General features: G+C 65.9%; 103 protein-coding genes, 1 tRNA gene and 1 pseudogene (1 of these 105 only partly in view). 53 read left to right on the top strand and 52 right to left on the bottom strand.

Annotation, left to right across the window (positions count from 1 at the left end; all coding sequences use genetic code 11):
* From BW991_RS05540 to BW991_RS05490, 11 genes are all read left to right on the top strand, one after another.
* Window positions 1-757 carry the 3' portion of a WD40/YVTN/BNR-like repeat-containing protein gene (locus BW991_RS05540; protein ID WP_076601111.1) on the top strand. It extends 215 nt beyond the left edge of the window, so only the last 757 of its 972 coding nucleotides appear in the window; its start codon lies beyond the left edge, outside the window; its stop codon occupies window positions 755-757.
* Window positions 758-778: 21 nt separating this feature from the next.
* A complete protein-coding gene (locus BW991_RS05535; RefSeq protein ID WP_076601110.1) occupies window positions 779-1,258 on the top strand; it encodes a tellurite resistance TerB family protein in 480 nt (159 codons plus the stop codon).
* Between the two features lie 78 nt (window positions 1,259-1,336).
* On the top strand, window positions 1,337-2,839 hold the full coding sequence (locus BW991_RS05530; RefSeq protein WP_076601109.1) for an aldehyde dehydrogenase family protein: 1,503 nt from the start codon (window positions 1,337-1,339) through the stop codon (window positions 2,837-2,839).
* A 67-nt stretch (window positions 2,840-2,906) separates the two neighbouring features.
* Window positions 2,907-4,514: a quinohemoprotein amine dehydrogenase subunit alpha gene (peaA, locus tag BW991_RS05525; RefSeq protein ID WP_076601108.1), complete on the top strand. Its 1,608-nt coding sequence runs from the start codon at window positions 2,907-2,909 to the stop codon at window positions 4,512-4,514.
* 19 nt (window positions 4,515-4,533) lie between these two features.
* Window positions 4,534-5,964: a quinohemoprotein amine dehydrogenase maturation protein gene (peaB, locus tag BW991_RS05520; protein ID WP_076601107.1), complete on the top strand. Its 1,431-nt coding sequence runs from the start codon at window positions 4,534-4,536 to the stop codon at window positions 5,962-5,964.
* Window positions 5,961-6,281 (top strand): quinohemoprotein amine dehydrogenase subunit gamma, encoded by a 321-nt coding sequence (gene qhpC / locus BW991_RS05515; RefSeq protein ID WP_076601106.1) that lies wholly within the window; start codon window positions 5,961-5,963, stop codon window positions 6,279-6,281. Before peaB ends, qhpC begins: the two co-directional genes overlap by 4 nt.
* A gap of 3 nt (window positions 6,282-6,284) precedes the next feature.
* A complete protein-coding gene (peaD, locus tag BW991_RS05510; RefSeq protein ID WP_076601105.1) occupies window positions 6,285-7,382 on the top strand; it encodes a quinohemoprotein amine dehydrogenase subunit beta in 1,098 nt (365 codons plus the stop codon).
* Window positions 7,383-7,660: 278 nt separating this feature from the next.
* The gene (locus tag BW991_RS05505; RefSeq protein WP_076601104.1) at window positions 7,661-9,379 is read left to right on the top strand and encodes an ABC transporter ATP-binding protein; all 1,719 of its coding nucleotides are present in this window, start codon (window positions 7,661-7,663) and stop codon (window positions 9,377-9,379) included.
* Window positions 9,376-10,071: a subtilisin-like serine protease QhpE gene (qhpE, locus tag BW991_RS05500; RefSeq protein WP_076601103.1), complete on the top strand. Its 696-nt coding sequence runs from the start codon at window positions 9,376-9,378 to the stop codon at window positions 10,069-10,071. Before BW991_RS05505 ends, qhpE begins: the two co-directional genes overlap by 4 nt.
* Window positions 10,068-10,970, top strand: coding sequence for a hypothetical protein (locus BW991_RS05495; RefSeq protein WP_076601102.1), 903 nt, complete (start codon window positions 10,068-10,070; stop codon window positions 10,968-10,970). The genes qhpE and BW991_RS05495 overlap by 4 nt, the downstream gene beginning before the upstream one ends.
* Window position 10,971: 1 nt before the next feature.
* The gene (locus BW991_RS05490; protein WP_076601101.1) at window positions 10,972-12,030 is read left to right on the top strand and encodes a U32 family peptidase; all 1,059 of its coding nucleotides are present in this window, start codon (window positions 10,972-10,974) and stop codon (window positions 12,028-12,030) included.
* A gap of 878 nt (window positions 12,031-12,908) precedes the next feature.
* Here the strand turns inward: BW991_RS05490 and aspA are convergent.
* Window positions 12,909-14,327 (bottom strand): aspartate ammonia-lyase, encoded by a 1,419-nt coding sequence (aspA, locus tag BW991_RS05485; RefSeq protein ID WP_076601100.1) that lies wholly within the window; start codon window positions 14,325-14,327, stop codon window positions 12,909-12,911.
* 161 nt (window positions 14,328-14,488) lie between these two features.
* Between aspA and BW991_RS05480 the strand changes: the two genes are divergently transcribed.
* Together BW991_RS05480 and BW991_RS23645 are read left to right on the top strand one after the other, a co-directional pair.
* Window positions 14,489-15,400 (top strand): LysR substrate-binding domain-containing protein, encoded by a 912-nt coding sequence (locus BW991_RS05480; RefSeq protein WP_076601099.1) that lies wholly within the window; start codon window positions 14,489-14,491, stop codon window positions 15,398-15,400.
* Between the two features lie 289 nt (window positions 15,401-15,689).
* Complete coding sequence (locus tag BW991_RS23645; RefSeq protein ID WP_139335902.1) at window positions 15,690-15,953, top strand: hypothetical protein; 264 nt, start codon at window positions 15,690-15,692, stop codon at window positions 15,951-15,953.
* A 68-nt stretch (window positions 15,954-16,021) separates the two neighbouring features.
* Here the strand turns inward: BW991_RS23645 and BW991_RS05475 are convergent, their stop codons facing one another.
* Window positions 16,022-16,846, bottom strand: coding sequence for a hypothetical protein (locus BW991_RS05475; protein ID WP_076601098.1), 825 nt, complete (start codon window positions 16,844-16,846; stop codon window positions 16,022-16,024).
* A 288-nt stretch (window positions 16,847-17,134) separates the two neighbouring features.
* Between BW991_RS05475 and BW991_RS05470 the strand changes: the two genes are divergently transcribed.
* From BW991_RS05470 to BW991_RS05460, 3 genes are all read left to right on the top strand, one after another.
* Window positions 17,135-18,103 (top strand): 2-hydroxyacid dehydrogenase, encoded by a 969-nt coding sequence (locus BW991_RS05470; RefSeq protein ID WP_076601356.1) that lies wholly within the window; start codon window positions 17,135-17,137, stop codon window positions 18,101-18,103.
* A gap of 9 nt (window positions 18,104-18,112) precedes the next feature.
* Complete coding sequence (locus tag BW991_RS05465) at window positions 18,113-18,352, top strand: hypothetical protein (protein WP_076601097.1); 240 nt, start codon at window positions 18,113-18,115, stop codon at window positions 18,350-18,352.
* Window positions 18,353-18,436: 84 nt separating this feature from the next.
* Window positions 18,437-19,888 carry an NYN domain-containing protein gene (locus tag BW991_RS05460; protein WP_076601096.1) on the top strand — a complete coding sequence of 484 codons (1,452 nt, stop codon included), beginning with the start codon at window positions 18,437-18,439 and terminating at the stop codon, window positions 19,886-19,888.
* Between the two features lie 65 nt (window positions 19,889-19,953).
* Here BW991_RS05460 and leuE read toward each other — a convergent pair whose 3' ends face one another.
* The 7 genes from leuE to BW991_RS05425 all read right to left on the bottom strand — a co-directional run bounded on the left by leuE (window position 19,954) and on the right by BW991_RS05425 (window position 23,870).
* Window positions 19,954-20,607, bottom strand: coding sequence for a leucine efflux protein LeuE (gene leuE / locus BW991_RS05455; RefSeq protein ID WP_076601095.1), 654 nt, complete (start codon window positions 20,605-20,607; stop codon window positions 19,954-19,956).
* A gap of 54 nt (window positions 20,608-20,661) precedes the next feature.
* On the bottom strand, window positions 20,662-20,976 hold the full coding sequence (locus BW991_RS05450) for an MliC family protein (protein WP_076601094.1): 315 nt from the start codon (window positions 20,974-20,976) through the stop codon (window positions 20,662-20,664).
* 85 nt (window positions 20,977-21,061) lie between these two features.
* On the bottom strand, window positions 21,062-21,511 hold the full coding sequence (gene dtd, locus BW991_RS05445) for a D-aminoacyl-tRNA deacylase (RefSeq protein ID WP_076601093.1): 450 nt from the start codon (window positions 21,509-21,511) through the stop codon (window positions 21,062-21,064).
* A gap of 64 nt (window positions 21,512-21,575) precedes the next feature.
* Window positions 21,576-22,016, bottom strand: a complete 441-nt coding sequence (gene trxC, locus BW991_RS05440) for a thioredoxin TrxC (protein ID WP_076601355.1) — start codon at window positions 22,014-22,016, stop codon at window positions 21,576-21,578.
* A 52-nt stretch (window positions 22,017-22,068) separates the two neighbouring features.
* Entirely contained in the window at window positions 22,069-22,644 is a 576-nt protein-coding gene (locus tag BW991_RS05435; protein WP_076601354.1) for a Tll0287-like domain-containing protein, read from the bottom strand.
* Window positions 22,645-22,749: 105 nt separating this feature from the next.
* On the bottom strand, window positions 22,750-22,950 hold the full coding sequence (locus BW991_RS05430) for a hypothetical protein (RefSeq protein WP_076601092.1): 201 nt from the start codon (window positions 22,948-22,950) through the stop codon (window positions 22,750-22,752).
* Between the two features lie 134 nt (window positions 22,951-23,084).
* Window positions 23,085-23,870: a DODA-type extradiol aromatic ring-opening family dioxygenase gene (locus BW991_RS05425; RefSeq protein ID WP_076601091.1), complete on the bottom strand. Its 786-nt coding sequence runs from the start codon at window positions 23,868-23,870 to the stop codon at window positions 23,085-23,087.
* 258 nt (window positions 23,871-24,128) lie between these two features.
* Here BW991_RS05425 and BW991_RS05420 point away from each other — a divergent pair, with 258 nt between their 5' ends.
* Both BW991_RS05420 and BW991_RS05415 read left to right on the top strand, forming a co-directional pair.
* Window positions 24,129-25,055: a CobD/CbiB family protein gene (locus BW991_RS05420; protein WP_076601090.1), complete on the top strand. Its 927-nt coding sequence runs from the start codon at window positions 24,129-24,131 to the stop codon at window positions 25,053-25,055.
* Between the two features lie 19 nt (window positions 25,056-25,074).
* Complete coding sequence (locus BW991_RS05415) at window positions 25,075-26,256, top strand: acetyl-CoA C-acyltransferase family protein (protein ID WP_076601089.1); 1,182 nt, start codon at window positions 25,075-25,077, stop codon at window positions 26,254-26,256.
* A gap of 72 nt (window positions 26,257-26,328) precedes the next feature.
* On the opposite strand, the gene rsgA is transcribed toward BW991_RS05415, so the two are convergent.
* Both rsgA and BW991_RS05405 read right to left on the bottom strand, forming a co-directional pair.
* On the bottom strand, window positions 26,329-27,261 hold the full coding sequence (rsgA, locus tag BW991_RS05410; protein ID WP_076601088.1) for a ribosome small subunit-dependent GTPase A: 933 nt from the start codon (window positions 27,259-27,261) through the stop codon (window positions 26,329-26,331).
* A 13-nt stretch (window positions 27,262-27,274) separates the two neighbouring features.
* Entirely contained in the window at window positions 27,275-28,531 is a 1,257-nt protein-coding gene (locus tag BW991_RS05405; protein WP_076601087.1) for a M48 family metallopeptidase, read from the bottom strand.
* A 74-nt stretch (window positions 28,532-28,605) separates the two neighbouring features.
* Here BW991_RS05405 and orn point away from each other — a divergent pair, with 74 nt between their 5' ends.
* On the top strand, window positions 28,606-29,157 hold the full coding sequence (orn, locus tag BW991_RS05400; protein ID WP_076601086.1) for an oligoribonuclease: 552 nt from the start codon (window positions 28,606-28,608) through the stop codon (window positions 29,155-29,157).
* Between the two features lie 61 nt (window positions 29,158-29,218).
* On the opposite strand, the gene BW991_RS05395 is transcribed toward orn, so the two are convergent.
* A complete protein-coding gene (locus BW991_RS05395) occupies window positions 29,219-30,856 on the bottom strand; it encodes an ArnT family glycosyltransferase (RefSeq protein WP_076601085.1) in 1,638 nt (545 codons plus the stop codon).
* A gap of 143 nt (window positions 30,857-30,999) precedes the next feature.
* Entirely contained in the window at window positions 31,000-31,218 is a 219-nt protein-coding gene (gene rpmE, locus BW991_RS05390) for a 50S ribosomal protein L31 (RefSeq protein ID WP_076601084.1), read from the bottom strand.
* A 236-nt stretch (window positions 31,219-31,454) separates the two neighbouring features.
* On the opposite strand from rpmE, the gene BW991_RS05385 reads away from it, so the two are divergent.
* From BW991_RS05385 to BW991_RS05365, 5 genes are all read left to right on the top strand, one after another.
* Complete coding sequence (locus BW991_RS05385) at window positions 31,455-32,441, top strand: tRNA dihydrouridine synthase (protein ID WP_076601083.1); 987 nt, start codon at window positions 31,455-31,457, stop codon at window positions 32,439-32,441.
* A gap of 14 nt (window positions 32,442-32,455) precedes the next feature.
* Window positions 32,456-33,160, top strand: coding sequence for a tRNA (guanine(46)-N(7))-methyltransferase TrmB (gene trmB, locus BW991_RS05380; protein ID WP_076601082.1), 705 nt, complete (start codon window positions 32,456-32,458; stop codon window positions 33,158-33,160).
* Window positions 33,161-33,181: 21 nt separating this feature from the next.
* Complete coding sequence (locus BW991_RS05375) at window positions 33,182-33,907, top strand: UPF0149 family protein (RefSeq protein ID WP_076601081.1); 726 nt, start codon at window positions 33,182-33,184, stop codon at window positions 33,905-33,907.
* A gap of 28 nt (window positions 33,908-33,935) precedes the next feature.
* Entirely contained in the window at window positions 33,936-34,265 is a 330-nt protein-coding gene (locus tag BW991_RS05370; protein ID WP_076601353.1) for a YkgJ family cysteine cluster protein, read from the top strand.
* Window positions 34,266-34,356: 91 nt separating this feature from the next.
* On the top strand, window positions 34,357-34,719 hold the full coding sequence (locus tag BW991_RS05365; protein WP_076601080.1) for a YkgJ family cysteine cluster protein: 363 nt from the start codon (window positions 34,357-34,359) through the stop codon (window positions 34,717-34,719).
* On the opposite strand, the gene BW991_RS05360 is transcribed toward BW991_RS05365, so the two are convergent.
* A complete protein-coding gene (locus BW991_RS05360) occupies window positions 34,720-35,583 on the bottom strand; it encodes an ATP adenylyltransferase family protein (protein WP_076601079.1) in 864 nt (287 codons plus the stop codon).
* Window positions 35,584-35,690: 107 nt separating this feature from the next.
* Between BW991_RS05360 and BW991_RS05355 the strand changes: the two genes are divergently transcribed.
* A complete protein-coding gene (locus BW991_RS05355; protein WP_050416550.1) occupies window positions 35,691-35,909 on the top strand; it encodes an RNA-binding S4 domain-containing protein in 219 nt (72 codons plus the stop codon).
* A 30-nt stretch (window positions 35,910-35,939) separates the two neighbouring features.
* On the opposite strand, the gene BW991_RS05350 is transcribed toward BW991_RS05355, so the two are convergent.
* The 4 genes from BW991_RS05350 to acnA form a co-directional block, all read right to left on the bottom strand.
* A complete protein-coding gene (locus tag BW991_RS05350; RefSeq protein WP_076601078.1) occupies window positions 35,940-37,673 on the bottom strand; it encodes an NAD-binding protein in 1,734 nt (577 codons plus the stop codon).
* Between the two features lie 14 nt (window positions 37,674-37,687).
* Window positions 37,688-38,071: a DUF6394 family protein gene (locus BW991_RS05345; protein WP_076601077.1), complete on the bottom strand. Its 384-nt coding sequence runs from the start codon at window positions 38,069-38,071 to the stop codon at window positions 37,688-37,690.
* 108 nt (window positions 38,072-38,179) lie between these two features.
* On the bottom strand, window positions 38,180-38,569 hold the full coding sequence (locus BW991_RS05340; RefSeq protein WP_076601076.1) for a YchJ family protein: 390 nt from the start codon (window positions 38,567-38,569) through the stop codon (window positions 38,180-38,182).
* Window positions 38,570-38,587: 18 nt separating this feature from the next.
* Window positions 38,588-41,305 carry an aconitate hydratase AcnA gene (gene acnA / locus BW991_RS05335; RefSeq protein ID WP_076601075.1) on the bottom strand — a complete coding sequence of 906 codons (2,718 nt, stop codon included), beginning with the start codon at window positions 41,303-41,305 and terminating at the stop codon, window positions 38,588-38,590.
* Between the two features lie 327 nt (window positions 41,306-41,632).
* On the opposite strand from acnA, the gene BW991_RS05330 reads away from it, so the two are divergent.
* Window positions 41,633-44,230 carry a bifunctional aconitate hydratase 2/2-methylisocitrate dehydratase gene (locus tag BW991_RS05330; RefSeq protein ID WP_076601074.1) on the top strand — a complete coding sequence of 866 codons (2,598 nt, stop codon included), beginning with the start codon at window positions 41,633-41,635 and terminating at the stop codon, window positions 44,228-44,230.
* Between the two features lie 60 nt (window positions 44,231-44,290).
* Here the strand turns inward: BW991_RS05330 and BW991_RS05325 are convergent, their stop codons facing one another.
* Window positions 44,291-45,004: a DUF72 domain-containing protein gene (locus BW991_RS05325; RefSeq protein WP_076601073.1), complete on the bottom strand. Its 714-nt coding sequence runs from the start codon at window positions 45,002-45,004 to the stop codon at window positions 44,291-44,293.
* Between the two features lie 25 nt (window positions 45,005-45,029).
* Between BW991_RS05325 and ligD the strand changes: the two genes are divergently transcribed.
* Genes ligD through BW991_RS05310 form a run of 3 tightly spaced genes read left to right on the top strand, consistent with a single transcriptional unit; the run spans window position 45,030 to window position 49,603 of the window.
* Window positions 45,030-47,861: a DNA ligase D gene (gene ligD, locus BW991_RS05320; protein WP_244551629.1), complete on the top strand. Its 2,832-nt coding sequence runs from the start codon at window positions 45,030-45,032 to the stop codon at window positions 47,859-47,861.
* Between the two features lie 25 nt (window positions 47,862-47,886).
* Window positions 47,887-48,756, top strand: coding sequence for a non-homologous end joining protein Ku (gene ku / locus BW991_RS05315; RefSeq protein ID WP_076601072.1), 870 nt, complete (start codon window positions 47,887-47,889; stop codon window positions 48,754-48,756).
* A 13-nt stretch (window positions 48,757-48,769) separates the two neighbouring features.
* Window positions 48,770-49,603: a tetratricopeptide repeat protein gene (locus BW991_RS05310; RefSeq protein ID WP_076601071.1), complete on the top strand. Its 834-nt coding sequence runs from the start codon at window positions 48,770-48,772 to the stop codon at window positions 49,601-49,603.
* A 74-nt stretch (window positions 49,604-49,677) separates the two neighbouring features.
* On the opposite strand, the gene BW991_RS05305 is transcribed toward BW991_RS05310, so the two are convergent.
* The 5 genes from BW991_RS05305 to BW991_RS05285 all read right to left on the bottom strand — a co-directional run bounded on the left by BW991_RS05305 (window position 49,678) and on the right by BW991_RS05285 (window position 55,799).
* Entirely contained in the window at window positions 49,678-50,931 is a 1,254-nt protein-coding gene (locus tag BW991_RS05305) for an MFS transporter (RefSeq protein WP_076601070.1), read from the bottom strand.
* A gap of 106 nt (window positions 50,932-51,037) precedes the next feature.
* The gene (locus tag BW991_RS05300) at window positions 51,038-52,261 is read right to left on the bottom strand and encodes a CaiB/BaiF CoA transferase family protein (protein WP_076601069.1); all 1,224 of its coding nucleotides are present in this window, start codon (window positions 52,259-52,261) and stop codon (window positions 51,038-51,040) included.
* A 14-nt stretch (window positions 52,262-52,275) separates the two neighbouring features.
* A complete protein-coding gene (locus BW991_RS05295; protein ID WP_076601068.1) occupies window positions 52,276-53,478 on the bottom strand; it encodes a 3-oxoadipyl-CoA thiolase in 1,203 nt (400 codons plus the stop codon).
* Between the two features lie 29 nt (window positions 53,479-53,507).
* Complete coding sequence (locus tag BW991_RS05290) at window positions 53,508-55,028, bottom strand: 3-hydroxyacyl-CoA dehydrogenase (RefSeq protein ID WP_076601067.1); 1,521 nt, start codon at window positions 55,026-55,028, stop codon at window positions 53,508-53,510.
* On the bottom strand, window positions 55,029-55,799 hold the full coding sequence (locus tag BW991_RS05285; RefSeq protein ID WP_076601066.1) for an enoyl-CoA hydratase: 771 nt from the start codon (window positions 55,797-55,799) through the stop codon (window positions 55,029-55,031).
* Between the two features lie 208 nt (window positions 55,800-56,007).
* On the opposite strand from BW991_RS05285, the gene BW991_RS05280 reads away from it, so the two are divergent.
* The 5 genes from BW991_RS05280 (at window position 56,008) to BW991_RS05260 (ending at window position 61,289) form a co-directional block, all read left to right on the top strand.
* On the top strand, window positions 56,008-56,886 hold the full coding sequence (locus BW991_RS05280; protein WP_084204973.1) for an IclR family transcriptional regulator: 879 nt from the start codon (window positions 56,008-56,010) through the stop codon (window positions 56,884-56,886).
* 16 nt (window positions 56,887-56,902) lie between these two features.
* Window positions 56,903-58,057, top strand: coding sequence for an acyl-CoA dehydrogenase family protein (locus BW991_RS05275; RefSeq protein ID WP_076601065.1), 1,155 nt, complete (start codon window positions 56,903-56,905; stop codon window positions 58,055-58,057).
* 73 nt (window positions 58,058-58,130) lie between these two features.
* Entirely contained in the window at window positions 58,131-59,399 is a 1,269-nt protein-coding gene (locus BW991_RS05270; protein WP_076601064.1) for an MFS transporter, read from the top strand.
* 71 nt (window positions 59,400-59,470) lie between these two features.
* Entirely contained in the window at window positions 59,471-60,232 is a 762-nt protein-coding gene (locus BW991_RS05265) for an electron transfer flavoprotein subunit beta/FixA family protein (protein ID WP_076601063.1), read from the top strand.
* Between the two features lie 91 nt (window positions 60,233-60,323).
* A complete protein-coding gene (locus BW991_RS05260; RefSeq protein WP_076601062.1) occupies window positions 60,324-61,289 on the top strand; it encodes an electron transfer flavoprotein subunit alpha/FixB family protein in 966 nt (321 codons plus the stop codon).
* 208 nt (window positions 61,290-61,497) lie between these two features.
* Here the strand turns inward: BW991_RS05260 and BW991_RS05255 are convergent, their stop codons facing one another.
* The 7 genes from BW991_RS05255 to BW991_RS05225 form a co-directional block, all read right to left on the bottom strand.
* Window positions 61,498-62,280, bottom strand: a complete 783-nt coding sequence (locus tag BW991_RS05255; RefSeq protein ID WP_076601061.1) for a phosphodiesterase — start codon at window positions 62,278-62,280, stop codon at window positions 61,498-61,500.
* An 85-nt stretch (window positions 62,281-62,365) separates the two neighbouring features.
* Window positions 62,366-62,941, bottom strand: coding sequence for a C40 family peptidase (locus tag BW991_RS05250; protein ID WP_076601060.1), 576 nt, complete (start codon window positions 62,939-62,941; stop codon window positions 62,366-62,368).
* Window positions 62,938-63,582, bottom strand: a complete 645-nt coding sequence (locus BW991_RS05245; RefSeq protein WP_076601059.1) for a 3'-5' exonuclease — start codon at window positions 63,580-63,582, stop codon at window positions 62,938-62,940. The genes BW991_RS05250 and BW991_RS05245 overlap by 4 nt, the downstream gene beginning before the upstream one ends.
* Window positions 63,579-65,477 carry a DUF294 nucleotidyltransferase-like domain-containing protein gene (locus BW991_RS05240; RefSeq protein WP_076601058.1) on the bottom strand — a complete coding sequence of 633 codons (1,899 nt, stop codon included), beginning with the start codon at window positions 65,475-65,477 and terminating at the stop codon, window positions 63,579-63,581. Before BW991_RS05240 ends, BW991_RS05245 begins: the two co-directional genes overlap by 4 nt.
* 132 nt (window positions 65,478-65,609) lie before the next feature.
* The gene (locus BW991_RS05235) at window positions 65,610-67,016 is read right to left on the bottom strand and encodes a PhoH family protein (RefSeq protein WP_076601057.1); all 1,407 of its coding nucleotides are present in this window, start codon (window positions 67,014-67,016) and stop codon (window positions 65,610-65,612) included.
* Between the two features lie 39 nt (window positions 67,017-67,055).
* Window positions 67,056-67,520, bottom strand: coding sequence for a peroxiredoxin (locus tag BW991_RS05230; RefSeq protein ID WP_076601056.1), 465 nt, complete (start codon window positions 67,518-67,520; stop codon window positions 67,056-67,058).
* A 113-nt stretch (window positions 67,521-67,633) separates the two neighbouring features.
* Window positions 67,634-68,011 carry an Mth938-like domain-containing protein gene (locus BW991_RS05225; RefSeq protein WP_076601055.1) on the bottom strand — a complete coding sequence of 126 codons (378 nt, stop codon included), beginning with the start codon at window positions 68,009-68,011 and terminating at the stop codon, window positions 67,634-67,636.
* 165 nt (window positions 68,012-68,176) lie between these two features.
* Between BW991_RS05225 and BW991_RS05220 the strand changes: the two genes are divergently transcribed.
* The 3 genes from BW991_RS05220 (at window position 68,177) to thrC (ending at window position 72,407) form a co-directional block, all read left to right on the top strand.
* Window positions 68,177-69,475, top strand: coding sequence for a pyridoxal phosphate-dependent aminotransferase (locus BW991_RS05220; RefSeq protein WP_076601054.1), 1,299 nt, complete (start codon window positions 68,177-68,179; stop codon window positions 69,473-69,475).
* A gap of 45 nt (window positions 69,476-69,520) precedes the next feature.
* Window positions 69,521-70,831, top strand: coding sequence for a homoserine dehydrogenase (locus tag BW991_RS05215; RefSeq protein WP_076601053.1), 1,311 nt, complete (start codon window positions 69,521-69,523; stop codon window positions 70,829-70,831).
* A 130-nt stretch (window positions 70,832-70,961) separates the two neighbouring features.
* The gene (thrC, locus tag BW991_RS05210; protein ID WP_076601052.1) at window positions 70,962-72,407 is read left to right on the top strand and encodes a threonine synthase; all 1,446 of its coding nucleotides are present in this window, start codon (window positions 70,962-70,964) and stop codon (window positions 72,405-72,407) included.
* Window positions 72,408-72,444: 37 nt separating this feature from the next.
* On the opposite strand, the gene nadC is transcribed toward thrC, so the two are convergent.
* The gene (gene nadC, locus BW991_RS05205) at window positions 72,445-73,293 is read right to left on the bottom strand and encodes a carboxylating nicotinate-nucleotide diphosphorylase (protein WP_076601051.1); all 849 of its coding nucleotides are present in this window, start codon (window positions 73,291-73,293) and stop codon (window positions 72,445-72,447) included.
* 101 nt (window positions 73,294-73,394) lie between these two features.
* On the opposite strand from nadC, the gene BW991_RS05200 reads away from it, so the two are divergent.
* Window positions 73,395-74,291: a DMT family transporter gene (locus BW991_RS05200; protein ID WP_076601050.1), complete on the top strand. Its 897-nt coding sequence runs from the start codon at window positions 73,395-73,397 to the stop codon at window positions 74,289-74,291.
* A gap of 36 nt (window positions 74,292-74,327) precedes the next feature.
* Here the strand turns inward: BW991_RS05200 and BW991_RS05195 are convergent, their stop codons facing one another.
* From BW991_RS05195 to BW991_RS05175, 5 genes are all read right to left on the bottom strand, one after another.
* Complete coding sequence (locus tag BW991_RS05195) at window positions 74,328-75,575, bottom strand: cyclic di-GMP phosphodiesterase (protein WP_076601049.1); 1,248 nt, start codon at window positions 75,573-75,575, stop codon at window positions 74,328-74,330.
* 109 nt (window positions 75,576-75,684) lie between these two features.
* Entirely contained in the window at window positions 75,685-77,190 is a 1,506-nt protein-coding gene (locus tag BW991_RS05190) for a bifunctional ADP-dependent NAD(P)H-hydrate dehydratase/NAD(P)H-hydrate epimerase (protein WP_076601048.1), read from the bottom strand.
* Window positions 77,191-77,404: 214 nt separating this feature from the next.
* The gene (locus tag BW991_RS05185; RefSeq protein ID WP_076601047.1) at window positions 77,405-78,943 is read right to left on the bottom strand and encodes a SpoVR family protein; all 1,539 of its coding nucleotides are present in this window, start codon (window positions 78,941-78,943) and stop codon (window positions 77,405-77,407) included.
* Entirely contained in the window at window positions 78,940-80,208 is a 1,269-nt protein-coding gene (locus BW991_RS05180) for a YeaH/YhbH family protein (RefSeq protein WP_076601046.1), read from the bottom strand. Before BW991_RS05180 ends, BW991_RS05185 begins: the two co-directional genes overlap by 4 nt.
* Before the next feature lie 60 nt (window positions 80,209-80,268).
* Window positions 80,269-82,191 (bottom strand): PrkA family serine protein kinase, encoded by a 1,923-nt coding sequence (locus tag BW991_RS05175; RefSeq protein WP_076601045.1) that lies wholly within the window; start codon window positions 82,189-82,191, stop codon window positions 80,269-80,271.
* Between the two features lie 271 nt (window positions 82,192-82,462).
* Between BW991_RS05175 and tig the strand changes: the two genes are divergently transcribed.
* The 6 genes from tig (at window position 82,463) to BW991_RS05145 (ending at window position 88,815) form a co-directional block, all read left to right on the top strand.
* Window positions 82,463-83,770 carry a trigger factor gene (gene tig, locus BW991_RS05170; protein WP_076601044.1) on the top strand — a complete coding sequence of 436 codons (1,308 nt, stop codon included), beginning with the start codon at window positions 82,463-82,465 and terminating at the stop codon, window positions 83,768-83,770.
* A gap of 19 nt (window positions 83,771-83,789) precedes the next feature.
* Window positions 83,790-84,428 (top strand): ATP-dependent Clp endopeptidase proteolytic subunit ClpP, encoded by a 639-nt coding sequence (gene clpP / locus BW991_RS05165; protein WP_076601043.1) that lies wholly within the window; start codon window positions 83,790-83,792, stop codon window positions 84,426-84,428.
* Between the two features lie 17 nt (window positions 84,429-84,445).
* A complete protein-coding gene (gene clpX, locus BW991_RS05160) occupies window positions 84,446-85,714 on the top strand; it encodes an ATP-dependent Clp protease ATP-binding subunit ClpX (RefSeq protein ID WP_076601042.1) in 1,269 nt (422 codons plus the stop codon).
* Between the two features lie 90 nt (window positions 85,715-85,804).
* Window positions 85,805-88,225 carry an endopeptidase La gene (gene lon / locus BW991_RS05155; RefSeq protein ID WP_076601041.1) on the top strand — a complete coding sequence of 807 codons (2,421 nt, stop codon included), beginning with the start codon at window positions 85,805-85,807 and terminating at the stop codon, window positions 88,223-88,225.
* A gap of 203 nt (window positions 88,226-88,428) precedes the next feature.
* Window positions 88,429-88,701 carry an HU family DNA-binding protein gene (locus BW991_RS05150; protein WP_076601040.1) on the top strand — a complete coding sequence of 91 codons (273 nt, stop codon included), beginning with the start codon at window positions 88,429-88,431 and terminating at the stop codon, window positions 88,699-88,701.
* A 38-nt stretch (window positions 88,702-88,739) separates the two neighbouring features.
* Window positions 88,740-88,815 (top strand) — tRNA-Val (locus BW991_RS05145).
* Window positions 88,816-88,969: 154 nt separating this feature from the next.
* Here the strand turns inward: BW991_RS05145 and alkB are convergent.
* Both alkB and BW991_RS23835 read right to left on the bottom strand, forming a co-directional pair.
* On the bottom strand, window positions 88,970-89,623 hold the full coding sequence (gene alkB / locus BW991_RS05140; protein WP_076601039.1) for a DNA oxidative demethylase AlkB: 654 nt from the start codon (window positions 89,621-89,623) through the stop codon (window positions 88,970-88,972).
* Window positions 89,624-89,704: 81 nt separating this feature from the next.
* Window positions 89,705-89,875 (bottom strand): hypothetical protein, encoded by a 171-nt coding sequence (locus tag BW991_RS23835; protein ID WP_170879052.1) that lies wholly within the window; start codon window positions 89,873-89,875, stop codon window positions 89,705-89,707.
* Between the two features lie 300 nt (window positions 89,876-90,175).
* Between BW991_RS23835 and def the strand changes: the two genes are divergently transcribed.
* On the top strand, window positions 90,176-90,715 hold the full coding sequence (gene def, locus BW991_RS05135; RefSeq protein ID WP_076601038.1) for a peptide deformylase: 540 nt from the start codon (window positions 90,176-90,178) through the stop codon (window positions 90,713-90,715).
* 25 nt (window positions 90,716-90,740) lie between these two features.
* Here def and BW991_RS05130 read toward each other — a convergent pair whose 3' ends face one another.
* From BW991_RS05130 to BW991_RS05115, 4 genes are all read right to left on the bottom strand, one after another.
* Window positions 90,741-91,139, bottom strand: a complete 399-nt coding sequence (locus BW991_RS05130) for a c-type cytochrome (protein ID WP_076601037.1) — start codon at window positions 91,137-91,139, stop codon at window positions 90,741-90,743.
* Window positions 91,136-91,726: a ferritin-like domain-containing protein gene (locus BW991_RS05125; RefSeq protein WP_076601036.1), complete on the bottom strand. Its 591-nt coding sequence runs from the start codon at window positions 91,724-91,726 to the stop codon at window positions 91,136-91,138. Before BW991_RS05125 ends, BW991_RS05130 begins: the two co-directional genes overlap by 4 nt.
* Window positions 91,727-91,737: 11 nt before the next feature.
* On the bottom strand, window positions 91,738-92,454 hold the full coding sequence (locus BW991_RS05120) for an RNA polymerase sigma factor (protein ID WP_076601035.1): 717 nt from the start codon (window positions 92,452-92,454) through the stop codon (window positions 91,738-91,740).
* A 114-nt stretch (window positions 92,455-92,568) separates the two neighbouring features.
* Window positions 92,569-93,177, bottom strand: a complete 609-nt coding sequence (locus BW991_RS05115) for a TetR/AcrR family transcriptional regulator (protein ID WP_076601034.1) — start codon at window positions 93,175-93,177, stop codon at window positions 92,569-92,571.
* Between the two features lie 162 nt (window positions 93,178-93,339).
* Between BW991_RS05115 and BW991_RS05110 the strand changes: the two genes are divergently transcribed.
* The 3 genes from BW991_RS05110 to adeC are packed head-to-tail and all read left to right on the top strand — an operon-like array spanning window position 93,340 to window position 99,124.
* On the top strand, window positions 93,340-94,551 hold the full coding sequence (locus BW991_RS05110) for an efflux RND transporter periplasmic adaptor subunit (RefSeq protein ID WP_076601033.1): 1,212 nt from the start codon (window positions 93,340-93,342) through the stop codon (window positions 94,549-94,551).
* Window positions 94,552-94,562: 11 nt separating this feature from the next.
* Window positions 94,563-97,730, top strand: a complete 3,168-nt coding sequence (locus BW991_RS05105; protein WP_076601032.1) for an efflux RND transporter permease subunit — start codon at window positions 94,563-94,565, stop codon at window positions 97,728-97,730.
* A complete protein-coding gene (gene adeC, locus BW991_RS05100) occupies window positions 97,730-99,124 on the top strand; it encodes an AdeC/AdeK/OprM family multidrug efflux complex outer membrane factor (protein ID WP_076601031.1) in 1,395 nt (464 codons plus the stop codon). The genes BW991_RS05105 and adeC overlap by 1 nt, the downstream gene beginning before the upstream one ends.
* Window positions 99,125-99,330: 206 nt before the next feature.
* On the opposite strand, the gene BW991_RS05095 is transcribed toward adeC, so the two are convergent.
* Window positions 99,331-101,655: an aldehyde ferredoxin oxidoreductase C-terminal domain-containing protein gene (locus BW991_RS05095; protein ID WP_076601030.1), complete on the bottom strand. Its 2,325-nt coding sequence runs from the start codon at window positions 101,653-101,655 to the stop codon at window positions 99,331-99,333.
* Window positions 101,656-102,050: 395 nt separating this feature from the next.
* On the opposite strand from BW991_RS05095, the gene BW991_RS05090 reads away from it, so the two are divergent.
* The 4 genes from BW991_RS05090 (at window position 102,051) to BW991_RS05075 (ending at window position 108,674) form a co-directional block, all read left to right on the top strand.
* The gene (locus BW991_RS05090) at window positions 102,051-103,541 is read left to right on the top strand and encodes an AMP-binding protein (protein WP_076601029.1); all 1,491 of its coding nucleotides are present in this window, start codon (window positions 102,051-102,053) and stop codon (window positions 103,539-103,541) included.
* A 111-nt stretch (window positions 103,542-103,652) separates the two neighbouring features.
* Complete coding sequence (locus BW991_RS05085) at window positions 103,653-105,044, top strand: MFS transporter (protein ID WP_076601028.1); 1,392 nt, start codon at window positions 103,653-103,655, stop codon at window positions 105,042-105,044.
* A gap of 112 nt (window positions 105,045-105,156) precedes the next feature.
* Complete coding sequence (locus BW991_RS05080; RefSeq protein ID WP_076601027.1) at window positions 105,157-107,310, top strand: PAS domain S-box protein; 2,154 nt, start codon at window positions 105,157-105,159, stop codon at window positions 107,308-107,310.
* Entirely contained in the window at window positions 107,307-108,674 is a 1,368-nt protein-coding gene (locus BW991_RS05075) for a sigma-54-dependent transcriptional regulator (RefSeq protein WP_076601026.1), read from the top strand. The genes BW991_RS05080 and BW991_RS05075 overlap by 4 nt, the downstream gene beginning before the upstream one ends.
* Window positions 108,675-108,690: 16 nt before the next feature.
* On the opposite strand, the gene BW991_RS05070 is transcribed toward BW991_RS05075, so the two are convergent.
* Window positions 108,691-109,119, bottom strand: a complete 429-nt coding sequence (locus BW991_RS05070) for a MarR family winged helix-turn-helix transcriptional regulator (protein ID WP_212566863.1) — start codon at window positions 109,117-109,119, stop codon at window positions 108,691-108,693.
* A gap of 120 nt (window positions 109,120-109,239) precedes the next feature.
* On the opposite strand from BW991_RS05070, the pseudogene vapC reads away from it, so the two are divergent.
* Window positions 109,240-109,560: pseudogene (vapC, locus tag BW991_RS05065) on the top strand (type II toxin-antitoxin system VapC family toxin); the annotation flags it as partial.
* A gap of 205 nt (window positions 109,561-109,765) precedes the next feature.
* Here vapC and BW991_RS05060 read toward each other — a convergent pair.
* From BW991_RS05060 to BW991_RS23995, 7 genes are all read right to left on the bottom strand, one after another.
* The gene (locus tag BW991_RS05060; protein WP_076601025.1) at window positions 109,766-110,032 is read right to left on the bottom strand and encodes a hypothetical protein; all 267 of its coding nucleotides are present in this window, start codon (window positions 110,030-110,032) and stop codon (window positions 109,766-109,768) included.
* Window positions 110,033-110,122: 90 nt separating this feature from the next.
* Window positions 110,123-110,527 (bottom strand): hypothetical protein, encoded by a 405-nt coding sequence (locus BW991_RS23640; RefSeq protein WP_139335901.1) that lies wholly within the window; start codon window positions 110,525-110,527, stop codon window positions 110,123-110,125.
* Between the two features lie 106 nt (window positions 110,528-110,633).
* Window positions 110,634-110,879, bottom strand: coding sequence for a hypothetical protein (locus BW991_RS05050; protein WP_076601023.1), 246 nt, complete (start codon window positions 110,877-110,879; stop codon window positions 110,634-110,636).
* Between the two features lie 72 nt (window positions 110,880-110,951).
* Complete coding sequence (locus tag BW991_RS23635) at window positions 110,952-111,620, bottom strand: hypothetical protein (RefSeq protein ID WP_139335900.1); 669 nt, start codon at window positions 111,618-111,620, stop codon at window positions 110,952-110,954.
* A gap of 205 nt (window positions 111,621-111,825) precedes the next feature.
* Window positions 111,826-112,059, bottom strand: a complete 234-nt coding sequence (locus tag BW991_RS05040) for a hypothetical protein (protein ID WP_139335899.1) — start codon at window positions 112,057-112,059, stop codon at window positions 111,826-111,828.
* Window positions 112,060-112,135: 76 nt separating this feature from the next.
* On the bottom strand, window positions 112,136-113,524 hold the full coding sequence (locus BW991_RS05035; protein ID WP_076601020.1) for a hypothetical protein: 1,389 nt from the start codon (window positions 113,522-113,524) through the stop codon (window positions 112,136-112,138).
* 127 nt (window positions 113,525-113,651) lie between these two features.
* On the bottom strand, window positions 113,652-113,970 hold a 319-nt coding region (locus BW991_RS23995), incomplete at its 5' end, for a hypothetical protein (protein ID WP_212566861.1).

Here is a 113,970-nt window from a genome sequence, read left to right as displayed (position 1 = left end):
CGAGGGCAAGACCTGGCAGCAGGCCGAGGTGCCGGTGAGTGCGCTGCTGACCGCGGTGCATTTCGTCGACGAGACGCGCGGCTGGGCAGTCGGGCACGGCGGCGTGATCCTCGCGACGACCGACGGCGGCGCGAACTGGCAGCTGCAGGCGACGCTCGACGACAAGCCGGTGCTGCTGTCGGTGCACTTCGCCGACGCGCAGCGCGGTTACGCGGTCGGGGCCTACGGCGCGGCTTTCCGGACGCTGGACGGGGGACACAACTGGGAGCACCTCGCGGTCGGCCGGGGGCACGACGGCGACCTGCACCTCAATCACATCTTCGGCACCCGTGAGGGGAAGCTCTTCATCGCCGCGGAAACCGGCGTCGCGTTCCGTTCGACCGATCGCGGTGCGACGTGGACGAAGCTTGCGACCGGCGTGTCGGGTTCGCTGTGGAGCGGGCTCGAGCGGGCGGACGGCGAGGTCGTGCTGCTGGGCATGAGCGGGCGTGTGATTGCGAGCCGGGACGGCGGCACCACCTGGCAGGTCCGTGAGACGGGGACCGAGCAATCGCTGACTTCGGGGATCGCGCTCGCGAACGGCGGGCTGATCGTCGTCGGTGCGGGCGGGGTCGTGCTGCGTGGCAGCGGGACGGCGCCCTTCCAGCTGGAGGTGCGTCCCGATCGCCAGAACCTCGCCGCCGTCGTCGCCGCACCGACGGGCACCGTCGTCGTTGCCGGCCAGCTCGGCGTCGAGCGCCTCGTATCCAACAAATAACAGGGACAGGGAGACCTGCGCATGCTCACCAAACTGATGGCGCTGCTTTCCGGGGAACTCCAGGCGGAAGGACTCGAAACGGGCCCCTTCGAGCGCCGGCATATCGCGGTTGCGGCGCTGCTGCTCGAAGCGATGTACATCGATCACCGCGCGAGCGAACGCGAGCAGGGGGCGATCAGGCGCCTGCTGTGCGAGCACTTCGCGCTGCCCGAGGAGGACGCCCGCAAGCTTGTCGAAGTGGCCGACGAGCGGTTTGCGGAGGTGCTGGATGACTGGGAGTTCGCCGAGGCCGTGCGGGCCGGCTTCAACGCCGCCGAACGGCGCGAGGTGCTGACGATGCTGTGGGAGGTCGCCTATGCAGACGGCGATCTCGAGCGGCTCGAGGAGCGGCTGGTGTCGCGGCTCGCCCAGCAGCTCGACATCGATCCGGAGGGCGCGGATGCGGCGCGGGCGACGGCCGTGGCGCGCGCCGGGCTGATCGACGGCGGGCCGGACGCCTGACCCGCACGCAGGGCGTCGGCTGATCCGCCCCGCAGATCAAATCAACAAACCAACCAATAAGACAGAGGAGACAGATACATGGAGCGTTACCACGGACAACTGCTGAGCGACGGCACACGGCGCTTTCTCGAGAATCCCCGGCGCATGCTGATCGGCGCCGAGTGGGTCGAGGCGGCGAGCGGCGAGACGCTGGCGGTGGTCGATCCGGCCAGCGGCGAGAAATTCGCCAGCGTGCCGGCGGGCGGGGCGGAAGACATCGACCGCGCGGTCGCCGCGGCACGGCGCGCGTTCGAATCGGGTGACTGGCCGAAGATGCGGCCGGTCGATCGCGAGCGCCTGCTGCTGAAGTTCGCCGATCTCGTGGAAGCGAATGCCCAGGAGCTTGCCGAGATCGAGTCGCTCGACAACGGCAAGCCGGTGACGATGGCGCGCCACGTCGACGTCGCGCTGGTGGTGGATTTCCTGCGCTACATGGCGGGTTGGGCGACCAAGATCGAAGGTTCGACGATGGACGTGTCGGTGCCCATCGTGCGCGACCGCGAGTTCTTCGGCTTCACGCGCCGCGAGCCGGTCGGCGTGGTCGGAGCGATCATCCCGTGGAACTTCCCGCTGCTGATGGCGGCGTGGAAGGTAGCGCCGGCACTCGCGACCGGCTGCACGATGGTGCTGAAGCCGGCCGAGGAGACGCCGCTCTCCGCGCTGCGCTTCGCGGAACTCGCGCTGGAGGCGGGCTACCCGGCCGGCGTGCTCAACGTCGTGACCGGCCTCGGCCACAAGGCGGGCGCGGCGCTCGCGTCGCACAAAGGCGTCGAGAAGGTCGCCTTCACCGGCTCGACCGAAATCGGCAAGCTCGTCGGCAAGGCCGCGCTCGACAACATGACGCGCGTGTCGCTGGAATTGGGCGGCAAGAGCCCGGTGATCGTGCTCGATGATGCGGACGTGAGCCAGGCCGCGGCGGGTGCCGCGCAGGCGATCTTCTTCAACCAAGGGCAGGTGTGCACGGCCGGTTCGCGCCTCTTCGTGCATAAGAGCCGCTTCGACGAGGTCGTCGAAGGCCTCTCGGGCATCGCCGCCGGCATGAAGCTCGGCGCCGGCATCGACCCGACCACACAGATCGGCCCGCTGGTGTCCGCGACGCAGCAGAAGCGCGTGCTCGGCTATATCGAGAGCGGCTTCGCCGAAGGTGCACGGGCAGCGACCGGCGGCGCGGCGGGCGAGGGCGCAGGCTACTTCGTGAAGCCGACGGTGCTGGTCGATACGACCGACGACATGAAGGTCGTACGCGAGGAGATCTTCGGGCCGGTGGTCGTGGCGATGCCGTACGACGATCTGGACGAAGTCGCGCGACGTGCGAACGACACGCCTTACGGGCTCGCGGCGAGCATCTGGTCGAACGACCTGTCGCGCGTGCATCGCCTGATCCCGAAGATCCAGGCCGGCACGGTGTGGGTGAACTGCCACAACATCCTCGACAACGCGATGCCCTTCGGCGGCTTAAAGCAGTCCGGCATCGGGCGCGAGATGGGGCGTGCGGTGCTCGACCTGTACACCGAATCCAAGTCCGTGATCATGGCGCTGTGAGTGCGGGGCGCCGCCTTGTCGCGATTGACGGGGCGGCGCATTTCCTCACCGGAGAGTGGAGACAGAAGTGAAGCCTGAGACCATAAAAAACACGCGCAGACATCTGCGCATCGCCGGCGCGGTGGCGCTGGCGCTGGGCATGGCGGGCACGACGCCCGCCGTCGCGGCGCAGGATCCCGGCCGCGAAGTGATCGACAAGAAGTGCGCGAGCTGTCACCTCGAGGACGGCAAGCTCACGCGCATCCCCGAGGTGCGCAAGACGCCCGAGGGCTGGGACATGACCGTCGTGCGCATGGGCATCTGGCACAAGGTCGAACTGACGGCCGACGAGCGCCGCGCGGTGGTCAAGTACCTCGCCGACCGGCAGGGGCTCGCGCCGTCCGAGGCCGCAGCGTTCCGCTTCCTGACCGAGCGGCGACCGAACATGCAGGATGCGCCGCCCGACGAGGAGATGGCGCAGATGTGCGGGCGCTGCCACAGCTACGGCCGCGTCGCGCTGCAGCGGCGCGACGAGGACGAATGGCGCAAGCTCATGCACACGCACCTTGGCCAGTTCCCCAGCGCGGAGTACTCGGCGCTGGGCCGCGACCGCAACTGGTGGGAGATCGCGCGCGACAAGATGCCCGGCCGGCTCGCGGAGATGTACCCGAAGAACACCGACGCGTGGCGCGACTGGAGCCGCGCGAAGCACCGGCCGGCCGCCGGGCGCTGGGTCGTCGCGGGCGAGCGGTCGGGCTGGGGTGCCTATACCGGCACGATGACCGTGACCGCAAAAGGCAAGGACCGCTACGAGGTCGGCTACGAGCTGCACTTCGGGCCGGGCAACACCGTGCGCGGCAAGGGTGAGTCGCTCGTCTACACCGGCTACGAATGGCGCGGCACGGCGCAGCTCGGCAACGAGCAGACGCAGTCGATCTTCGCGCTGAGCGAGGACGGCGCACGCATGAGCGGGCGCTGGTTCCTGCGTAAGGCCGACGAGATCGGGGCCACGTTCGAGGCGGTGCGCGCCGACAAGGCGGCGAAGAACGCGCTGGTGTCCGTGAGCCCGCAGATGCTGCGGGCGGGCGAGACGGCGACGGTGACGGTCGCGGGTGCCGGCCTCGATGCGAAGCTCGATCTCGGGTCGGGCGTCGAGGTGGTGGAATGGCTGGGCAAATCGGCCGAGCAGCTGAAAGTGCGCGTGAAGGTCGCAGCCGACGCGGCGCCCGGCGTGCGCAAGGTCGCGGTGGGTGGGCGCGAGTCGGACAAGAGCGTCGCCGTGTATCGCCGGATCGACTCGGTGCGCGTCGAACCGGCGTTCGGCATCGCCCGCGTCGGCGGCGGCACGAATCCGCCCGTGACCGCGCAGTTCGACGCCGTGGCCTTCCTCGATGGCGCGGACGGCAAGCCCGGCACCGACGATGACGTGCGCCTGGGCAGCGTGCCGGCGAAGTGGTCGACCGAGCCTTTCGATGAGCGCGCCAAGCACGACGAAGACCTCAAGTACGCCGGCCACATGGAGCCGCACGGGCAGTTCCTGCCATCCTTCGCCGGTCCGAACCCCGACCGCCGCGGCCTCAACAACGTCGGCAACCTGTCGGTCGTCGCGACCGTCGCGGACGGCGAGCGCTCGCTGAACGCAAAAGGCCAGCTCGTCGTCACCGTGCAGCGCTGGAACCCCACGCCGCTGCGCTGAGGGCAAAGGAGAAGAGACAATGACTACAACATTGCAGGTACAACCCCACAACTACCGCGCGATCCGCAAGGGCGACCGGCAGGTGCTGCTGCACGTGCCGACGACCTCGATCTTCGAGCTCGATCCGGCCGCGTCCGACCTGCTCGGGTTGTTCGAGTCGGCGCCAGCGGTCAGCGCGGACGACATCCAGGCGCGCTTCGACGGCCGCTACACGCCGGCCGAGCTGTGCGACAGCCTGAGCGACTTCATCGACCTGGGCATCGTCGCGCCGCAGCCCAAGCACTACGAGATCCCGGCGCGCGTCGTCGAGCGTTCGCCGCTCAAGACGCTGGTGCTGACGCTCACGACCGGCTGCAACCTCGGCTGCAGCTATTGCTACCGCGAGGACCTGACCTCGCCGAAAAACTCGGCGGTGATGGACTACCAGACCGGCACGCGCTCGATCGATCTGCTGATGGAGGAGGCGAGCGAGAACGAGCGCGTCGGCATCGTGTTCTTCGGCGGCGAACCGCTGACGCGCATCGCGGTCATCCGCGACCTCGTCGAGTATGCCGAGGAGAAGGCCGCAGCGGTCGGCAAGGAGGTCGAGTTCTCGCTGACGACCAACGCGACGCTGCTGACCGACGAGGTCATCGACTTCCTCGATACGCACCGCTTCGGCATCACCATCAGCATCGACGGCGACCAGGCGCAGCACGACCGCCATCGCCGCACCATCGCCGGCGGCGGCACCTACAAGACCGTCGCGATGCGCGTGAAGCGCCTGCTCGAACGCTACAAGTCCAAGCCGGTCGGTGCGCGCGTCACGCTGGCAAGCGGCAACCTCGACGTCGCCGGCATCTACAAGCACCTGCACGACGAACTCGGTTTCTTCGAGGTCGGCTTCGCGCCCGCGACGGCGGGGCCGGATTCCCCGGTGGGCCTGACCAGGGACGAGCTCGACACCGTCTTCGAAGCGTTCAAGGTGCTCGGCCGCGAGTACGTGTCCGAGGCCAAGCGCGGCAAGCGTCACGGCTTCGGCAACATGCAGCAGCTGATGACCGACCTGTGGATGGGCACGCGCAAGGTTCTGCCCTGCGGCGCCGGCGTCGGCCTGCTCGCGGTCGGCACCAGCGGCAAGATCTCGCTGTGCCACCGCTTCACCGGCTCGGAGCTGGAGACCTTCGGCGACGTCGAGAACGGCATCGCGCGCGACTCGCTGTCGCAGTTCATGACGCGCGCGCAGGCCCCGCACGGCGCCTGCCAGGTCTGTCCCGCGCGCAGCCTGTGCGCCGGCGGCTGCTACCACGAGTCCTATTCGCGCAGCGGCGACCCCTTCCTGCCGACTTTCGAATATTGCGACCAGATCCGCGAATGGACGGCCTTCGGTCTTGAAGCCTTCGGCGAGATCGCGCTCGCCAACCCGGCGTTTTTCAATGGCGCCGTCGAACAAAGGAGTGCCCTGCAATGAAAAGACTGCGAGCCCTGAACCACAAGGCCCATCTCCTCGAACAGGCCGCGACGGACGGCCACCGCGAGGAAGTGCAGCTGATGAGCAGCGTCGTCGGCTGCACGACGACCTTCGACCCGGGCTGGGAAGTGGATGCGTTTGGCGGCTTGGCCAGCCTGTGCCAGCCGATGGAGGCCGACCTCTATGGCTGCACCGACCCCTGCTGGTGGCCGGCGCAGCTCGCCGACAGCCTCAACACCGCGCGCGACTGGACCGACGGCAAGAACTCGGCGCTGCGCGACTGGCGCGAACTGCAGACGCTGTTCCCGGGAGACTGAGCGATGAGGATGCTGTCCATCAAGAAGGCGCCGATGGTAATCGTGGCCCTGTGCTGCGCCGCGGCGTCGCTGCCCGCGCTTGCGGCCGAATACCTGCTGACCGTCACGCGGCCCAACAACCTGCACATCGTCGACCCGGCCAAGCGCGCGATCGTGCGCACGATCAACCTGCCCGGCGACGGCATCCCCGGCGCGATCGCGGTCCCGAAGGACGGCAAGACCGCCTACGTGCTGACGAACCGCATGGAAAGCGTCGTCGGCGTCGACCTCGACAGCGGCAAGCCGGTGTTCCGCGCCGATTTCTCCACACCGCAGCGTCGCGTGAAGGGCTTCTTTGCGGTCGCGGTGAGCGAGGACGGCAAGGAACTCTACGTGCATCAGGCGCCGGTGCAACTGGGGCGCTCCGAGTACAAGGTCGAGGACACCTACATCGCGGTGTTCGACACCGCCGATGGCATGAGCGCCAAGCCGCGCCGTACCTTCCCCGCGCCGCGCCGCATCAGCCTGATGGCCGCGACCGGCAAGCCCGACCACCTCATCGCGCTCGGCTGGGACATGTACCTCTTCAACACGAAGACCGGCAAGCTCGAGCAGACCTTCCCGGTGCGCCACTGGAACCGCCCCGGCATCGGCGAGCCGGATGTGCTCGCGATGTGGGGCACCTTCGAGCAGGCGCGTGCGCTGTCGACGCCGTACTTCGTCGCGAAGACCGACGTCCCGCCGGATTCGCCGGAGGCCTTCAAGGCCGGCATCGCGGTGTTCGACCTCGACTCCGAGACGTTGAAGGTCAAGGAGTTCGAGAACGCGACGACTGCGATGTTTTCCTCGGTCGTGAGCCCGGTCGCCCGCAACGAGGCCTTCCTCGTGATGAACCAGCTCACCAAGGTCGATACCGACACCGGCAAGCTCCTGAAGCGCAAGGATCTGGATCAGACCTACTACGCGATCAACATCTCTGGCGACGGCAAGGAGATCTACGTCGGCGGCGCGCTCGACAAGATCGCGATCTACGACGCGGACAGCTTCGAGAAGAAGGGCGAGATCCAGATGCCGGGCGGGGCGGACCAGTCGATCGGCTGGATGCGGGTCGTGAAGCGCTGAGTGGTGATCGGGATGTCGATTCGCGCGATTCGTGGTTTGAAGCCGCCCCCGACGGGAGGCACTCCGCGCCTCGTTGGACGCGTGGCGGACGCCTCGGCACGAAGCGCCTCCCGTCGGGGGCTGCGCCGCGCGGGTCGGGCACGGTGTGCTGATCGCAACGGACGTAGGGCGGGAACAGCGAAGCGAATCCCGCCGTGCGGCGGTAGGGCGGTCACGCCGGTTTGGCTTGGGCATCGCGCGTTCGGATCGTCGGTCCTCCGGGCTCGGGGAATCGAACCATGATCCGTTTCGACGGAAACCGCCCGAGGCCCGCGCAGGCGCTATCGTGGGCGCTGCCCCTGGTCCGGGAACGCGCCGGATCGGTCGCCATCGTCGTCCTCCTGTCCTGCCTCGGCTCGGCGGCCGCACTGCTGCCGCCCTACCTCACGCAACGCCTCGTGGACGAGGGCATCGTCGGCGGCGAGGTCGAGCTCGTCCTGTGGCTGTGCGCGGCCTTCCTCGTCCTGATGGTCGGAGGCGTGCTCGTCGAGACGCTGTCGCGCCTCACCTATCTGAAACTCTCCGCGCACGTCCTCTTCGGACTGCGCGAGCAGGTCTGGCGTCACCTGCAGACGCTGGCGCCGACGTACTACGCCCGCACGCGTGGCGGGGAGATTCTTTCGCGGCTCGACGGCGATGTCGCCGAGGTGCAGCGCTTCGCGCTCGACGCGCCGATGGCGGTGCTCAACGGCGTGTTCTCGCTGATCGTCGCGCTGGTCCTGATGCTCTCCCTGAGCCCGATGCTCACCGCGCTCGTGTTCGCGCTCGTGCCCTTGCAGGTGGCGGCGCTGATCGTCTCGCGCCCGTGGCTCGAGAAGGGCTCGCAGGCGCTGCGCAAGGAAAGCGCCGCGATGTCGAGCTTCTTCGTCGAGTCGCTGCGCGCGATGAAGTTCATCCAGGCCTCGAACGCCGCGCGGCGACAGGAGGCGGGACTGCGTGCGCATCACGGCGACTACTTCGCCGCGTTGCGCCGCTCGCAGCTCGCCTCGCTCGGCGCCGGCGGCCTGCAGCGCGTCCTGTCGGGCCTCAACGTGCTGCTGGTGTTCGCGGTCGGCGGATCGCTGGCGGCAGGCGGAGAATTGTCCGTCGGCGTCGTCGTCGCCTTCATCGCCTACACGACCCGTGCCGCCGGTCCGCTCCAGACGCTGGCAGGCGTGTTCATGGGCTGGCAGCGCGCGAAGGTCAGCCTGCAGCGCATCCATGAGCTCGCCGCCGAGCGGCCGACCGTGGCTTCGCCGGCCCAGCCGATCCTGCTCGCGCAGCCGGTGCGGGGCGCGCTGCGGCTCGATGCCGTGTGCTTCGGCTATGCAGCCGAGGCCGTGCTCGCCGGCGCGACGCTCGACGTGCCGGCCGGCACCAAGCTCGCCCTCGTCGGTGCGTCCGGTGCCGGAAAATCGACGCTGATCGATCTGCTGCAACGCCACTACGACCCGCAGGCGGGGAGCCTGCTGCTCGACGGCGTGCGCCTTGACCTCCTCGACCTCGTCGAGCTGCGTCGCCAGGTCGTCGTCGTCGACCAGGAGCCGGTGTTGATGCCCGGGACGGTGCGCGACAACCTGCGCTTCGTCGCCCCCGACGCCGAGGAGTCTGCGCTGCTGCGTGCGCTGGACCTCGCCGGCCTCACGAAACTCGCCCACGCCGGCGGCCTCGACCGGCCGGTGGGCGCGATGGCGGCAGCCCTGTCGCGCGGCGAACGCCTGCGCCTCGCGCTCGCGCGCGCGATCCTGCAGGATCCGGCGGTGCTGATCCTCGACGAGACGACCTCCGGCCTGGACCTGCCGGTCGCGCAGGCGATCATGGGCGCGGTCGATCGCGTCTTCGGCGGCCGCACCCGCGTCGTCATCACGCATAACCTCGCGTCCGTCGGCGCGGTCGATCGCGTCGTCGAGCTGCGCGACGGCCGCCTCGTCGAGCCCGAGGCGGCCCGGCCCGCCGCACCGCTGTTGAGGGTCGTATGAGCGTGACGGTCGGCATCATCGACGGCGGCTTCACCGGCGTACCCCCGCACGCATTGCATCGGGCGGCGCACTTCATCCCCGCCGCCGACGGAAGCGTCGGTCGCGAGCCCGCCGGCGGTCGCCCGCTGCCGCACGGTGAAGCGGTGGCTGCGTTGGTGCTCGAGGCCGCACCGGCGGCCCGTCTCATCGACGCACGCATCGCGTCGCACCGGCATGCGCCGTCGCCGGCCATGGTCGCCGCGGCGATCGAATGGTGTGCGGACGAGGGCGCGCGCATCATCAACCTCAGCCTCGGCCTGCTCGAAGACCGCACGGTGCTGCGCCGGGCCTGCACTCGCGCGCTCGCGCAAGGCGTCGTGCTCGTTGCGGCGGCCCCCGCGCGCGGCACGCCGGTCTTCCCCGCGGCCTATCCCGGCGTGCTCGCCGTCAGCGGCGACGCGCGCTGCGCGCCCGGACAGTGGTCGCTGCTCGAGGGCGAGACGTCCGGCGCTGCGGACTGGGGCTGTTCCCCTGCCGGACCGGGAAAGACGGCCGGCGGCGCGAGCATGGCGACGGCGCGCTTCACCGGCATCCTCGCCCGTCATTTCCTGCAATACCCCGCCGCGGACCCGCAAGGGCTCGCGGCTCACCTCGCCGCCCGCGCCAGCTGGCAGGGGCGGGAACACAAGAGAATCGGGGAGATCGATTCATGACAAGCACACCGCGCACCCCCACCCCCGAAAGCGTGACCCGACCGATCGAACTGGGCTTCGCCCTCGTCGACGAACGCGAACTGGCCGCCTTCGCGCGTCACGACCGCCTCACGCGCGACGACTACCTCGACCAGCTCGGTGAAGCCCGCGACTGCGTCACGTTGCCCGAAGACGCCGAGCCCACGCACTTCTTCCTCGGCAGCGAGTTCTGCGAACACCTGCTGCCGAGCGTCGAATCGGTCGATCGCGCCGTCGTGCTGTGCGAGCGCTGGGGCCTCACCTTCGGCCTCGTCACGCCGATCGCCTGCGACGGCCTGTTCGACCCGCTGCGCGCCGCGCTCGCGCGCCTGCCGGCGGGCTCCGAAGTCACCATCAACGACTGGGGCGTCGCGCGCCTCGTGCAGCGCGAATTCCCGGCGCTGCGCCCGGTCGCCGGACGCCTCCTTGGCAAGATGCTGAAGGACCCGCGCCTGCCTTCGGCGACCTGGGCGCGCATGTATCCCAACGGCCTGCGCGCCGGCCCCTTCCGCGACATCCTCGACGGGCTGGGCATCGGCCGCCTGGAACTCGACTTCCCGCCCTTCGGCGCCGCCGACATGTACGCCGGCATCGACTTCCCCATCGGCGTGCGCGCGCCCTACGGCTACATCGCCAAGGGCCGCATCTGCAAGCTCGGCTCGCTGTCGCTCGACACGCCGGAGAAGTTCTCGCCCGGCCACCAGTGCCGCCGCGAATGCCTCGGCTTCAACGAAGTCGGCGCACGACCCGGCACTCACGAACTCCCCACCTCGCAGCGCGGCAACACCATGTACTACCGCCATGCGAAGGGCATGGCCACGGCGGTCGCCGAAGCTGTGAACAACGGCTGGGTAAGCCGCATCGTTCTCTCGGGAGCCTGACATGAAGATAACAGCCCCCATCAGCACCCCCGCCGAAGTCGAGCCGCTCGTCCGCGCCGGTGCCCGCGAACTCTACTGCGGCGTCGTGCCGCCCGACTGGATCCAGCGCTTCAACACCTCCGGCGTCAATCGCCGCGTGTTCGGCAACCTCAACGGCTACGCGGACCTCGAACGCGTCGTCGACAAGGCCACCGCGCTCGACGCCGAAGTCTTCCTCGTCCTCAACGCCCAGCAATACGGCGAACAGCATCTCGACGCCCTCACCGAGATCGGTGCGCGCTTCCGCAGCATCGGTGGCAAGGCCGCCATCGTCGCCGACATCTCGCTGATCGCCTCGCTCGCCGCGAACGTGCCGGACCTCGATATCCACGTCAGCTCCGTCGCCACCTGCCGCAACGTCGAATCCGCTCGCTTCTTCGCCGCGCTCGGCGCGAACCGCATCATCCTGCCGCGCGACGTCACGGTCGCCGAAATCGGCACGATCACGCAGGCGCTGCCCGAGCTCGACGTCGAAGCCTTCGTTCTCAACGACGGTTGCGTGTTCGAGGAAGGCACCTGTCACACCGTTCACCTGCCGATGAACAAGGGCGGCCCGATCTGCATCGACAACTATCAGTTCGAGTATCGGACAACTGAGCGGGCGACCGGCGGCGGCAAGCCGCAGGAGCGTGCGCTGCGCCGCCTGGAGCAGAACGACCTCGATTACAAGCGCTGGCTCTGGTACCGCTTCGGCAACGGCTTCTCGGTCGCATCGAACGGCTATCCGTGGGGCCCCTGCGGCCTCTGCGCGATGCCGGCGACGCATGCGGCGGGCGTGCATTCGGTGAAGATCGCCGGCCGCGAGGGCGCGAGCGAGCGCAAGATCAAGAGCGTCGAACTCGTCGCCCGCGTGCTGGAGCGGATCCAGGCGGGCGAGCCGGAACACCGGGTGCGCGAGTTCGCCGTCGGCCTGCGCGACGCACCGAGCCACTGCGCCAGCGGCTACATGTGCTACTACCCCGAGGTGAGGAGCCGGCAGACAACCGGCGATGCCGAAGGAAAGCTCCTGACGGCCGTCTGAACCGGCCGGTGCAAAAAAAAGCCCGAGCTCTGGAGAGGGCTCGGGCTGGAATCCACACCAAAGGAGGAGAGGGTGGAGGAGACAGTTGAAATACTAAACCAAATAGGTGCGTAGTTCAATAATAAGCCTGTGAGATGTTCTCATGCGGTTATTTACGGGACAAATGGCCGGCATCGCCTCGGTCGCGGGTGACGGCCCGCATTGCACAGTCCCGGCTATCGCGCCGACTCTTGGATGCCGGATTCGGCTGCCTGGCCGACCGCACGAACTGCGCACCCCTGCGCAAGTGACCGACCCCGCAAGTCGTTGATCAGCCCTGTCGGCGCCTATCGACCGGCGAAAAAGAAAAAAGCCCGGACCTTTGACGGTCCGGGCTAAATCCACACCAAAGGAGGAGGGTGGAGGAGACGGTTCAAATCTTAACGATCACGCTTGTGCGTTGCAATAAATTTGTACGACAAATTTTTTTATCACGCGATCAGGTGCCCGAATGCTCCATGGCGGCCGTCATGTTCCCGGCAGTCGGCGCAATGAATGCACGCGTATGCCGCCGAGTTCGGCGCGCGATGTTCCAGGGACGGGGGCGGTTGGCGATCGCGTTCCGGCACTGGTTGCCGAAAGTTCGTGCGCCGGAAAAGAAAAAGCCCGAGCTCGGTTGCGGGCTCGGGCTAAATCCACACCAAAGGAGGAGGGTGGAGGAGACGGTTCAAATACTAGCGAACCGGCTTGTGCGACGCAATAATAATGCGCTATAAATTTTTCTATTCGACGATCAGATCTTCATATGGCTGCACGGCGGCTGGGATTTCACATCGGGTCTTATACAAGACTTGTATTGTGCAGTGCGGTATCAATCGTCTTGCGGGAGCGCCGTCGGGTCAGGCCAGCCCGACCAGTGCGCGCGGTTGCGTGAGCACTTCGGGTTTCAGGATCTCGTCGAGCTGAGCCCGCGTGAGCAGTCCCTTGTCGAGCACCAGTTCATACACGCTGTGCCCGCCGGCCAGCGCTTCCTGCGCGATACCGGTCGCGTTGCCGTAGCCGATGTAGGGGTTCAGCGCGGTCACGAGGCCGATCGAGTTTTCCACGCTCCGGCGCAGGAACTCGCGATTCACGGTGATGCCCCTGACGCAGCGCTCGGCCAGCGTCAGGCAGCCCGCGCGCAGGTGGGTGACGCTCTTGAACAGGCTGTGGGCGATGATCGGTTCGAAGGCGTTCAGCTGCAGCTGGCCGGCTTCCGCGGCGAACGAGATCGTCATGTCGTTGCCGATCACCTCGTAGGCGATCTGGTTCACGACTTCCGGGATCACCGGATTCACCTTGCCCGGCATGATCGACGAGCCGGCCTGGCGTGCCGGCAGGTTGATCTCGCCGAAGCCCGCGCGCGGCCCCGAGGACAGCAGGCGCAGATCGTTGCACACCTTCGAGAGCTTGACCGCGACGCGCTTGAGCACGCCCGACAGCTGCACGAAGCTGCCGCAGTCCTGCGTCGCTTCGACCAGGTTCGGCGCCGTCAGCACCGGGATGCCGGTGATCTCCGCGAGGTGGTGGCGCACCAGCGCGGCGTAGTCGGGGTGTGCGTTGATGCCGGTGCCGATCGCGGTGGCGCCGAGGTTGATCTCGCAGATCAGCAGCACCGCCTCCTTCAGCCGCTCGATGTCCTCACCGAGCATCACGACGTAGGTCGAGAATTCCTGGCCGACCGTCATCGGCACCGCGTCCTGCAGCTGCGTGCGCCCCATCTTCAGCACGTCGGCAAACTCGACCGCCTTCTCGTGGAACGCGGCACGTAGCACTTCCATCGCCTCGATCAGGCTCAGGATGCCTTCGTATCCCGCCAGCTTCAGCGCCGTCGGATACACGTCGTTGGTGCTCTGGCTCATGTTCACATGCTCGTTCGGGTGCAGGCGGGCGTAGTCGCCCTTCGCGTGACCCAGCAGTTCCAGCGCACGGTTCGCGATCACCTCGTTCGCGTTCATGTTGGTCGAGGTCCCGGCGCCGCCCTGGATCACGTCCACGACGAAATGCTCGTGCAGTGCCCCGGCGCGGATTTCCTCGCAGGCGCGGACGATCGCGCCGGTGCGTTCGCCATCCAGCAGACCGAGTTCGCGGTTGGTCAGCGCCGCAGCCTGCTTGATCGCGGCGAGCGCGCGCACGAGGTCGGGATAGATCGAGATCGGCGTGCCGGTGATCGGGAAATTCTCGACCGCGCGCAGCGTGTGGACCCCGTAGTAGGAGTCGGCGGGCAGGGAGCGATCTCCCAGGAGATCGTGTTCGGTGCGTTCTGTTGTCTGCGACATGTTTCCTCCGGTGTGTGGTGCGACGCATGGATGCTACGGACGCACAAAGGATTGCGTGTCATGCCATGCAAAAAACGCATAACATCCCCAAGGAACCCGAATAGAGGGCGCGGCGACAACTCGCCGGAAGCCGCAGGACGGAAACCGCAGGAGCGCTCAACGTGCAGATAAAATGGATCGAGGACTTCCTGACGCTCACCGATGCGCGCGCGTTTTCGCGTGCTGCGGAGCGCCGCAACGTCTCCCAGCCCACCTTCAGCCGCCACATCCAGGCGCTGGAAGACTGGCTTGGCGTCGAACTGATCGACCGCCGCGCGCAGGGGGTGCATCTCACTGCCGCCGGGCGGATCTTCCGCGGTTTTGCCGCGGACATCCTGCGGCGCACCTACGACATGCGCACCGTGCTGCGCGGGCAGTCCCCCGGCAACGTCGACACCGTGCGCTTCTCGGTCGCGCACACCCTGTCGCTCACCTTCTTCCCGCGCTGGCTGGGGCAGCTGAAGGAAGCGCTGGGCAACGTCGTCGCGCGCGTCGGCGCGGTGAATGTGCCCGAGGGGGCGAGCGCGCTGATCGAGGGGGCCACCGATCTCCTCATCGCGTACCACCACCCGCAGCTGCCGATGCTGCTCGATCCGGTGCGCTTTCCCTACATCGCCCTCGCCACCGACCGCATGCTGCCCCTGTCGGCGCCGCGCGCAGACGGCCGGCCGCGCTACAAGCTGCCCGGGCGGGCCGAGGCGGCGGTGCCCTTCCTCGCCTATTCGTCAGGCACCTACCTCGGGCACGTGGTCGAGATGATCCTGCTCGGTGCGAACGAACGCTGCCATTTCGACCGTTCCTTCGACACCCACATGTCGGAGGCGCTGAAAGCGATGGTGCTCGAAGGGCACGGGCTCGGCTGGCTGCCGGAGAGCTGCGTCGGCCGCGAACTAGCCGAAGGACGCCTGGTGGAGGCCGGCCCCGAGCGGTGGACCTGCCCACTGGAGGTCCGCCTGCACCGCGCCGCCGACAACAGCAACCCGATGGTGGACAAGATCTGGGCCCTGCTGAACGCACCGCAGCGAGCGGCCTGAGGGACATTCTTGGACGCAGAAAAGAAAAAGCCCGAGCGGTTTAGGCTCGGGCTTAAATCCACACCAAAGGAGGAGGGTGGAGGAGACGGTTCAAAGCATACGGTACCGTATGTTGCGATGCAATAAGTTTGCCCTTTAAATGTTTTTATCGGGCGATCAGAATCACCTATGTGTCCGCAAGGCGACGCAGGCGACGCGTACGGGGCGAGCAATCGCCGAGGGACGCCGGAAAAGAAAAAAGCCCGAGCGCGGTTGCGGGCTCGGGCTAAATCCACACCAAAGGAGGAGGGTGGAGGAGACGGTTCAGACTTTATTGGAAGAGCTTGTGCAATGCAACATTGTTGACCCCAAAATATTTTTATATTTAGATTATTTGGCTAAATACATAAGAAAAATCAGCCAATTGAAAGCGCGTTTCAATGCGCTGGGCATGTTGCGCTGCCGTGTTGGTAACTCGAACATCGACCGCCGGATCGGGGTGTCAGCTGCCACGCGCGTTGCCGTGCCGTTCGCAGGCCGGCCCGGCAATAAAGGGATGCAATCCGGCCCCTAGATGACATCGAGGATTGCCGGCAAGCCGCGGAATTTCCCTGTGCGCCGGAAGTGAACGGGCATACGCGGTCAGCGCAGCAGTGACGACACGAGCGAGAATTCATTGAGCGCGGCCACGATGCGCGCCTGCGAATCCGCCCCGCCGTTGCCGAGCGAGGCGAGGGTGAGGAGATCGGTGAGGCCCTGCAGGCCGCTTTGCGAGGAATCGCTGTTGTCGTCGAACAGGCCGAGCGTCAATTGCAGGGACGAAAACTGGAGCTGCGCCGCGAGCAGCGAGGTCACGCTTTCGTTCGACGCGGTGAATTCCGTCGCCACTGTCGCGAATGCCTCGGCCGCGCGCGCAAGCAGGGAGAAGCTGCCTGCGGGGTCCGCCTCGAAGGCCGCGCGCAACGCCTCCATGTCGATGCTCAGGCTGCCGCCGCTGCCGGGAAGCAGCGCTGGCCGCAGTTCGATCCCGAGGTCCGACAACTGCGTGAGGGCCGAATCGCCGTTGTCGAAAGCCTCGTCGACGCGCGCCTGGAGGTCTGCGGACAAGCGCGCCGCGGGCGCGGAAGTCGGGACGGTGCCGAACAGGAAATTCTGTTCGCCGAGGCTGCCCTGCAGGTTGTTGAAGCTGTCGACGAAATACTGCGCCTCGGCGGCCAGACTGCCGAAGTCGGTGCCGAAATTCTGCCCGATACCGCTGTCCGACGATCCGGGGCGCAGCACCGAGAGGCGGTTCTCGAAGCTCGCGACAGCCGACAGGAGCTGACCGAAACTCGACAGGTCGACGATCGTCGAAGAGCCCGAGAACAGCGACAGACTGCCCGCCGTTGCGGCGAAATTCGTCGAAACGGGACGAAGGGCGCTTGTGCCGAAGAGGCCGAGCGCCGAGGTCAGGGGCAGAATGCTCACGTGGCGGACTCCCGCACTGCGGCGATCCGCAGTGGATCGCATCCGTTGGAGTGCGCGTGCAGGCCCAAGGTTTCCGGCGAGGGCCAGCCCGCACTGGCGGCGAAAGACCGTATCGTTGGGGTTGCGCCCGATCCCCTCGAGCGCGCCCTGCGGGTATCGTTCGGGGTGCGTCCGGGTGGGGTGAGCGCGCAGTGCCACCGCATCCGTCGCCGCAGACGATCCCGGATGCGGCCCGATGCGCCCGGAACCTGACCGAAACCACAGCCAAGAACGAGCAGGATGAACAACATGACCCGACCCCGACTCATCGTCACCCGCCGTTGGCCCGCCGAAGTCGAGCGCGCACTCACCGAGCGCTTCGACGTGCGCCTCAATTCCGACGATCACCCGTTCACGCGCGACGAGATGCGCACGGCGCTGGCTTCGTGCGACGCGCTGCTCGCCACCGTGTCCGACCGCATCGACGCCGACGTACTCGGCACGGCACCGACCGCCAGGCTGATTGCCAACTACGGCGTCGGCTACAGCCACATCGACATCGACGCCGCCAGGGCCCGCGGGATCGCGGTGACGAACACCCCCGACGTGCTCACCGACTGCACCGCCGACCTCGCGATCACGCTGATGCTGATGGTCGCCCGGCGTGCGGGCGAGGGCGAACGCGAGGTGCGCAGCGGCAACTGGACCGGCTGGCGCCCGACGCACATGATCGGCACCAAGGCGAGCGGCAAGACGCTCGGCCTCATCGGCATGGGCCGCATCGCCCGCGCGGTCGCGATGCGCGCGCAGCACGGCTTCGGTATGAAGATCGTGTTCTTCAACCGCAGCCGCGTGCCGGCCCAAACGCTTGCCGGGCTCGACGCGCGGCAGTGCGATTCGGTCGAGGAAGTCCTGGCCGAGGCGGATTTCGTCTCCCTGCACTGCCCGGGCGGTGCGGCGACGCGCCACCTGATCAACCGCGAACGCCTCGCGCTGATGGGCCCCGACGCCTTCCTGATCAACACCGCGCGCGGTGAAGTGGTCGATGAGGCTGCGCTGGTCGAGGCGCTGCGCAACGGCACGATCGCCGGCGCCGGGCTCGACGTGTTCGAAGCCGAGCCCAAGGTCAGTGAGGGCCTGCTCGCACTGGAAAACGTCGTCCTGTTGCCGCACCTCGGCAGCGCCACGCGCGAGACGCGTGTCGGCATGGGCATGCGCGTGCTCGAGAACGTCGACGCCTTCTTCGCTGGCCGCACGCCACCCGACCGCGTCGTCTGAGGGGCGGCCGTGAAGCTCTCCCGCCTGTTCCAGCCGCGCAATCCGGCGTTCTGGGTGATGATCGCGCTCAACGTTCTGTCGTCGGCGTTCGCGTGGATCCTGCGCACTCATCCGCTCAATCCCCTCGGCCTTGCCGTGGTCGCCGGCCTCGCCCTCGCGAACGCGATGCTCGGGATGTGGTTTGCATGGCGGCTGGTGCGCGAAGATGGCGACAACGACCGCAAGGGCGGCGCGGGCCGCGGCATGTGACGCGCATCGCCGCTGCAGGAATGGCTATCATGTGCGCCTTGGGCGGTCCCTGCGGCCGCGCCCGACACACCACCGGAGAACCTTATGGCTTCAGCCCATGACAACGTAAGCATGGCGGTGTTCTGCGATTTCGAAAACGTCGCGCTCGGAGTGCGCGACGCGAAATACGAAAAATTCGACATCAAGCCGGTGCTCGAACGCCTGCTGCTCAAGGGCAGCATCGTCGTCAAGAAGGCCTACTGCGACTGGGAGCGTTACAAGGGCTTCAAGGCCGTGATGCACGAGGCCAACTTCGAGCTGATCGAGATCCCGCACGTACGCCAGTCGGGCAAGAACTCCGCCGACATCCGCCTCGTCGTCGATGCGCTCGACTTGTGCTACACGAAATCGCACGTCGACACCTTCGTCATCATCAGCGGCGACTCCGACTTCTCCCCGCTGGTGTCCAAGCTGCGCGAGAACGCCAAGCAGGTCATCGGCGTCGGCGTGAAGCAATCGACTTCCGACCTGCTGATCGCCAACTGCGACGAATTCATCTTCTACGACGACCTCGTGCGCGAGAGCCAGCGCGCGGCCAAGCGCGAAACGCGCGAAGCCCAGCCCTCACCGAAGCGCTCGCCCGAAGAGGAAAAGCATCGCAAGGACGAAGTCGAGGCGCGCAAGCGCAAGGCCATCAATATCGCCGTCGAGACCTTCGACGCCCTGGTGGCCGAACGCGGCGACAGCGGCGTGCGCATCTGGGCATCGATGCTGAAGGAGGCCATCAAGCGCCGCAAGCCCGACTTCAACGAGTCGTACTACGGCTTCCGCGCCTTCGGCAACCTGCTCGAGGAAGCCCAGGCGCGCGGTCTGCTCGAGTTCGGCCGCGACGAGAAATCGGGCGCCTACGTCTATCGCGGCAACCGTGCGGCAGTGGCGGAAGCGGTCGCCGAGGCGTCTGCCGCCGTGGAGCAGGGTGCCGCGCTCGAGGTTGTGCCCGCGGCGGGCGAACTGGCGCATGCCGAAGCTGCGTCCGCGACGGCGGCGGAACGTCCGGCGGGCGAAGAGCCTTCGGGCAGGCACGAATCCCGCCGCAAGCGCGGCGGACGCAAGTCCGGCGCGAAGAAGGCGGAGGCCGGGGCGGAAGGCGGACGGGCGGAAATGCAGGCGGCTGCCGAAGCCGAACCAGAACGCCCGCTCCAGCCCGAGCCCGTTACGTCCGTGCCGGTGCAAGCCGAACAGCCGGTCCCGGCCACTGCGACGATCGCTTCCGAAGCGGAGCAGGCTGCCGCGGCGCAGGCAGAGCCTGCCAAGGCAGGGGCGCGCCGGTCGCGCCGCGGCAAGACCTCCGCCGCGAAGACCGAATCGGCGAAAACCGAGGCGGCAAACATGGAAGCCGCAGCCCCTGCTCCGGCAGCCCCGGTTCCCGAGGCCGCTCTCGCGCCCGAGCCCGTGACGGTCGCCGGTGCGGAGGAGGCAGCGGCCAAGCCCGCCGCCCGCAAGAGTGCACCGCGCGGCCGTCGCCCGCGCAAGACCGAAGCGCCGCAGAACGGTTGAACCAGGCAAGGCGGCCGGCCGCCACGACGGGCGGGCCGGCCCCTGGCGCTACATTGCGAGGGGAATCACCCCAGCGTCGCGTTCGCCAGTTTCGCGCCGAAGCCGATGAACAGCCCGCCGACCCCGCCGGTCGCCGCCGCGGACAAACGCCGGCGACGGCGGAACTGCGCCGCGAGGTGGGCGCCGCCGAAAATCAGCGCCGACAGGTAGATCGCACTGCACACCTGCACGATCGTGCCCAGGATCGAGAACGACAGCACGGGATAGGCATAGCCGGGATCGACGAACTGGATGAAGAAGGACACGAAGAACAGGATCGCCTTCGGGTTCATCAGGCTGATCACCAGCGCCGTGCGGAAGGGCCGCGTCGCATCGGCGGGTGCCGGCTCGGGCGCTGCCGTGCCCGCCGCCTTGTCGCGCCAGCCGGCGATCGCCGAGCGCAGCAGCGCGAGTCCCACCCATGCGAGATAGGCGGCCCCGGCGTACTTCAGCACCATGAACAAAGCGGGCGTCGTCTGCAGCAGCGACGCGATGCCCGTCGCGGAGAGAACCATCAGCACGGTGTCGCCGAGGAAGATGCCGCACGCGCCGCGATAGCCCGCCGCAACGCCCAGGCGGGAGGCGACCGACATCACGTACAGCGAGTTCGGTCCCGGCAGCAGCACGATGAAGATCGTGCCGAGAATGAAGGTCGTCAGGTCGGTTACGCCGTAAAACATGAGCCAGGTCTCCGCCGGTGAATCGTTAATCTTAACGCGTTCGCGCGGCGAGGTTCATTCGCGCGCGCGACAGTTTTCGTACATGCCGGCACCCTGCATATCGACGCGCGCCGTGTTGCCGTGGCGCCACAGCGTCAGCGCCCCGCATCCGTAGCGTTCGCCGCTGTCGTCGGTGGCCTCTTTCATCAATCCGAAGCGCATTCCGTCGATGTCGATCGCCGCGTCGCCCCACGGATGATAGATGACCGAAAAGCCCTTGCCCGCGTCGCAGGCATAGGCGACGGGGCGCGCTGCGGGCGGCGTCTGCGCGCAACCGGCGAGGAACGCGGCGATGAGGAGGGCGGGAAAGGCAAGCGTGCGGGCGGTCATGAGAACTTCCTGCGGGTATCACGCGAGGTGAGTGGTGAGCGAGGCCTGTGTCTCCCGGCGGTGCCGCCGGGCGTGGCAGAAACATTCATGTTGCCGGCGCGATGCGCATCGGGATGGTGACCGGACCGTCATTGACGAGATGCACCTGCATCTCCGCGGCGAATTCGCCAGTCCCGACCTGCTCGTGGGCTTTGCGCGCCTCGGCGACGAAATGATCGTACAGCGCGCGCCCTTCGTCCGGCGCCGCCGCATTCGTGAAGCTCGGCCGGTTTCCGCCCGTGGTGTCTGCAGCGAGGGTGAACTGGCTGACGATCAGCAGCCCGCCCTGCACGTCCTGCACCGAGCGGTTCATCTTGCCGGCCTCGTCGGAAAAGATCCGCAGCTTCAGGATCTTGCCCAGCAGCTTGTCCGCTTCCGCGCGACGATCACCGCGTTCCGCGCACACCAGCACCAGCAGGCCATGACCGACCGCGCCGGTAATCCTGCCGTCCACCTCCACGCGTGCTTCCGACACACGCTGCACCACTGCCAACATCAGCTTCGCCCCTTCACTTTCGGCGGGTCTCGGCGCCCGCCGCGCCCCGCCCTCACACGCGCGCTCAGAGTTCGTGGCTGCGCGCCCAGTGCGCGATCGCACCTGCATTCATGGCGCCCGACTGCCGTGCCACTTCCTGTCCGTTGCGGAACAGGATCATCGTCGGGATGCTGCGGATCCCGAAGCGTGCGGCGAGCTCCTGTTCTTCCTCGGTATTCACCTTGGCGAGGCGCATCTGCGGTTCGAGCATGCGTGTCGCCTCCTCGAAGGCCGGCGCCATCATGCGACAGGGGCCGCACCACGGCGCCCAGAAATCCACCAGCACGGGCAGATCGCTGCGTTCGACATGGAGCGCAAAATTCGTGGTGTTCAGTGTCAGCGGCTTGTGCGCGAACAGCGGTGCATGGCACTTGCCGCAGTTCGGCTCGTCGTTCATGCGCGCCGCCGGCACCCGGTTCAGCGCATCGCAATGCGGACAGGGCAGAGTCAGGGGATCGACCGACATCATCAACTCCATTGCCGGCGGGAGGGCCGCCCGCCGGTTTCATCTCGTGTGTTTACAGCGGTTTCGTTGCGACGATGGCCCCGCGGATCTGCCCTTCACTGTACCCCGTCGCACGATCCTGCGGGTAATGTTCGGCCAGGCGCGCCTTCACCGCAGCCGTGAGCTTGTCCTCGGGGCCGTGGCAGTTCAGGCACAGGGCTTGTGTCGGCAAAGCCTTGGCGTAGCGGAACGCGCGCGTGCCGTCGGCCTGTTCGACCATCTCGCCCTTCTCCAGTTTCGACGGGTTCTCGCCCGCCGCCGCGCGGCGATCGAACTCCGCCAGCGTCGCCCGTTCCCATGCGTCCGGCGTTGCGCGTTGAGGATTGCGCGCCTTCAGCGTCACGCGCTTCAACTGCCAGCCGGTGCTCGCCCCGATCTCCTTGGCCATCTTCGGCGCCATGTCGCGGCACACGGGAATCGCGCCCTCCGGGCCACCCTTGGCAATCTCTTCGTTGAGCGCCGTCACCAGCCGCGGCGGCAGGCTCGTCGCGGCAGCGCGTGCCTCGGTCATCAGGGCGAGTTCCTGTGCCAGGGCGGGCAGCGCCGCGCTCGCAATTGCGGCCACCAGGGCCAGACGTCCGATCGTCATCGCCATCCCCTCATTCATATAGAAGCAATATCTTATATTAACGCGGATGGGAATGATGGACTGGGTCTCGGTGCGGGCGGTGCCTCTCGCGGAGGAAGGGTGCGACTATCTGTTGCGCCCGGTCAGTACCCAGAGCAGCAGAAAGCACCCGACGACGAGTGCGCCAATCCCCGCCTGGAGCAGCGTGCCGACCTGGAGTCCCCCGATCCAGAACTTGCCCGACACCCTCGCGACGCCCGCGATCACGCACAGGGTGAGCCCACCAAGCCCGGAAAGCCTGCCGGCGAGCAACAGCAAACGATCCATGGCGACTCCCCCCGTCGTGTGCGCCATCGTGCCGGCAGCATGCCGTCGATGTCAGGCGATTAAACTCCCGGAACGCCGCTCAGGCAAGCATTGTCCGGCGTTCTTGCCGGTGGCATCGAACCGCCCGCTTTCCATCAGCTTGCGCCGAACACGTAGGCGTCCATCGCCAGTATGCCGTAGCGCACGTCGGCGGCAGCGAGGCGCCGTGCGTCGGCGCGCATTCCGGCGGCACCGTGAGCGAACATCAGCGGCATCAGGTGCTCGTCCGTCGGGTGGGCGCGCTCGGCGTGCGGCGCGCGCCGCCGGTAATCGAGCAGGGCGTCGACGTCGCCGGCGGCGAGCGTATCGGCGATCCATTGCGCGAAGGCTTCGACGTAAGGTGCCGTCCCGTCCGCGGCGCCCGTGAACTCGTACAGGTTGTGCGTGAGGCTGCCCGATCCGACGATCAGGACACCTTCGTCGCGCAGCGGCGAAAGCGCCCGGCCGAGGGCGTGGAACGCGCTCGCCGGGCGGCCCCCCGGCATCGAGATCTGCACAACCGGTACGGCGGCATCCGGATACATGTGCAGCAGGGGCACCCACGCGCCGTGATCCAGCCCGCGGTGCGGGTCCGGACGTGCATCCACGCCTGCGGCGGCGAGCAATCCGATCGCACGGGCGGCGAGCGCCGGATCGCCGGGCGCCGGGTAGCGCAAGTCGTACAGGGGCGCCGGGAAGCCGCCGAAATCATGGATCGTCTCCGGCCGGTCGCTCGCCGTCAGGGTCACGACCGGACTCATCCAGTGCGGCGAGGCGATAAGGATCGCGCGGGGCTGCGGTATCGCCTGCGCAAGGGCGGCAAGTTCGCGTCCGGCTTCTCCAGGCTCCAGTGCGAAGGTCGGTGCTCCGTGGGAAACGAAGAGGGTGGGCATCGTGCTCATGTGGACTCCAGTGCGTATCGGGAGCGGCCGTTCCAGCCCGATCCCTTTAGCTGCAGTCTATGGGGCTCCCGCGGGCCGATAAACCGGCAGCGGCGGCACGCACTGTTCAGAGATCGGCAACAATCGTGCGTCCGCTGTTGCCCTGGCGGCCGTTTGGGTTTCGCGGGCGCCTCTTCCGCATTGCACAATCGCGTCGTGCTTTTATGGTATCGTGGCCGGATATCACGGGCCCGGACCCTTTCTTCAATCGCAATACGAATGACGCTTCTTTCGCTGATTGTTGCGCTGCTGCTCGAGCAGGTACGACCGTTGCCGGTGCGGCAAATCGTTCTGGATCCGCTTCATCGCCTGTCGGGTGTCCTCGTCGAGCGCTTCAACGACGGCCAGGCCCGCAACGGCGTGGTTGCGTGGCTGCTCCTCGTCGTCACGTTGGTCGCGGGCGGCGCGCTCGCCTTCTTCCTGTTGTGGCTCGTCCATCCGCTGCTGGCGGTATTGTTCAACATCGCGGTGCTCTATCTGACGATGGGTTTCCGCCAGGAAAGCCACTTCTTCACGGACATCCATCTCGCCCTGCGCATGGGGGAACTCGATCGCGCACGTTCGCTGCTGGGCGAGTGGCGCGGCGGCCAGTACATCGGTGCGAGTTCCTGCGAGGTCGCGCGGCTGGCAATCGAGGAAGGGCTCGTCGCCGCCCACCGCAACGTGTTCGGCGTGATCTTCTGGTTCATCGTCCTGCCGGGACCGAGCGGCGCCCTGCTGTACCGTCTTGCGCGCTTCCTCGGCGAGGAGTGGGGCGAGCGCAACGATGCCGAGTTCGGCCAGTTCGGGCGCTTCGCACGCAAGGCGTTCGAATTGATCGACTGGCTGCCCGCGCGCCTGACCGCCGCATCGTTCTCGGTGGTGGGCGACTTCGAGGATGCCGTGTTCTGCTGGCGCACCCAGGCGATGCTCTGGGCCGACAGGGCGTCCGGTATACTGATTGCGGCAGGTGCGGGTGCGCTTGGTGTGCGCCTCGGCATGCCAGTCCATGAATCCGGCGAGATCGTCGAACGACCGGAAATGGGTGTCGGTGAAGAAGCCGATGCCGACTACATGCAGAGCACCGTGGGCCTGATCTGGCGCGCGCTGGTGCTTTGCTTGCTGATGCTGGCCCTGCTGGTGATTGCCGGCTGGGTTGGTGCCTAACATCCAGGAGGGAGCACAGATGGCGAATCGTGAAGTAGTGGTTTTGAGCGCAGTCCGTTCGGCCGTGGGCGGGTTTGGCGGCTCGCTGAAGGACATGGAGCCGGCCGAGCTGGGTGGTGTGGTCGTCAAGGAAGCGATCGCCCGCGCCGGCGTCGATCCGAAGCAGGTGACCTTCGCGACCGTCGGCAACTGCATCCCGACTGAATCGCGCTACGCCTATGTCGCGCGCGTCGCGACGATCCAGGGCGGTATGTCGATGGATTCGGTGGCCTTCGCCGTCAACCGCTTGTGCGGTTCGGCGCAGCAGGCCATCGTCAACTCCGCCCAGGCGATCATGCTCGGCGATGCCGACTTCGCGATCGGCGGCGGCGTCGAAGTGATGTCGCGCGGCGCCTACCTGCTGCCCGCACTGCGCAACGGCGCCCGCATGGGTGACGCGAAAGCCATCGACGCAATGGTCTCGGTGCTGACCGACCCGTTCGGCGTCGGCCACATGGGTATTACCGCCGAGAACCTGACCTCCAAGTGGAGCATCAGCCGCGAGGATCAGGACGCCTTCGCGCTCGAGTCGCAGAACCGTGCCGCAGCGGCAATCGCCGAAGGCCGTTTCAAGAGCCAGATCGTTCCGATCACGTTCGAAACCCGCAAGGGCCCGGTCGTGTTCGACACCGACGAGCATCCGCGCATGACCACCATGGAAGCGCTGGGCAAGATGAAGCCCGCCTTCAAGAAGGACGGTTCGGTTACTGCGGGCAACGCCTCCGGAATCAACGACGCGGCCGCCTTCCTGGTGCTGGCCGACGCTGCCAAGGCTGCCGCGGGCGGTCACAAGCCGATCGCGCGTCTCGTGTCCTACGCGATCGCCGGCGTGCCCAACGACGTTATGGGTGAAGGCCCGATCCCGGCCTCCAAGCTCGCGCTGCAGCGCGCCGGCCTGTCGCTGGACAAGATCGACGTGATCGAATCCAACGAAGCCTTTGCGGCGCAGTCGATCGCGGTGAACAAGGGGCTCGAGCTCGACCCGAAGAAGACCAATCCGAACGGCGGCGCGATCGCGCTGGGTCACCCGGTCGGCGCGACCGGCGGCGTCATCATCACCAAGCTGCTGCACGAGCTGATCCGTACCAATGGTCGCTACGGCATGGCGACGATGTGCATCGGCGGCGGTCAGGGCATCACGACGATCTGGGAACGTATCTGACGTTCTGCTGATCAGGCCAGAAAAGACCCGCTTCGGCGGGTTTTTTCGTTCTGGGCGGTGGTTTCGGAGCGCTTACCAGCCTTGCGATTGACGCTTGGCGTCCTTGATCTCGTTGCGAATCATCCGGTAATGCTCGAAGCGGCGCATGTCGATTGCGCCCGCTTCGATGGCAGCGCGCAGGGCGCAGCCAGGTTCGGATTCGTGCTGACAGTCGCGGAAGCGGCACTTGCCGAGGTGGCTCTGGAACTCGATGAAGCTTGCGGCGAGGTCGTCGGGTGTGAGGTGGGCGAGGCCGAAGGCCTGCAGTCCGGGGCTGTCGATCAGCCAGCCGCCGTCGAGCGGGTACAGGCGGGCGAAGGTGGTCGTGTGCTTGCCGCTGTTGAGCGCTTCGGAGATCTCGCGCGTCGCCGCGCGGGCTTCCGGGATCAGGGAGTTGGTGAGTGTCGACTTCCCCATGCCCGACTGGCCGACGAAGATGCTGCGCTGGCCGGCGAGATGCGGCCGCAGGTCGTCGGTGCCGGCGCGTGCGCTCAGTTCGACGACCTCGTAGCCGAGCTTTGCGAAGGGGGCGAGCATGCGGCGGGCGGCGGGCAGGGATTCGGCGAGGTCGGCCTTGTTGAGGACGATCAGGGTCCGGAGGTGCTGGCTTTCGGCCGCCGCGATGCAGCGCGAGATCAGCAGGTCCGAGAATCCGGGCTCCGTTGCCGTCACTACGACGACCTGGCTGAGATTCGCGGCGATGAGTTTTTCGCGGAAGGCGTCGGAGCGCCACAGCAGGTTCCGGCGCGGCTTGAGCTCGGTGATGACGCCCTGGTCGCTGCCGGTCGCTTCGATCTCGACTTCGTCGCCGCACGCGAAGGTGCTTTTCTTGCCGCGCGGGTAGCACTTCAGCCGGATCTCTTCCTGTCCGGCCAGTCCCGCGACGACGACCTCGTATTGGCGGCCGAAGGCGGCGACGATCACGCCTTCGAGTGTCGTGCTGCGGTTCTGTCGGGGTTTGTTCACGAAATGCCGGGTCTCAACTGGAGGAGCGCAGGCGCGCGACACGCAGCGCGGCCGGCGGGTGGGAGTCGAAGAAGCTCGAGTACAGCGGATCGGGCGTGAGCGTCGCGGCGTTGTCGCGGTAGAGCTTCACCAGTGCCTGCGCAAGGTCGGATGCGCGCGTCTGTTGTGCGGCATATGCGTCGGCCTCGAATTCATGCACCCGCGACCAGAAGCTCATCAGCGGGGCGGCCGGGAAGGTGAAGGAGGGCAGGGCCAGCGCGAACAGGGCGAGCGCGACGGCGGTGCCGGCCGAGGCGGGGGCGACGCCCAGCCCGGCGAAGAACCAAGTCTGTCCCATCAGCCAGCCGAGCAGCCACAGCAGGCCGAGGCTCGCTGCCGCGATGACTGCGAGGCGTTTCCAGATGTGGCGGTGGCGGAAATGCCCGAGTTCGTGCGCCAGCACGGCCTCGACTTCCTCGGGCCGCAGCTTGTCCAGCAGGGTATCGAAGAAGACGATGCGCTTGGCCGCGCCGAAGCCGGTGAAGTAGGCATTGCCATGCGCCGAGCGGCGCGAGCCGTCCATCACGAAGAGTCCGCGGGAGCGGAAACCACAGCGCGCCAGCAGGGCCTCCACGCGTGCCTTCAGCGCTTCGTCCGCGAGTGGCGTGAATTTGTTGAACAGCGGCGCGATGAAGGTCGGCCAGATGAAGAGCGCCAGCAGGTTGAACGCGAGCCAGAACAGCCACACCCACAGCCACCAGCGCTCGCCCATTGCGCCCATCAGCCACAACACGGCGGCGAGGACGGGCAGTCCGATCAGTGCGGCGAGCGTCGCTTCGCGGGCGAGGTCGGCCAGGTACAGGCCGGGTGTCATGCGGTTGAAGCCGAAGCGCTTCTCGATGCCGAAGGTGCGATAGAGCGCGAACGGGAGCTCGATGGCCCAGCCCGCGATGCCGAGCGCCGCGAGCAGGGCGACGCCGTGCGCGAGGGTTCCGGCTGCAAAAATTCGGGCGAGCAGGTCGTGCATGGCCTGCAGGCCGCCGCCGAGCGTGAGGGCGAGCACGTAGGCGGTGCCGATTGCGGCATCGATGGTGCCTAGCTGCATGCGCGCGGCGGTGTAGTCCGCAGCCTTGCGATGCGATTCCAGACTGATCGATTCGGCGAACGGAGGCGGCACAGCCTCGCGGTGGGCACGCACGTGCCGGATCTGGCGCATCATGAGCACGAGCCTGGCGAACAGGGTCAGTGCGGTGGCGGCGAGGAACAGGGACGAGAAGGCTTCCGGGGACATTCGGCGAGTGGAGTGGGCGGGCGGCGAGGCATCTATGCCACAATCGCGCCTTTGCTCAAGGGGGGCGGACGATTATGGCACAGGATCAGAATCACCTCATCTGGCTGGACATGGAAATGACCGGCCTCGAGCCCGATACCGATCGCATCATCGAGATCGCGATCGTGATCACCGATTCGCAGCTCAACACCGTTGCGGAAGCGCCGGTGATCGCGGTGCATCAGCCCGACAGCGTGCTCGACCGGATGGATCAGTGGAATCGCGACACGCACGGCAAGTCCGGCCTGACCGATCGCGTGAAGGCGTCGACGGTCGGCGAGGCGGATGCCGAAGCGCAGATGCTCGCCTTCCTGCAGGAGTATGTGCCGGCGCGTACCTCGCCGATGTGCGGCAACTCCGTGTGCCAGGACCGCCGCTTCCTTGCCCGCTACATGCCGCAGCTCGAGGCGTGGTTCCATTACCGCAATCTGGACGTGTCGACGCTGAAGGAACTCGCGCGCCGGTGGCGTCCCGAGGTCTACAAGGGGGTCGTCAAGAAGGGCAAGCACGAGGCGCTGTCGGACATCTACGAATCGATCGGCGAATTGCGCCACTATCGCGACAACTTCCTGCGCCTCGAAGGTTGAGCGCCTTGCACGAGCCGCGCGCCCCTTGCCGGCGCGCGGCATCGCCGGCTGCGGCGCGGGCTCAGTCGCGCCGGTACAGGCGGAAGATTTCCTGCTGTCGTCCTCCGCCGCGGCGGAATTCCCAGATCTGCTGCCATTCCTGTTCAGGTTTCTGGGTGTTGCCGCGATCGTCGAAGACCAGCAGGAAGCCGCACGGCGTCTCGTTGTTGACCACCCGCTCGGGCCGGATTCCGGCGAAGTAATGGAAGGAGGCGCGCTGGCTGGCCGACAGGCCCATCATCGCGACGCAGTCCGCGCGCTCGCCTGCCAGCGCGATCTTCAGCGACGTGGCGGCCGGACGGTAGCTGCGGTCATGGTCGAACCAGGGCTTGAGCAGCGCAATCGCGAGGCACCACAGCATCGTCATGCCGAGTGCCCAGTTCGCCGGTGCGCGGTTCGGCGAGCGCGGTAGCCGCAGCATCAGCAGCACCCACGCGGAGACGATGACGATGCCGGTGATCGCCGATATCTCCGGCGCACGCACGGCGAAATCGGGCGCGACGCGCACGAGGTGACGCGCGAGTCCGGGCGGCCACAGGAAGACCTGCGCGCTCCATGCGATCCATACCAACACTGCGAAAACGCCGAAGGTCATGATGCCGAACCAGTCGAACGCGTTTGCCGCGCCGCGACGCAGGGTCGGCACGCCCGACGCCGCGAGCAGCGCGAGTGGCGGCACGAGCGGCAGCATCGACGCCGGGCTGAGGCTGCCGTTCAGGATGATCCAGGCCAGGGCGAGCACGAGGGCGGCGATCGGCAGCAGCGAGGACGCGCGCAGCAGATGGCGGCGTGTGCGCCAGAACGACCACAGCGTGATGGGCCACAGCGGCCAGGCGAACCAGCCGAGGAGTTCGACGAGACGCGTGAGCTCGTTGCCGCTCATCGCCTCCGCCCAAAGGTTGCGCCACTCGGTGCGCCACCACAGCACGAGCAGGTCGGGGGACTGGTAATGCAGCACCAGCGGCCATAGCGCCGACGCCCCGATCGCGAGGCTCAGGCCGATGATCAGCCCGCTGCTGGCGCGCGGATTGCGGCATTCGGGACTGCAGGCGATGACGACGAGGAAGAGCGGCAGCGTGAGCAGGATGCCCGGCAGGCCGCCGGCGAGGAAGGCGAGGGCGGCACCCAGCCCGGCCTGGACGCCGCCGAGCACCGGGCGCGTCGGGATGTGCGAGAGGCCCGCCAGCGTGAGCGCCTGCATCGCCATCAGCGCGATCATCGGCTGCGTTTCATGTGCGTGCAGCACCAGGCCCAGCGTGCCGAGGGTCAGCAGCGCCGCGGGGGTGCGCGTCTCGCGGCCGTAGAGGCGGGTCGCCGCGCGCGCGATCCAGAAGATCGCCAGGGCCGTGAACAGCGTCGTCGCCAGCCGGGCGCCGTCGTGCAGGGGCAGGAGCGGGGCGAGCAGGCGCGCGAACGCCGCACCGGTCCAGTAGTAGAGCGGTGGAAAATCCGTCTCGGGCTGGCCGGCGATCGCGGGGAACAGCAGATGGTTCCCCTGCAGCATTTCCAGGATCGGGCCGAAATGGCGCGCGTCGTCGCCGCGCCAGGGGTCGTGGCCGGTCAGTCCGGTGAGCAGGTACAGGGCGATGAGCAGCGCAAGGCCGATCGCACCGTACAGATGCCGCCGGATTGTTGAGGTCCGGAAGGATTCTCCAGTCATGTCATGTTGCGCCATCCGTCATTGTGCGGAGGCGTCCGAACGTCGGGTGCGGAATTCTAGCCGGAGCGGGCAGCCGCGCCGTGTTTCGAGGAACAAAAAAGGCAGCCGAAGCTGCCTTTTTTGCCGTGACCGGAAGCCGGAGTTCAGCCAAGGCGCTGAACGCTGCCGTATTTCTGGCGGAAACGCTCGACGCGACCGGCGGTATCGACGATCTTCTGCTTGCCGGTGTAGAAGGGGTGGCAGGCAGAGCACACTTCGACGTGCAGCACGGGCTTGCCCAGCGTCGAACGGGTTTCGAAGGCGTTGCCGCAGGAGCAGGTGACCTGGACGGCTTGGTAATTCGGGTGGGTATCCGCTTTCATGGCGATTCCTCGAACGAGCGGGCGGTGAATGTGGCCGCCCTGATAGCAGGTGGAAACCGCAGATTATCTCCGATCCGGCGCGGCAAGGCAAGCAAGGCACTGTCTTCATATGCGGGGAGCCGTCGATGAGCGGGCCGGTCTGCGCCCTGCACGGTGGCGCCTCGGGTGGCTGTCCCGCGGCTATGGGTCCTGCCGCTATTGGCCGTACAATACGCCCCTTTTTTCAGGGGGTTGGTGTGCGTCTGCTGCTCGCGCCGATGGAAGGTCTGCTCGACGCCGATTTGCGCGACGTTCTCACCCGCGCCTGTCCCTACGACTGGGCCGTGAGCGAATTCGCGCGCGTGTCCGGCACGCTCCTTCCGCAACGCGTCTACCGACGCATCAGCCCCGAACTGCTGTCCGGCGGGCGGACCCGGGCGTCGGTGCCGGTACGCGTGCAGCTGCTGGGCTCGGATCCCGCCTGCCTTGCCGACAATGCGGCGCATCTCGCCGAACTCGCGCCTCCGGGCATCGACCTCAATTTCGGCTGCCCGGCTCCGACGGTGAACCGCCATCGCGGCGGAGCGGTACTGCTCGACGAGCCGGAACTCCTCCATCGCATCGCCGCGGCCGTGCGGGCTGCCGTGCCGGCCGGGGTGCCGTTCACCGCGAAGATGCGCTTGGGCGTTGCGGACACGTCGAAGGCAGTCGAATGTGCCCAGGCGCTCGCCGCCGGAGGCGTGGAAGGCCTCGTCGTGCATGCGCGCACCAAGCTCGACGGATACCGTCCGCCCGCGCATTGGGCGTGGATTGCACGCATCGCGGAGGCGGTGGACGTTCCCGTGACCGCCAACGGCGAAGTGTGGTCCGAGGCGGACTGGCGGCGTTGCCGCGCCGAGAGCGGGGTTGCCGACGTGATGCTGGGGCGCGGGGCGGTCGCCGACCCCTTCCTCGCGCGACGCCTGCGTGCGCAGGGCGATGCAGGCGAACGCGCGGTCGACCGCGACGCGGAGTGGGCGGAACTGCAGCCGCTGCTCGCACTCTTCTGGCGCCGGGTTCGGGAACGGCTGCAGCCGCAGCATTCGCCGGGCCGCCTCAAGCAGTGGCTGAACCTGCTGCGTCGCAATTATCCGCAGGCCGAGCGCCTGTTCCGCGAAGTACGCGCGGCGCGCAGGCCCGCCGAGATCGATGCCGCCCTGGCGCGCCACGGCATTGCCGCCGCAGCGCTGCCGCTGGCGGCCTGAACCGGACGAATTCGATGAGTTACGCAAATTCGCGCATTCCCGAGAGCGCCCAGTCGGGCGTGCATGAGCATCTGGTGCGGCATGTGCAGCGCCATCTCGCCGAGCCTTTCCGCAAGCCCTGCCTGGACTACAATCGCGCTGCGTTCGAAGCCAGCCTGGCCGGCTGGGACCGCAACGCGCCGCTGATCCTCGATGCCGGCTGCGGCGTCGGCCACAGCACGATCCAGCTCGCCCGCGCCTTTCCCGATCACTGGGTGATCGGCGTCGACCAGTCCGCGGATCGCCTCAACCGCCGCAAGCCCTATCCCGACGCGCTGCTGCCGAAGAACATGGTCTTCGTGCGCGCCGACCTCGTCGATTACTGGCGCCTGATGAGCGATGCGGGCCTGCGGCTCGCCCGTCACTACATCCTCTATCCGAACCCGTGGCCCAAGATCGGCCACCTTGCGCGCCGCTGGCACGCCCATCCCGTGTTTCCTTTCATTCCGCGGCTGGGCGGCGTGCTCGAATGCCGCACGAACTGGCGCGTGTACATCGAGGAATTCGCGTGTGCGCTCGGGTTGGCGACCGGCCGCGAAGTCGCTTGGGAAACCTTCGAGGCGCCCGCGCCGCTGACGCCGTTCGAGCGCAAGTACCGCGATTCCGGCCAGACCCTTTTCCGCCTGGTCTGCGATCTCGACGCTCAGGCTTGCGTGCGGCAAGAGGATAGCGCACGCTGAAAGGCATTCCGGAGACAAATGATGACGAACGAAACCGCTGCAAATGCAGAGAGCGACAACCCCCACCTGCTCGATGACGAGGAATTCGAGGCGCTCGAGGAACTGCTGACCTCGGACGTCGTGCCCGAGGACTGCATGGACCTCGAGATGCTTGACGGGTACCTCGCCGCCGTCCTCGCTTCGCCCGTGCCGATCGGGCCGGAGGAGTGGCTGCCGCCGGTGTGGTCGGCACATGGGGACGAGATCTCCTTCGGTTCGGGCAGCCAGATGCAGCGTGCGATCCGGCTGGTGCGGCGCTATTACAACGAGCTCGCGACCACCCTGGGAGAGCCGGAAGGATGGGAGCCGTTCTGCTACGCGGCGAGCGAAGGCGACACGATCGCGATCGGCGAGGAATGGGTCGAGGGCTTCGCGCAGGGCCTCGAGCTGTGGCCCGAGGACTGGGACGCGGGACTGCCCGCGGCTGCCGCCGAGACCGTACGCAATGCGCTCGATGAGCTGATGGCGCCGTGGGCCTCGGACGACGCCGAACTGGCGGACGAGGACACCCGGCTGGAGTGGCTCGAGCAGGCGGTGAACTGCATCGAGACGGTGCTCGGGCAATGGCGTGCGCTCGGAATGGCGGCGCCGGCGCTGCTGACCGTGGAGCAGCCCGCCATGCACACGCCGGCGGCGGTCGGCCGCAACGATCCCTGCCCCTGCGGCAGCGGCAAGAAGTACAAGAAGTGCTGCGGCGCGGTCGAGTGAGGCGTTGCGCACGGAGGCGGAGCGTGGCGTGAGCGACGATCACTGCACCCGCTGCGGGGCGTGTTGTGCCGCCTTCCGCGTCGATTTCCACCGATCCGAGCTGGCCAGTGCGACGCCGGGCGGCGTTCCCGATGCGATGACCGTTCCGGTGACCGGCGAGCTCGTGCGCATGCGCGGCACCGACGAGGCGCCGCCGCGCTGCGTCGCGCTCGCGGGCGAGGTCGGCAGCCGGGTCGGCTGCACGATCTATGCCGGGCGGCCGTCGCCCTGCCGCGACTTCGCGCCCTACGCGGCGCTCGGCATCGGCGAGGATGCCTGCGACCGCGCGCGACGGCGCCACGGCTTGCCGCCCTTGTGAGTCAGGGACTGCCGGTCCTTCCGTGAACCTGCAAGGGCGTTAATGCCTTGGGTAGAATCGTGCGGAAATTTGTCCTGCGCACCGACTTGCGATGAGCGATCCCAACCCTTGTCTCGACTGCGGCATGTGCTGCGTCCATTTTCGCGTGTCGTTCTACTGGGGTGAGGCGGACGACGCTCCCGGCGGTTTCGTGCCAGCCGAATTGACGGAAAAGCTCAACCTGCACCTGCGCTGCATGAACGGGACGAACGAGGTGCCGCGCCGCTGCGTGGCGCTCGCGGGGCAGCCCGGCGAGCAGGTGTCGTGCACGATCTACGACCGGCGTCCGACGCCGTGCCGCGAGTTTCCGTCGCATGAGGCGGACGGCTCGCCGAATCGGAAATGCAACGCGCTGCGCGCGCAGATCGGGCTGCCGGCTCTGCAGCCGCTTGCGGCGGCGGAGCTGTCCGGCTGATCAGTGCGGACGTGCGACCGCCGCGAGCAGCCTGAGCGGGCCGATCGCGCGCACCGTCTCGATTTCCTCGGGGCGCCGCACGAACAACGAGCCGGCGAAGCCCAGGGCATTGACCGAGATGTTCTCGTGACGCTCGCGGATGCGCGGGATCACGGTCATCCAGTCGCGCGACACAAGGAAATTGTAGGGCGGCATGGGGTCCGTCGCGGCGTCGATGCCGAGCGATTCGCAGCCGTTCCGGAACGCATGGTGCATGGCTTCGCCAAGCGACACGGCGTCGTCGCAGCGCGGCAGGCGCACGAAAGTGTGTCGCCAGGGTAGCGCCGCGTGGGTGGCGTGGGCGAAGGGAGGCAGGTCGGCGGGCAGCTGATCGGTGAACAGGCCCAGGCGCGCCGTTTCCTCGGCGTCGGGAATCCACTGCAGATGCTTGTGGCGCTGGCTGGCACCCGCTTCGCTGCCGCCGTTGTAGAAACCGAGCCCGCCGAGCGACGCCATCACGGTTGCGAGCGCGATGAAGTCGGTCCGCGTCAGTGGCGCCGTCTGTGCCTCGAACGCGCGCGTGACGATCAGCAGGTGGCGGTCGATGACGGGAAACTTGTTCAGCACGCCGAGGTGTTGCTCGCCGAGCGGCCCGACGGTCAGTTCCGGGTCGGGCGGGAGAAAGGGATTGAAGCCCGGGTCGCGTTTCACCGCGGCCTCGACGCGCGCGGCGTCCTTGTGCGCGAGCGTGGACACCCAGCGCACCGTGAAGCCGATGCCTGCGTCCTGGATCGGGGTCCGTTCGGTGCGGATGGGCAGGAGCGCGCCGGAGTCGGCAGCGCGACTGAGGGTGCGGTCGATCCGCTGCAGCAGGTCGTCGGACATGGTCGTGGCGGCAATAGGACGGCAAACGGTTAGCCGGCAGTGTAGGCTGACGGCTTCCGGTCGATCAATTTGAATTGCGCAGCGTATCGGCTGCGCGGGAGAAATGCATGACAGTTTCGTTTGCCGTGCGCGGCGAATATATCCAGCTCGATCAACTGCTGAAGGCGACCGGGCTGACCGGCACCGGCGGCGAGGCCCACGCGGCCGTCGAAGCGGGGCGGGTCACGGTCGATGGCAAGGTGGAGTCGCGCAAGCGCGCGAAATTGAGGCCGGGCGCGACCGTGTGCCTCGGCGGCGAAACGGTGGTGCTGGTCGCTTCCGAGTGATTCCGGCAGCGGCGGAATGATCCGGCGACGCTACGCTGTCTCGCTCCGCGCGTTCCGGGCGCGCGACAGGCGCTCCCAGATCCAGCCGCCGGGAAGGTCCGTGCCCGTGAGGACATAGACCAGCGCGTGGTCGTTCGAGATCAGCAGGCCGAATTCCCTCTGGGCTTCCGCCGTGCCCACCAGCAACAGCTCGTCGCCCGGTCGCAGTTTGGTGTTGCCCTCGGGGATCAGCAGGTGTTCGTCGTCGTCGCGCCGCAGCAAGAGGATTTCGCACGCGAGGGCGTCGTCGCGGTTTGACGGGGATTTCAGCAGCGACTGCAGTTCGACCGTCGCGCCCTTCATCAGCTTGCGGTACAGCGCCGGGGCCCGGCTGAGGTTGATGCGCTCGCTCCATACGGCCGGGATATCCCAGCCGAAGCTTCCCGTCAGGCGCCTGAGCAGCCGGCCGCACCATTCCTCGTCGTGCCGCTTCATGTCCTCGAGGAAGGGCACCAGCAGCGGCGTCGTGAGGATCGCGAGGCATTCGTGGGCGATGATGCGGCTGGGGACCACGTTGACGTCGTAATCGAAGGCCTCGAACAGTGAATTGTTCGCGAAGTGGTTCTGGCGCAGGATCACGAACAGCGCCGGATTGAGTTCGCGTGCGGTGACCACCGTCGACAGGTTGTCCACGTCGTTGGCGGTCGCGGCGACGATGCCCGCCGCACGGCGCACGCCGGCCGCTTCGAGCGCGGGGGCACCGGTCCCTTCGCCTTGCACCCAGCGCGCCGACGGCGCCGGCGGGGCCGCATTGCGGTCGATGATCGTGAGCGGGACGCCTTCGCGGTCGAGGACGTGCGCGAGCATGCGCCCGAAGCGGCCGTGTCCGCACAGGATCCATTCGCCGTGCGGGGGGTCGCGCTGGCGTTCCATCTGCGTGCCGGGCACGCCCGTGAGCCAGGTCAGCAGGTGCCAGGCGGCCGGCGCGTGCAGCGCGAGCGCAAGGTATTCGGAGAATTTCTCGAACGGGTTGATGATGTGGCGCGTGCCGAAGGACGCCATGTTGGCCGCCGTTTCGGCCGATTCGGCACGGCACAGCGCGGGAATCCGGGGCGCGAGGAGGCGCGCGGCGATCGCGATCGCGAGGTTGGCGCTGTCGTCGTTGGTCAGCGCGATCACGCCGATGCAGCTGCGGTGCGTGAGCCCGGCGAACTTGAGGTTTTCCGGGTTGCGCGCGTCGGCGCACAGGGCAGGGATGTCGGCGCGGTAGCCGTGCAGTTCGATCTCGCCGACCTTGGTGTCGTCCAGTTCGATGACCACGGCGCGCAATCCGAGACGGTCGAGCGCGTCGCAGATCAGCCGGCCGGTCTCGCCGAATCCGCACACGAGGTAGAACGGTTCGCGCAGGTTGCGCACCGCGCGCATGAAGCTCTGCGTGCGGATCGCCTGCTGCAGGTTGCGGTCGGCGAGCAGCGCGAACACGGTGCCGACCGTGTAGGCCCAGCCGATCACGGACAGGTAGATGCAGACGAGGACCCACAGGCGCTGCTGATCGGAGAAGGCGTAGGGGATCTCGCCGAAGCCGATCGTCGTCGCGGTGTAGCTGATGAAGTACAGCGCGTGGAAGAAGCTGATGTGCGCGGGCTTGCCGTCCGCATCGACGCCGGGAGCGAGCGTGAGGCCGAACACCGAGATTGCGATGATGACGATCAGCAGGATGAACGGCGCGCGCAGGCGCCGCATGATCAGGAAGAAGACGCTCTGATGGCGCAGCAGCGGCATCATCGCGGCAAACCCCGTTAACGGCGCTGCATGATGGTTTCGGCGATCAGGATGATCACCGACACGACGTTGGCGAACAGGGCGCCGCCCGCCAGCGAGACGACGCGCGCGACCATCACCGGCGTCATGCCCGTGCCGGCGATGTGCTCGGCATAGCCCCATACCATCGCCGCGGCGATCAGCTGCAGGTCTGCGACCAGGCTGGTCGCGAGGTGGATGGCGCCGATCTGCGTGCGGTCGCCGAGCTTGAGGACGGTCGCGATCAGGTTCACGACGATCGCAACGAACAGCTCGTTGATCTCGTGATGCACGGGATCGTCGAGGTCGCCGACGAAGAAGCCGAAGTTCAGGGTCGCCGCGAGGACGATGAAGAAGCCGAAGATGACTTTTTCGAGGTTCATGCCGGTCTCGCGACAAGGCGGCGGAAGCGCCCCGGACGGGCGCCCGCTCACGTGAAGGTCATATTGCGGACCGATTATAGGCGGCGGCAGGTCCCCGCGGGTGTGGCTTTATTCATGGATTTCGCCGTCGACGTAATACCAGCGGTGCTCTTCGCGCACGAACCGGCTGGTTTCGTGCAGGCGATGGGCTCGCCCGCCCACACGGTAGCGGGCGACGAATTCGACGATGGCCGTGTTATCCCCGGTCTGCAGATGCTGGCGCACCTGCAGACCGATCCACTTCGGTGCCGGCTCCCCGCCGGCGAGGTCGAGCGTCGTGGGGCGCGTCGATTGGTGCCAGCTCTCGAGCAGGTAGGCCTCGTTGGACTGCGTGAAGGCCGTGTAGCGGCTGCGCATCAGCGCTTCGGCCGATTCGGCCGGCACTTCACCGGCGATCACCGGTGCGCAGCACTCGGCGAAGGATTTTCCCGATTGGCAGGGGCAGGGGATGGCGAGCATGGCGAAGATATCCGGATGTCAGTCCGGGCGACCGAGAATTTCCCGCAGCACGTAGGGCAGGATGCCTCCGTGGCGGTAGTAATCGACTTCGATCGGCGTGTCGATGCGGCACGTCACCGCGACCTCCCGCGTGCTTCCGTCGCTGCGGCGAATCGTCAGCATCAGGTCCTGGCGCGGCTGCAGCGTCGCATCGATGCCCCGGATGTCGAAGGTCTCGTCGCCCTTCAAGCCCAGATTCTCCCACGAATCCTCGCCCTTGAATTGCAATGGCATGATACCCATGCCGACGAGATTGGAGCGGTGGATGCGCTCGAAGCTGCGCGCGATCACGGCCTTCACACCGAGCAGCTGCGTGCCCTTGGCGGCCCAGTCGCGGCTGGAGCCGGTGCCGTACTCCTCGCCGGCGAACACCACGGTCGGAATGCCGCGCGCCATGTACGCCGTCGCGGCCTCGAACACCGTGGCTTGCCGGCCGTCGAGCAGCGTGTAGCCGCCCTCGACGCGCGAACCGTCGTCGCGCGGCGGCAGCATCATGTTCTTGACGCGCACGTTGGCGAAGGTGCCGCGCACCATCACGTCGTGGTGACCGCGCCGCGAGCCGTAGGAGTTGAAGTCCTGCTTCGCGACGCCGCGCGCCAGCAACCACTGGCCGGCGGGCGTGCTGTCCTTGAAGGATCCGGCGGGCGAGATGTGGTCGGTCGTCACCGAGTCGCCCAGCAGCAGGAGCATGCGTGCACCGACGATGTCGCCGACTGCCCCCGGCTGAGCGGAGAAGCCGTCGAAGAACGGCGGCCGGGCGATGTAGGTCGATTCCGGCCATTCATACACCTGTCCCGTGGTCGCCGGGATCTCGTTCCACAGGTCGTGGTCCTTGGTGAAGTCGGCGTAGAGCCGCGTGAAGGTCGCCGGGTCCATTGCGAACGGCAGCACCGCGGCGATTTCCTCGGAGCTCGGCCAGATGTCGCGCAGATAGACGGGCCGGCCGTCGCGCCCGGTGCCGAGCGGATTCTCGGTGAGGTCGACGTTGACTCGCCCGGCGATCGCGAACGCCACGACCAGCGGCGGCGAGGCGAGGAAGTTGGCGCGCAGGTTGGGATGGATGCGCGCCTCGAAGTTGCGGTTGCCCGAGAGCACGGCGGCCGCGATGACATTGTGCTCGGCGATCGCGTCGTTGAGTTCGGGCGCCAGGTCCCCCGCATTGCCGATGCAGGTCGTGCACCCGTAACCGGCGAGTGCGAAACCCAGTTGGGCGAGCGGTTCGAGCAGCCCGGCCTTGCTCAGGTAGTCCGTGACGACGCGCGAGCCCGGGGCGAGGGAGGTCTTGACGTGCGGCTGCACGGAAAGCCCTTTCTCGACGGCCTTCTTCGCCAGCAGGCCCGCGGCGATCAGCACCGCCGGGTTGCTGGTGTTGGTGCATGAGGTGATCGCCGCGATCAGCACGTCGCCGTTGCCCAGCGTCACGCCGGGCAGTGCGGTCGGAAAGCGCGTGCCGAGCGCGGCTTCCGGCTGGCCGAAGCCGTTGTCGCTCGCGGGCAGCGAGAACAGGCGGTCGAATACGTCCTCCATGTCATTCAGCGCGATGCGGTCCTGCGGGCGCTTGGGGCCGGCCAGCGACGGAACGATCGCCGCGAGATCGAGGCGCAGCGTCGTCGAATAGTCGATCTCGCCCGCGCGCGGGACGCCGAAGAGGCCCTGTGCGCGGAAATACGCTTCGAACAGCTCGCATTCGGCTTCCGTGCGCCCGGTGCCGCGCATGTAGGCGACGGTCTTCTCGTCGACGGGGAAGAAGCCCATGGTCGCGCCATACTCGGGCGCCATGTTGGCGATCGTCGCGCGGTCGGTGACGGACAGGCTCGCCGTGCCTTCGCCGAAGAACTCGACGAACTTGCCGACGACCTTCTGCCGGCGCAGCATTTCCGTGACGGTGAGCACGAGGTCGGTGGCGGTCACGCCTTCACGCAGCTGTCCGGTCAGCTCCACGCCGACGACGTCCGGAGTCAGGAAATACACCGGCTGGCCGAGCATTCCCGCTTCCGCCTCGATGCCGCCGACGCCCCAGCCGACGACGCCGACGCCGTTGATCATCGTCGTATGCGAATCGGTGCCGACCAGCGTGTCCGGGTAGTACAGCCGCCCGTCGGCGGTGTCGTGCCCACGCACGCCGCGGAACAGGTATTCCAGGTTCACCTGGTGCACGATGCCGATGCCCGGCGGCACGACCTTGAAGGTGTCGAAAGCCTGCATGCCCCATTTCATGAACTGGTAGCGCTCGCGGTTGCGCCGGAACTCCAGCTCCATGTTCTGGCGCAGGGCTTGCGGGGTGCCGTAGTGGTCGACCTGCACCGAGTGGTCGACGACGAGGTCGACCGGCACCAGCGGTTCGATCAGCTTGGGATCCCGCCCTGTCTCGGCCGCCACGTTGCGCATCGCTGCGAGGTCGCACAGCAGCGGCACGCCGGTGAAGTCCTGCAGCACCACGCGCGCGACGACGAAGGGAATCTCGTCCGTGCGCTCCGCGTTCGCGCTCCAGTTCGCGAGCTGCCGCACATGCTCCGCGGTGACCTTGCGGCCGTCGCAGTGGCGCAGCACCGCTTCCAGCACGATGCGCAGCGACACCGGCAGGCGCGATACCTGGCCGACCCCCGCGGCTTCGAGCGCCGCCAGCGAATGGAAGAGGCCGCGCGCGCCTGAAGCGGTGGAGAAGGTCCTGAGCGTGTCGAAGGCGGGTTGGGGCATCGTTGATCTCCTTCCTTGTGGTTCGTGAGCGAGGTGCCCGGCGGTGATCCGGGATGTCGATATCCGATTCCTGTTGGAACGGCGCGCCTTCGATGCGTTCCCCGCGCCGCCTGGCCCGGTTCAGACGACGGACGGGGCGAACGCAATCGCCACGGGCCCGCCGGCGAGCGTACGCAAGTCCTTGGGGAGGAGTAGAATTCGCGCGCTGAGGCGCGATCGTTGTTGCATTGCACCTCAAGTCTTATAAAAGACATATAATCTCGCGGCGTCGTCCGGGTCCGCTGCCCCGACGCCCAGCCAACGTCACGAATAAGGAAGGAATCCGCCGTGCTTGAAGCCTACCGTGCCCACGTCGCCGAGCGTGCCGCCCTCGGCATCCCGCCACTGCCGCTGTCCAAGCAGCAGACCGAGGATCTGGTTGCCCTGCTGAAGAACCCGCCGAAGGGCGAGGAAGCCTTCCTCGTCGAGCTGCTGACCTATCGCGTTCCCGCCGGCGTGGACGACGCTGCCAAGGTCAAGGCCGCCTTCCTGGCCAAGCTGTCCAAGGGTGAGGAAAGCTGTGCGCTGGTGTCGCGCGCCAAGGCCACCGAGCTGCTGGGCACGATGCTGGGCGGTTACAACGTCAAGCCGCTGATCGATCTGCTGGCCGATGCCGAAGTCGGCACCGTGGCCGCCGAAGGCCTCAAGAAGACCCTGCTGGTCTTCGACTACTTCCACGATGTCGCCGAACTCGCGAAGGCCGGCAACGCCAACGCCAAGTCCGTGATGCAGAGCTGGGCCGACGCCGAGTGGTTCACCTCGCGTCCGGAAGTCCCCGCCTCGCAGAAGCTGACCGTCTTCAAGGTCACCGGCGAAACCAACACCGATGACCTGTCGCCCGCTCCGGATGCCTGGTCGCGTCCTGACATCCCGCTGCACGCTCTGGCGATGCTGAAGAACCCGCGTCCGGGCATCGAGGCCGACGAGCCGGGCGCGCGCGGCCCCGTCAAGCAGCTCGAAGCGCTGGCCAAGAAGGGCAACCTGATCGCCTACGTCGGCGACGTGGTCGGCACCGGCTCCTCGCGCAAGTCGGCGACCAATTCGGTGCTGTGGTTCACCGGCGAAGACATCCCCTTCGTCCCGAACAAGCGCTTCGGCGGCGTGTGCATCGGCTCCAAGATCGCTCCGATCTTCTTCAATACGATGGAAGACGCCGGCGCGCTGCCGATCGAACTCGACGTCAACCAGATGGACATGGGCGACGAGATCGAGCTGAAGATCGACGCCGCCACCGCCAAGGTCACCGCGCTGAAGAACGGCGCCGTGATCGCCGAATCGCAGCTCAAGACCCCGGTGATCCTCGACGAAGTGCGCGCCGGTGGCCGCATCCCGCTGATCGTCGGCCGTGGCCTGACGACCAAGGCGCGTGAGGCGCTGGGCCTGCCGGTGTCGACGCTGTTCCGCCTGCCGGCGCAGCCGAACGATCCGGGCAAGGGTTACTCGCTCGCGCAGAAGATGGTCGGCCGCGCCTGCGGCCTGCCGGAAGGCAAGGGCATCCTGCCGGGCACCTACTGCGAACCCAAGATGACCACCGTCGGCTCGCAGGACACCACCGGCCCGATGACCCGTGACGAGCTCAAGGATCTGGCCTGCCTCGGCTTCTCCGCCGACATGGTGATGCAGTCCTTCTGCCACACCGCGGCGTACCCGAAGCTGGTCGACGTGCGCATGCACCGCGAGCTGCCGTCCTTCATCTCGACCCGCGGCGGCGTTGCGCTGCGTCCGGGCGACGGCGTCATCCACTCGTGGCTCAACCGCCTGCTGCTGCCGGACACCGTCGGCACCGGCGGCGACTCGCACACCCGCTTCCCGATCGGCATCTCCTTCCCGGCCGGCTCGGGCCTCGTCGCCTTCGCCGCGGCGACCGGCGTGATGCCGCTCGACATGCCGGAATCGGTGCTGGTGCGCTTCAAGGGCAAGCTGCAGAACGGCGTCACGCTGCGTGACCTGGTCAACGCGATCCCCTACTACGCGATCAAGCAGGGCCTGCTGACCGTCGAGAAGAAGGGCAAGAAGAACGTCTTCTCGGGCCGCATCCTCGAAATCGAAGGGCTGCCGGACCTGAAGGTCGAGCAAGCGTTCGAGCTGTCCGACGCCGCCGCCGAACGTTCCGCTGCCGCCTGCGCGATCCAGCTGAACAAGGAACCGATCATCGAGTACATGCGCTCGAACATCACGCTCATGAAGTGGATGATCGCCAACGGCTACGAAGACAAGCGCACCCTGGGCCGCCGCATCAAGGCCATGGAAGCCTGGATCGCCAAGCCCGAGTTGCTGAAGGCCGACGCCGACGCCCAGTACGCCGCCGTGATCGAGATCGATCTGGCCGACGTCAAGGAGCCGATCGTCGCCTGCCCGAACGACCCGGACGACGTGAAGCTGCTGTCCGAAGTCGCCGGCGACAAGATCGACGAAGTCTTCATCGGCTCGTGCATGACCAACATCGGCCACTTCCGCGCCGCCGGCAAGGTCCTCGAAGGCAAGTCGGACATCCCGACCCGCCTGTGGATCGCGCCGCCGACCAAGATGGACGCGATGATCCTGAACGAGGAAGGCTACTACTCGGTGCTCGGCAAGTCCGGCGCCCGCATGGAAATGCCGGGCTGCTCGCTGTGCATGGGTAACCAGGCGCAGATCCGCAAGGGTTCGACCGCGATGTCGACCTCGACGCGTAACTTCCCGAACCGCCTCGGTATCGATACCCGCGTGTATCTCGGCTCGGCGGAACTCGCCGCCGTGTGTGCGCTGATGGGCAAGATTCCGACCGTCGGCGAGTACATGGAGCAGGTGCAGGCCGTCAATGCGAAGGCCGCCGATGTCTACCGTTACATGAACTTCGACCAGATCGCCGAGTTCAGCGACGTCGCAGCGACCGTCACGGTCTAAGTCCCAAGCGTCCGTCAGCACCTCGAAGCCCGCACCGTTACTGGTGCGGGCTTTTTTCGTTTACCGCGTTCCGCCCGCTTCCCGCCACAACTCGTCGAGGCGGTGGGCGAAGCGCGTGCCGAGGGCTTCGTCCTCGTGCATGAAGTAGACGTAGGCGCGGGCGAGGGGCTGAGCTGCAATTCGCTCGACCCAGGCGCGCAGGTCGCCGTCGTCATAGTGCGTTCGCCGCAGGCGGATGTACGCGCACTCGGTCGTCGCCACGAAGGGCGTTTCCCCTTCGTCGGTGTCGGTGACGCAATACATGGCGCCGTGGGAGCGCAGGGCGTCGTAGACTTCGTCGTCCTGCCAGGAGGCGTGGCGAAACTCGAAGGCGTAGCGTTTGTCCGACGGCAATACCGCCAGGAAATCGTGCAGCCGATGAAGATCCTTTCTGAGATACGGCGGCAGCTGGAACAGGAGCACGCCGAGCTTGTCCCCCAGCGTGCCGGCGCGGCGCAGGAATTCGGCCACGCTCGCTTCGGATGCGTGCAGGCGCTCCTCGTGCGTGATGCGGCGCGGCGCCTTGAGCGTGAAGGAAAAGCCGGGCGGCACTTCTTCTGCCCAGTGCGCGAGCATCGACTCGGCCGGCATGCGGTAGAAGGTGTTGTTGATCTCCACCGTCGTGAAGCGCTCGGCGTAGTAGCGCAGCATCGCGTTCGCCGGGAGCTTTTCCGGGTAGAAGGAGCCGAGCCACTCCTTGTACGAAAAGCCGCTCGTTCCGGTCGCCAATCGCATCGCATTTCTCCCGGGGACTCGCCTCGTGCCGCGCCGAGCTGAGACGGCGCCGCCCTCGCGTCCGGCACGCCAAGCGAAAGCGCCGGCGAAGGGGCCGCCCGCGGCCGGGACGGATCTGCTGGGCGACTATTCGGCCAAGCGGACGTTCGCTGCCACACCGGAGCCGGCACCCTCGGCGCTACGGGCGGGGGGCGGGCCATTGCTCTTCGTCATCCAGCAGCACCTGGCCCGGCGGCTGCACTTCGACTTCCGGCTCGAATGTGATGGAGTGCTGAAATCCTGGGCAGTTCCCAAGGGGCCGTCCCTCGATCCCGCGGACAAGCGGCTTGCGGTGGAGACGGAGGATCATCCCTACGACTACGCTTCCTTCGAAGGCGTGATCCCGCCCGGGCAGTACGGCGCCGGGGAGGTGATCGTCTGGGATTGCGGCGTTTATTCGCCCGATGAGGATCAGGCGTACTCGTTCGACGATCGCGACGAAGCGCAGCGGCGGGTGCGCGAGGGCCTCGCCAAAGGCAAGCTCAGCTTTCAGCTGCGCGGGGTGAAGGTGAAGGGGGCCTTCGCTCTGGTCCGCAGCGGGGAGCCGCGAAACTGGCTCCTTATCAAGCACAAGGACCGCTACGCGGGGCCGGCCGCGGGGGCGGCCGATATGACCGGGCGGAACCGTTCGGTGCTCTGCGGGCTGGCGGTCGAGGAGATCAAGGTCCTGCCGGCGCATCGGGTGCCCGCGGCGACGCTGGCGCCCACCGGCCGGCCCGAGGCGATGCCCGCGACGCTCTCGCCCATGCTCGCCGCGACCGGCGAGGCGCCGTTTGCCGACGCAGACTGGCTGTGGGAGCCGAAGCTGGACGGCTATCGTGTGCTGGCGTTCGTCGCCCGGGAGGGGACGGAAATGCGCGTGAAACTGCTGTCGCGCCGGGGCCTCGACCTGACTACTACCTTTCCCCGGCTCGCCGCGGAACTGCGCGGCCAGGGGGCGGACATGATCGTGGACGGCGAGTTGGTGGCTTTCGATGCGAGCGGCCGGCCGTCGTTCAATGCGCTGCAGAACCGTTTCCATCTGAAAGCCGAGCGCGATATCGCCGCGGCCGACCGCAGCACGCCAGTGGTTTTTTGCTGCTTCGACCTGCTGTACTTCGCCGGCGTCGATCTACGGGCGGCGCCTTATCGCGACCGTCGCCGCTACCTCGCGCAATGCCTGCTGCCTTCGCCGCTGCTGCAGCTCGTCCATGTCGCGGAGGACGGGGAGGCGCTGCAGCGGGCCGCGCTCGCGAGCGGCTTCGAGGGGATCATCGGCAAGCGCAAGGACAGCCGCTACGAGGCGGGACGGCGCTCGGCATCCTGGCTCAAGATCAAGGCCACTCAAAGCGGGGAGTTCGTGGTGGGCGGCTACACCCGCGGAAAGGGCTCGCGAGGCCCGCTCGGTGCGCTGCTGCTGGGGTACTGGGAGGGGGGTGAGGGGGGCGCCCTGCGTTATGCCTCGCATGTCGGGTCCGGCTTCGATACCGCAACGCTGGAGCAGGTGAGGGCGCGGCTGGAGGGCTTGCGAACGGAGGTGTGCCCGTTCGTGGAGAAGCCGGAGCTGAATGGGCCGACGACTTGGGTCAAGCCGGAATTGGTGGTCGAGGTGCAGTTCCAGGAGTGGACGGAGGACGGCAGCCTGCGCGTGCCGATCTTTCTCCGTATGCGCGACGATATCGATCCCAAGTCGGTGCGCCGTGCCGAGGGCGGCGCGGTGCCGCATAAGCCGCCCGCCGGCGGGTCGGCGAGCGCGGAGGATGGGCGCAGCGAGATCGACGACATCCTGCACCAATTGGAGAACAGCAAGACGGCCTTCTCGCTCGCGGTCGGTCCGCACCGGATCCGGCTGACGCATCTTGATCGCGTCTACTGGCCGGAGGATCAGGCCCTCAAGCAGCCGGCGGTGACCAAGCGCGACTTGCTGCGCTATTTCGCGCAAGTCTCGCCCTTCCTCCTGCCTCACCTCGCGGATCGCCCGCTGACGCTGATTCGCATGCCCGACGGCATCTTCGGACAGCGCTTTTTCCAGAAGCGCTGGGAGCAGGAGCGGCCGGAGTTCCTGGACATGCTCGACGTGTATTCGGGGCGCCAGGACGAGAGTCATGAAGTGCTCATCTGCAACAACCTGGCCACGCTGCTGTGGCTGGCGCAGTATGGGACGATCGAGCTCCACGTCTGGCATTCGCGTGCGCGTCTCGGGCCGGATGCGGCGGTCCAGGGAACCGATTACGCCACTTCGCTTTCCACTCTTGAAGCCTCGGTGCTGAACTACCCCGACTACGTGGTGTTCGATCTCGATCCCTACATCTATTCCGGCAAGGAGGCGCCGGGAGACGAGCCGGAACTCAATACGCTCGCCTTCGAGAAGGGCAAAGAGGTGGCCTTCTGGCTGCGCGAGTTGCTGCAGAGCATGGCGCTGGACGCCATCGTCAAGACCTCGGGCAAGACCGGGCTACACATCTTCGTGCCCATCCGGCGCACCCTCGATTTCGATGCCGCGCGCAAGGTGTGCGAGCTCGTCGGGCGGCACCTGCTGCGCCAGCACCCGCAGGACATCACGATGGAGTGGAGTGTGCGGTCGCGGACCGGCAAGATTTTCCTTGACTACAATATGAACGTCCGCGGCAAGACGCTGAACGTCGCCTACTCGCCCCGCGGGGTGCCCGGCGCCCCCGTGTCGATGCCGCTCACTTGGGACGAGTTGGGGAGCGCGCACCCGCTCGATTTCAGGATCACCAACGTCGCGCAGCGCCTGGCGCAAACGGGTGATCGCTGGCACGACGCCCTGAAGCGCAAGCTGAGCCTGGAACGGGCCTTGTCGGGCGCAAAAACGTAAACCTCCCTGACCCCCGGAGACAAGCATGGCGGCACGATCGATCGCATCGCTCACGATCTCGTTCGGAATGGTGGCCATCCCCGTGAAGCTCTATTCGGCCACCGAGACGAGCAAGACCGTCTCGTTCAACATGTTGCACAAGGGCTGCGGATCGCGGCTCAAGCAGCAGTACGTGTGCTTGAAGGAAGAAGTGGTGGTGCCGCGCGACGACATCGTCAAGGGCTACGAATTCGCCAAGGACCAGTACGTGACCTTCAGCCCCGACGAGCTGAAGGCACTCGAGGAGACAGGTTCGCACAGCGCCGAGATCAGCGAGTTCGTACCCATCGAATCCGTCGATCCGGTGTACTTCGACAAGGCCTATTACCTCGCTCCGGACAAGGGGGGCGCCAAGCCGTACGCGCTGCTCGCTCGGGCATTACGGGAGTCCGGGCGCTGTGCCCTGGGCCGCTGGGCGTCGCACGGCAAGCAGCACGTAGTGATGATCCGCCCCGTCGAGGACGGACTCGTCATGCAGCAGCTGCTCTACGGCTCGGACGTTCGTTCGATCAAGGATCTCGACATCCCGCACACCGAAGTCAAGGACGCAGAGCTGAAGCTCGCGGAGCAACTCATCGATCAGCAGGCCGTCGACCGCTTCGATCCCGACGCCTACACGGACGCGGTTCGCGCGCGCATCGAGACTGCGGTGCAGAAGAAGGTCGAGGGGCAGGAGATCACGCTGATCGAGGAGGGCGAAGGTCGCGGTCAGGTGATCGACCTCATGGAAGCGCTGCGCGCAAGCCTGGAGAAGAAGGCTCCCGTGACGCCCGCACCGCAGGTCGAGGCGCGCAAGCCGCCCAAGCGGGCTCGAGCCGCCGCGGAGCCTGCGGTGCGCAAGACGGCCAAGAAATAGCGGGGTTTCCTCCATGCACCGCTACGGCGTGCGCGAGGTCGAAAAGCTTCTCGGCCTGCGGCGCAATACGATCCGCGCACTGATCGAGGCGGGCTTCGTTTCGCCGGAGCGCGGCCCGCGCAACGCCTGGCGCTTCTCCTTTCAGGATCTGGTTGTCCTGCGCACCGCTCAGGCGCTCGCGCAGGCGCAGGTGCCGCCCAGACGCATCCTGCGGTCGATGAAGGCGCTGCGGAGCCGGCTTCCGGAGGAGATGCCCTTGTCGGGCCTTTCCGTCCGCGTGGTCGCCGAGCATGTCGTGGTGAAGGAAGGCGGTAGCCACTGGCAGGCCGAATCGGGCCAGTATCTGCTCGCGTTCGAAGGCGATCCGTCCGATGGCTCGCTGAACGTGGTCGAGTACAAGGCGGCGGAAGCTCCCGCTGACGCAGCGCCGCACGCGACGCACTGGTTCGAGCAGGCGCTCGCCCTGGAGCGCGACGAACCCGAATCTGCGCGGCGAGCGTACGAGCGTGCCATCGCCGAGGCGCCGCAGCTGCTCAATGCGCGCATCAATCTGGGATCGCTCCTGCACGAGGCCGGATGCCTGACGGAGGCCGAACATGTGTATCGCGAGGCGATCGCGGCGTGCGGCAGCGCCCCGACACTGATGTACAACCTCGGCGTCCTGCTCGACGACATGGATCGCAAGCATGAAGCGATGGACGCCTATCGGGCGGCGCTACGCGGCGACCCCGGCCTGGCCGATTGCCACTACAACCTGGCGCTGTTATGCGAGCAGTTCAGCAAACCCAGGGAAGCCATCCGCCACATGGCACAGTATCGCAAGCTGATCGAGGTGAAGCCGGGATAGGCAGTGCGGGTGAAACGAGCGCACCGGGGGCATGCCTTTGGGTAGCCAAAATGCCATATCCCGTTCTCAAGGTGTCATGGGACGCGCGCGTGGGACGTCGCTTCGGCTCCCGTGGTGCCCTGCCGCTCGCGGTTGGCCACGAACCACAACAGGGCGGTGACCTGCAGGGCGAGCAGCAGCGCCCACGCTAGCACCAGCCCTTCCGCGTGCGTGCGTCCCTGCGCCGCAGTAACGTCGGCGACGATGCCGAAACCCCATTGGAATGCGAAACTGCCGGTGAACATAGCGAGGTTCAGGCAGGTGTTCGCGCGCCCGGACACGGTCGACGGGTAACGGCTCGCGTGGTGCGCGTAGGTGAGGTTCGTAGTCGCGTAAACGAGCCCAAGCAGCACCCACAGCGTCGAGCCGCCGGGCGCGCCGACGATCACCGCGAGCGAGGTGAGCTGGAGCAGTACGCCGCCGCCGACCATGATGTGCCCGAGGCTCCAGCCGCGGCGCGTCAGCCGATGCAGCTGGGTCGCGACGGTCGCGTAGCCGGCCATCAGCGCGAGGTTGAGCAGCAGCAGATACCACGCGGCGCCGTTGCGGTCGAGGCCGACGACCTCGGTGAGCCACGGCACGGCCCACAGGCTCTGCAGGGCGGTGAAGCCGCCGTTCATCGTGGCGATCAGCGGCGCGAAACGCCAGAAGTTGCGGCTGCCCATGATGCCGCGGAGTACTGCGAGCTGTTCGCGCAGCCCCTGGGCGTGACTGGCGACCGGTTTTTCGGGCGAGCGCAGAATCAGGATCGCGACGGCGACCGCAAGGAACGCGAGGCCGGCGAAGATCCAGCGCCAGCCGACGATCGGCAGAAGGAGACTGAACGGGCTGCTGGAAGTGAGCGCGCCGAGGCCGCCCGCGACCATGATCGCGGCGTTGAGCGATGCCTGCCGGCTCGGCGGGAACCACAGCGAGAACGACTTGTAGGACGCCATCAGACTCGCTGATACCCCGGCACCAATGAGGGCCCGCGCGACGAACAACTGCGTCAGGTTCTGCCCCAGTGCGAAGCCGGCACAGCCGAGCGCGGCGACGAGCAGCAGTGCGGCCTGTACGCGCCGCGGGCCGAAGCGGTCGAGGCAGATGCCCAGCGGCAGCTGCATCACCGCGAAGGCGGCAAGGTAGGCACTCGTCAGCAGTCCGAGGTCCGCTGCAGAGATGCCGAGGCCGTGGGACAGCTCGGGAGCCATCACCGCGTTGACGGTCCGCAGCAGATAGGAAAGGAAGTAACCGATGGCGTATGGCAGGAAGACCTGCAGCCACAGCGTGCGTACCGCGGGGGAATTCAAGTCGGGGGTCCTGACGACGTCTTGTTGCGGGACGCGCCGTTGCGGCCGTCCGTTCGGCTATCCGGTAAACGCCCGCCGCCGCTCGTGGCGCGCGGCGGGCATCGTCTCAGATCACGGCATTCGCCTTCAGATCCTCGATCGCGGCCTCGGACAGGCCGGCGAGCGTCGTGAGCACGTCGTGCGTGTGCTGGCCGAGCAGCGGCGGCGCGCTGCGATAGCTGATCGGTGTCGCCGAGAAGCGGATCGGGTTGGCGACCGACGGCACGGTGCCAGACAGCGGATGCGGCAGATCGACCTTCATCTGCCGATGCTTGACCTGCGGGTTCTCGAATGCCTGGGCGATGTTGTTGATCGGTCCGCAGGGCACGCCGGCGGATTCCAGCGGCGCGATCCATTCGTCGGTGGTGCGCGTCTGCAGGACTTCCTGCAGCATCGGCACGAGCGTCTCGCGATTGCGCACGCGTCCGGCATTCGTTGCGAAGCGTTCGTCCTTCGCGAACTCCGGGCAGCCGGCAATTTCGCAGAACTTGATGAACTGCCCATCGTTGCCGACCGCGAGCACGAGGTGGCCGTCCCGCGACTTGAACACCTGGTAGGGCACGATGTTGGCGTGGGCGTTGCCCTGGCGTTTCGGGATCTTGCCCGACACGAGATAGTTCATGTTCATGTTGGCCATCGTCGCGACCTGCACGTCGAGCAGCGCCATGTCGATGTACTGGCCCTCGCCGGATTTCTCGCGGTGCGCGAGCGCCGCGAGGATCGCGACCGTCGAATACACGCCGGTCATCAGGTCGGCGAAGGCGACGCCGAGCTTCTGCGGGCCGCCGCCGGGCAGGTCGTCGCGCTCGCCGGTGATGCTCATCAGGCCGCCCATGCCCTGGATGATGAAGTCGTAACCGGCGAGGTGCGACAGGGGGCCGGTCTGGCCGAAGCCGGTGATCGAGCAGTAGACCAGCCTCGGGTTGATCTTCTTCAGGTCGTCGTACGACAGGCCGTAGCGCGCCATGTCGCCGACCTTGTAGTTCTCGATGAAGACGTCGCTCTCGGCCGCGAGGCGCCGGATCAGCGCCTGCCCGGCGGGCTTCGACAGGTTGATGGTGACGGACTTCTTGCCGCGGTTGGCGGCGAGAAAGTATGCCGCTTCCTTTGTGTCGTTGCCGGCCTCGTCCTTCAGGTACGGAGGGCCCCAGCCGCGCGTGTCGTCGCCGACGCCGGGGCGCTCGATCTTGATGACCTCGGCGCCGAGGTCGGCCAGCGTCTGGCTCGCCCACGGGCCGGCGAGAACCCGGGACAGGTCGAGGACGCGGATGTGTGAGAGTGCTCCTGACATTGCGGAATTCCTGGTTAGATGCGTTCGATGACGACGGCAAGCCCCTGGCCGACGCCGATGCACAGGCTCAGCACCGCGTACCGGCCGTTGCGCCGTTCGAGTTCGCGGGCGGCGGTCAGCGCGAGACGCGCGCCGGAGGCCCCGAGCGGGTGGCCGACGGCGATCGCGCCGCCGTTGGGGTTTACGCGCGGATCGTCGAAGGAGACGTTCATCAGCTTCAGGCAACCGAGCACCTGCGCGGCGAAGGCCTCATTGATCTCGATGACGTCCATATCGGCGAGCGTCAGCCCGGCGCGGGCGAGCGCCTTGGGGATGGCGTAGGCCGGGCCGATGCCCATCACGCGCGGTTCGACGCCCACCGCTGCGCCGGCGAGGATGCGCGCCATCGGCTTCGCCCCGACCTTTTCGCCGATCGCGCGGTTGCCGACGAACAGCGCGACGGCGCCGTCATTGACGCCGGACGCGTTGCCCGCGGTGACGACGCCGCCTTCATGCAGCGCGCGCAGGCGCGACAGCGCCTCGTGCGTGCTTTCCGGGCGCGGGTGCTCGTCGCGGCTCACGAGGAGCGGCGGCGTCTTCTTCCCGGTGGGCACTTCGATCGGCAGGATCTCGCCGTCGAAGAAACCGCTTTCCTGCGCGGCAGCGAACTTCGCCTGCGAGCCGGCGGCGAAGCGGTCGCTCTCCTCGCGCGTCAGTCCGAGCTCGCGCGCGACGTTGTCGGCGGTCTCGGGCATCGTGTCGCCGCCGTATTGCGCGGTGATGCGCGGGTTCGGAAAGCGGGCGCCGATCGACGAGTCGAACACCTTGAAGTCGCGCCCGAAAGCGGACTCGCTCTTGGCGACGACGAAGGGGGCGCGGCTCATGCTCTCGACGCCGCCGGCAATGTAGAGATCGCCATCGCCGCAGGTGATCGCGCGCGCCGCGTCGAGGACGGCCGCGAGGCCGCTGGAGCACAGGCGGTTGACGGTCTGACCGGGGGTGGTCGCCGGCAGTCCGGCGAGGAGCGCCGCGTGGCGTGCGATGTTGCGGCTGTCTTCGCCGGCCTGGCATGCGCAGCCGAGGATCACGTCCTCGACCTGTTCGGGGGAGAAGGGCGAATCGGCCAGCAGTTTGCGCATCACGGTCGCGACCAGGTCGTCAGGACGCACGGGAGCGAGCGCGCCGGCGTGGCGTCCGAAGGGGGTCCGCAGACCGGCGTAGATGTAGGCGTCGAGCATGAAGGGTCCTCGTTTCGATGTTCGGGGAATCAGTTTTCCGGGGTGAGCAGGGACAGGCCGAGCAGCGCGCGGCGTTTCAGCCAGGGGCTCGGGCGGTAGCGGGGATCGCGGTAGAAATCGAACAGGTTGTCGAGAATACGCAGCACGGTCGCGGCGCCGAGCGCGTCGCCCATCGCGAGCGGGCCCTTGGGGTAGCCGAGGCCCAGCGTGACGGCCTTGTCGATGTCCTGCGGCGTGGCGATCGCCTGTTGGGCGATGTCGCAGCCGATGTTGACGATCGTCGCGATCACGCGCTGGGCGACGAAGCCCGCGCTGTCGCGGATTACCGAAACCGGAACGCCGTCGCTCGCGAAAAGGCCGTGTGCCGCGTCGCGGACCTCGGGCGCGGTCACCGGGGTCGTCATCAGCGTGCGGCGTCCGGTGAGGAACAGCGGGTCGAGGCCGACCGTGCGCGTCGGGTCGAGCTGCGCGGCGACGGCGGCGCTCGTCGCGTCCCGGCCGACCGGCAGCACGAGGCACAGCGAGTGCGCCGACGGGCGTTCCCCGTGCTCGAACTCGGCGCCGAGCGATTGCAGCAGCGCGACGACGCCGGAGTGGGCCACGGCATCGCGCGCGGCGAGCCAGACCGGCGCGTTCGTGCGTGCCGGAACGGGCGCACTTTCCGGCTCCTGCTTGCGGTTGTCCTCATAGCGGTAGAAGCCGCGCCCGGTCTTGCGTCCGAGCAGGCGTGCGGCGAGACGCTGGCGCGCGATGGGGGAGGGGCGGAAGCGCGGTTCCTGGTAGAACTGCTCGTAGATCGATTCCATGACCGGCTGGGAGACGTCCAGGCCGGTCAGGTCGAGCAGCTCGAACGGCCCCATGCGGAAGCCTGCCGCTTCGCGCAGGATGCGGTCGATTTCCGGATACGCGGCGATGTTCTCGCCGAGCACGCGCAGCGATTCGGTGAGATAGCCGCGGCCCGCGTGGTTGACGATGAAGCCCGGTGTATCGCTCGCGCGCACCGGGGTGTGGCCCATCTGATGCGCCAACGCGATGAGGGCGTCGGCAATCCCGTCGTCCGTCAGCGGTCCGGTGATGACTTCGACGATCTTCATCAGCGGAACCGGGCTGAAGAAATGGAAACCTGCAACTCGACCGGGCAGCCGGCAGGCGGCGGCGATCTCGGTGACGGACAGCGACGACGTGTTCGTCGCGAGGATGCAATCGTCGCGAACGATGCCTTCGAGCTGACGGAAGAGATCCTTCTTCGCGTCGAGCTTCTCGACGATGGCCTCGACCACCGTCGTGCACGGCGCCAGTTCCTCTATGGTCGTGGCAACCGTCAGGCGTGCGCTGGCCGCGTCGGCGTCGGCCGCGGTGATCTTGCCCTTGTCCGCGAGCATCGTCAGCGTCGCCGCGATCGCCCCGCGGGCCTCTTCCGCGCCGCCCGGGCGGTTGTCGTAAAGCAGGACGGAAATGCCGCCCTGGATCGCGATCTGCGCGATGCCGCGGCCCATCAGGCCGGCACCGACGATGCCGAGCAGCGTCGGCGCATTGGAGGATGAGTTCATTTATCGACCTCGATAGACGGGTTTGCGCTTTTCGAAGAAGGCGGCCATGCCTTCCTTCTGGTCCTCGCTCGCGAACAGCAACTGGAAGGCCTTCCGTTCGAGCATCAGGGCGGCATCGAGCGGCGCGTTCTGGCCCGCCAGCAGGACTTCCTTGATCTGTGCCGCGGCGAGCGGTGGCTGCTCCGCAATCATCCGCGCGAGTTCGAGCGCGCGCGCCTGGACCTCATCGTCCGGCACCACTTCGCTCGCCAGCCCCATCGCGAACGCCTCCTTGCCAGTGATCGACAGACCGGAGAGCAAGAGCTTCATCGCCTGGAATTTGCCGATCGCGCGCGTCAGGCGCTGCGTGCCGCCGGCGCCCGGCATGATTCCGACCTTGATCTCCGGCTGGCCGAACTTCGCGCCGTCGCCCGCGACGATGATGTCGGCGTGCATCGCGAGTTCGCAGCCGCCGCCCAGGGCATAGCCGTTCACGGCCGCGATGACGGGTTTCGGGCATTCCGCGATCGCCTGCCACAGCCGGTGAACATTCCGCAGATGCAACTCGATCGGGGAGGCGCTCGCGATCTCTTTCAGGTCCGCGCCCGCAGCGAAGAAACTGCTGCCACCGGTCAGCACGATGCAACGCGTATCCGGGTCGCGTCCGAGGGCCGCGAAGTGCTCGGCGAGTTGCTGTCGCACCCTCTGGTTCAGCGCGTTTCGGGCTTCGGGACGATTAATGGTCAGAACGGCGACGCCGTCCGACGGTCCCGCGAGAAGGACTTCGTTCATGGTTTTGTGGTTCGCACAGCGAATCAATGGTGTGTAAAATGGAACATCGACGTAACAGTACTGAATCGAAATGGCGTTGTAAACCGTACTCTAACTGCTTGGTGCTATGGGGATTAAGCCCCACAAAAGGCGCCCCGGCGGCAATATGCCGATAACGGTCCGCATAGCGGATCATCGGATCGAAAAATTTGACTGAAGGAAAACCGCAATGACAACATTGAAAAAGTTCGCGCAATCGGGCACGCAAAGGCCCGAGAAAAAGGAGACCGGGGTGGCGCACAGTCACGAGAGCAACGACATCGAGCGTTTCGACGACGAGGAGCAAGGCAAGGACCGGCAGTTCGTCACGGCCCTGGCGCGTGGTCTCGAAGTGCTGCGTTGTTTCGGCCCCGGCGAGCGTTATCTCGGCATTACCGAACTGGCGCGGCGCACGGGCATCCCGAAACCCACCGTTTCGCGCCTCGCCGGCACCCTCGTCAAGCTCGGCTACCTCGATTTCATCGACACGCTCGGCAAGTACAGCCTCGGCGCCGGCGTGCTGTCGCTCGGCTACGCCAAGCTGTCGAATCTCGACATCCGCCAGATCGCCCGACCCTTGATGGAAGAACTCGCGGAGTACTCGCGCGTCTCCGTCTCGGTCGGCATTCGCGACCGCCTGAGCATGGTCTATGTGGAGACCGTGCGCAGCAGCGCCCCCATCAGCCTGCAACGCGGAATCGGCGCACGCCTGTCGCTCGCTACGACGTCGATGGGGCGCGCGTATCTCGCCGGCGCCCCCGAGACGGAGCGCAATTTCCTCATGGACCAGATTCGCCTGCGCGATGAGACGCAATGGCCACGCATCAAGGCCGGCATCGAGCAGGGATTCCGCGACTACGCGGAACGGGGCTTCTGCATTTCCTTGGGCGATTGGGACAAGGATATCTACGCCGTCGGTGTCCCGTTCATGAGTCCGAACAGCGGCCTCATGGCGTTCAACTGCGGCGGCCCCGCCTTCATGCTCACCCGCGAAAAGCTCGAGGAAGACATCGGGCCGCGGCTGGTGAGCCTTGTCAAACGAGTCGGCGGTTCGATGGGCCGGCTATGAGCATTTAGGAAACAGGATGATTCGCGACCAGGAAACCCTCACCGCCCTTCTCGATACGCTGTCGCGCTTCGTGCGCGAGCGCCTCGTGCCGGCCGAACCGCTCGTCGCCGAAACCGACGAGATCCCCGCCGAGATCGTCGCCGAAATGCGCGAGCTCGGCCTGTTCGGCCTGTGCATCCCCGAGGAGTTCGGCGGGCTCGGCCTGACGATGGAAGAGGAAGTGCTGGTCGCGTTCGAAATCGCGAGAACCTCGCCGGCGTTCCGCTCGCTGATCGGCACCAACAACGGCATCGGCTCGCAGGGGCTGATCGTCGACGGCACGCCCGAACAGAAGGCGTACTACCTGCCGAAGCTCGCATCGGGCGAACTCATCGCCTCGTTCGCCCTGACCGAACCCGGCTCAGGTTCCGACGCCGCATCGCTGCGGACGACTGCCCGGCGCGACGGCGACCACTACATCCTCAACGGCACCAAGCGTTTCATCACCAACGCGCCCGAAGCCGGCGTCTATACCGTCATGGCCCGCACCAATCCCGAGGACAAGGGGGCGGGCGGCGTGACCGCCTTCATCGTCGAAAAGGGCACCCCGGGGCTGTCGCTGGGCAAGATCGACAAGAAGATGGGCCAGAAGGGCGCGCATACCAGCGACGTGATCCTCGAGGACTGCCGCGTCCCGGCGGCAAACATCATCGGCGGCAAGGAAGGCGTCGGCTTCAAGACCGCGATGAAGGTGCTCGACAAGGGGCGCCTGCATATCGCAGCGATCTGCGTCGGGGCGGCCGAGCGCATGCTCGACGACGCGCTGTCCTATGCGATGGAGCGGCGGCAATTCGGCAAGCCGATCGCCGAATTCCAGCTGATCCAGGCCATGCTCGCCGACAGCAAGGCCGAGATCTATGCCGCGCGCTCGATGATTCTCGACGCGGCCCGGCGCCGCGACAAGGGCGAAAAGATTTCCACCGAAGCGTCGTGCTGCAAATTGTTTGCGTCCGAAATGTGCGGCCGCGTCGCCGACCGCGCCGTCCAGATTCACGGCGGAGCGGGTTACGTTTCCGAATACGCCATCGAGCGCTTCTACCGCGACGTGCGCCTGTTCCGCATCTACGAAGGCACGACGCAGATCCAGCAGCTGGTGATCGCGCGCAACATGATCCGCGACGCCCAGGGCTGAAGCACGGCATTCCGTTTTTTTTTTGAGGGCGGGGTGCCGGGCCGGCGCTCCACAGAAACCAAGGGAGAAAGTCATGGAATTGACTGCCAACGGGCAAACTATTGCCCCGGCAAAAGAAAGGATCTGGATCGCGGTGTTCATCTTCGCGTTCCTTGGTCTGATGGTGGACGGGGCCGACCTGATGTTCCTGTCCTACAGCCTGTCGAGCCTCAAGAAGGAATTCGGCCTGACGAACGTGGAAGCGGGCATGCTGGGCAGCATCACGCTCGCCGGCATGGCGATCGGCGGCATCTTCGGTGGCTGGGCCGCCGACCGTTTCGGTCGCGTACGCACCGTCGTGTGGACGATCATCGTTTTTTCGGTCGGCACCGCGGCGCTGGGTACGACGAACAGCTTCGAGGAGTTCGCGATTTTCCGCTTCATCGCGGCGCTTGGCCTCGGCGCGGAATACGTCGTCTGCAACACGCTGATGGCCGAATATGTGCCGACCAAGCACCGCACGACCGTGCTCGGCACGCTGCAGGCAGGCTGGTCGGTCGGCTATGTGGTCGCGACCTTGCTCGCCGGGTGGATCCTGCCGACCTATGGCTGGCGCTGGCTGTTCTATATCGCTATCGTCCCGGTCGTCATGGCCCTGATCATGCAGCGCATCGTCCCCGAGCCGCCTGCTTGGCTGGCCGCGCGGGACAAGCGTGCCGCCGACAAGGCTGCCGGGATTAGTGCCGCCTCCGAACCGAAGGAAAGCGCGCTGAAGCTCATCTTCGGCAATCCGTCGCATCGGCGCATGTTCATTCTGTGGTCGCTGACGGCAGGCTTCCTGCAGTTCGGCTACTACGGCGTGAATAACTGGATGCCGACGTATCTCGAAAAAGAGCTCGGCATGAACTTCAAGTCGATGACCGCATATATGGTCGGCACGTATGTCGCCATGATCCTCGGCAAGATCGTCGCCGGCTGGATGGCGGACAAGTTCGGCCGACGTGTCGTGTATTCGTTTGGTGGCTTCGGCGCCGCGGTGTTCCTGCCGGTGATCGTGTTCTTCAATTCGCCCGAAAACATCGTCTATCTGATGATCGCGTTCGGCTTCATCTATGGCATTCCCTATGGCGTCAATGCGACGTACATGACGGAGAGCTTCGAGACGAAGATTCGCGGCTCGGCCGTGGGGGGCGCGTACAACGTCGGCCGGATCGGCGCCGCCTTCGCGCCGGCAGTCATCGGCTACCTCGCGACCGAGGGGTCCATCGGACTGGGCTTCCTGGTGATGGGCGGCGCGTATTTCCTGTGTGGCCTCGTGCCGGCGCTGTTCATCAAGGAAAAACTCTACGACCCGCAGAAGTGATCTGAGGGTCTGTGTCCAGCCCCTTGCCGGCCCCTGGCCGCCAAGGGGCTTTTCATGACAAGGACGATGCAATGAAGATACTGGTACCCGTCAAACGCGTGGTCGATTACAACGTCAAGGTGCGAGTGAAGGCGGACGGCACGGGCGTCGATATCGCGAATGTGAAGATGTCCATGAACCCCTTCGACGAGATCGCTGTCGAGGAAGCCGTGCGGCTGAAGGAAGCCGGCATCGCGACCGAGGTCGTGGCGGTGAGCTGCGGTGTCGCGGCCTGCCAGGAGACGATCCGCGCGGCGATGGCGATCGGCGCCGACCGTGGCATCCTGGTCGAGAGCGACGCCGAGCTGCAGCCGCTGGCGGTGGCGAAACTGCTGAAGGCGCTGTGCGACAAGGAGCAGCCGACGGTCGTGATCTGCGGCAAGCAGGCAATCGACGACGACTCGAACCAGACCGGCCAGATGCTGGCGGCGCTGATGGGCTGGCCGCAGGCCACCTTCGCGTCGAAGGTCCTGCTGGCTGACGCGGGTGGGCAAATGAGGGCGACCGTGATGCGCGAAATCGACGGCGGTCTCGAGACCCTCGAGATCAAGCTGCCGGCGGTCATTACCACCGACCTGCGCCTGAACGAGCCGCGCTACGCGACGCTGCCCAACATCATGAAGGCGAAGAAGAAGCCGCTCGACACCGTCAAGCCGGCGGATCTGGGCGTCGATGTCGCGCCGCGCCTGGCGACGCTGAAAGTGGCCGAACCGCCCAAGCGCAGCGCCGGCGTGCGCGTCGCGGACGTCGCGCAACTCGTCGACAAGCTCAAGAACGAAGCGAAGGTGATCTGAGTATGACGACCCCCACGTTTGCGGCCTATGCCGCTTCTCTACCCCCCAAGGGGGCTCATGCCCTCCTCGGGGCGGCCCTTCGGAGAACATGATGGCGATCCTGGTTATTGCAGAACACGACAACGCGAGCCTGAAGGCCGCGACCCTCAACACCGTCTCGGCCGCGGCCAAGCTCGGCAAGCATCTGGCAACTGAGGTGCATGTGCTGGTCGCCGGTGCCAACTGCGGCGCGGCGGCCGCGGAAGCCGCGAAGGTCGCGGGCGTCGCGAAGGTGCGCGTGGCCGATGCCGCCCATTACGAAACGCAGACGGCGGAGAACGTCGCTGCGCTGGTCGTGGGAGTGGTGGCAAATGAGGCAGCGGGCTACACCCACATCCTCGCGCCCAGCACCGCCAACGGCAAGAACGTCGCGCCGCGCGTCGCCGCGCTGCTCGACGTCGCGCAGATCTCCGATATCGTCGCGGTGGAATCGGCCGACACCTTCGTGCGCCCGATCTACGCCGGCAACGCGCTGGCTACCGTGAAGTCGGCCGACGCCGTGAAGGTGATGACCGTGCGTACGACCGCCTTCGAGGCGGCGGCGATGTTGGCACCTGAGGGCGGCTCGGCGACGGTGGAAGCGGTCGCCGCCGCTGCCGACCTGGGCCTGACCAGCGTCAAGGGGCGCGAGCTGACCAAGAGTGCGCGTCCGGAACTCGGCGCCGCCAAGATCATCGTCTCGGGCGGCCGCGGCCTCGGCAACAGCGAGAACTACCACAAGCTGCTCGAGCCGCTCGCCGACGCCCTCGGTGCCGCGCTGGGCGCCTCGCGCGCCGCGGTCGACGCGGGCTACGTGCCCAACGACTACCAGGTCGGCCAGACCGGCAAGATCGTCGCGCCGCAGCTCTACATCGCGGTCGGCATCTCCGGCGCGATCCAGCACCTCGCGGGCATGAAGGATTCCAAGGTGATCGTCGCGATCAACAAGGATCCGGAAGCGCCCATCTTCCAGGTGGCGGACTACGGTCTGGTGGGCGACCTGTTCGAGGTCGCGCCCGCGCTGGCCGCACAAATCTGAGTAAAGGGGCGAACTCCCTTCGACGATCGCGATCATCGGATCGTGACCGTCATGCGGCGGTCTCCTCCGACAAGGACGAGCACCGCTGCAATCAGCGGCCTCCCGCAAAGTCGGTCGGCGACACCGTCATGCTCGAGTGGGCAGTTGCTTCAAGCGGAACGCCTTGCGGCCGGGACCTCGGTACGGAGCGTTTCCTGTCGATGACAACTCAGTCGTAGGGATTTGCAGGGCTCTCGTCGACCGGCAGCACATGGGAGACCAGTTCGCCGTCCTGCCAGCGATGCAGCAGGAAACCCGGCGGTTCGCGGCACCACGCCAGCGCATCAGGTCTGCCCGATAGGTCGCAGACGATCTGATGGGCGATCGAGGGGGCCGTTACGCAAGGTCGCCCTGCGAAGCTCGTGAACATCGGACGATGCACGTGGCCGCAGGCGAGGGCGCGCACCTCGCAGTGAACGGCCAGCCACTCCGCGAGGCGATCGGCCCCGCGGCACGCGATCGCGTCGAGTCCGGCGATGCCCGTTGCGAACGGCGGATGGTGCAGGAACAGGAGCGTTGCGCGCAGCGGGTCGCAGGCCTCGTCGAGCCACGCGAGCTGCGCCTCGGCGATTTCGCCGCCTTCCTCGCCGGGGATGGTCGTGTCGAGGAACAGCAGGCTCAGATCGCCCATCGTCCGCTTCGCGCAGCACAAGCCGCCATTGCGGAAGCCCTGGTCCGGGAACGCGGCCTCGAGCTGCTCGCGGTCGTCGTGATTGCCGGCCATCACCTGCCACGGCATCTGCAGCGGCCCGAGCAGTGCGCGCACGCGGGCGTATTCCTGCGGGCTGCCTTCATTCACCAGGTCGCCGGAAACGACGACCAGGTCCGGTTCCGGCGCCAAGCCGGCGATACGCCGGATTGCCGCGGCGAACAGGGCGCCGGTATCGATGCTGCCGTACAGGAGGGTGCCGGGGGCGACGACGTGCGGGTCGGACAGCTGTGCGATCAACATGCGGGAATTCTCGTCGGGACTTCAGTCCAGCCTAGACGAAAACCCGGCCCGCGGCAGAGGGATGCCGCGTGTAACGCGGCGCCGTTCAGTTTGCCTGCGGCAGGCCCAGATCGCCCTCCGGAACCATGCGGCGCGCGCCGTTGAAGCGCTTCGCCCAATAGCTCTGGTTCATCTCGTCGATGCGCACTTCGCCGCCGCTGGACGGGGCGTGCAGGAAGCGGCCGTCGCCGACGTAGATGCCTACATGCGAGAAGGCCTTGCGCATCGTGTTGAAGAACACGAGATCGCCCGGCTTGAGATCCCGCACGCCGACTTTTTCGCCGACGCGGGCCATGTCGCGCGCGGCGCGCGGCAGGTTGAGACCGAGGGCGTTGCGGAAGACGTTCTGGACCAGTCCGCTGCAGTCGAGGCCGGTCTCGGGCGAATTGCCGCCGAAGCGGTAGCGGATCCCGAGATACTCCATGCCCTGGTTGATGAGGTCCTGCGCCGCGGTGCCGTAGCGGTCGAAGGACGACGTCGCCTCGGTCGCCTGGTCCGCTGGAGCGGGCGTGTCCACGGCGCCCGCGGGTGGGGCGATCAGCAGGGCTGTTGCAGCGAGAAGTGCGACGATACGGGTCGTCAGGCGGTGATGCAGGGATCGTGCGGGGGAAATTCGATTCATCCGTGGCGCCTCAACTGTCGGCGGCTGTGTTCCAGATCCGCCAGGCTGCGTGGGGTGTTCAGACCGAGCGCGCGTGCGCGCGCCTGCGCGGCCAGCATCAACTGTGCGATCGCCCAGGCGCCGCCCAGCGCGTGGTGGCGCTGGAAGGTCTCGATGCCGAAGGCTTTCATCCAGTCGGCAAGGCGGGCCGGTCCGTCGATGTGTTCGTCGTAGAGCGCGGGCAGGAGCCAGTGCAGGTCCAGCCAGGTCCAGTCGGGCGTGAGGCCGAGGTGTTCGTCGAGCGCCCGTTCGAGCAGGCTGCGGTTGAACGACGCGTTGAAGACCACGACCGGGCCTTTGCCGGCAAACGTGAGCAGGTTCGTCAGCGCGGTCGCCGCATCGGGCTCCAGCGGCGCGTAGTAGCTGTCGTGCGGCGACAGGTGCTCGCGGTCGATCGCAATCGCCGCGACCGCGAGCAGGCGGTCCTTGTCGAGATCGAGTCCGGTCGCCTCGGTGTTGATGACGACGTAGCGCGTCTCGAAATGCGCGCTGCCCAGCTCGGGCGCCGCAAGCGCCTCCCAGCTCGCGATCGCGTCGCGCAACGGTGCGTCGAGCGAGGTCGTGTCCGTGCGGGTGCCGAGCAGGCGGGTGAGCCAGTTCATAGCTGGTAGTCGAGCTTCAGCCGCAGTTGCAGCTTGCGCGCCTGCCGGAACGCTTCCTTGAGGATGCGCCGGTCGAGTTCGTTGAGCGTATCCGGGTCGATGCGGTTGTCGCCCGGTGCGTCGTGTTCGGTATCGAGGTGCTGCGCGCGCAGGCGCAGCAGCTGGATGAAGTGGAAGCCGTCGATCAGCGCGGCGATCTCCTCCGCCGGCATGCCCATCCGGGTGCCCGCCTGGCGCAGGCGCTGCACGGTGCTGCTCGATGCGACGTCGGCGCGCAGCGCGAGGATGCGCGCGACGTCGACGAACAGGCGTGCCCCCGACTTCTTCAGGTCTATCGTGCCATCGTCCTCGACGACGAAATCGCGGATGCGCCCGAGCGGCGGCGCGACCTGGAGCGCGTTCGACGCCATCAGGCGCAGGAAGTTGGAGTAGGCCTTCGCGGTGCGGTTGAGCCACGCGCGCAGCTGGTCGCCCAGGCGCTCGTTGCCGCACAGCACGCGGTAGTCGAAGAAGATCGTCGCGTTGAGCAGGGCCTGCGGGTCGGGTTCGCGGATCCAGTCGCCGAAGCGCCCCTTCCATTCGTCGAGCGTGAGGCACAGCTCTGGATTGCTCGCCATGATGTTGCCCTTGCACAGCGGGAAGCCGCAGGCGGCGAGGTTCTCGTTCACCTCTTTGGCGCAGGCCAGCAGCCGGCTCTTCAGTGCGGCCTGGTCCGCGCCTTCGGGGCAGGCATAGATGATGCCGTTATCCTGGTCGGAGGACAGCGTCTGCTCGTGGCGGCCTTCCGAGCCGAAGGCCAGCCATGCGTAATCGATGCCGTAGAGGTCGTGCTTCGCGCGCGCGAGGTCGATGATGCGGCAGGTCAGGGCGTCGTTGAGCGCCGAGATGAATTGCGTCAGCTGTTCCGCGCCGATGCCCTGGGCGATGAGGTTGAGTGCGAGCTGACGGATGTCGCGGCTGGCGCGCTGCAGGGCTTCGAGGTCGTCTGCGCCTTCGATGCTGGAGCGGATCTGGCGCAAACCGATGCGCTGCAGCGTGAACAGGTCGCGCTCGGACACCACGCCCTTCAGCCGCCCTTCCGAATCGACCACCAGCAGGTGGCGCACGCCGTGCGTCGCCATCTCGAGGGCAGCGTCGTAGGCCGAGTCGGACGCCGACATCACGTGCGGCGTTGCGGTCATCACGTCGCCGATCGGACGCTGCAGGTCGATCCCCGGCAGCACGACGCGCGGCAGCAGGTCGCTCTGCGTGAGGATCCCGAGCGGTTTCTGGTCGGCGTCGGTGATCACGATGCAGCCGATGCGCATCTCCGACATCTTCTCGAGCGCGGCGCGGATCGAGCTGTCGGGCGTGACGAAGATCGGCGCCTTTTTCACCAGCTGGCCGAGCGGCGTCGTCATCGTCTGCTGCTCCGCCGCGCGCTGCGCGAAGGTGCTCTGCAACTGCTGGCGCGACTGGTTGAGCAGGCTGGCGATGTACTGCGTGCAGAAGACGTGGAAGACGGGGCTCATCTGCATGAGCTTGAGGAAGTCCTCCGCCGGCAGCTGGAACACGAAGCTGTCCTCCACCGCGACGTAGGCGTTGGTCGAGGGCCGCTGCGCCGAGATCGCTCCGATCGGGAAGCATTCGCCCGGTCCGAGCGTCATCGCGGCATAGTCGGTGACGCTCGCGGGGCCGAGCTGGCGGGCCTGCACCTTGCCGCGCTGCACGATGTGGAAGTGCGTCGGCTGCCCCATCTCCGGCGTCAGGATTTCGCTGCCGCGCGCGTGGAACGCCAGGGTCGCACGCTCGGCGAGGAATTCGAGCGCCTCCGGCTCCATCCGGTTGAACGGCGAGAAGCGCGTGAGGAAGTCCGAACTGGCTCCAACCAGCATTTCCGAGGCGGCAGCGGGCATGGGGGCTTTTGCAGGCAAAAAACCTGCGCATTATAGGGTGCATCCCGGCAAGCCGGGATGATCCAGGGCAAATTCCCTGCGTGTGTCAGGGATATCGCCGGGGCGGGGCGGGTGCCGCCGCCCCGGCCGGCGTCACAGCACTTCCGCGGCGTGATCGGCCAGGCGCGAGCGCTCGCCGCGTTGCAGCGTGATGTGGCCGGAGTGCGGCCAGTCCTTGAAGCGGTCGACGACGAAGGTCAGGCCCGAGCTGCCTTCGGTGAGGTAGGGCGTGTCGATCTGCGCGATGTTGCCGAGGCACACCACCTTGGTGCCGGGGCCGGCGCGCGTGATCAGCGTCTTCATCTGCTTCGGCGTCAGGTTCTGCGCCTCGTCGATGATCAGGAACTTGTTGATGAAGGTGCGCCCGCGCATGAAGTTGAGACTCTTGATCTTGATGCGCGAGCGGATCAGGTCGCGCGTCGCCGCGCGGCCCCAGTCGCCGCCTTCGCCCGCCGTGCCGTTGAGTACGTCGAGGTTGTCCTCGAGCGCCCCCATCCACGGCGCCATCTTCTCTTCCTCGGTGCCCGGCAGGAAGCCGATGTCCTCGCCGACCGGCACGGTCACCCGGGTCATGATGATCTCCGAGTAGCGCTTGGCTTCGAGCACCTGCGTCAGGGCCGCGGCGAGCGTCAGCAGCGTCTTGCCGGTACCCGCCTGGCCGAGCAGGGTGACGAAGTCGATCTCCGGATTCATCAGCAGGTTGAGCGCGAAGTTCTGCTCGCGGTTGCGCGCCGTGATGCCCCACACGTTGTTCTTGTTGTGGGCGTAGTCGACCAGCGTCTCGATCAGGGCGCTGCGCCCGTCGCGCCCCTTTACCCACGCCTGCAGCGGCGATTCGCCGTCCTGGAAGACGAACTCATTGACCAGCATGCTGGTCACGAGCGGACCCTTGATGCGGTAATAGGTCCTTCCTTCCTCCTTCCAGGACTCCATCCCCTTGCCGTGGGTATCCCAGAAGTCGGGCGGCAGTTCGCGCCAGCCTGTGTAGAGGAGATCGGTATCCTCCAGCACCTTGTCGTTGAAGTAGTCCTGCGCGTCGAGGCCCAGTGCGCGGGCCTTGATGCGCATGTTGATGTCCTTGGAGACGAGGATCACCGGCCGCTTGGGGAAGCGTTCGGCCAGATGCATCACCACGGCGAGGATCTGATTGTCGCCCTTCGCGGTCGGCAGGGCCGCCGGCAGGGCCATGTTGATCGCCTCGGTCTGCAGGAAGAGCTTGCCCGTCGCGAGGTCCCGCGACGGCGCCTTGAGTTCGATGCCGTCGGCGATGTCGGCCGGGCACGAGCTCACGATGTCGTCCATCATGCGGCTCGCCTGGCGTGCGTTGCGGGCGACTTCGGACATGCCCTTCTTGTTGTTGTCCAGCTCCTCCAGCGTCATGATCGGCACGAACACGTCGTGCTCCTCGAAGCGGAACAGGCTGGTGGGATCGTGCATCAGCACGTTGGTGTCGAGGACGAAGAGCTTGGTGTTCCGGCTGCGGGGCGCGCGTTTGGTCATGGAGTGGTTGATGCTCTTGGCGTCGGGTTGAACGGGGTATTACAGGCTCTTCACGAAATCCAGCACTTCCTGCGCGTGGCCGGCCACCTTCACGCCGCGCCATTCGCGGCGCACAACGCCTTCGGCATCGATGACGAAGGTGCTGCGCTCGATGCCGCGCACCTGTTTTCCATACATGTTCTTCATCTTGATGACGCCGAAGGCGTTGCACGCCACCTCTTCCGCGTCGGAGATCAGCTCGAAGGGCAGGCCGAGCTTGGCCTTGAAGTTCTCGTGCGATTTCAGGCTGTCGCGCGAAATGCCATACACGTCGCAGCCGGCGGCCTGGAATTCCGCGTGGCGGTCGCGGAAGTCGGCGGTCTCGTTGGTGCAGCCGGGGGTGTTGTCCTTCGGATAGAAGTACAGGACGAGCTTGCGCCCGTGCAGCGCCGAGACGGTGACGCTCGCGCCGCCGGTCGCGGGGAGGGTGAAGTCGGCCGCGGAAGCCGTGTTTGTCGTGTTCATGGGGCTCTCCGTTGTCGGTTGTCGCAATCAGCGTAGCGGAGGAGCCGGGTGAATGACAACGGCTGCGTGATGCGGATGGCGCCGCCGGCGGTATTCCGGCCGCGCCCTCGCAGTCAGACCGGGTCGAAGAGCAGCGCCGCGACGACGGAGCGGCCCTCGGTGACGAGGATGTTGTAGGTGCGGCAGGCTGCCGGCAAGTCCATGATCTCGAAGCCGATACGGGCCTCGATCAGCGGACGCAGCACCTGCGGCGTAGGGAAGCGCTGGCGGCTGCCGGTACCGATGAGCACCACTTCGGGCCTCAGCTCGCATACCACGGTGAAATCGTCGGCACTCAGGCCCGCCAAGCCGCCCGGCGCCCAGCCGGCAACGATGCGGTCGGCGGTGACCAGCGTGTTGCCGTCATGCCGCTCCTTGTTGATCATCAGGTGGTCTGTGCCGTAGCCGGTTACGACGTTGAGGTCGGCGTTCTGTTGGAGGTTCAGCTTCATGAGATTCGCTCGGTCGGCAAAATTGCCGGAGGATACAGGCTTGGATAAGATACATTCTTTTGGTTTTCCGGCCCACCGGCAGCTGCATGCCCGTGCGGCTCGGGGCCGACGGCGCGCCGGGACTCCGGCGCGGAGTGGAACATGCGAAAGAAAGGACGGAGTGCGATGAGCGTCGAGCCGAAACTGCGGGTTGCTGTCCCGCCCGAACAAACGAAGGGGCAGCCCGAAGCCCCGAGGCTCCCGCAGGTCCGCAAGTCTGCCAAGCTCGCCAACGTCTGCTACGACATCCGCGGCCCGGTCCTTACGCGTGCCAAGCAGATGGAGGACGAGGGCCACAAGATCATCAAGCTGAACATCGGCAACCTCGCCGCGTTCGGCTTCGATGCCCCCGAAGAAATCCAGATGGACATGATCCGCAACCTGCCGAATTCGGCGGGCTACTCGGATTCCAAGGGCATCTTCGCGGCGCGCAAGGCGGTGATGCACTACACCCAGCAGAAGCACATCAAGGGTGTGACGATCGAGGACATCTACATCGGCAACGGCGTGTCCGAGCTGATCGTGATGGCGATGAATGCGCTGCTCAACGTCGGCGACGAGGTGCTCGTCCCCGCGCCGGACTACCCGCTGTGGACCGCGGCCGTGAGCCTGTCCGGCGGCCGTCCGGTGCATTACCTGTGCGACGAGGCCAACGGCTGGCTGCCCGACCTCGACGACATGCGCGCCCGCATCACCCCGAACACTCGCGCCATCGTCGTCATCAACCCGAACAATCCGACCGGCGCGCTGTATCCGGACGAAATCCTGCGCGGCATCATCGATCTGGCGCGCGAATTCGGCCTGATCCTGTACGCCGACGAGGTGTATGACAAGGTCCTGTACGATGGCGTCACCCACACGTCGATGGCCGCGCTGTCCGAGGACGTGCTGACCATCATCTTCAACGGCCTGTCGAAGAACTACCGCTCCTGCGGCTACCGCGCCGGGTGGATGGTCGTGTGCGGCGACAAGCGCCACGCCCAGGACTACATCGAAGGGCTCAACATGCTCGCATCGATGCGCCTGTGTGCGAACGTGCCGGGGCAGTACGCGATCCAGACGGCGCTGGGCGGCTACCAGAGCATCGACGATCTCGTCGCCGAGGGCGGGCGCATGCGCAGCCAGCGCGACCTCGCCTACGACCTGATCACCGCGATCCCCGGCGTCAGCTGCGTCAAGCCGAAGGCGACGCTGTACATGTTCCCGAAGCTCGATCCCAGGATGTATCCCATCGAGGACGACCAGTCTTTCATCGCCGAGCTGCTGGAGCAGGAGCGCGTGCTGCTGGTGCAGGGCACCGGCTTCAACTGGCCGCACCCGGATCACTTCCGCCTCGTGTTCCTGCCGCACGAAAACGACCTGCGCGACGCGATCGGTCGCATCGCGCGCTTCCTCGAAAGCTATCGCAAGCGTCACGGCACCTGAAGCACCCCGTTTCACTCATCTGAAGACAAAACTCAACGAGTTCTTATGAAAGCGATCAATGTTGGCCTGCTGGGCATCGGTACCGTCGGTGGCGGTACCTTCACCGTTCTGAAACGCAACGAGGAGGAAATTACCCGTCGCGCCGGTCGCCCGATCCGTATTACCGCAGTGGCCGACAAGAACCTGGAACTCGCGCGCAAGGTCGCAGGCACCGGCCCGCGCATCACCGACGACGCCTTTTCCGTCGTTGCCGATCCCGAGATCGACATCGTTGTCGAGCTGATCGGCGGCTACGGCATCGCGAAGGAACTGGTGCTCAAGGCGATCGAGAACGGCAAGCACGTCGTCACCGCGAACAAGGCGCTGCTCGCCGTGCACGGCAACGAAATCTTCGCCGCCGCGCAGAAGAAGGGCGTGATGGTGGCCTTCGAGGCGGCGGTCGCCGGCGGCATCCCGATCATCAAGGCGCTGCGCGAAGGCCTCTCGGCCAACCGCATCCAGTGGCTTGCCGGGATCATCAACGGCACGACCAACTTCATCCTGTCCGAGATGCGCGACAAGGGCCTGCCGTTCGCCGACGTCCTCAAGGAAGCGCAGGCGCTCGGCTATGCCGAAGCCGATCCGACCTTCGACATCGAAGGCATCGACGCCGCGCACAAGGCCACGATCATGAGCGCGATCGCGTTCGGCGTGCCGATGCAGTTCTCCGCCGCCCACGTCGAGGGCATCACCGCGCTCGACAGCGTCGATATCACCTATGCCGAGCAGCTCGGTTACCGCATCAAGCTGCTGGGCATCTCGCGCATGCGCCCCGAAGGCATCGAACTGCGCGTGCATCCGACCCTGATCCCCGCCAAGCGCCTGATCGCCAACGTCGAGGGGGCGATGAACGCCGTCGTCGTGCACGGCGATGCGGTGGGAGCGACCCTGTACTACGGCAAGGGCGCCGGCGCCGAGCCGACGGCCAGCGCCGTGATCGCCGACCTCGTCGACGTCACCCGCCTGCACACCGCCGATCCCGAACACCGCGTGCCGCACCTCGCGTTCCAGCCGGACCAGGTGCGCGACCTGAAGGTGCTGCCGATCGAGGAAGTCATCACCTCCTACTACCTGCGCATGCGCGTCGAGGACAAGCCGGGCGTGCTCGCGGACATCACCCGCATCCTCGCCGACAGCGGCATCTCGATCGAGGCGATGATCCAGAAGGAGGCGCCCGAAGGCTCGTCCCAGACCGACATCATCATGCTGACGCACGAAACGGTCGAGAAGAACGCCAACGCTGCGATCGCGAAGATCGAGGCGCTTCCCGTCGTGCAGGGCAGGATCACGCGCCTGCGCATGGAAAACCTGCAGTAATCGCCCCGTGCGGACCCGCGCGTCGATCTTCCGGGGCGCGGGCGCGACGGCAGGCACGGCCGCATGCGGAAAGCTCCGCACCGCCGTGCCTTTCGTCCTTTGACGAACACACCCATTTAAGGATCTGCCCGTGAAGTACCTGTCCACCCGCGGCCACGCCGCCCGTCCCGAGTTCTGCGACATCCTGCTTGGCGGCCTCGCGCCCGACGGTGGCCTGTACCTGCCCGAGACCTACCCGCAGGTGACGCGTGCCGAACTCGATGCATGGCGCGGGCTGTCCTACGCGGATCTCGCCTTCGCGATCCTGTCGAAGTACATCACCGACATCCCCGCGGCCGACCTCAAGGCGATCTGCGACAAGACCTATACCGCCGACGTCTATCGCTTCGTCCGTCCCGGCGACAACGCAGCCGACATCACGCCCGTGCATTGGCTGGAACCGGGTCGTTTCGGCCTGCTCGAGCTGTCCAACGGTCCGACGCTGGCGTTCAAGGACATGGCGATGCAGCTCCTCGGCAACCTGTTCGAGTACGTGCTCGACAAGCGCGGCGAGACGATCAACATCCTCGGTGCGACTTCCGGCGACACCGGCTCGGCAGCCGAGTACGCGATGCGCGGCAAGCACGGCGTGACCGTGTTCATGCTGTCGCCGCACGGCAAGATGAGCCCCTTCCAGCGTGCGCAGATGTACTCGCTGCAGGACGCCAACATCTACAACATCGCCGTCACCGGCATGTTCGACGACGCGCAGGACATCGTGAAGGCGGTCTCGAACGACGCCGCATTCAAGGCGAAGTACAAGATCGGCGCGGTCAATTCGATCAACTGGGCGCGTGTCGCGGCCCAGATCGTTTATTACTTCAAGGGCTATTTCGCTGCGACGCAGTCCAATGACGAGCAGGTCGCGTTCTGCGTGCCGTCGGGCAACTTCGGCAACATCTGCGCCGGCCACATCGCACGCCAGATGGGCCTGCCGGTCTCGCGCCTGATCCTCGCGACGAACGAGAACGACGTCCTCGACGAATTCTTCCATACGGGCATCTATCGCCCGCGCAAGGCCGCGGAAACCCAGGTCACGTCGAGCCCCTCCATGGACATCTCCAAGGCGTCGAACTTCGAGCGCTTCGTCTTCGACCTCGTCGGCCGCAACCCGCAGCGCGTCGCCGAACTGTGGAAGTCCGTCGATGCCGGCGGGGCGTTCGATCTCGCCGCCAGTGGCGAGTTCGCCGATATCCTGAATTACGCCTTCGTCTCCGGCCGCAGCACCCATGCCGACCGGCTCGCGACTATCAAGCAGGTGTTCGAGACATACGGAACAGTGGTCGACACGCACACCGCGGACGGGGTCAAGGTGGCCTGGGACTGTGCCGACTGCGTGCCTGCCGGCGTGCCCCTGCTGGTGCTCGAAACCGCGCTGCCGGTCAAGTTCGCCGACACGATCCGCGAGGCCCTCGGCCGCGAGCCCGAACGCCCCGCGGAACTCGAGGGCATCGAGGCGCTGCCGCAGCGGGTCGAGGTGATGGCGCCCGACGTCGACGCGGTCAAGCGCTTCATCGTCGAGCACCTCGAGGCCTGAAGCGCGCGGAGCCGGTACCCGGCCCCGCGCCGGCGGCTCACTCCTCGATGTGGCGCAGCGACAGGTCGAGGGCGCGGACGTCCTTGGTCAGGCTGCCGATGGAGATGCGGTCGACGCCGGTTTCGGCGATGGCGCGCACCTTCTCCAGGCTCACGCCGCCCGAGGCTTCGAGTTCGGCGCGGCCGGCGGTGATGCGCACGGCCTCGCGCATCGTCGCGAGGTCCATGTTGTCGAGCAGGATCATCTTCGCGCCGGCGGCCAGCGCTTCCTCGAGCTGTTCCAGGTCCTCGACCTCGATCTCGATGAACACGTTGGAGGGGGCGATCTTCTTCGCTTCCTCCATCACGCGGGCGACGCTTCCCGCCGCGATGATGTGGTTTTCCTTGATCAGGATGCCGTCGTAGAGGCCGACGCGATGGTTGGTGCCGCCGCCCACGGCGACGGCATACTTCTGCGCGAGGCGCAGCCCGGGCAGCGTCTTGCGCGTGTCGACGATCTTCGCGCCGGTGCCCGCCACCGCGTCGACGAAGCGGCGCGTGACGGTGGCGGTACCCGACAGCAGTTGCAGGAAGTTGAGCGCGGTGCGTTCGGCCGTGAGCAGTACCCGCGCGTTGGCGACGACGTCGCACAGCACCTGACCTGCCTCGACCCGATCTCCGTCACGCACGTGCCAGATGATCGTGGCTGCGGGGCTCAGCGCGGCGAAGGCGGCGTCGAACCAGGCGGTGCCGCACACGATGGCCTCCTCGCGCGTGATCACCCGGCCGCGGGCGTCGGTTTCGGCGGCGATCAGGCGTGCGGTCAGGTCGCCGGTGCCGACATCTTCGGCGAGCGATGCGGCGACGTTGCGCTGGATCTCGATGCGCAGTTGTTGTGACAGGTTCATGGCGGGCGCGGCTCGGTATGATTAAACAGAAATTTTAGCGGTTCCGCCGCGGGCCGGGGCAATCCTGCCGCGAAGGCGGACCGTCGTTTTCGGGGGCGGAAGTGAAAGCGCGCGACGTATCCGAACTGCTGATCCTTGCCGCCCTGTGGGGCGGATCGTTTCTATTCATGCGCGTTGCGGCCCCGCAGTTCGGTCCGGCGGCGCTGATCGAGCTTCGGGTCGGGCTCGCTGCCGTGTTGCTGCTGCCCGTGCTCGCATGGCGCGGCAGGCTCGCCCCGCTGTGGCGCAAGGCCGGACCGCTGCTCTTTGTCGGCGTAACCAACTCCGCCTTGCCCTTCGTACTGTACGCCTGGGCTGCGCTGTCGGTCACGGCAGGTTTCGCATCCATCGTGAATGCCACGTCGCCGCTGTTTGCCGCCCTGGTCGCGTGGGTATGGCTCAAGGATAGGCTGTCGCCCGCTGCGATCGTCGGCCTGCTCGTTGGCCTGCTGGGCGTCATGATCCTGGTGTGGGGCAAGGCTTCGTTCCGTGCCGGGGGCTCGGGCTGGGCGGTGGCCGCCTGCCTTGCGGCGACGCTCAATTACGGCATCGCGGCGAATTTCACCAAGCGCTACCTGTCGGGCGTGGATCCCATGGCGATCGCGACCGGTAGCCAGTTCTATGCTGCCCTCGTGCTCGCGCCCTTCGCCGTCTGGCTCTGGCCGCAAGCGATGCCTGCGCGAGAGGCCTGGATCGCCGTGCTCCTGCTCGCGTTCGCCTGTACCGGCGTCGCGTACGTCATGTACTTTCGCCTGATCGCGCATGTCGGCCCTGCACGCGCGATCGCCGTCACCTTCCTGATTCCGGTGTTCGGCATGCTGTGGGGGGCACTGCTGCTCGACGAGGCGATCACCGTCAACATGCTGTCGGGATGCGCGGTGATCCTCGCCGGGACGGGGCTCGCCACCGGAGCGATCCGCCTGCCTCGTCGCCCGGGTGTCGAGCAGAGCCGTGGGTGAACGCGCGTCGCGCCGCCCGGCGGGCGCGATCGACGCTCAGGTCTTGCTGCCGTCCACGAAGTAGTCGAGCCGCCCGCGTGGCGCGAGGTATTCGACGGTCTCGAGCGGGAGGCTTGCCGGGCTCAGCGCCGCTTCCACTTTCAGGTCGGCGTCGCGCAGGTCCACGAGCATGGCTTCGGAGCGCGGGATGTCGGGGTCGTGCAGCATCACGAGCGGATGGAGGAGGTTCGCCGGATTGGTCTCGACGACCATGCCGACTCCGCCGTTCGACAGGGATACGAAGGTGCCCGGCGGAAAGACTCCCAGCGTCCTGACGAACAGTTGCACGAGTTGTTCGTCGTAGTGCTTGCTCTCGGTGCGGAAGATCTGGCGCAGCGCGTCGGCGGGCGCCTTGGCCTCCCGCAGGTCGAACGGGTTGCACAGGTTGTCGTAGCGGTTCGCGATGGCGGCGATGCGGGCGAGGCGGGGGATCTTCTCCCCCGCCAGCCGGTTGGGAAAGCCGCTGCCGTCGAAGAACTCGTGATGGCACGCGATGACGTTGCGCACCGGCACGGGAAGGTCGCGCATGCCGCTAACCGCCTTGATCCCGTAGCCCACGTGGGCGCGGTAGAAGTCCTCCTCCGGCCCCGTGCGCTTCGCGTTGCGCAGGATGCGCGGTGGAATCTCCTGCTTGCCGATGTCGTGGAGCAGGGCGCCCAGGCCCAGGTGCCGCATCTCCTCCTCGGACAGCCCCAAGGTCTTTCCCAGCATCAGCGACAACGCCATGACGTTGAGCGCGTGGAACGCCAAGCCCCCTTCGCGGCTCTTCTGGTTCACCAGATGGATCACCATGCTGTCCTTGCCGAGCAGGTTCTCCACCAGCGTGCCGACCAGCGCATTGGCTTGCCGCTGCGCGTCCTGCGGCCGGCTCAGCAGCGACCGGAACACCTCTCCCGCGGCAATCGCCTGTTGCTCGAACAGGCGCTCGCGCCGCGCCAAGCCCTCGCGCTGTTCGCGCACCCGTTCGATGCGCGCGCGCTTCTCGTCCTGCATGCCGGAGAGGGCCGCCGTGCCGAAATCCGGTTCCGGTGCGGGAACGTCCGCGGCACGCGGCGGGAGTGGTTCCGCCGTGCTGCGCGCCGGATCCCATTCGACCTTGGTGATGCCCATTTCGCGCAGCGCCTGGATCTGCTTCTCGTTCGACAGGCAGAAACGGTTCAGCAGGAAAGGGTGGTCCATCCAGCCTAGCGAGGCCAGTGAAATGAATACCCCCGGCCTGAGTCGGTCGACGCTGATCTGCGGCATTGGTCTGTTACAAAATCGGACCCGGCGATTCTAGCAGCCCCGTCGGGCGATGATGGGCGGAGAACATGCGGTTTTCGTGGAAAATCACCGCCCGTGCCGTCGGTGGCATTCAGTGCCCCTTGGTTGCCTGGATCGTCCACGCGTTGAAGATGCCGCGCGAAGCCTCCGCGACCTCGCTTGCCGTCAGGCCGACCGGGCCGATGCCTTCGCGCGCGAGCCGGTCGGCCGCCGCGCCGTGCAGATGTACCGCGGCGATGAGGCCGGATTCGGCCGGCCACCCCTGTGCGATCAGGCTCGCGATCAGTCCGGTGAGCACGTCGCCCATGCCCGCGCTCGCCATGCCGGGGTGACCGGTGCTGTTGATCAGCCAGCGGCCGTCCGGCGTCGCGATCACGCTCCCGCTGCCTTTGAGGACCACCACCGCGTTGAAGGTCCGCGCGAGTTCCAGGGCGCTCGCCACGCGATCGCTCTGGACGCCGGCCGTGTCCGAGCGCAGCAGGCGTCCGGCTTCGCCGGGGTGCGGCGTCATCAGCGTGGGCGCCGTGCGCGCGGCGACGAGTGCACGCAGGTCTTCCGAGGCCGCGACGATGTTCAGGGCGTCGGCGTCGAGCACGACGGGCCGCGCTTGCCGGATTGCGCGTTCGAGCAGCGCGGCGGCGACTTCGCCGTGTCCCAGTCCCGGGCCCAGCGCGAGAACGGTCGCGTTCTCGATCACGTCGTCCGGACGCTGCAGCATCAGCTCCGGCTGCGTGAAATCGACCGCCGGGGCCGCGTCGTCGACCAGGCCGGTGAGCACCCGGCCGCAGCCCAGTTTCAGCGCCGCGCGCCCCGCGAGCAGGGCCGCCCCGGTCATGCCTCTTGCTCCGCCGATGATGCCGACGTCGCCGTAGCATCCCTTGTGGGTGTTCTGCAGGCGCTGCTTGAGGAGCGGTTTGAGGATGCCCGGCTGGATCTGCAGGCCCTTGGGCGGCAGGTAATTCGGCGGGTCGATGTCGAGCCGATGCACATTGACGACGCCGGCGATGTCCGGCCCGTCGTGCGTGAGAAGTCCCGGCTTGAGCGCCAGGAAGGTCAGCGTCGTGGTCGCATGGAAGACGGTCCCGAGCACCCGCCCGGTGTCGGCGTCGAGTCCGCTCGGGATGTCGATCGCCAGCCGCGGGGCGTGTTGCGCGTTGAGCGCCTCGATCCACTGCGCATGTCGCCCGGTTACGGGGCTGCGCAATCCGATGCCGAACAGGGCGTCGACCACCAGCGCCCAGCCGTTTGCGGGGGCCGCGGGAAAGTCCGAGACCGTTTCCCCGCCGGCCGCGCGCCATGCCGCAAAGGCGGCCGCGGCGTCACGCGGCAGCTTCGCCGCATCGTCGGCAAAGGCGACCGTAACGTTGCGTCCTGCCTGCAGCAGGCGGCGCGCCATCACGAAGCCGTCGCCGCCGTTGTTTCCGGGGCCGCAGGCGATCAGGACATGTCCCGCACGATCCTGCGTCAGGCGCACCGCTTCCTCTGCGGCGACGCGGCCGGCACGCTCCATCAGGCTCGGCTGCGCGTGCGGGGCGACCAACGCTTCGATCGTACGGATGCCGTCTACCGGGTAGATCGGTTTGGGCGGCAGGAACATGGAGCCTCCGGCGGGAAGGGAAATGCCCGATTCTAGCCCCAGTCGGATTTATGACGTCAATGTGCGATCGGTCATGGCGGGCAAAAAGGCGTCATGAGAGGGCGCCCGCAAGCCATCGCGGATCGTGTGCTCCGAAACACGAACGCCGGCGCGTCGATCCGACGGGCCGGCGTTCAGCGGCATTACGCGTGTACGGACTCGCTGCGAAGATTCCTTAATTCTCGGCCTGTCCGCGGCGTTTTTCGAGGCGCGTCTCCTGCACCAGTTCGACCGTTCCGTCCTCGTGCTGGGTCTCGAGCCGCACCGTGAAGCCCCACAGCCGCGCCATGTGCTTCATCACCTCGTCGATGCTGCCTCCCAGCGGCCGCTTGCGGTATTGCTGGTGACGCAGCGTCAGCGAGCGGTCGCCGCGCAGATCGACGTTCCAGACCTGGATATTCGGTTCACGGCTGCCGAGGTTGTACTGGTCGGACAGGATCTCACGCACGCGCCGGTAACCCGTCTCGTCGTGGATCGCCGAGACCTTGAGCTTCGCCTCGTGTTCGTCGTCAAGGATCGCGAACATGCGGAAGTCGCGCATGATCTTCGGCGACAGGTATTGCGCGACGAAGCTCTCGTCCTTGAAGTTCTTCATCGCGAAGTCGAAGGTCTCGCGCCAGTCGCTGCCCGCGATGTCGGGAAACCACGCCCGGTCTTCCTCGGTTGGATCCTCGCAGATGCGCTTGATGTCCTGCCACATGGCGAAGCCCAGCGCGTACGGGTTGATGCCGCTGTACCAGCGATCGTTGTAGGAGGGCTGGTACACCACGTTGGTGTGCGACTGCAGGAACTCCAGCATGAAGCTGTCCGCAAGCAGGCCCTCGTCGTACAGCTTGTTGATCAGGGTGTAGTGCCAGAAGCACGCCCAGCCCTCGTTCATGACCTGAGTCTGGCGCTGCGGGAAGAAGTACTGCGCGACCTTGCGCACGATGCGCACGACTTCGCGCTGCCAGGGCTCCAGCAGCGGCGCATGTTTCTCGACGAAGTACAGCAGGTTTTCCTCGGGCTCGGGCGGAAAGCGCGGAGCGGAGACCTTGCCCGGCTTGGCGTCGTGGACCGGCAGCGTCCGCCATAGCTCATTCACCTGGCTCTGCAGGTATTCGGTGCGCTCGGCCTGGCGCAGCTTCTCCTTCGCCAGCGACAGCTTGGGGGGGCGCTTGTAGCGGTCCACGCCCAGGTTCATCAACGCATGGCAGGAGTCGAGCAGCAACTCCACTTCTTCCTCGCCATGCCGCTCCTCGCACTGCGCGATGTAGTTCCGTGCGAACACCAGGTAATCGATGATCGCGTCGGCATTGGTCCAGGTGCGGAAGAGGTAGTTGCCCTTGAAGAAGCTGTTGTGCCCGTAGGCTGCATGCGCGATCACCAACGCCTGCATCGTCAGCGTGTTTTCCTCCATCAGGTAGGCGATGCAGGGGTTCGAATTGATGACGATCTCGTAGGCCAGGCCCATCTGGCCGCGCCGGTAGCTCTTCTCCGTCGAGAGGAAGTGCTTGCCAAAGGACCAGTGGTGGTAGTTCACCGGCATGCCGACCGACGCGTACGCGTCCATCATCTGTTCCGAGGTGATCAGCTCGATCTGCGCGGGATAGGAGTCCAAGCCGAAATTCGCCGCCACGCGCGCGATCTCGGTGTGGTAGGCGTCGATGGCCTCGAAAGTCCACTCGGACGTCGCCGGCAGCTGCTTGACCTTCTTTGAGGTGGCGCGCTTCATACGAAATTCTTCTTGAAGAGTTCGCGAAACACCGGATAGATGTCGGCCGGTTCCTCGATGCGCTGCATGGCGAAGTTCTTGTGCTCGCCGGACAGCTTCTCGTACTCCCGCCACAGATTTTGCGGTTCGCCGGGAGTGATCTCGATGTATGCGAAGTACTGGCACCACGGCAGGATCTGCGCGCCCAGCAATTCGCGGCAGATCGGCGAATCGTTGTCCCAGTTGTCGCCATCCGACGCCTGGGCTCCGTAGATGTTCCAGGTGCCGTGCGCGTAGCGTTCGGCGATCACCTCATGCATCAGCTTCAGCGCGCTCGAAACCACCGTACCCCCGGATTCGCGCGAATGGAAGAACTCTTCCTCGTCCACTTCCTTCGCCACCGTGTGGTGGCGGATGAAGACGACGTCGATGTGCTCGTAGGTGCGCGTGAGGAACAGGTACAGCAGCATGAAGAAGCGCTTCGCCGTGGCCTTCTTCTCCTCGTCCATCGAGCCCGAGACGTCCATCACGCAGAACATCACCGCCTGCGTGGTCGGCTTCGGCACGCGGATGCGGTTGTTGTAGCGCAGGTCGAAGCTGTCGATGAAGGGAATCGCCTCGATCTTCGCGCGCAGGCGTCCGATCTCGTCCTTGAGCTTCAGCGCTTCCTCGCAATCCTCGCCCGACTCCTCGATGACCCGCTCCAGCTCCTTCTGCAGTTCGCGCAGCCGTGCGGAAAACGGCGAGCCGAGCGCGAGCCGGCGCCCCAGCGCGCCGCGCATCGAGCGCACGATGTTGATGTTCGCCGGCGAGCCGTCCGACTTGAAGCCGGCGCGCTGGGTCTTGTAATCCGTGATGCGCGCGAGCTGGGTGCGGACCAGGTTGGGCAGGGCAAGGTCGTCGAAGAAAATGTCGAGAAATTCCTCGCGCGACAGGTGGAACACGAAGTCGTCTTCGCCTTCCCCCTCGTTGCTCGCCTTGCCCTGGCCTCGTCCTCCACCCCCGCCGGAAGGGGGGCGGTTGATCAGATCGCCGCTGGCGAACTGATCGTTGCCCGAAAAGACCTGTTCCCAGATGCCCCCGCGGCCATGCTGGAATTGCGGCTCGCTCAGATCCTTGGACGGGATCGTGATCTGCTCGCCGTTGTCGAGGTCGCGAATGGAGCGATCCTGGATCGCGTCGTTCACCGCGCGGCGAATCTGCTGCTTGAAGCGGCGCATGAAGCGCTGGCGATTGACCGCGCTCTTATTCTTGCTGTCGAACCGCCGATCGATGATGCGGGTCATGTATGTCTCCGGCAGGGATGCGGAACGCCGCCCGGACGCGTCGTCCGGACGGCGCGTCGGTCACGACGACTTGCGGACCCGCAGATACCATTCGCACAGCAGCCGCACCTGCTTCTCGGTATAGCCCTTCTCGATCATGCGATCGACGAAGTCCTGGTGCTTCTTCTGGTCGTCGGCGCTCGCCTTCGCGTTGAAGCTGATCACCGGCAGCAGCTCCTCGGTGTTCGAGAACATCTTCTTCTCGATCACGCCGCGCAGCTTCTCGTAGCTCGTCCAGCTCGGGTTCTTGCCGTCGTGTTTCGCCCGTGCGCGCAGCACGAAGTTCACCACCTCGTTGCGGAAGTCCTTCGGGTTGCTGATGCCGGCAGGCTTCTCGATCTTCTCGAGCTCGTCGTTCAGGGCCGAACGGTCGAGGATCTCGCCGGTGTTCGGATCGCGGAACTCCTGGTCCTGGATCCAGAAGTCGGCGTAGGTCACGTAACGGTCGAAGATGTTCTGGCCGTATTCCGAGTAGCTTTCCAGGTACGCCGTCTGGATCTCCTTGCCGATGAACTCGGCGTAGCGGGGCGCCAGGAACTCCTTGATGTAGCCCATGTAGCGCGCCTCGACCTCCGGTGCGTACTGTTCCTGCTCGATCTGCTGTTCGAGCACGTACATCAGGTGCACCGGGTTTGCCGCCACCTCGCGGTGATCGAAGTTGAACACCTTGGACAGCGCCTTGAACGCGAAGCGCGTCGACAGGCCGGTCATGCCCTCGTCGACGCCGGCGTAGTCGCGATACTCCTGGAAGCTCTTCGCCTTCGGGTCGGTGTCCTTGAGGTTCTCGCCGTCATAGATGCGCATCTTCGAGTAGATGCTCGAATTCTCCGGCTCCTTCAGGCGCGACAGCACGGCGAACTGCGCCATCATGCGCAGCGTGTCCGGCGCGCACGGGGCGTCGGCCAGCGAGCTCTCGACGAGCAGCTTCTCGTAGATATGCACCTCGTCGGACACGCGCAGGCAATACGGCACCTTCACCGTGTAGATCCGGTCGAGGAAGGCCTCGTTGTTGCGATTGTTCTTGAACGCGACCCACTCCGATTCGTTCGAGTGCGCCATCACGATGCCGTCGAACGGGATCGCGCCGAAGCCCTCGGTGCCCTTGTAGTTGCCTTCCTGCGTCGCGGTCAGCAAGGGGTGCAGCACCTTGATCGGCGCTTTGAACATCTCGACGAATTCCAGCAGGCCGCGGTTCGCCAGGCACAGACCGCCCGAGTAGCTGTACGCGTCCGGGTCGTCCTGGGAGTACTGCTCGAGCTTGCGGATGTCGATCTTGCCGACCAGCGACGAGATGTCCTGGTTGTTCTCGTCGCCCGGCTCCGTCTTGGCGACCGCGGTCTGCTTCAGCACGGAGGGCCGCAGCTTGACGACGCGGAAGCGGGTGATGTCGCCGTTGAACTCGTGCAGGCGTTTCACCGCCCACGGGCTCATGATCGTGTTGAGGTAGCGGCGCGGGATGCCGAAATCGTCCTCGAGCAGGCGGCCGTCCTCATTCACGTCGAAGAGGCCCAGCGGCGACTCATGTACCGGCGACCCCTTGATTGCGTAGAACGGGACGTTCTCGATCAGTGACTTCAGCTTCTCCGCGAGGGAGGACTTGCCGCCGCCGACCGGTCCAAGCAGGTAGAGGATCTGCTTCTTCTCTTCCAGTCCCTGCGCCGCATGGCGGAAGTACGAAACGATGTGCTCGATCACCTCTTCCATTCCGTAGAAATCGCGGAAGGCCGGGTAGATCTTGAGCATCTTGTTCGAGAAGATGCGCGACAGGCGCGGGTCCACGCGAGTGTCGACCAGCTCGGGCTCGCCGATCGCCATCAGCATCCGCTCCGCAGCCGTTGCGTACGCCGAACGATCCGACCGGCACAACTCCAGGTACTCCTGGATGGACATTTCCTCTTCGCGAGCCGCCTCGAAACGGGCCTGGTAGGCATTGAAGATCGTCATCTGGATTCCTCCTGTCTGGGTCGAGCCGTTCACCGACACCCGTCAGAGGGTGCCCGAGGGCTCAAGTTCCGTGGTTTTTCTCATTCCATGCGCAAGTCCTCAGGGGTCATTTTGCGGCTGGAAGGACTCTGGAAGGAAGGGCCTCCTGCTGTGCTAGAATCGAAAACCTACTTTTTACGCGCTCCGTTCGCCCATCGTGGTCGGGCAGGCGTCCCCGAAACCCGGCGGATGTCTCGTGAGCAAACTTTGACTTGTCAGGGATCGTTACTTAATGCAGACCAACCAGGAAACGCTGGGCGCGCTGGAGCGCCGCATCGACATGTCCGTGTCCATGGCCGAGATCGACAAGGAGGTCGACTCTCGCCTGAAGCGCATGGCGCGTACCGTGAAGATGCCGGGTTTCCGACCTGGCAAGGTGCCGCTCAAGATTGTCGCCCAGACCTACGAATCGCAGGCACGCTCCGAAGCGATCGGTGCTGCGGTCGAAAAGGCGTTCGGCGACACCGTACGCGAACAGAACCTGCGCGTTGCCGGCTATCCCCGCATCGAGCCGAAGGAAGCCGCTGCCGAGGGCACGCTGGCGTTCAGCGCCGTGTTCGAAGTCTACCCGCAGGTGGAGCTGGGTGATCTGTCGCAAAGCAAGGTCGAGCGCCCGGTGCTGGTTGTCGGCGATGCTGAAGTCGACAAGACCATCGAAGTGCTGCGCAAGCAGCGCACCCGCTTCGAGACCGCCGAGCGGGCCGCTGCCGAGGGCGACCGCGTCGTGATCGATTTCGCCGGCCGCAAGGACGGCGAACTGTTCGAGGGCGGCCAGGCGCAGGATTTCCCCTTCGTGATCGGTGCCGGCTCGATGCTCAAGGACTTCGAGACGGCCGTGACCGGCCTCGCCGCGGGCGAAAGCAAGACCTTCGACATGACCTTCCCCGAGGATTACCATGCCGCTAACCTCGCCGGCCAGACGGTCCAGTTCGAAGTGACCGTGAAGCGCGTCGAGGCTGCCGTCCTGCCCGCGATCGATGCCGATCTCGCCCGTTCGCTGGGCGTTGCCGACGGCGACGTCGCCAAGCTGCGCGACGAAGTGCGCGCAAACCTCGAGCGCGAGGTGAAGCGCCGCATCCAGGCCAAGATCAAGGAGCAGGTCATGGATGCGCTGCTGAACGCCAATCCGATCGAAGTGCCGAAGGCGCTGATCGATGCCGAGAGCCGCCAGCTGGCCGAGAACGCCAAGCGCGACCTCGAGATGCGCGGCATGAAGACCAAGGACATCCCGGTCGAGGCCGCCTGGTTTACCGATCAGGCCGTGCGCCGTGTCAAACTTGGTCTGATCATGTCCGAACTCGTGAAGGCGAAGGAACTCTACGCCAAACCGGAGCAGGTTCGCACGCTGGTCGAGGAGATGGCACAGAGCTACGAAGATCCGTCGGAACTGGTACGCTGGTATTACGCGCAGCCGGAACGTCTCGCGCAAGCCGAGGCCGTGGTGATCGAGGATAACGTGGTCGAGTGGGTCAGCTCGCAGGCCCAGACCTCGGACAACGCGGTGTCGTTCGACGAACTGATGGGTAACAACGCGGCCTGATGCCGCAAAGGTCCAAGGAATGAGCAACATGGCGCCACATTCGGGCAGCAGCTGGGATCCGGTCGGCCTTGGCCTGGTCCCGATGGTGGTTGAACAGAGCGGTCGGGGCGAACGCGCCTACGATATCTATTCGCGCCTCCTGAAGGAGCGCGTGGTGTTTCTGGTCGGTCCGGTGAACGACGTCACCGCCAACCTGATCGTGGCGCAGTTGCTTTTCCTCGAGTCCGAGAACCCGGACAAGGACATCTTCTTCTACATCAATTCCCCCGGGGGGTCGGTGTCGGCGGGGATGGCGATCTACGACACGATGCAGTTCATCAAGCCTGACGTCAGCACGCTGTGCATCGGACAGGCCGCGAGCATGGGTTCCTTCCTGCTCGCCGCCGGCGCGAAGGGCAAGCGCTTCTGCCTGCCCAACTCGCGCGTCATGATTCACCAGCCGCTGGGCGGTTTCCAGGGCCAGGCGTCCGACATCGAGATCCATGCCCGCGAGATCCTCAACATCCGGGCACGCCTAAACGAAATGCTCGCGAAGCACACCGGGCAGGCAATCGAGCGGATCGAGAAGGACACGGATCGCGACAACTTCATGTCGGCCAAGGATGCGATGGAATACGGTATCGTCGACAAGGTCCTGACGACCCGCTCCGAAGCCTGACATACGAGAGGAAGACCATGACGGAAAAAAAGGCGGGCGGCGAAAAGCTGCTGTACTGCTCGTTTTGCGGGAAGAGCCAGCATGAGGTTCGCAAACTCATTGCGGGGCCGTCGGTCTTTATCTGCGACGAATGCATCGAGCTGTGCAACGACATCATCCGTGACGAGATCGCGCAGTCGGCCGAGACGGAAGGCGGCAGCAGCAGCCTGCCCACGCCGGCCGAGATCTGCGAGATCCTCAACCAGTATGTGATCGGCCAGCAGCAGGCCAAGCGCAACCTGGCCGTCGCGGTGTACAACCACTACAAGCGCCTGCGCCACATTTCGGGCCGCAAGGAAGACGTCGAGCTGTCGAAGAGCAACATCCTGCTGATCGGGCCCACCGGTTCCGGCAAGACGCTGCTCGCGCAGACGCTCGCGCGCCTGCTCAACGTCCCGTTCGTGATGGCCGATGCGACGACGCTCACCGAAGCCGGTTACGTCGGCGAGGACGTCGAGAACATCATCCAGAAGCTGCTGCAGAAGTGCGACTACGACGTCGACAAGGCGCAGCACGGCATCGTCTATATCGACGAGATCGACAAGATCTCGCGCAAGTCCGACAACCCGTCGATCACGCGCGACGTGTCGGGCGAAGGCGTGCAGCAGGCGCTGCTGAAGCTGATCGAAGGCACAGTGGCCTCGATTCCGCCGCAGGGCGGCCGCAAGCACCCCAACCAGGATTTCATCCAGGTCGATACCACCAACATCCTCTTCATCTGCGGCGGCGCGTTCGACGGCCTGGAGAAGGTCATCCGCAACCGCACGGAGAAGATCGGCATCGGCTTCGGTGCGGAGATCAAGAGCCGCCAGGGCCGTGACCTCACGGAGTCCTTCCGCCATGTGGAACCGGAGGATCTCGTCAAGTTCGGTCTGATCCCGGAATTCGTCGGCCGTCTGCCGGTCGTCGCCACCTTGCAGGAACTCGACGAGGCTGCGTTGATCCAGATTCTCGTCGAGCCCAAGAACGCACTGGTGAAGCAGTACCAGAAGCTCTTCTCGATGGAAGGCGTCGAACTCGAGATCCGTCCGGCGGCGCTGCACGCCGTCGCGCGCAAGGCGATCCGCCGCAAGACCGGCGCGCGCGGCCTGCGCTCAATCCTCGAGGCCGCGCTGCTCGACATCATGTACGACCTGCCCACCATGAAAGGGGTGGAGAAAGTGGTCGTCGACGAAGGCACGATCGAAGAGGGCGCCCAGCCGCTGCTGATCTACGCGGATCAGCCGAAGGTGTCGGGTTCCAACTGAACCCGAAGAATTCGGTTCTAGGCGCCGCTTGATATTTCATGGTCGGGCCCCCATGTGGGCCTGACCAGTCCTTTCGAGGTAATAACAATCATGTCAGGCCCGCTTGACCTCCCCCACGAGCAAATGGAACTGCCGCTGCTGCCGCTGCGCGATGTAGTGGTGTTCCCGCACATGGTGATTCCGCTCTTCGTGGGTCGCCCGAAGTCGATCAAGGCCCTCGAGAACGCCATGGAGGCGGGCAAGGGTATCCTCCTCGTGGCGCAGAAATCCGCCGCCAAGGACGAGCCTTCGGCCGAGGATCTCTACGAGATCGGCTGCATCGCCAACATCCTGCAGATGCTCAAGCTTCCCGACGGCACGATCAAGGTGCTCGTCGAAGGCGTGCAGCGTGCCCGCGTCGACTCGGTCGAAGACCTGCGCAGCGTCTTCGTGGCGAAAGTCACGCCGGTGCCGGTGCCCGAAACCGACAACAACGAGCTGGAGGCGATGCGTCGCGCGATCATCGCCCAGTTCGACCAGTACGTTAAGCTGAACAAGAAGATCCCGCCGGAGATCCTTGCGTCGCTGTCCGGGATCGACGATGCCGGTCGGCTTGCGGACACCATTGCCGCCCACCTGCCGCTCAAGCTCGAGCAGAAGCAGGAGGTGCTGGAGATGGCCGACACCGGCGACCGGCTGGAGCGTCTGCTGTCGCAGCTCGAGACCGAGCTCGACATCCTGCAGGTCGAGAAGCGCATCCGTGGCCGCGTCAAGCGCCAGATGGAGAAGAGTCAGCGCGAGTACTACCTGAACGAGCAGGTCAAGGCGATCCAGAAGGAGCTCGGGGAAGGCGAGGAAGGTGCCGATCTCGAGGAGATGGACAAGAAGATCAAGGCCGCGGGCATGCCCAAGGAGGCGCTCGTGAAGGCCCAGGCCGAGTTCAAGAAGCTCCGCCTGATGTCGCCGATGTCCGCCGAAGCGACCGTCGTACGCAACTACATCGACACGCTGATCGGTCTGCCGTGGAAGAAGAAGTCGCGTGTGAGCCGCGATCTCGCCGAGGCGGAGAAGATCCTCGACAAGGATCACTACGGCCTCGAGCGCGTGAAGGAACGCATCCTCGAGTATCTCGCGGTGCAGCAGCGCGTCGACAAGGTCAAGGCGCCGATCCTGTGCCTCGTCGGCCCTCCGGGCGTGGGCAAGACCTCGCTCGGTCAGTCGATCGCGAAAGCGACCAACCGGAAGTTCGTGCGCATGGCCCTGGGTGGCGTGCGCGACGAGGCCGAGATCCGCGGCCACCGCCGTACGTACATCGGTTCGATGCCGGGCAAGATCCTGCAGAACATGAACAAGGTCGGCGTGAAGAACCCGTTGTTCCTGCTCGACGAGGTGGACAAGCTCGGCATGGACTTCCGCGGTGATCCGAGTTCGGCGCTGCTCGAAGTGCTCGACCCGGAGCAGAACCACACCTTCCAGGACCACTACATCGAGGTCGATTTCGACCTGTCGGACGTGATGTTCGTGGCGACGGCGAACACCCTCAACATCCCGGCGGCGCTGCTCGACCGGATGGAGGTGATCCGCCTGTCCGGCTACACGGAAGACGAGAAGGTGAATATCGCGTTGCGCTATCTGCTGCCGAAGCAGATGAAGAACAACGGATTGAAGCGCGACGAGCTGTCGGTGACCGACGAAGCGCTGCGCGACGTGTGCCGCTACTACACCCGCGAGGCGGGCGTGCGCAGCATGGAGCGCGAGATCTCGAAGATCTGCCGCAAGGTGGTGAAGTCGCTGGTGCTGAAGAAGCGCACCAGCAAGGTCATCGTCAACGCGAAGAATCTCGACAAGTACCTGGGTGTGCGCAAGTACTCCTTCGGCATGGCCGAGAAGGAAAACCAGATCGGCCAGGTGACGGGTCTGGCATGGACCGAGGTCGGCGGCGAACTCCTCACGGTCGAGGCGGTTGCACTGCCGGGCAAAGGCAAGGTCATGACGACCGGCAAACTCGGCGAGGTGATGCAGGAGTCGATCCAGGCGGCGCTGTCGGTGGTGCGCAAGCGTTCCCGCTCGCTGGGTATCCAGGAGGACTTCTACCAGAAGAGCGACATCCATATTCACCTGCCGGAAGGCGCGATTCCCAAGGACGGTCCGTCGGCGGGCACCGCGATCTGCTCCGCGCTGGTGTCGGTGCTGTCGGGCATTCCGGTGCGTTGCGACGTTGCGATGACCGGGGAAATCACGCTCCGCGGCGAGGTCCTGCCGATCGGCGGGCTGAAGGAAAAGCTGCTGGCGGCGGTGCGCGGCGGAATCCGCGTGGCGCTTATTCCGGAAGAGAACGTCAAGGATCTCGTGGAAATTCCGGAGAACATCAAGAATGCGATCGAAGTGATCCCCGTGCGCTGGATCGATCAGGTGCTCGAACACGCGCTCGAGCGCATGCCCCAGCCTCTGCCGGACGCCGTGGCGGAAGAAACTCCGCCGGCGGAATCCGTTGAAGGCGGCACGACGGGCAAGACCGTCCGCGCGCACTGAGCCGGAGGGGGAATGTTCCCCGAGTCCCGCGTCGATATGCGCTGCAGCGATGTAAAACGCTGCAGCGCGTATTGACACCTTGGAATACAGCGCGATATAAAGTCCGTGCTTCTCGCAACGCATTTGGAATCGCCCTGAATGCGGCACCAGCTGAGGGTTTGCGCATTTCGGGTTATCGCTCTCATATCCAAAAGGGGACTTAAGTGAACAAATCCGAACTGATCGACCAAATCGCCTCGGAAGCAGAGTTGTCCAAGGCGGCCGCGGGCAAGGCGCTCGATGCAGCGATTGCGGCGGTCAAGGGCGCGCTTCAGGCGGGCGACTCCGTGACCCTTGTCGGATTCGGCACCTTCCATGTCGGTGCGCGTGCCGCGCGTACCGGCCGTAACCCGCGTACCGGCAAGAACATCAAGATCAAGGCGGCGAAGGTTCCGAAGTTCAGGGCTGGCAAGGCCCTGAAAGATGCGGTAAACTGACGGACTTTGCTGGAACGGGCCAAGTACCCGTCCGGTACGGGTGCTTAGCTCAGTTGGTAGAGCGTCGCCCTTACAAGGCGAATGTCGGCGGTTCGACCCCGTCAGCACCCACCAGATACGCTGTAAAATCGCAGCATGAAAGCCGGCGCAAGCCGGCTTTTTTTTGCCCGTGTCACACGGAGCCTTTCCGATCGCAGGAGAGCAAGGTCAGGCCGGCGATTCGCGTGGGCGGATCGGTATGACACCCGGCGCAATGTTGCGCGGCTGTTCAAACCGCCTTGCGGAAGGTCAGATTGATGCGCTGGCGGCCGAGCAGGGCGTGGGTGCCTTCCTTCATGGGGAGGATGCCGTGAAAGCGCAGGCGCGAGGGGCCGCCCCACACCACCACATCGCCGTGCATGAGCGCGAGGCGATCGCTGCGGTCGCTGCGGTTCAGACCGCCGAAGAGAAAGACTGCCGGCAGGCCGAGCGATACCGAGACGATGGGCGCGGCGAGGTCCTGCTCGTCGCGGTCCTGGTGCAGGGACATGCGGGTGCCGGGCTCGTAGCGGTTGATGAGACAGGCGTCGGGGACGAACCCGGGAAAGCCGGCTGCGGCGGCAGCGTCGGCGGCCAGGTGGAGGAAGGATGCGGGCATGGGCGGCCACGGCTTGCCGTTGAGTGGATCGCACGGTTCGTAGCGATAGCCGTGGCGGTCGGAGATCCAGCCGAGCGGGCCGCAGTTGGTCATCGCTGCGGACATGCGCTGGCCGCCAGGCGTGAGCATCTGGCGGAACGGGGCGCGGGTGGAGATTTCCGCGATTTCGGCGATGAGGCCTTCGGCCTGGGGGCGGGCGAAGCCGCGCAGGACCAGCGCTCCCGGTGCGAGTTCTTCGCGGCCGGAAGGGCCCTCGTCGCAGTTTTCGAAGAGATCGGGCGTCATCCTGCCGATTCGTCCTGAAGCCGTCGGTGCAGGGGCGGGTGCCCGCGACGGGTTGCGGCCATTGTCGCTGCCCCGGGGCTGTCAGTCAGCGCCGGTGCTCGCCTCGGGCGCGCTGCGGCTGCGCCAGTCGGTGAACCAGCTTGCGAACACGGCCTCGGCGGCGGCTTCTTCGACCTGTGCATCGCCGTTGCGCGCCGCAGTGTCGTCGAGGTCGATCACTTCGCACTCGTACTCCAGATATTCGATTTCCATTTGTTGCTCCTCGTCCGTTCGCACCAAACGGTTCGGACATGGGAGCAGGTTATCGCGCTGCTGCGGCCGGTGCTGCGTCGATAAGCGCGGGGAAAACGGTTCAATTCGGCGCGATCGGGCGGCGGGGCGGCGGGCGATCTGGGGGTCGCGTTTCCGCGCGTTGGTGCGTCGGCCTTGACGTGACCATAGTGCGTCGTACCATTGCGCGCGCAGGCCGCAGGCCGCAGGCCGCAGGCCGCCGGCTGTCCGGCCGGGTTGGCCGGAGGTCGTCACATCGAAACCGTTCGGGAGCGTGCAGCCATGGCAGTCAGAACCATCCTCCGCATGGGCGATCCGCGCCTGCTGCAAGCGGCAGAGCCGGTGTGTGCGTTCGGCACTCGCGAACTCGACGCGCTGATCGGTGACATGTTCGACACGATGGCCGCAGCCGGCGGCGTCGGGCTGGCGGCCCCGCAGATCGGAGTGAGCCTGCAGGTGGTGATCTTCGGGTTCGAGCGTAGCGAGCGGTATCCGGACGCGCCGCCGGTGCCGCGCACGATTCTCGTGAATCCGGTAATCACGCCGCTGGGCGAGGACGAGGAGGACGGCTGGGAAGGTTGCCTGTCGGTGCCGGGGCTGCGCGGCGTGGTGCCGCGGTACCAGCGCATCCGCTATCTGGGGCATGCGCCGGACGGCAGCCGCATCGATCGCAGTGTGGAGGGGTTTCATGCACGAGTGGTGCAGCACGAATGCGACCATCTGGCCGGCGTGCTGTATCCGATGCGCATGCGCGACCTGAGCAGGTTCGGCTTTACCGACGTGTTGTTCCCGGATTCCGCGGACGATCCGGGCGCCGAGTGAGGGGTCGATGGTGCAGGGCGGGGGATCAGCGCCGGCAGTCGGGCGATTCGGTCGTGGCCTGCCGGAGCCAGGCGATCAGGTCGGCCCGCTCGCGCGGGTCGGCGATGCCGGCGTAACCCATCGTCGTGCCGGGCAGCGTCCGGCCGGGGTTTTCGAGGAAGCGGTCGAGCGTCTCGGCGTTCCACGTGAACTTCGCCCGCGCCATCGCGGGGGAGTAGGCGAAGCCCGACACGCTGCCTGCGCGGCGCCCGAACAGGCCGCAATGCTTGGGGCCGGTGCGGTTGTAGGCGAGCGCGTGGCACGCGATGCAGCGATCGTAGATGGCCGCGCCGCGCGCCGGGTCGCCGGGAAAGGCGGTGCTGCCGGCGGCGATGCCGCACTGCGCCGCGAGCAGCGCCAGTGTCACCGCCAGTGCGCACCTCATGACACGAAGGCCGCGGGCACGGGGTTTTCGCCGAGTGCTTGGCGCAGCACGGCCCAGTGCATCGCTTCGTCGCCGAGAATGCTGGCGGCGGCCCTGGCGAGTTCGCGTTCCCGGAACAGCGGCACGGCACCGAGGTAGGCGCTGACTGCGCCCTTTTCGAGCCCCGCGGCGAAGCCGAGCACGTCGGCCTGCGTCTTCAGCTGCTCGGTCGGGAACTCGTAGCGGGACTTTGCCTCGACAGGGGTGCCGCCGAGTTTGCGAACCGTCTTGGCGAGGACGTCGGCGTGTTCCTTGTGCTGGCCCTGGAACTGCAGCGCGAGATCGAGTGCCGGTTTCTGCAGCAGGCCGCTGCCGGCGCCCACGCCATAGGCCGCGATCGCTTCTAGTTCCGCGCCCAGGGCGGTGTTAAGGATGCGGATGTCCGACTGGGTGTCGGCGCCCTTCTTCTTGCCATATTCCGCGGCGAGGGCAGGACGCCCGGCGAGCAGGGCGACGGCGCTGGCGGAGAGCAGTGCGCCAGACCCGAGGATGAAACGCCGCCGGCCGATGTCCTCGAGGGCGGCAAAAGGGTTTATCCGGACAATCATGGCGATCTCCTTCAGTCGTTGGACGGTTCCCCGCGAGCGGGGAGGGGGGTGGGGATGGCGAGCGTCAGGCCGAGGCGTGCGCCTACGCGTGCCACGATGCGGTCGCAGCGCTCTCCGTCGAAGCTGAATACGTCCTCGAGCAGGGTGCCGAGGTGCTGGCCGAGGGCTTCGCGCAACTGTGCCCGGGCGCGCAGGAAGCGGACCTTGGTGTTGCCGGCCGAGATGCCCAGCGCCGCGGCCGTCTCGTCGACGCTGAGGCCTTCCACGGCGCGCAGCATGAATACCGTTCGATGGGCGTCGGGCAAGTGGTCGATGGACGATTCGATGACGCGGCGCAGTTCTGCCCGCATCGCCTGGGTTTCCGGGGTTTGCACGATCTCGTCGTTGCCGCGGTCGGGCAGGGTGTCGAGGTCCGTAGCCGCATCGCCGGATGAGCGGCGTCCGCGCCGGTGCGCGAGTGCCTGGTTCACGACGATGCGCGTGAGCCAGGTGGAGAGGCGGGACTCGCCGCGGAAGCTGCGCAGGGCGCGGTGCGCTTCGATGTAGCCGTCCTGCACGGCGTCCTCGGCCTCGGCGTCGTCGCGCAGGATGCTGCGCGCAACGCGAAACAGGCGGCGATTGTGCTGGCGCATCATGCGCTCGAAGGCGAGGGCATCGCCCGCGAGGATGCCTTCGACCAGTGCGTTATCCGACTCGAGGGTGGATCCTGTACGTGCGACGGTTGTCATGGCGTGCTCCCGGTTTGCCCATTAGATGGACCGCGGCACGCAAAGGTTACAGTCCGGGCGACCGCGGGCCGGGGAGGGCGATGAGCTTTGGGGACGCGAGGGCGGTCGGCGCGTTCAGGGTGACTGGTCGAGCAGGGCGCGCAGGGCGTTCTGGAACAGCGGAATTACGATGCTGCGGTCGATGCCCGGGTTGCGGATCGTCCGGATCTGCAGGCCCTCGAACATCGAGATGAAGACCTCGACCATGGCGGCGAGCGTGGCATCGTCGTCCTCGTGGCCGGCCGCACGGCGCGTGTCGCGTATCGTCAGCATGAGGCTTTCGCGGCAGACCTTGTCGGCGGAGCGCACGATTTCGGCGACGTGGGGATTGCGCGAGGCTTCGGCGACGATCTCCAGCTTCAGGCCAGCGGTCTGTTGGTCCAGGCACTCGTCGATGCCTTCGCCCACGCGGGCGAGCATCGCTTCGCGCACGTTGCACGCGGACCGGATTTCCGCCGTGAGGATCAGGAAACGTTCGAGGTCGCCCGCGACGATTGCGGAGATGATCGCTTCCTTGTTTTCGAAGTAGTGATAGATGTGCCCTGGGCTCATGCCGGCCGCCTTCGATATCTGCGCAATGCTGGCGCCATGGAACCCGTGCTGGCGGAAGCAGTCGACTGCAGCGGCAAGAATCTGGGCGCGGCGCACTTCGGCGCGTGATCGTTCGACGGATTCGGGGCACATCTGGTGGTTCTCGTGGTCGTAATCGGTTTGCAGAAACGTTGATCTGCAACCTAGGCTAACATAGAATGAGCGTTCGATCTAGAATGATCACTCTAACTCTGGCACAATGAATTCCGTACAGCGGACTGCGACCGGCGGTCCGCGATGATTTCGAGGCAAAACATGCATAGAAACCCCAGCCAGCGTTTCAACGCCCTGACAGTGGTCGTCGTTGGCGCATTTTTGGTGGCCGCCTGCAGTGGCGGCAAGTCGCAGCCCGCAGGTCCCGGTGCAGGGCAGGGAGCACCCGCCGTGACGGTGGTTTCGGTGCGCACGGAAGCGGTGCCGCTGACGTCGGAGCTGCCGGGCCGGACCGCTCCGTATCTGATCGCGGAGCTGCGGCCTCAGGTCGGGGGTATCGTCAAGCAGCGCCTGTTCACGGAAGGTAGCGAGGTGAAGGCCGGGCAGGTCCTGTACCAGATCGATCCGGCGACCTATCAGGCCGCGCACGACAGCGCCAGGGCGAACCTCGCCCGTGCCGAGGCGAACGTGCATGCGGCGCGGCTGAAGGCGGAGCGCTATGCGCAGTTGGTCGGCATCGAGGCGGTCAGCAAGCAGGCCAACGACGATGCGGCGGCCGAGCTCAAGCAGGCACAGGCCGAAGTGGCGAGCGCGAAGGCAGCGGTCGACAAGGCGAAGATCGATCTCGATTTCACCCGCGTGAATTCGCCGATCAGCGGACGCATCGGCCGGTCGACCGTGACGCCGGGGGCGCTGGTGACGGCCAATCAGGCTGCGGCCCTGGCGACGGTGCAGAAGCTCGATCCGATCTATGTGGATGTCACGCAGTCGAGTGCCGAACTGCTGAAATTGCGGCGCGATCTTGCCGACGGGCGGCTGAAGCGTGCCGGCGGCGACGCGGTTCCGGTCAGCCTGGTGCTGGAGGACGGCTCGCTGTACGGCAGCGAGGGCAAGCTTGAGTTCTCGGAAATCACCGTCGATCAGGGCACCGGCAGCGTGACGCTGCGTGCGGTGTTCCCGAACCCGAAGGGCGACCTCCTGCCAGGCATGTATGTGCGTGCACGCCTCTCCCAAGGCGTGAACAGCGACGCGATCCTCGTTCCCCATGCGGCCTTGAGCCGTGATCCGCGCGGCAATGCGACGGTGATGGTGGTCAACGGGGAGAGCAAGGTCGAGGCGCGCATCATCACGGCGGCCCAGTCGCATGGGGACGCCTGGGTGGTGACGCAGGGCTTGGCGGCGGGCGAGCGCGTGATCGTCGAGGGCTTGCAGAAGGTGCGCCCGGGCGCGGTGGTGCAGGCCCAGGAAGCCGGTGCGGCGGGTTCGCCCGCGCCAGCGCCTGCGGCGGCGCCCGCCCCCGCGGCGGCCAAGTGAGGTAGCGGACGATGGCACGTTTCTTCATCGACCGGCCCATCTTCGCGTGGGTCATCGCGATCGTGATCATGCTGTTCGGCGCGCTGTCGATCATGCGCCTGCCGGTGGCGCAGTATCCGTCGATCGCACCTCCGACCGTAGTCATCAACGCGACCTATCCCGGCGCTTCGGCGAAGACGGTGCAGGACTCCGTCACCCAGGTCATCGAGCAGAAGATGACTGGCCTCGACGGGCTGCTGTACATGAGTTCGTCGTCGGACTCGTTCGGCCGTGCGACGATCACGCTGACCTTCGATGCGGGCACGAACCCCGACATTGCACAGGTGCAGGTGCAGAACAAGCTGCAGCTCGCGCTGCCGCTGGTGCCGCAGGCGGTGCAGCAGCAGGGGGTGCAGGTCGCCAAGTCGACGCGCAACTTCCTGATGGTGCTGGGCTTCGTCTCCGGGGACAACAGCATGGACCGGGCCGACCTCTCGGACTTCCTGGTTTCGAGCGTGCAGGATCCGCTGTCGCGCGTGACGGGCGTCGGCGAAGTCCAGGTGTTCGGCGCGCAATATGCGATGCGTATTTGGCTCGATCCGGCCAAGCTCAACAATTTCCACCTGACGCCGGGTGACGTGCAGGCGGCGATCCGCACGCAGAACGCGCAGGTTTCGGCGGGTCAGCTCGGCGGCGTGCCCGCGGTGTCGGGGCAGGGCTACACGGCGACGATCACGGCCCAGAACCGGCTGGAGTCGGTCGCGCAGTTCGAGAAGATCCTGTTGCGCAGCTCGGCCCAAGGGGGCGAAGTGCGCCTCAAGGATGTCGCGCGCATCGAGATCGGGGCGGAGAACTACGGCATCGTCGGGCGCTTCAACGGCAAGCCGGCCGCGGGTATCGGCGTGAAGCTGGCAGCGGGCGCGAACGCGCTGGAAACCGCCGCTGCGGTGCGCGCCAAGATGGAGCAGATGAAGCCGTACTTCCCGGCCGGCATCGAGGTCGTGGTGCCGTACGATACGACGCCGTTCGTGAAGATCTCGATCCAGGGCGTGGTGCAGACGCTGATCGAGGCGATCGCGCTGGTGTTCCTCGTGATGTACCTGTTCCTGCAGAACTTCCGCGCGACGATCATCCCGACGATCGCGGTGCCGGTGGTGCTGCTCGGTACCTTCGGCGTGATGGCGGCGGCGGGTTTCTCGATCAACACGCTGACGATGTTCGGCCTGGTGCTGGCGATCGGCCTGCTGGTGGACGATGCGATCGTGGTCGTCGAGAACGTCGAACGCGTGATGACCGAGGAGGGGCTTTCGCCCAAGGAGGCGACGAAGAAGTCGATGGGGCAGATCACCGGGGCGCTGGTCGGCATCGGCCTGGTGCTGTCCGCAGTGTTCATCCCGATGGCGTTCTTCGGCGGTTCGACGGGCGTGATCTATCGCCAGTTCTCGATCACGATCGCGGCGGCGATGGGCCTGTCGGTGCTGGTGGCGATCGTGTTCACGCCGGCGCTGTGCGCGACCATGCTCAAGCCGGTGGAAAAGGGCCACGAGCACGGCGAGGGCGGCATCTTCGGGCGCTTCTTCCACTGGTTCAACAAGATGTTCGCGCGCAATACGCACCGCTACGAGTCGGCGGTTGCCCGCATCCTGCATCGCAGCTTCCGCTATCTCGCGATCTACGTCGCGATCATCGTCGTGCTGGGCCTGCTGTTTGCCCGCATGCCGACTTCCTTCCTGCCGGAGGAGGACCAGGGCGTGATGTTCACGCAGGTCACGTTGCCCGCAGGCGCGACGCAGGAGCGCACGGTCGAGGTGCTGAAGAAGGTCGAGAAGCACTTCCTCGAGACCGAGAAGGACAGCGTGCGCTCGATCTTCACGGCGGCTGGTTTCAGCTTCGGCGGCAGCGGCCAGAACATGGGCCTGGGCTTCGTCGGCATGCGTGACTGGAATGAGCGGCGCGAGTCGGGGCGCGACGTGAAGTCGGTGGCGGGGCGGGCGATGGGCGCGTTCTCGCAGATCCGCGAGGCGATGGTGTTCGCCTTCGTGCCGCCGGCGGTGCTGGAGCTGGGCACGTCGAACGGTTTCAACGTGATGCTGCAGGACCGTGCGGGCCTCGGTCACGACGCGCTGGTCGCGGCGCGCAACCAGTTCCTGGGCCTGGCGGCGCAGGACAAGCGGTTGATTGCCGTGCGCCCGAACGGCCAGGATGACGTCGCGGAGTACCAGCTCGACATCGACCATGCGAAGGCGGGTGCTCTGGGTGTTTCGATCGCGGACGTCAACGACACGCTGAACACGGCGTGGGGCGGCGTCTATGTGAACGACTTCATCGACCGTGGCCGCATCAAGCGGGTGTACCTGCAGGCCGATGCGCCCGCACGGATGACGCCGGAGGATCTCGGCAAGTGGTACGTGCGCAACAAGCAGGGCGAGATGGTGCCGCTGTCGGCCTTCTCGACGGCGCGCTGGGTGTATGGGTCGCCGCGTCTCGAGCGTTACAACGGCCAGCCGTCGATCGAGATCTTGGGTCAGGCGGCGCCCGGACTGTCCTCGGGTGATGCGATGACTGCGGTCGAGGAGATCGTGGCCAAGCTGCCGGCGGGGATCGGCTACGAATGGACCGGCACCTCCTACGAGGAGCGCCGTTCCGGGGCGCAGGCGCCGGCGCTGTACGCGCTGTCGCTGCTCGTGGTGTTCCTGTGCCTGGCGGCGTTGTACGAGAGCTGGTCGGTGCCGTTCGCGGTGATGCTGGTGGTGCCGCTCGGGGTGCTGGGCGCGATCCTGGCGGCGACCGGACGCGGGCTGTCGAACGACGTGTATTTCCAGGTCGGTCTGCTGGCCACGATCGGCCTGTCGGCGAAGAACGCGATCCTGATCGTGGAGTTCGCGAAGGCGCAGATGGAGAAGGAGGGCAAGGACGTGATCGCGGCGACGCTGGAGGCAGTGCGCATGCGGCTGCGGCCGATCCTGATGACCTCGTTGGCGTTCGGCCTCGGCGTGTTGCCGCTGGCGATCGCCAAGGGGGCCGGGGCGGGCAGCCAGAACGCCATCGGCACCGGCGTGCTCGGCGGCACGATCGCGGCGACCGTGCTGGGCATCTTCTTCATTCCGTTGTTCTACGTCGTGATCAAGCGCGTCTTCAAGAGCAAGCCGCAGGACGAGGTGTCCGTGTCGGATGCGCGGGCAGTGCAGGAGGCAAAGTGATGACTCGATTGCGTACCCTGGTCGTCGCGATGGCCGCCACGCTGGCGGGGGCGTGTTCGCTGATCCCCGCCTATGAACGTCCGGCCGCGCCGGTACCGGCCGCATTCCCGGATGCGCCCGCGACCGCCGCGAGCGCGAGCGATGCGCCGGCCTGGCGCGACTATTTCGCCGACGCGCGCCTGCGTGAACTCGTCGAACTGGCGCTCGCGAACAATCGCGACCTGCGCATCACCGCACTCAACATCGAGCGTGCGCGGGCGCAATACGGTATCCAGCGCGCGGACCTGTTCCCGTCGATCGCGGCGAATGGCGGGCAGACCGCGCAGCGCCTGCCTGCCGATCTGAGCCGGTCCGGCGCAGCGGGCACGACGCGGCAATACAGTGCGACGGTGGGCTTCTCGGCCTACGAACTGGACTTCTTCGGCCGTATCCGCAGCCTCAACGAGCAGGCGCTGGAGCAGTACTTGGGCACCGAGGAGGCGCGGCGCAGCGCTCAGATCAGCCTCGTCGCGGAAGTCGCCGATGCGTGGGTGCGCCTCGCGGCGGATCGGGAGCGGCAGACGCTGGCGAACAACACGCTGGCGACGCGGCAGAAGTCCTACGATCTGACGAAACGCAGTTTCGACGTCGGTGCAACGTCGGCGCTCGACCTGCGCCAGGCGCAGACGCTGCTCGAAGGGGCACGCGCCGATGCGGCACGCTACACGTCGCTCGTCGCGCAGGACCGGAACGCGCTGGCGCTGGTGGTCGGCGCGGAGGTTCCGGCCGCGCTGCTGCCGCAGGGCTTCGCGGATTCGATCACGTCGGTGGCCGAGCTGCCGGCGGGCGTGCCGTCCGAGGTGCTGACGCGCCGCCCGGACATCCTGCAGTCGGAGCGCCAGTTGCGTGCGGCGAACGCCAGTATCGGCGCGGCGCGAGCGGCCTTCTTCCCGCGCATCACGCTGACCGCCGCGGCGGGCACCGCGAGCAGCACGCTGGACGGCCTGTTCGAGGCGGGATCGGGGACGTGGAGCTTCATGCCGCAGATCTCGCTGCCGATCTTCGAGGCGGGACGGCTCTCGGCGAATCTCGAGGCGACGAAGGTGCAGCGGGAGATCGCCGTGGCGCAATACGAGAAGGCGATCCAGTCGGCGTTCCGCGAAGTGGCCGATGCGCTCGCCGACCGTGCGACGCTGACCGAGCAGCTCGACGCGCGGCGCAAGCTGGTGGAGGCGACCGAGGCGAGCTTCAAGCTTTCGGAGGCGCGCTACAAGGCGGGCGTCGACAGCTACTTCGGCCTGCTGGATGCACAACGCAGCCTGTACGCCGCCGAGCTGGACCTGATCGCCGTGCGCCAGTCCGATGCTTCCAACCGCATCGCGCTTTACAAGGCGCTGGGCGGGGGCTGGCAGTAGGACGGCCGGATAGACAATACCGTAAAGGCGGCACCTCCGTTCGCCCTGAGCTCGTCGAAGGGCAATCGCAGGGCTTCGACAGGCTCAGCCTGAACGGTATTTCGCTGCAGGGTAAGTAACGACAAACGGCGGACGAGGTGATCGTCCGCCGTTTGCATTTCGTGCTGCGCGGGTGGGGAGGGGGCTCCCTGCCGGTCTTCTCTCGCTCAGCCGCCGGCGATGATCGGCACGAAGGCCACGCGGTCGCCGTGGTGCAGGGCGGTATCGCGTTCGCCCGCCAGGACCATGTGGCCATTGACCGCGACGTTCCACGAATGGTCGTTGAGCGCCTCGCGGGCTTCGGGCAGGCGGCGGGCCAGGGCGTCGCGCAGGGCGACGACGTTCGCGACCGGTTCGTCGATGACGATCGCCTTTTCCGGTGCGCCGGGCAGCGGGTGCGGCAGTTCGACGCGCACGGCGAAGCCGGTGGTGGCGCCGGCGAGCTGTTCGTGCCAATCGGCCTTGGGCACGCCCTCGGCGTTGAGGCCGGTGACTTCGTAGAAGCGTGCCTTCATCGCCTCGAACTCCTTGCGGTCGACCTTCTCGCCCTTGAAGGGACCGACCTCGATCTGTTCCTCGAACCAGCGTTTCGGCAGGGTGTCGTCCTTGCCGCGCAGGCCGAGGCGGAAGTTGATCATGCGCTCCAGGCCAGTGATGTTGCGGCCGATTTCGTTCAGCTGTTCGCCGGTGAATTCGAGCGCGGTCGCGGTGGTCAGCTGGGTCGCGAAGTCGCCGCAGTCCGGGGTCGTCGGCGAGTTGAACAGCTTGGTGTTGAAGCGGCACATGCCCACCGAGTCGCCGACGGCGAAGGTGTTCTCGCAGCGGCGCACGGCGAATTCCTTGCCCTCGTAGCGGTTCGGCTCGGCCGCGACGGTGCCGCCGTAGAGCTCGGTCTTGAACGCGGCGTCGTCGTTGATGCGGGCGTTGATCTCGAGCGTGACGCGGTTGCGCAGGTGGTCCATGCCGCGCGTGGCGACCGACAGGCCCAGCGCGAAGGCCTTGAGGATGCGTGCGTCATGCGGGTCGGACTGGAACAGGCCTTTCACCGCCATGCGGTAGTCGAGGGCTTCGGCCGGATACTTGCCGCGCTCGACGGCGCGTGCGGAGTCGGCGATGGTGTCGCCGAAGCCTTCGCGCTTCGCGGTCATGAACAGCAGCTTCTCGACCGTCTCGTAGTTGCCCCATGACAGGTCCAGCCCGCCGGTGTGGCGCGCGTCGATGATGCCGCGCTGCCACAGCTCCATCGCCCAGGCGATCGCGCTGCCGGTCGAAGCCGAGTCGAGGCCGAGGTCGTTGAGGATGTTGTTGAGGCGCAGGATGTGCTCGGGCTCCTTCAGGCCGATCATCGGGCCGAACTTGCCGACGGTGACGTACTCGGGGCCGTCGCCCTTGTCGTACTGGTCGAACTTGCCGTCGTTGTGGATGCCGTTGTAGGTGCGCTGCTTGCCGTGCTCGACGTCGGCCTGCGCCTTGTCGTAGCTGGCGTTGCCCTTCAGGCCCTTGAGCGCGGCCGAGCCCCAGCCGCCCTTGCCTTCGGGAGTCATGTCGTTGAGGTTGCGGCAATGCACCGGGCACTTGAAGCAGCCGTCCATGCCGGGGCGGTAGGGGTCGAAGTTGTCCGCGTCGAGCGTCGGGTGCCAGTCCGTTCTCTGGTTGTTCAGCGTGCCGAGTGCGCCGAGCACGCGCGAGGGCTTGTACAGGAAGGGCGTGCCGACCTGCTTGAGCGCGTTCTTGATCACCGAGGTCGAGGTGATCTTCTTGCCGATCACTTTGTTGTGCGCCTTGAGTTCGGCCACCTTCGGCGCTTCGTCCGGCTTGCCGTGCACCATGATGGCCTTCAGGTGCAGCGAACCCATCTTCGCGCCGCCGCCGCCGCGCGCCCAGATCGCCTTGATGCCGCCCATGATGCCGCTGCACAGCGCGAGGTTCTCGCCGGCGGTGGTGATGCGGGCGAGCGCCATGTCCTTGCGTTCGGTGCATGCGAAGTCGCGTTCGATCGCGCCGGGCAGGTCGAGGTTGTCGAGGCCGAGGTAGGGCGTCGCGTCGATGAACTGCACTTCTTCATGTGCGATGCGCAGCAGCGTCCATTGCGGCGCCAGGCCGTACAGCACGATGTGGTCGTAGCCGTGGCGCTTGACGAAGGACGGGAAGTAGTCGCCGCCGTTGGTGTCGAGGATCGCGTCGCTCTCGGGCGAACGGCTGGTGAAGTTGCCGCGGGTGGCGGCGGGCATGTCGCCGGTGAGGGTGCCGGCGCCGAAGATCAGGGGGACTTCGGGGTCGAGGGCTTCGCGTCCGTCCTGCAGCAGGTTGTAGAGCAGGTACATATTCGCGCCGCGTCCGCCGAGGTAGGTGCGCAGCACGTCGAGCGGCAGGTACTTGCGCTGCGTTTCGCGCTTCTCGAGGTCGACGAACAGCACGGCACCCTGCGTGTCGTATTGCGGCGTGTCGTGCATGCGTGCGCACAGTTGTTCGACCTTGTCCCTGATCCCCATTGTCGTCTCCTGTTGTCCTGATGGTTGGACGTAGTGTTGCAATAAAACAGTTTGAAGTCAAACAAAAAAGCGGGGGCTTTTTGCAGGGGCGCGGGATGCGCGCGATGACTGGAGCGGGATCTGCGGCTGCGTCAGTGGATTTGCCGCCACCGTCAGGAACGGCGGGGGATGCGGCGCCGGCAGCGCCAGATAATCGTCGCCTGCGGAATTTTAGTGCACCGCAAGATAATTTGATCTCCATCAAAGCCGGTGCAGAAAGTCTTTGCCGCGTATTGTTCCGGTCATCACCCGGGCCTATCGTGCGCAAAATTCGGTCGCCCTTCGGCGCACCCCGATTCACCGGACGGCTACACGGGTTTCTCTCGGGAAACCCGCCTCAATGTGGAGAAGTGCGTATGAATGCTGCTGAAATCCTGCTCTCGGCAGGCGCGGATGCCGCGACAGCCATCGAATGCGACGAGCGGCGCGTGAGCTATGCCGAACTGCGGGAGCGCGTGCGGCGTGCGGCGGGCGCGTGGCAGGCGCTGGGACTGGCACCGGGCGAGCGCGTGGTCGTGTTCGCGCCCGACAGCGACGACTGGGCCGAGGCTTATCTCGGCGCGATCTGGGCCGGCGGCGTGGTCATCGGCGTCAATCCGCGGCTGTCGATGGCCGAGCTGACGCCGATCCTGAAGGAATGCGAGGCGCGCTTCGTATGGTGCGAGCCGCCGCAGGCAGCGGACTTGCAGGGGCTGGTCGCGACGCTTCCCGGGGCTCCCGCGGTGGTCGGCGGCGGCGTCGCGGAACGTGACTGGGCGCAGGCGCTCGCACGTGCGGAAGGGATCGAACCCATGCAACTCGATGCTGAGGCGCCGGCCCTGTGGATCGGCACCTCCGGCACGACGGGCACGCCCAAGGGGGTGATCCATGTGCAGCGCGTCGTCGTCAACGCCCATTCCTTCGCCTGTAATCTAGCCGGTCTGACGTCGGCGGACCGGCTGTATGCAACGTCCAAGCTGTTCTTCGCCTATGCGCTCGGCAACAGCCTGTTCGCCGGGCTGCGCGCGGGGGCGACGGTGATCCTGGACCGCGAATGGCCGACGGCCGAGCGCGTCGAGGAGATGGTCGCGAAGCATCGCCCGACGCTGCTCTTCAGTGTGCCGACGCTGTACAACAAGATGCTGCAGACCGGCGTCGCGGCGCGGCTGGCCGATCGGGGCATCCGCCATTTCGTGTCGGCCGGCGAGGCGCTGCCGCTCGCGATACGGCAGGGGTGGCGCGAGCAGACCGGATGCGCGCTGATCAGCGGCTACGGTACTTCCGAGACGCTGTGCCTGATGCTCTACAGCGACGACGACTCGGGCGTGATGCGCCCGACGCCGCTGACCGAGGTGCGCTTCAATCCGGACGTGGATGCGGAGCTGCCGCAACGGATCTGGGTGCGTCACACCACGGTCGCGGTGGGTTACTGGAAGCGGCCCGACGCGCAGGTCGATTTCGACAGCGGCTGGTTTTCGCCCGGCGACATGTTCCTGCGCCACCCGGACGGCCGTCTGGAATACGCGGGCCGCAACGACGACATGCTCAAGATTGCCGGCCAGTGGGTCAGCACGCTGTGGGTCGAGCAGGCGCTGGCGGCGCATTGCGGCGAAGCGCTGCACCAGATCGCGGCGGTCGGTGTCGATTCAGCCGACGGCCTGACGGCGCTGGCGGTGCTCGTCGTCGCGGCGCCCGGCAGCTGGAACGAGGCACGCCAGCGGCTGGAGGAGGGCATCGCCGCGTTGCCGGGCCACCGGCGCCCGCGCTGGGTGCATTGGCTCGATGCGCTGCCGCTGACGCCGACCGGCAAGCTCCAGCGCGGCCGGCTGCGTTCGCTGCACGAGCGCCACGCCGCGGCCGCTGCCTGACGAACAGACTCGGGCGGCCCCCGTGCGGGGCACGCCCTCTTGCAGCAAAGAGGTTGTCGCGGGAAGGCCACCCTGCAGCCGCTAGACCATCCGGCCACCGAGGAGACAATCGTGTCCAGTAAAGACGCCGTCGACGTTCAATCCTTCATAGACCACCAGGCCTTTTCCGGCTTCCAGTGGCTCATCTTCGTCCTGTGCTTCCTGATCGTGCTGCTGGACGGTTTCGATACCGCGGCGATCGGCTATATCGCGCCCTCGCTCATCCAGGAATGGGGCGTCACCAAGCCGGACCTGGCGCCGGTGCTGAGCGCGGCGCTGTTCGGGCTGGCGGGCGGGGCGCTATTGTCGGGTCCGCTGGCGGATCGCCTCGGGCGCAGGTTGGTGCTGAACGTGGCGGTGCTGGTGTTCGCGGTCGCGAGCCTGGTGTCGGCGTTCGCCGCGGATCTGCAGAGCCTCACGGTCCTGCGTTTCCTCACCGGGCTCGGCCTGGGGGCGGCGATGCCCAACGCGGTGACGCTGATCAGCGAATACTCCCCGACGAAACGTCGCGCGCTGATCACCACGGCGATGTTTTCCGGCTTTCCCCTCGGGGCGGCGCTGGGCGGTTTCCTGGCGGCGTGGATGATCCCGCAGTTCGGCTGGCGCAGCGTGCTGGTGCTCGGCGGGATCGCTCCCATCGTGCTGGTTGCGGTGATGCTGATCTGGCTGCCGGAGTCGGTGCGCTACATGGTGGCGAAGGGGATGTCGGCGGAACGGATCCGTGCCGTGCTCGGCCGTATCTCCGCCGCTGCGGCAGGCGCCCGCTCGTTCTGCCTCACCGAGACGGTCGCCGTGGCGAACGGCAAGAGCGGGCTGGGCGTGGTGCTGTCCCGCTCCCGCGTGGTCGGTTCGGTGATGCTGTGGCTCGCCTATTTCATGGGGCTGGTGATCTTCTATGCGTTGATCAACTGGATGCCCATCCTGTTCAAGGAGGCCGGCCTCGATCCCAAGACGGCCACGCTGATCTCCGCGCTGTTCCCGCTCGGCGGTTGCGCGGCGGTGTTCGTCGGCTGGCTGATGGACCGCTTCAACGGCAACCGCATCGTCGCCATCGCGTACGCACTCACCGCGGTCTCCGTGTATTCGATCGGGCAGGTGGTCGGCAACGTCGGCGCGCTGGTGGTCGTGGTGTTCCTCGCCGGGACGATGATGAACGCTGCCCAGGTGTCGATGCCGGCGCTCGCGGCCACGTTCTATCCGACGCAGGGGCGTGCGACGGGGGTGGCATGGATGCTCGGCATCGGCCGATTCGGCGGCATTGCCGGCTCCTTCCTGGTGGCGGAACTCGCGCGCCGCAAACTCGGCTTCAGCGAGGTGTTCATGGTGGTCGCGATCCCCGGCCTGCTGGCCACGACGGCGCTGATCCTCAAGCAGTTCTTCCATCCGGAAACGGCTCCCGAGCAAGGCGAGGCACCGGCCGAAGGAGCGCCGTATCTCAAGGAGCAAGTGCAGGGCGCGCACTGAGCGCGCTCTGCGGCATCCCGAATGGTTCCGTCCGGCTCCGGCGCGATGCGGCGGATGCCGGACCGGATAATCGGGATATGATCCGGACCTGAGTCGTGAGGACCGGGACAAGATGCGCGCCGATCAGCTGGATTTCTACTCCCTGGTGGAGTTTTCGCCCGACAGCGGGGCGATACAGTTCAGCGGCCGGCGCGCGATCCTGCTGCACACCGACGCGATGGGCGCGCTGCGCAAGGAGCTGGTCGAGACGCTCGGCGCCGACATCGCGAAGGTGATCCTGACCCGCTACGGGTTCAGTTGCGGCTTCGAGGACGCCGGCCTGCTGCCCGGCTTCATGCACCCCGACACGCTGGAGGAGTTCGTCCGCGGCGGGCCGCGGGTGCACATGTTCTCGGGCATCGCGGAAGTCGAGACACGCAGCGTCGAGGTCGACCGCGCGCGCGGACATTACCGCATGAGCGGCAACTGGCGCCGCTCGTACGAGGCCGAGCAGCACCTGCGGCTGTTCGGGCGCTCCGACGAGGCAGTGTGCTGGACGCTCGCCGGCTATGCGTCGGGCTTCGCGTCCTACGTGTTCCAGACCGACATGATCTGCGTCGAGCACGAATGCGAGGGGCGCGGCGACGAGCACTGCTCGTGGACGCTGATGAATGCCGCGGAGTGCGCGCCGGAATTCGAAGGCCTGCGCAAGTACTTCCAGCCCCTCAACATCAAGGATCGCATCAACGTCCTCGAAGGCAAGGTGTACGAGCGCACGCGCGAGCTCGAAGCGTCGGAACAGCGCTACCGCAACCTGATCGAGGATCTGCCCGAGATGGTGTTCGCGCTGCACGTCTCGGGCCGCATGTTGCAGCTCAACAAGGCCGGGCGGACGCGACTGGGCATCACGCCGGAACAGCTGCCGAACATGCGCCTGCGCGACCTCGTCCTGCCCGAATACCAGGTCGCAGCGTCGAACTTCCTCAAGAGCATTGCCAGCGCGCGGGCGGCCACGCGGCTCGACGTCGTGATGCGCGATGCCGGGGGGCGGCCGGTGCCGATGCGCCTGCAGGTCGAGCCGGTGTTCAAGGACGACAAGATCGTCGGCTACAGCGGGCTCGCGATCGACATCACCGCGCAGCAGGAGCGCGAGCGCAAGCTCACCGAGTACGCTACGCGCCTGGAAAACCGCGAGCAGCAGATCCAGGACATCATCAACGACGCCGTGTATGTCCTCGATCTCGACGGGCGCTTCAGCTTCGTCAATGCGCGCATGGCCGAGCTGCTGGGCGTGCCTGCCGATCACGCGATCGGGCGCAGTTGCAGTGATCTGATGCTGCATTCGTCGGCCTTGCGCGTCGAGCGCGACTTCCGCCGCCGCCTGGCGGGGGAGGGCGGACCGCCGTTCGAGATCATGCTCGCGCCGGGCGGTGCGCCGAACCGCCTGCTCGAGGTCAGCTCCGCGGTGCTGTCCACCGACGGGTATCCCGAAGGCGTGATCGGTGTCGCGCGCGACATCACGGCACGGCGCGAGATGGAGCGCCAGCTCGCGCAGGCCAACCGGCTCAGCGCGCTCGGGCAGTTCGCGTCGGGCATCGCGCACGAGATCAACAACCCGCTCGGCCTCGTCTCCGGCTTTGCAGAGGAACTGCAGGCGCTGATGGAATCGATCCCTGGGGCGCAGTCGAATCCCGACTTCGACGTCCTGCGCCAAGGGCTCACCACCATCCAGGAACAGGCTCAGCGCTGCAAGGCGATCACCGACAACCTGCTGCTGTTCTCGCGCAAGCAGGCCGTCCCGCTGGAAGTCGTCGACGTCGCGATGCTCGTGCGCGAGCGCCTCGATTCGTACCGTGAGCTCGGCCTGACCCGCGGCCTCGACGTCGAGCTGCGCACGGAAGGTCCGCTGCCCGCGGTCGCAACGAACCCGACGCTGCTCGACCAGGTGCTGCGCAACCTCGTGAAGAATGCCCGCGACGCGATGGACGGCCGGGGCCGTGTCGTCGTCGTGTTGCGTCCGGCAGGCGGCGCGGTGGAGCTCGATGTGCTCGACGAGGGCCCCGGGCTGGCGTCGGGCGTGATCGACCACGTCTTCGATCCCTTCTTCACGACCAAGGCGCCCGGGCGCGGCACCGGGCTGGGTTTGTCGATCTGCTACGGGATCATGTCCGAACTGGGCGGGCGCATCGAATGCGGCAACCGTCCCGAGGGCGGTGCGTGGTTCCGCATCCATCTGCCCGCCGACGAGGTGGGCTCCGACGGCGGTGCCGAGGCAAGCATGCAATGAAAGGCCATGTACTCATCGTCGATGACGAATCCCTGTATCGGCAGCTGCTCACGAGCCGCCTCGGGCGTGCCGGCTACCGCCTGAGCGAGGCCGCGGACGGCGAGGCGGCGCTCGAATGCGCACAGCACGGCGGCGTCGATCTCGCGCTGGTCGACATCAAGATGCCCGGCATCGACGGCATCGAGGTGCTCAAGCGCCTGAAGCAGCTCGACCCCCAGGTCGAGGTCGTGATCCTGACCGGCCACGGCAACGTCGACAGCGCGATCGCGGCGATGAAGCTGGGCGCCTTCGACTACCTCTCCAAGCCGTACAAGCTCACCGAACTCGACATCGTCGTCGAACGCGCGCTGGAAAAGCGCATGCTCGCGCGGCGCTGTGCGGCGCTCAGTGCCGAGGTCGCGCACCTGCGCGGCGCCGACGACACGGCCGTGATCGGCGAGAGCGAGGTGTGGCGGCGCACGCTCGAGCTAGTGCGCCGGGCGGCGCCGCTCGACCTGCCGGTGCTCATCACGGGCGAGAGCGGTGCGGGCAAGGAGATCGTCGCCGGGCTGCTGCACCGCTGGAGCCCGCGCGCGCAGGAATCCTACGTTCCGCTCAACTGCGGCCTGCTCGACGACGATCTGGTCGAGAGCGAACTGTTCGGCCACAAACGCGGCGCCTTCTCGGGCGCAACCGCCGACAAGGAAGGCCTGTTCGAACTCGCGAGCGGCGGCACGCTCTTCCTCGACGAGATCGGCGAACTGCCCGCGGCCTGCCAGGCGAAGCTCCTGCGCGTGCTCGATTCGGGCGAGTTCCGCCAGCTCGGCGCCACTGCCCTGCGCCGCACCAACGCGCGGGTCATCGCCGCGACGCACCGCGACCTCGACGCGCTGGTGGCCGACGGCAAGTTCCGCCACGACCTGCTGTACCGGCTCAACGTCGTGCACATCCCGGTGCCGGCCCTGCGCGAGCGGCCAGAGGACATTCCGTTGCTTGTCGACTACCTGATCCGCCGCAGCGCGCGCGGTGCCGCACGCCTGCCCGACATTACGCCCGCTGCGCTCGCACGGCTGACCGCCTACCCGTGGCCCGGCAACGTGCGCGAGTTGCGCAACGCCGTCGAGCGGCTCGTCGCATTCGGCGACGGACAGTCGATCGACGAGGACAGCGTGTGCGCGATCCTGCGCCTGCCCGTCGCGACGCCGCCCGCCGCAAAAGGGCCGCCCACGTTTTCCCGCATCGTCGCGCTGGAAGACTTCGAGCGCGACTACGTCACCTGGGTGCTGGCGCAGCTCGATGGCAACGTCAGCGCCGCAGCGCAGGCGCTCGGCGTGTCGCGCTCCACCGTCTATCGCTACCTGCGCTCGACGGCTGCGGCGGAATAAGGCATCCCGGCAAACCTCAGCTGCCGGACAGGTTCCGGCACACCTGTTGCAGCGCGGCAATCAGCTGCGCCTGCTCGGCTTCGTCCAGCCCCACGAGCGCCTTTTCCCGCACCGCCGTACCGGCCTCCGCGATGATGTCGAGCTGCGGTCGAGCCGCGTCGGTCAGATACAGGCGGTGCGCCCTCCGGTCCGCCGGATCGGTGCGCCGCTCGACCAGCCCTTCCGATGTCAGCTGGTCGATCATGCGCACCAGCGTCATCGGCTGGATCTCCAGCAACTCCGCCAGATCCACCTGCCGGATCCCTTCGTTGCGCTCCAGATGAATCAACATCCGCGCCCGTGCGAGCGTGAGAGGGCTGCCCTGCAGGTTAGTCGTGAACGAATGCCGCATCAGGCGCGCGGCGTCTGCAAGCAAGAGGCTGAAACCAAGTTCGATACGTGTCACGGGAATGATCGTCGTGATAATAAGTATCGCTGATTATAACGTGAACCGTGTGGACGACCGTATGGGCGGCGCGTATCCAGCGTCTGGATTGACTATTTTGGCTGAGCGCAGACACCGCAAGTTGAACTGCTGGCTGGATTGTTCGGACGGACGCGCCTTTTGGTCGGCGATCTGATAATGGCCGAAGTGCTGCAGGGCGTGAAGGACGGCCGAGAGTTCAACCTTGTGCGACGAACCTTGGACGCCTTCACCCTGATTGACATTGCTGGCCACGATATTGCGGTGAAGGCGGCCAAGAATATCAGGTCATTGCGTAGCCGCCGGATCACGGTGCGCAAGACGATTGCCTCGCTTATAGCGACAAGGTGTATTGAGGATAGGTTTACCCTCTTGCACAGCGCCCGTGTTGATGGATGGGTTGGGGGCTTTCATATGAGATAGCCTAACCCTGAATACGCCCCCACAATACCTAGAACGACTGCCACGAAGCCGAGAGGGGCGACAACAAGGAGTTGTAATGGCGTTGGCCTTTCGAGTTTCACGTACCCAAAGGTGATGCATCTAAGAACAAACCGACCGACGCGGAAAAATACATACTCGACCACGCCCCAGAAGATGAAGTGAATGACTTGGTCCACGCACTCACCTATGACTGGATGAGAGCAAAAAGGGAGAATGCCACTACGGCAGCAGCAAGAAGCCACGTACGGCCGGGGTTATTCGGAGACAACCCGAAGAGGCCAACAAGCCTCAGTTTCTCGCCGAAGCTCATGTTTTTCGGGAGGCGACCGAACAAGTCTTCGTGTGACTTCAACTGATGATATGGATTCCGACCCAAAACGCCGTTTGCATTTAACAAGGCGATGAGCAGGACAACAAAGGCGCCAACAATAAGAATGTCAGTGATGGACATTAGACCCCCAACGTGGAAGATCAGCCGACGGGCAAAAGCGCGGCATTTGACCGGTCGGATGCAGCGTAGTGTTGGGCGACGGCTTAATGATCATGGTAGAACGACGATGAGTCCCATCGTTAGTGTGTGCCCCATTGCGCAGCTACCGAAACAGTAAAAGACCCGGAGAAAAGTCTTTTTTGCCTTGCCGGGCGCCAAGCGCGCCCGGACGATCTGGAAGCCAAATATTATGGCGAGGAACACACCAGCAACATCAAACATTACTTGCGTGCGAAATGCCTCGTACGGCTCTGAAGATCGCAATGCGATATTCAACACCAACGCAAAAAATACGCCCAGGATTGCAGAAAATTTTCCGGGACTCGAAGTGAGTACAGTTCTTGGCTCTAATTCCTCCGCTTCGTCTGCCGTCAGCTCAGTCTTGTAGCCAGCCTTTCGCAATAAAACGTTTGCGCGCTTTCTGACATCACTATCTACATGTGTCGAGCCAGTCATCTTTACGCCCAACGTCGAACGTCAGCTGGCGGACAAGAGCGCAGCTTTTGCCTGGTTGGCCGCATCGTAGTGTTAGACATTATCTTCGGCATACTTCGTATGTGGACTATTCGACGAGCGCACGAACAACGCCGACGACGATTGCTCCGATGACCACGGCGCTAATGGTAAAAATTACAAGGATAATTTCGCCAAGCTGTGCAACGGTGTAGCGCCATGCGACTGATTCGAACCGATTCTCAAGCCCAATTGCGTCGAGGAGACGGCGGCCGATAATATAGCCAATAATTGCAATAATCGCCCCGCCGACGATTCGAAAAACTAGCCATCCGATATCTTGTATTTCCTGCATTTCGCGTGAAGATGTCTAACGTGAAAGTGAGCGGCCTGCGCGGCTTTTCACCAGGTCCGCTCGACTGCATGGTTAGGTGCAATGCCGCTTGATGTATGTACGTACAAACGCTCTACCCAAAAAGGCGAAGACAAATAGCGGTGCTGTAAATAGTGGAATGAGTTTATTGATCGCGCGCAGATGTGGGTTTTCAATAACAACATACAAACTGAGAGCTATCGAGACCACCAAGAGCAATATCGCGCCGACGTAAAAAAACCTTGCAGCTATCGTCGCCGCGAGCGTAGGGTTGCTTATCTCGGCGCCTATGTTTCTTAGCCATTTGATTTCAGTTACTTTGGTTTGATTGCGCAATAATTTTTTCGCGCTACTGGCAAGATTAAATGCACCGATCAGGGCGATCAGTAACGCAAACGCGATGAAGAGAATTTTGGCATCAAATCTTCTAACAACGAAATGTAAGGCGAACATGCTCGCGATTATGGCCATAACAGTGAAGCTAGCCAATAGGAAGTTTTCCTCTTTGACATCGGAGATTTTTTCTTCGGCTAATGCACTGAAATTCTCTACCACATTCTGAGCGCAGAAGGGACAAGTTCTTCCGTCGGGTAGTCGCGAGCCGCACGTCTTACAGGTATAACCTTGCGCGTGCCGCTCGGCAAATGCGGGGGCGCACCAGTTGCACTCTGATTCCCCAGAAAGAAACTCCTTCCCGCACTCGCGGCATTTTCTTGAAGACATTCTTCAGCCTAACGTGAAGGTAACCGGACGCCGGAGCGCGAAGCGCGTAGGGAACCAACAGCGCAGCTGTTGGCGTTCCGGTTGACCGTAGGGTTAGGGGGCATGGGTTGATTGCCATTGAAATTTGCGTGTGATGAACATATGAATTCGCGCCAGGGGAAAAGGCCCACGAACGCTTGTGCAGGTTTCTTCATTGGGGTTCAGTTCATGACTCAGTAGGGGCGCGGCGGGCGCGAATGCGAAACACCAACCCGGCAACCAAGATAACAAACCCGAGAGGACCATAAATGATCAAGCCGAACGCTGAAAGATAATGCCACAGCAGTATTGTGTTCTGGCTGAACACATGCGGTAAGGCCGACATGAAGATGAAAATGGCGATTGGCCCAAGCATCACCAACAAGCCAACGGCGATTAACCATTTACCTTTGGATTTCACACCGAGGCCCCCTAACGTAAAGCTGACCGGCCTGCGCGGCTTCTTGCGCAGGTCCGGTTGAGCGCAAGGTTATACGTCACTGCCTCCCCAAGAACCCAGCAAACTGAGCGTGTCGGCGCAGAGTGATCTTTATTTGATCCTTGATTGACGAAGGCATCGTATTCTCGGAAGCAAACACCTTCAATTCAATAATGCGTTTCTTATTTTCTGGAGTCGTCAGCTGGACATAAACATCGGCCCGAACCGTCGAGTATTCCGATTTCAGTGTAACTTCGTGGTTTGCATTAAGCCCTAGCGCACGTAGAATCTTTGCGAGCCGACGTCCAAGCTGGGTAGGCTGATTGGTAACAGATTCGTACCATACCTTTGCATCATCGGCACGTTTGGATTCCCGTTCTCGCATGGGGGCGAAATCGTAGTTGGACCAATTTCCGGAAACCACGTGAAAAAAATGTGTATTCTTGAATCGCTCTAAGTGAGCTTCCGCAAGCGTTTTGTTCTCATCTGTGAGATCAACGCAAAGTCTATGAAGGTCGGCTGCTCGGAGCGGAACAACGCGTACATCAAAATAAAGGCGCGCTCGATTTAGGGCTTGTAGCGGCAAAGTCCTTTTGTCGTCATCGTTTAATTCGTTGTACCAAGCATCCCAATTTAGTCGGTATCCAGATCGAGCTCTGGAGAATTGAACTACACGCTGACTGCGTGTCGAATCCGCTACAGGCCAAACCAAAACGACTTGATAATCCGACAAATTTTCGAGCGATTCGAGATGTTCAGAGAGACTTTCTCCGACGACGAGAATTGCTCTCCCAAGCGTTCGTTCTGAGCGAGCGATTAGTTGAATGTCTTCAACAATAACGCCATAGTCTGCGAGCGGTGTTTCGCTATTATGAAATGAAAACGTTTCTTCAACAATTTGAGGCCATTCTGACTTCGGAGGGCCACCTATCTCAAATGAGCGATGCGCGAGGAGTCGCTCATTACGGCTTGTTGCCTTGATAAGTTGCGTCTGGAATTCCTTATTTGTGGTTAGCCAAACAAATATAATGAGCTCACCACTCAACTCTTTGCGATCCAGTAAGCTTAAATGTTCAACGAATTGGCTTGGAATCCTTTCCTTGCCTTGAACATTTTCTTCGTATTGATCCACGATAGCGACCAATACCTTTTTTTCTGTTGCGTTCCGCTCTGCCCTAATTCTCTCCAGCAGCAGCTCGCTCGACTCTATCTCACTGCGATCTAGGGTAAAGGTGAAAACGTCGGGCATATGCGTACCAAGCTCTCTTGTAGCGCAGCTTTTCCCGACGCCGCTTTCTCCGTAGATCGGTAAGAATCGGATGCCGCCGCTGATCCTCATGGACTTGTACGACTTGTTAATCAGCGAAATCAATTCCTGATTCGGAATCAGCTTCCCCTTGTAGGCTTGATCAAGATCTTCATAGCGTGCTGGCAGTGATATTTTCATTCTGGAGAGTCAATTTTGATGAGGTGGGGTGACGTATAACGTAGAAGTGAGGGGCAGCCGGAGCGCGACGCGCGGAGGGCACCAAAAGCATCGCTTTTGGCTGTCCCCTCGACTGCCGGGTTGGGCATCAACCGAAGTGCTCCGCCGCAAAGCCCTGAACAAAGAGCAGCATCATTTGAACCTGTTCTTTGTTGTACTCGGCAAACTCTCCGTGAGCAGCCTTGTTCCGAATGTGCGCCCAAGACGTAATTTGCTTTTGGGTGAGCTTTGAATAGACTTCCTGTCTTGCAAGCTCAGTATTGAGCGGATCGATAGTCATCGGTTTGCCCGATGGTAACACCAGCGATATGCCGTTAGCAGGGTGATGCAAAAACGCGCGACACGGTGTCAACCGGGGGGGCACGGATTGATTTTCATGACGACTTCCTCGCCGGAATTGGATTTTC

It is taken from the genome of Aromatoleum tolulyticum (assembly GCF_900156155.1).
GTDB classification, from domain to species: Bacteria; Pseudomonadota; Gammaproteobacteria; order Burkholderiales; family Rhodocyclaceae; genus Aromatoleum; species Aromatoleum tolulyticum.
The sequence above is the reverse complement of the archived record's forward strand: the minus strand, read 5'-3'. Positions and strand labels throughout refer to the sequence as shown.

Bases quoted from the DNA above. Each gene is read 5' to 3' on its own strand.
- BW991_RS05535 (WP_076601110.1), top strand. From the start codon at position 779: ATGCTCACCAAACTGATGGCGCTGCTTTCCGGGGAACTCCAGGCGGAA.
- BW991_RS05530 (WP_076601109.1), top strand. From the start codon at position 1,337: ATGGAGCGTTACCACGGACAACTGCTGAGCGACGGCACACGGCGCTTT.
- peaB (WP_076601107.1), top strand. From the start codon at position 4,534: ATGACTACAACATTGCAGGTACAACCCCACAACTACCGCGCGATCCGC.
- qhpC (WP_076601106.1), top strand. From the start codon at position 5,961: ATGAAAAGACTGCGAGCCCTGAACCACAAGGCCCATCTCCTCGAACAG.
- peaD (WP_076601105.1), top strand. From the start codon at position 6,285: ATGAGGATGCTGTCCATCAAGAAGGCGCCGATGGTAATCGTGGCCCTG.
- BW991_RS05505 (WP_076601104.1), top strand. From the start codon at position 7,661: ATGATCCGTTTCGACGGAAACCGCCCGAGGCCCGCGCAGGCGCTATCG.
- qhpE (WP_076601103.1), top strand. From the start codon at position 9,376: ATGAGCGTGACGGTCGGCATCATCGACGGCGGCTTCACCGGCGTACCC.
- BW991_RS05495 (WP_076601102.1), top strand. From the start codon at position 10,068: ATGACAAGCACACCGCGCACCCCCACCCCCGAAAGCGTGACCCGACCG.
- BW991_RS05490 (WP_076601101.1), top strand. From the start codon at position 10,972: ATGAAGATAACAGCCCCCATCAGCACCCCCGCCGAAGTCGAGCCGCTC.
- aspA (WP_076601100.1), bottom strand. From the start codon at position 14,327: ATGTCGCAGACAACAGAACGCACCGAACACGATCTCCTGGGAGATCGC.
- BW991_RS05470 (WP_076601356.1), top strand. From the start codon at position 17,135: ATGACCCGACCCCGACTCATCGTCACCCGCCGTTGGCCCGCCGAAGTC.
- BW991_RS05460 (WP_076601096.1), top strand. From the start codon at position 18,437: ATGGCTTCAGCCCATGACAACGTAAGCATGGCGGTGTTCTGCGATTTC.
- leuE (WP_076601095.1), bottom strand. From the start codon at position 20,607: ATGTTTTACGGCGTAACCGACCTGACGACCTTCATTCTCGGCACGATC.
- BW991_RS05450 (WP_076601094.1), bottom strand. From the start codon at position 20,976: ATGACCGCCCGCACGCTTGCCTTTCCCGCCCTCCTCATCGCCGCGTTC.
- dtd (WP_076601093.1), bottom strand. From the start codon at position 21,511: ATGTTGGCAGTGGTGCAGCGTGTGTCGGAAGCACGCGTGGAGGTGGAC.
- trxC (WP_076601355.1), bottom strand. From the start codon at position 22,016: ATGTCGGTCGATCCCCTGACTCTGCCCTGTCCGCATTGCGATGCGCTG.
- BW991_RS05435 (WP_076601354.1), bottom strand. From the start codon at position 22,644: ATGACGATCGGACGTCTGGCCCTGGTGGCCGCAATTGCGAGCGCGGCG.
- BW991_RS05430 (WP_076601092.1), bottom strand. From the start codon at position 22,950: ATGGATCGTTTGCTGTTGCTCGCCGGCAGGCTTTCCGGGCTTGGTGGG.
- BW991_RS05425 (WP_076601091.1), bottom strand. From the start codon at position 23,870: ATGAGCACGATGCCCACCCTCTTCGTTTCCCACGGAGCACCGACCTTC.
- BW991_RS05420 (WP_076601090.1), top strand. From the start codon at position 24,129: ATGACGCTTCTTTCGCTGATTGTTGCGCTGCTGCTCGAGCAGGTACGA.
- BW991_RS05415 (WP_076601089.1), top strand. From the start codon at position 25,075: ATGGCGAATCGTGAAGTAGTGGTTTTGAGCGCAGTCCGTTCGGCCGTG.
- BW991_RS05405 (WP_076601087.1), bottom strand. From the start codon at position 28,531: ATGTCCCCGGAAGCCTTCTCGTCCCTGTTCCTCGCCGCCACCGCACTG.
- orn (WP_076601086.1), top strand. From the start codon at position 28,606: ATGGCACAGGATCAGAATCACCTCATCTGGCTGGACATGGAAATGACC.
- BW991_RS05395 (WP_076601085.1), bottom strand. From the start codon at position 30,856: ATGACTGGAGAATCCTTCCGGACCTCAACAATCCGGCGGCATCTGTAC.
- rpmE (WP_076601084.1), bottom strand. From the start codon at position 31,218: ATGAAAGCGGATACCCACCCGAATTACCAAGCCGTCCAGGTCACCTGC.
- trmB (WP_076601082.1), top strand. From the start codon at position 32,456: ATGAGTTACGCAAATTCGCGCATTCCCGAGAGCGCCCAGTCGGGCGTG.
- BW991_RS05375 (WP_076601081.1), top strand. From the start codon at position 33,182: ATGACGAACGAAACCGCTGCAAATGCAGAGAGCGACAACCCCCACCTG.
- BW991_RS05365 (WP_076601080.1), top strand. From the start codon at position 34,357: ATGAGCGATCCCAACCCTTGTCTCGACTGCGGCATGTGCTGCGTCCAT.
- BW991_RS05360 (WP_076601079.1), bottom strand. From the start codon at position 35,583: ATGTCCGACGACCTGCTGCAGCGGATCGACCGCACCCTCAGTCGCGCT.
- BW991_RS05355 (WP_050416550.1), top strand. From the start codon at position 35,691: ATGACAGTTTCGTTTGCCGTGCGCGGCGAATATATCCAGCTCGATCAA.
- BW991_RS05350 (WP_076601078.1), bottom strand. From the start codon at position 37,673: ATGATGCCGCTGCTGCGCCATCAGAGCGTCTTCTTCCTGATCATGCGG.
- BW991_RS05345 (WP_076601077.1), bottom strand. From the start codon at position 38,071: ATGAACCTCGAAAAAGTCATCTTCGGCTTCTTCATCGTCCTCGCGGCG.
- BW991_RS05340 (WP_076601076.1), bottom strand. From the start codon at position 38,569: ATGCTCGCCATCCCCTGCCCCTGCCAATCGGGAAAATCCTTCGCCGAG.
- acnA (WP_076601075.1), bottom strand. From the start codon at position 41,305: ATGCCCCAACCCGCCTTCGACACGCTCAGGACCTTCTCCACCGCTTCA.
- BW991_RS05325 (WP_076601073.1), bottom strand. From the start codon at position 45,004: ATGCGATTGGCGACCGGAACGAGCGGCTTTTCGTACAAGGAGTGGCTC.
- ku (WP_076601072.1), top strand. From the start codon at position 47,887: ATGGCGGCACGATCGATCGCATCGCTCACGATCTCGTTCGGAATGGTG.
- BW991_RS05310 (WP_076601071.1), top strand. From the start codon at position 48,770: ATGCACCGCTACGGCGTGCGCGAGGTCGAAAAGCTTCTCGGCCTGCGG.
- BW991_RS05300 (WP_076601069.1), bottom strand. From the start codon at position 52,261: ATGTCAGGAGCACTCTCACACATCCGCGTCCTCGACCTGTCCCGGGTT.
- BW991_RS05295 (WP_076601068.1), bottom strand. From the start codon at position 53,478: ATGCTCGACGCCTACATCTACGCCGGTCTGCGGACCCCCTTCGGACGC.
- BW991_RS05290 (WP_076601067.1), bottom strand. From the start codon at position 55,028: ATGAACTCATCCTCCAATGCGCCGACGCTGCTCGGCATCGTCGGTGCC.
- BW991_RS05285 (WP_076601066.1), bottom strand. From the start codon at position 55,799: ATGAACGAAGTCCTTCTCGCGGGACCGTCGGACGGCGTCGCCGTTCTG.
- BW991_RS05280 (WP_084204973.1), top strand. From the start codon at position 56,008: ATGACAACATTGAAAAAGTTCGCGCAATCGGGCACGCAAAGGCCCGAG.
- BW991_RS05275 (WP_076601065.1), top strand. From the start codon at position 56,903: ATGATTCGCGACCAGGAAACCCTCACCGCCCTTCTCGATACGCTGTCG.
- BW991_RS05270 (WP_076601064.1), top strand. From the start codon at position 58,131: ATGGAATTGACTGCCAACGGGCAAACTATTGCCCCGGCAAAAGAAAGG.
- BW991_RS05265 (WP_076601063.1), top strand. From the start codon at position 59,471: ATGAAGATACTGGTACCCGTCAAACGCGTGGTCGATTACAACGTCAAG.
- BW991_RS05260 (WP_076601062.1), top strand. From the start codon at position 60,324: ATGGCGATCCTGGTTATTGCAGAACACGACAACGCGAGCCTGAAGGCC.
- BW991_RS05255 (WP_076601061.1), bottom strand. From the start codon at position 62,280: ATGTTGATCGCACAGCTGTCCGACCCGCACGTCGTCGCCCCCGGCACC.
- BW991_RS05250 (WP_076601060.1), bottom strand. From the start codon at position 62,941: ATGAATCGAATTTCCCCCGCACGATCCCTGCATCACCGCCTGACGACC.
- BW991_RS05245 (WP_076601059.1), bottom strand. From the start codon at position 63,582: ATGAACTGGCTCACCCGCCTGCTCGGCACCCGCACGGACACGACCTCG.
- BW991_RS05240 (WP_076601058.1), bottom strand. From the start codon at position 65,477: ATGCCCGCTGCCGCCTCGGAAATGCTGGTTGGAGCCAGTTCGGACTTC.
- BW991_RS05235 (WP_076601057.1), bottom strand. From the start codon at position 67,016: ATGACCAAACGCGCGCCCCGCAGCCGGAACACCAAGCTCTTCGTCCTC.
- BW991_RS05230 (WP_076601056.1), bottom strand. From the start codon at position 67,520: ATGAACACGACAAACACGGCTTCCGCGGCCGACTTCACCCTCCCCGCG.
- BW991_RS05225 (WP_076601055.1), bottom strand. From the start codon at position 68,011: ATGAAGCTGAACCTCCAACAGAACGCCGACCTCAACGTCGTAACCGGC.
- BW991_RS05220 (WP_076601054.1), top strand. From the start codon at position 68,177: ATGAGCGTCGAGCCGAAACTGCGGGTTGCTGTCCCGCCCGAACAAACG.
- BW991_RS05215 (WP_076601053.1), top strand. From the start codon at position 69,521: ATGAAAGCGATCAATGTTGGCCTGCTGGGCATCGGTACCGTCGGTGGC.
- nadC (WP_076601051.1), bottom strand. From the start codon at position 73,293: ATGAACCTGTCACAACAACTGCGCATCGAGATCCAGCGCAACGTCGCC.
- BW991_RS05195 (WP_076601049.1), bottom strand. From the start codon at position 75,575: ATGCCGCAGATCAGCGTCGACCGACTCAGGCCGGGGGTATTCATTTCA.
- BW991_RS05190 (WP_076601048.1), bottom strand. From the start codon at position 77,190: ATGTTCCTGCCGCCCAAACCGATCTACCCGGTAGACGGCATCCGTACG.
- BW991_RS05185 (WP_076601047.1), bottom strand. From the start codon at position 78,943: ATGAAGCGCGCCACCTCAAAGAAGGTCAAGCAGCTGCCGGCGACGTCC.
- BW991_RS05180 (WP_076601046.1), bottom strand. From the start codon at position 80,208: ATGACCCGCATCATCGATCGGCGGTTCGACAGCAAGAATAAGAGCGCG.
- BW991_RS05175 (WP_076601045.1), bottom strand. From the start codon at position 82,191: ATGACGATCTTCAATGCCTACCAGGCCCGTTTCGAGGCGGCTCGCGAA.
- tig (WP_076601044.1), top strand. From the start codon at position 82,463: ATGCAGACCAACCAGGAAACGCTGGGCGCGCTGGAGCGCCGCATCGAC.
- clpP (WP_076601043.1), top strand. From the start codon at position 83,790: ATGAGCAACATGGCGCCACATTCGGGCAGCAGCTGGGATCCGGTCGGC.
- clpX (WP_076601042.1), top strand. From the start codon at position 84,446: ATGACGGAAAAAAAGGCGGGCGGCGAAAAGCTGCTGTACTGCTCGTTT.
- lon (WP_076601041.1), top strand. From the start codon at position 85,805: ATGTCAGGCCCGCTTGACCTCCCCCACGAGCAAATGGAACTGCCGCTG.
- alkB (WP_076601039.1), bottom strand. From the start codon at position 89,623: ATGACGCCCGATCTCTTCGAAAACTGCGACGAGGGCCCTTCCGGCCGC.
- BW991_RS23835 (WP_170879052.1), bottom strand. From the start codon at position 89,875: ATGGAAATCGAATATCTGGAGTACGAGTGCGAAGTGATCGACCTCGAC.
- def (WP_076601038.1), top strand. From the start codon at position 90,176: ATGGCAGTCAGAACCATCCTCCGCATGGGCGATCCGCGCCTGCTGCAA.
- BW991_RS05130 (WP_076601037.1), bottom strand. From the start codon at position 91,139: ATGAGGTGCGCACTGGCGGTGACACTGGCGCTGCTCGCGGCGCAGTGC.
- BW991_RS05125 (WP_076601036.1), bottom strand. From the start codon at position 91,726: ATGATTGTCCGGATAAACCCTTTTGCCGCCCTCGAGGACATCGGCCGG.
- BW991_RS05120 (WP_076601035.1), bottom strand. From the start codon at position 92,454: ATGACAACCGTCGCACGTACAGGATCCACCCTCGAGTCGGATAACGCA.
- BW991_RS05115 (WP_076601034.1), bottom strand. From the start codon at position 93,177: ATGTGCCCCGAATCCGTCGAACGATCACGCGCCGAAGTGCGCCGCGCC.
- BW991_RS05110 (WP_076601033.1), top strand. From the start codon at position 93,340: ATGCATAGAAACCCCAGCCAGCGTTTCAACGCCCTGACAGTGGTCGTC.
- BW991_RS05105 (WP_076601032.1), top strand. From the start codon at position 94,563: ATGGCACGTTTCTTCATCGACCGGCCCATCTTCGCGTGGGTCATCGCG.
- adeC (WP_076601031.1), top strand. From the start codon at position 97,730: ATGACTCGATTGCGTACCCTGGTCGTCGCGATGGCCGCCACGCTGGCG.
- BW991_RS05095 (WP_076601030.1), bottom strand. From the start codon at position 101,655: ATGGGGATCAGGGACAAGGTCGAACAACTGTGCGCACGCATGCACGAC.
- BW991_RS05090 (WP_076601029.1), top strand. From the start codon at position 102,051: ATGAATGCTGCTGAAATCCTGCTCTCGGCAGGCGCGGATGCCGCGACA.
- BW991_RS05080 (WP_076601027.1), top strand. From the start codon at position 105,157: ATGCGCGCCGATCAGCTGGATTTCTACTCCCTGGTGGAGTTTTCGCCC.
- BW991_RS05075 (WP_076601026.1), top strand. From the start codon at position 107,307: ATGAAAGGCCATGTACTCATCGTCGATGACGAATCCCTGTATCGGCAG.
- BW991_RS05060 (WP_076601025.1), bottom strand. From the start codon at position 110,032: ATGTCCATCACTGACATTCTTATTGTTGGCGCCTTTGTTGTCCTGCTC.
- BW991_RS23640 (WP_139335901.1), bottom strand. From the start codon at position 110,527: ATGACTGGCTCGACACATGTAGATAGTGATGTCAGAAAGCGCGCAAAC.
- BW991_RS05050 (WP_076601023.1), bottom strand. From the start codon at position 110,879: ATGCAGGAAATACAAGATATCGGATGGCTAGTTTTTCGAATCGTCGGC.
- BW991_RS23635 (WP_139335900.1), bottom strand. From the start codon at position 111,620: ATGTCTTCAAGAAAATGCCGCGAGTGCGGGAAGGAGTTTCTTTCTGGG.
- BW991_RS05035 (WP_076601020.1), bottom strand. From the start codon at position 113,524: ATGAAAATATCACTGCCAGCACGCTATGAAGATCTTGATCAAGCCTAC.